86 protein-coding genes and 1 tRNA gene (2 of these 87 only partly in view) are annotated in these 115,343 nt (G+C 58.1%); 30 read left to right on the forward strand and 57 right to left on the reverse strand.

Features of this window, described 5'->3' with window-relative positions:
- The 3 genes from HFP54_RS02355 to HFP54_RS02365 form a co-directional block, all read right to left on the reverse strand.
- On the reverse strand, positions 1-332 hold the 5' end (the start) of the coding sequence (locus tag HFP54_RS02355; RefSeq protein ID WP_146412191.1) for a DUF58 domain-containing protein. Its footprint begins 625 nt before the window's first position; 332 of the gene's 957 nt are visible here — the first part of the coding sequence; the start codon lies at positions 330-332; the stop codon falls past the left edge of the window.
- 48 nt (positions 333-380) lie between these two features.
- Complete coding sequence (locus tag HFP54_RS02360; protein WP_206035990.1) at positions 381-1,454, reverse strand: AAA family ATPase; 1,074 nt, start codon at positions 1,452-1,454, stop codon at positions 381-383.
- A gap of 448 nt (positions 1,455-1,902) precedes the next feature.
- Entirely contained in the window at positions 1,903-3,393 is a 1,491-nt protein-coding gene (locus HFP54_RS02365) for a DUF6513 domain-containing protein (RefSeq protein WP_168563914.1), read from the reverse strand.
- A 728-nt stretch (positions 3,394-4,121) separates the two neighbouring features.
- Here HFP54_RS02365 and HFP54_RS02370 point away from each other — a divergent pair.
- The 3 genes from HFP54_RS02370 (at position 4,122) to HFP54_RS02380 (ending at position 6,875) form a co-directional block, all read left to right on the forward strand.
- Entirely contained in the window at positions 4,122-4,937 is an 816-nt protein-coding gene (locus HFP54_RS02370) for a menaquinone biosynthetic enzyme MqnA/MqnD family protein (protein WP_168563915.1), read from the forward strand.
- Between the two features lie 136 nt (positions 4,938-5,073).
- Positions 5,074-6,234 carry a cyclic dehypoxanthinyl futalosine synthase gene (gene mqnC / locus HFP54_RS02375; protein WP_168563916.1) on the forward strand — a complete coding sequence of 387 codons (1,161 nt, stop codon included), beginning with the start codon at positions 5,074-5,076 and terminating at the stop codon, positions 6,232-6,234.
- Positions 6,235-6,536: 302 nt separating this feature from the next.
- Positions 6,537-6,875: a BON domain-containing protein gene (locus tag HFP54_RS02380; protein WP_146412201.1), complete on the forward strand. Its 339-nt coding sequence runs from the start codon at positions 6,537-6,539 to the stop codon at positions 6,873-6,875.
- A gap of 343 nt (positions 6,876-7,218) precedes the next feature.
- Here the strand turns inward: HFP54_RS02380 and HFP54_RS02385 are convergent, their stop codons facing one another.
- Both HFP54_RS02385 and HFP54_RS02390 read right to left on the reverse strand, forming a co-directional pair.
- The gene (locus HFP54_RS02385; protein ID WP_206035960.1) at positions 7,219-8,802 is read right to left on the reverse strand and encodes a glutamate ligase domain-containing protein; all 1,584 of its coding nucleotides are present in this window, start codon (positions 8,800-8,802) and stop codon (positions 7,219-7,221) included.
- 206 nt (positions 8,803-9,008) lie between these two features.
- Entirely contained in the window at positions 9,009-9,956 is a 948-nt protein-coding gene (locus HFP54_RS02390; protein ID WP_168563918.1) for a uracil-DNA glycosylase, read from the reverse strand.
- A gap of 253 nt (positions 9,957-10,209) precedes the next feature.
- On the opposite strand from HFP54_RS02390, the gene der reads away from it, so the two are divergent.
- From der to HFP54_RS02405, 3 genes are all read left to right on the forward strand, one after another.
- Positions 10,210-11,574, forward strand: coding sequence for a ribosome biogenesis GTPase Der (gene der / locus HFP54_RS02395; RefSeq protein WP_146412207.1), 1,365 nt, complete (start codon positions 10,210-10,212; stop codon positions 11,572-11,574).
- Between the two features lie 222 nt (positions 11,575-11,796).
- Positions 11,797-13,857, forward strand: coding sequence for a DUF1592 domain-containing protein (locus tag HFP54_RS02400; protein ID WP_168563919.1), 2,061 nt, complete (start codon positions 11,797-11,799; stop codon positions 13,855-13,857).
- On the forward strand, positions 13,854-15,338 hold the full coding sequence (locus HFP54_RS02405; RefSeq protein WP_168563920.1) for a DUF1552 domain-containing protein: 1,485 nt from the start codon (positions 13,854-13,856) through the stop codon (positions 15,336-15,338). The genes HFP54_RS02400 and HFP54_RS02405 overlap by 4 nt, the downstream gene beginning before the upstream one ends.
- Before the next feature lie 44 nt (positions 15,339-15,382).
- On the opposite strand, the gene HFP54_RS02410 is transcribed toward HFP54_RS02405, so the two are convergent.
- The 3 genes from HFP54_RS02410 to HFP54_RS02420 are packed head-to-tail and all read right to left on the reverse strand — an operon-like array spanning position 15,383 to position 16,345.
- A complete protein-coding gene (locus HFP54_RS02410) occupies positions 15,383-15,697 on the reverse strand; it encodes a DUF4235 domain-containing protein (RefSeq protein ID WP_146412213.1) in 315 nt (104 codons plus the stop codon).
- On the reverse strand, positions 15,694-15,867 hold the full coding sequence (locus HFP54_RS02415) for a hypothetical protein (protein WP_168563921.1): 174 nt from the start codon (positions 15,865-15,867) through the stop codon (positions 15,694-15,696). Before HFP54_RS02415 ends, HFP54_RS02410 begins: the two co-directional genes overlap by 4 nt.
- 37 nt (positions 15,868-15,904) lie before the next feature.
- Complete coding sequence (locus tag HFP54_RS02420) at positions 15,905-16,345, reverse strand: thioredoxin family protein (RefSeq protein WP_168563922.1); 441 nt, start codon at positions 16,343-16,345, stop codon at positions 15,905-15,907.
- Positions 16,346-16,563: 218 nt separating this feature from the next.
- On the opposite strand from HFP54_RS02420, the gene HFP54_RS02425 reads away from it, so the two are divergent.
- Both HFP54_RS02425 and HFP54_RS02430 read left to right on the forward strand, forming a co-directional pair.
- Entirely contained in the window at positions 16,564-16,914 is a 351-nt protein-coding gene (locus HFP54_RS02425) for a hypothetical protein (RefSeq protein WP_146412217.1), read from the forward strand.
- A gap of 188 nt (positions 16,915-17,102) precedes the next feature.
- Complete coding sequence (locus HFP54_RS02430) at positions 17,103-18,524, forward strand: sulfatase-like hydrolase/transferase (RefSeq protein ID WP_168564176.1); 1,422 nt, start codon at positions 17,103-17,105, stop codon at positions 18,522-18,524.
- A 63-nt stretch (positions 18,525-18,587) separates the two neighbouring features.
- Here HFP54_RS02430 and tgt read toward each other — a convergent pair whose 3' ends face one another.
- From tgt to HFP54_RS02455, 5 genes are all read right to left on the reverse strand, one after another.
- Positions 18,588-19,736 (reverse strand): tRNA guanosine(34) transglycosylase Tgt, encoded by a 1,149-nt coding sequence (gene tgt / locus HFP54_RS02435; RefSeq protein WP_168563923.1) that lies wholly within the window; start codon positions 19,734-19,736, stop codon positions 18,588-18,590.
- Positions 19,737-19,743: 7 nt separating this feature from the next.
- Positions 19,744-21,075 (reverse strand): DNA-directed RNA polymerase subunit alpha C-terminal domain-containing protein, encoded by a 1,332-nt coding sequence (locus tag HFP54_RS02440; protein ID WP_146412220.1) that lies wholly within the window; start codon positions 21,073-21,075, stop codon positions 19,744-19,746.
- 142 nt (positions 21,076-21,217) lie between these two features.
- Positions 21,218-21,291 (reverse strand) — tRNA-Thr (locus HFP54_RS02445).
- Positions 21,292-21,483: 192 nt separating this feature from the next.
- The gene (gene gnd / locus HFP54_RS02450; RefSeq protein ID WP_168563924.1) at positions 21,484-22,959 is read right to left on the reverse strand and encodes a decarboxylating NADP(+)-dependent phosphogluconate dehydrogenase; all 1,476 of its coding nucleotides are present in this window, start codon (positions 22,957-22,959) and stop codon (positions 21,484-21,486) included.
- Between the two features lie 153 nt (positions 22,960-23,112).
- Positions 23,113-23,811 (reverse strand): TraX family protein, encoded by a 699-nt coding sequence (locus HFP54_RS02455; protein ID WP_168563925.1) that lies wholly within the window; start codon positions 23,809-23,811, stop codon positions 23,113-23,115.
- A 116-nt stretch (positions 23,812-23,927) separates the two neighbouring features.
- Here HFP54_RS02455 and HFP54_RS25910 point away from each other — a divergent pair, with 116 nt between their 5' ends.
- From HFP54_RS25910 to HFP54_RS02470, 4 genes are all read left to right on the forward strand, one after another.
- Complete coding sequence (locus tag HFP54_RS25910) at positions 23,928-24,053, forward strand: hypothetical protein (protein WP_261346655.1); 126 nt, start codon at positions 23,928-23,930, stop codon at positions 24,051-24,053.
- A 189-nt stretch (positions 24,054-24,242) separates the two neighbouring features.
- Positions 24,243-25,676, forward strand: coding sequence for a DUF1598 domain-containing protein (locus HFP54_RS02460; protein WP_168563926.1), 1,434 nt, complete (start codon positions 24,243-24,245; stop codon positions 25,674-25,676).
- Between the two features lie 208 nt (positions 25,677-25,884).
- Complete coding sequence (locus tag HFP54_RS02465; RefSeq protein ID WP_168563927.1) at positions 25,885-26,649, forward strand: arginyltransferase; 765 nt, start codon at positions 25,885-25,887, stop codon at positions 26,647-26,649.
- A gap of 89 nt (positions 26,650-26,738) precedes the next feature.
- Positions 26,739-28,364 (forward strand): DUF1598 domain-containing protein, encoded by a 1,626-nt coding sequence (locus tag HFP54_RS02470; protein WP_168563928.1) that lies wholly within the window; start codon positions 26,739-26,741, stop codon positions 28,362-28,364.
- Between the two features lie 19 nt (positions 28,365-28,383).
- Here the strand turns inward: HFP54_RS02470 and HFP54_RS02475 are convergent, their stop codons facing one another.
- From HFP54_RS02475 to HFP54_RS02485, 3 genes are all read right to left on the reverse strand, one after another.
- Positions 28,384-29,319, reverse strand: coding sequence for an SRPBCC family protein (locus tag HFP54_RS02475; protein ID WP_168563929.1), 936 nt, complete (start codon positions 29,317-29,319; stop codon positions 28,384-28,386).
- 67 nt (positions 29,320-29,386) lie between these two features.
- Positions 29,387-30,709, reverse strand: coding sequence for a Gfo/Idh/MocA family protein (locus HFP54_RS02480; protein WP_206035961.1), 1,323 nt, complete (start codon positions 30,707-30,709; stop codon positions 29,387-29,389).
- Between the two features lie 113 nt (positions 30,710-30,822).
- Entirely contained in the window at positions 30,823-32,139 is a 1,317-nt protein-coding gene (locus HFP54_RS02485) for an amidohydrolase family protein (RefSeq protein ID WP_235951195.1), read from the reverse strand.
- Between the two features lie 45 nt (positions 32,140-32,184).
- Between HFP54_RS02485 and HFP54_RS02490 the strand changes: the two genes are divergently transcribed.
- Genes HFP54_RS02490 through HFP54_RS02500 form a run of 3 tightly spaced genes read left to right on the forward strand, consistent with a single transcriptional unit; the run spans position 32,185 to position 37,629 of the window.
- Entirely contained in the window at positions 32,185-34,527 is a 2,343-nt protein-coding gene (locus HFP54_RS02490) for a serine/threonine-protein kinase (protein ID WP_235951196.1), read from the forward strand.
- 16 nt (positions 34,528-34,543) lie between these two features.
- A complete protein-coding gene (locus HFP54_RS02495; RefSeq protein ID WP_168563931.1) occupies positions 34,544-36,664 on the forward strand; it encodes an arylsulfatase in 2,121 nt (706 codons plus the stop codon).
- A 5-nt stretch (positions 36,665-36,669) separates the two neighbouring features.
- Positions 36,670-37,629 (forward strand): putative 2-dehydropantoate 2-reductase, encoded by a 960-nt coding sequence (locus tag HFP54_RS02500; protein WP_231604567.1) that lies wholly within the window; start codon positions 36,670-36,672, stop codon positions 37,627-37,629.
- Here HFP54_RS02500 and HFP54_RS02505 read toward each other — a convergent pair whose 3' ends face one another.
- From HFP54_RS02505 to wecB, 9 genes are all read right to left on the reverse strand, one after another.
- Positions 37,630-38,475, reverse strand: coding sequence for a histidinol-phosphatase HisJ family protein (locus tag HFP54_RS02505; protein WP_168563932.1), 846 nt, complete (start codon positions 38,473-38,475; stop codon positions 37,630-37,632). It lies immediately after the preceding gene.
- A gap of 370 nt (positions 38,476-38,845) precedes the next feature.
- Complete coding sequence (locus HFP54_RS02510) at positions 38,846-40,000, reverse strand: hypothetical protein (protein ID WP_168563933.1); 1,155 nt, start codon at positions 39,998-40,000, stop codon at positions 38,846-38,848.
- 248 nt (positions 40,001-40,248) lie between these two features.
- Positions 40,249-41,769 carry a carboxypeptidase M32 gene (locus HFP54_RS02515; RefSeq protein WP_168563934.1) on the reverse strand — a complete coding sequence of 507 codons (1,521 nt, stop codon included), beginning with the start codon at positions 41,767-41,769 and terminating at the stop codon, positions 40,249-40,251.
- Between the two features lie 174 nt (positions 41,770-41,943).
- On the reverse strand, positions 41,944-42,621 hold the full coding sequence (locus HFP54_RS02520) for a hypothetical protein (RefSeq protein WP_168563935.1): 678 nt from the start codon (positions 42,619-42,621) through the stop codon (positions 41,944-41,946).
- A 52-nt stretch (positions 42,622-42,673) separates the two neighbouring features.
- Positions 42,674-43,357, reverse strand: a complete 684-nt coding sequence (locus HFP54_RS02525) for an ATP-binding protein (protein ID WP_168563936.1) — start codon at positions 43,355-43,357, stop codon at positions 42,674-42,676.
- Positions 43,354-43,914, reverse strand: coding sequence for a hypothetical protein (locus tag HFP54_RS02530; RefSeq protein WP_146412251.1), 561 nt, complete (start codon positions 43,912-43,914; stop codon positions 43,354-43,356). The genes HFP54_RS02525 and HFP54_RS02530 overlap by 4 nt, the downstream gene beginning before the upstream one ends.
- Positions 43,911-45,014 carry a hypothetical protein gene (locus HFP54_RS02535; protein WP_145301077.1) on the reverse strand — a complete coding sequence of 368 codons (1,104 nt, stop codon included), beginning with the start codon at positions 45,012-45,014 and terminating at the stop codon, positions 43,911-43,913. The genes HFP54_RS02530 and HFP54_RS02535 overlap by 4 nt, the downstream gene beginning before the upstream one ends.
- Before the next feature lie 46 nt (positions 45,015-45,060).
- Positions 45,061-45,333: a DNA-directed RNA polymerase subunit alpha C-terminal domain-containing protein gene (locus HFP54_RS02540; protein ID WP_145301074.1), complete on the reverse strand. Its 273-nt coding sequence runs from the start codon at positions 45,331-45,333 to the stop codon at positions 45,061-45,063.
- Between the two features lie 238 nt (positions 45,334-45,571).
- Positions 45,572-46,699 carry a non-hydrolyzing UDP-N-acetylglucosamine 2-epimerase gene (wecB, locus tag HFP54_RS02545; protein WP_168564179.1) on the reverse strand — a complete coding sequence of 376 codons (1,128 nt, stop codon included), beginning with the start codon at positions 46,697-46,699 and terminating at the stop codon, positions 45,572-45,574.
- Between the two features lie 682 nt (positions 46,700-47,381).
- Between wecB and HFP54_RS02550 the strand changes: the two genes are divergently transcribed.
- The 6 genes from HFP54_RS02550 (at position 47,382) to HFP54_RS02575 (ending at position 55,903) form a co-directional block, all read left to right on the forward strand.
- Positions 47,382-48,998, forward strand: a complete 1,617-nt coding sequence (locus HFP54_RS02550; protein WP_168563937.1) for a hypothetical protein — start codon at positions 47,382-47,384, stop codon at positions 48,996-48,998.
- 59 nt (positions 48,999-49,057) lie between these two features.
- Positions 49,058-50,200, forward strand: a complete 1,143-nt coding sequence (locus HFP54_RS02555; protein WP_235951197.1) for a hypothetical protein — start codon at positions 49,058-49,060, stop codon at positions 50,198-50,200.
- Positions 50,197-51,804 (forward strand): glycosyltransferase family protein, encoded by a 1,608-nt coding sequence (locus HFP54_RS02560; protein ID WP_168563938.1) that lies wholly within the window; start codon positions 50,197-50,199, stop codon positions 51,802-51,804. Before HFP54_RS02555 ends, HFP54_RS02560 begins: the two co-directional genes overlap by 4 nt.
- Positions 51,801-52,727 (forward strand): HAD family hydrolase, encoded by a 927-nt coding sequence (locus tag HFP54_RS02565; protein WP_168563939.1) that lies wholly within the window; start codon positions 51,801-51,803, stop codon positions 52,725-52,727. Before HFP54_RS02560 ends, HFP54_RS02565 begins: the two co-directional genes overlap by 4 nt.
- A gap of 204 nt (positions 52,728-52,931) precedes the next feature.
- Positions 52,932-54,197, forward strand: a complete 1,266-nt coding sequence (locus tag HFP54_RS02570) for a glycosyltransferase family 4 protein (RefSeq protein WP_168563940.1) — start codon at positions 52,932-52,934, stop codon at positions 54,195-54,197.
- An 8-nt stretch (positions 54,198-54,205) separates the two neighbouring features.
- Positions 54,206-55,903, forward strand: coding sequence for an alpha-amylase family glycosyl hydrolase (locus tag HFP54_RS02575; protein ID WP_168564181.1), 1,698 nt, complete (start codon positions 54,206-54,208; stop codon positions 55,901-55,903).
- 72 nt (positions 55,904-55,975) lie between these two features.
- On the opposite strand, the gene HFP54_RS02580 is transcribed toward HFP54_RS02575, so the two are convergent.
- The 5 genes from HFP54_RS02580 to HFP54_RS02600 form a co-directional block, all read right to left on the reverse strand.
- Positions 55,976-58,021, reverse strand: coding sequence for a sodium:solute symporter family transporter (locus tag HFP54_RS02580; protein WP_168563941.1), 2,046 nt, complete (start codon positions 58,019-58,021; stop codon positions 55,976-55,978).
- Positions 58,022-58,459: 438 nt separating this feature from the next.
- Positions 58,460-59,608 carry a sodium ion-translocating decarboxylase subunit beta gene (locus HFP54_RS02585; RefSeq protein ID WP_146412263.1) on the reverse strand — a complete coding sequence of 383 codons (1,149 nt, stop codon included), beginning with the start codon at positions 59,606-59,608 and terminating at the stop codon, positions 58,460-58,462.
- Between the two features lie 34 nt (positions 59,609-59,642).
- On the reverse strand, positions 59,643-60,188 hold the full coding sequence (locus tag HFP54_RS02590) for an OadG family protein (protein WP_235951199.1): 546 nt from the start codon (positions 60,186-60,188) through the stop codon (positions 59,643-59,645).
- A gap of 60 nt (positions 60,189-60,248) precedes the next feature.
- Positions 60,249-60,632: a biotin/lipoyl-containing protein gene (locus HFP54_RS02595; protein ID WP_145301049.1), complete on the reverse strand. Its 384-nt coding sequence runs from the start codon at positions 60,630-60,632 to the stop codon at positions 60,249-60,251.
- A gap of 20 nt (positions 60,633-60,652) precedes the next feature.
- On the reverse strand, positions 60,653-62,206 hold the full coding sequence (locus HFP54_RS02600; RefSeq protein WP_146414241.1) for an acyl-CoA carboxylase subunit beta: 1,554 nt from the start codon (positions 62,204-62,206) through the stop codon (positions 60,653-60,655).
- Between the two features lie 452 nt (positions 62,207-62,658).
- Between HFP54_RS02600 and scpC the strand changes: the two genes are divergently transcribed.
- On the forward strand, positions 62,659-64,158 hold the full coding sequence (scpC, locus tag HFP54_RS02605) for a succinyl-CoA:acetate CoA-transferase ScpC (RefSeq protein ID WP_168563942.1): 1,500 nt from the start codon (positions 62,659-62,661) through the stop codon (positions 64,156-64,158).
- Positions 64,159-64,300: 142 nt separating this feature from the next.
- Here the strand turns inward: scpC and HFP54_RS02610 are convergent, their stop codons facing one another.
- From HFP54_RS02610 to HFP54_RS02635, 6 genes are all read right to left on the reverse strand, one after another.
- Complete coding sequence (locus HFP54_RS02610; protein WP_146412265.1) at positions 64,301-64,837, reverse strand: gamma carbonic anhydrase family protein; 537 nt, start codon at positions 64,835-64,837, stop codon at positions 64,301-64,303.
- 9 nt (positions 64,838-64,846) lie between these two features.
- On the reverse strand, positions 64,847-65,881 hold the full coding sequence (meaB, locus tag HFP54_RS02615) for a methylmalonyl Co-A mutase-associated GTPase MeaB (RefSeq protein WP_146412267.1): 1,035 nt from the start codon (positions 65,879-65,881) through the stop codon (positions 64,847-64,849).
- Positions 65,881-68,082, reverse strand: a complete 2,202-nt coding sequence (gene scpA / locus HFP54_RS02620; RefSeq protein ID WP_146412270.1) for a methylmalonyl-CoA mutase — start codon at positions 68,080-68,082, stop codon at positions 65,881-65,883. Before scpA ends, meaB begins: the two co-directional genes overlap by 1 nt.
- Positions 68,082-70,163, reverse strand: a complete 2,082-nt coding sequence (locus HFP54_RS02625) for a methylmalonyl-CoA mutase family protein (protein ID WP_168563943.1) — start codon at positions 70,161-70,163, stop codon at positions 68,082-68,084. Before HFP54_RS02625 ends, scpA begins: the two co-directional genes overlap by 1 nt.
- 136 nt (positions 70,164-70,299) lie before the next feature.
- On the reverse strand, positions 70,300-70,713 hold the full coding sequence (mce, locus tag HFP54_RS02630) for a methylmalonyl-CoA epimerase (RefSeq protein ID WP_145305039.1): 414 nt from the start codon (positions 70,711-70,713) through the stop codon (positions 70,300-70,302).
- 458 nt (positions 70,714-71,171) lie between these two features.
- A complete protein-coding gene (locus HFP54_RS02635) occupies positions 71,172-73,796 on the reverse strand; it encodes a hypothetical protein (protein WP_168563944.1) in 2,625 nt (874 codons plus the stop codon).
- 241 nt (positions 73,797-74,037) lie between these two features.
- Here HFP54_RS02635 and HFP54_RS02640 point away from each other — a divergent pair, with 241 nt between their 5' ends.
- Positions 74,038-75,495, forward strand: coding sequence for a sulfatase (locus HFP54_RS02640; protein WP_168563945.1), 1,458 nt, complete (start codon positions 74,038-74,040; stop codon positions 75,493-75,495).
- A gap of 156 nt (positions 75,496-75,651) precedes the next feature.
- Positions 75,652-77,787, forward strand: coding sequence for a S9 family peptidase (locus HFP54_RS02645; protein ID WP_168563946.1), 2,136 nt, complete (start codon positions 75,652-75,654; stop codon positions 77,785-77,787).
- Between the two features lie 12 nt (positions 77,788-77,799).
- On the opposite strand, the gene HFP54_RS02650 is transcribed toward HFP54_RS02645, so the two are convergent.
- The 7 genes from HFP54_RS02650 to HFP54_RS02680 all read right to left on the reverse strand — a co-directional run bounded on the left by HFP54_RS02650 (position 77,800) and on the right by HFP54_RS02680 (position 84,822).
- Positions 77,800-78,897, reverse strand: a complete 1,098-nt coding sequence (locus HFP54_RS02650; RefSeq protein WP_146412279.1) for a sugar kinase — start codon at positions 78,895-78,897, stop codon at positions 77,800-77,802.
- 74 nt (positions 78,898-78,971) lie between these two features.
- Complete coding sequence (locus HFP54_RS02655; RefSeq protein ID WP_168563947.1) at positions 78,972-79,604, reverse strand: bifunctional 4-hydroxy-2-oxoglutarate aldolase/2-dehydro-3-deoxy-phosphogluconate aldolase; 633 nt, start codon at positions 79,602-79,604, stop codon at positions 78,972-78,974.
- Positions 79,605-79,690: 86 nt separating this feature from the next.
- Positions 79,691-80,485, reverse strand: coding sequence for a 3-ketoacyl-ACP reductase (locus HFP54_RS02660; protein ID WP_315853835.1), 795 nt, complete (start codon positions 80,483-80,485; stop codon positions 79,691-79,693).
- Positions 80,482-81,870, reverse strand: coding sequence for a glycosyl hydrolase (locus HFP54_RS02665; protein WP_168563949.1), 1,389 nt, complete (start codon positions 81,868-81,870; stop codon positions 80,482-80,484). The genes HFP54_RS02660 and HFP54_RS02665 overlap by 4 nt, the downstream gene beginning before the upstream one ends.
- A gap of 241 nt (positions 81,871-82,111) precedes the next feature.
- Positions 82,112-83,083 (reverse strand): carbohydrate kinase family protein, encoded by a 972-nt coding sequence (locus HFP54_RS02670; RefSeq protein ID WP_168563950.1) that lies wholly within the window; start codon positions 83,081-83,083, stop codon positions 82,112-82,114.
- Positions 83,084-83,194: 111 nt separating this feature from the next.
- Positions 83,195-84,034 (reverse strand): response regulator, encoded by an 840-nt coding sequence (locus HFP54_RS02675; protein WP_168563951.1) that lies wholly within the window; start codon positions 84,032-84,034, stop codon positions 83,195-83,197.
- A 98-nt stretch (positions 84,035-84,132) separates the two neighbouring features.
- Positions 84,133-84,822, reverse strand: a complete 690-nt coding sequence (locus tag HFP54_RS02680) for a PTS sugar transporter subunit IIA (protein WP_168563952.1) — start codon at positions 84,820-84,822, stop codon at positions 84,133-84,135.
- A gap of 359 nt (positions 84,823-85,181) precedes the next feature.
- Between HFP54_RS02680 and HFP54_RS02685 the strand changes: the two genes are divergently transcribed.
- The gene (locus HFP54_RS02685; RefSeq protein WP_168563953.1) at positions 85,182-86,636 is read left to right on the forward strand and encodes a hypothetical protein; all 1,455 of its coding nucleotides are present in this window, start codon (positions 85,182-85,184) and stop codon (positions 86,634-86,636) included.
- Between the two features lie 44 nt (positions 86,637-86,680).
- Here HFP54_RS02685 and HFP54_RS02690 read toward each other — a convergent pair whose 3' ends face one another.
- From HFP54_RS02690 to HFP54_RS02705, 4 genes are all read right to left on the reverse strand, one after another.
- Entirely contained in the window at positions 86,681-87,478 is a 798-nt protein-coding gene (locus HFP54_RS02690) for an NIPSNAP family protein (protein ID WP_168563954.1), read from the reverse strand.
- A 74-nt stretch (positions 87,479-87,552) separates the two neighbouring features.
- Entirely contained in the window at positions 87,553-88,272 is a 720-nt protein-coding gene (locus tag HFP54_RS02695) for a class I SAM-dependent methyltransferase (protein WP_168563955.1), read from the reverse strand.
- A gap of 274 nt (positions 88,273-88,546) precedes the next feature.
- Positions 88,547-89,521 (reverse strand): CDP-diacylglycerol--serine O-phosphatidyltransferase, encoded by a 975-nt coding sequence (gene pssA, locus HFP54_RS02700; protein ID WP_231604568.1) that lies wholly within the window; start codon positions 89,519-89,521, stop codon positions 88,547-88,549.
- Between the two features lies 1 nt (position 89,522).
- Entirely contained in the window at positions 89,523-90,566 is a 1,044-nt protein-coding gene (locus HFP54_RS02705; protein ID WP_206035962.1) for a phosphatidylserine decarboxylase, read from the reverse strand.
- Between the two features lie 99 nt (positions 90,567-90,665).
- Between HFP54_RS02705 and nadB the strand changes: the two genes are divergently transcribed.
- The 4 genes from nadB (at position 90,666) to HFP54_RS02725 (ending at position 97,817) form a co-directional block, all read left to right on the forward strand.
- The gene (gene nadB, locus HFP54_RS02710; RefSeq protein ID WP_168563956.1) at positions 90,666-92,348 is read left to right on the forward strand and encodes an L-aspartate oxidase; all 1,683 of its coding nucleotides are present in this window, start codon (positions 90,666-90,668) and stop codon (positions 92,346-92,348) included.
- Between the two features lie 186 nt (positions 92,349-92,534).
- Positions 92,535-93,503, forward strand: coding sequence for a lipase family protein (locus HFP54_RS02715; RefSeq protein ID WP_146412308.1), 969 nt, complete (start codon positions 92,535-92,537; stop codon positions 93,501-93,503).
- A gap of 26 nt (positions 93,504-93,529) precedes the next feature.
- Complete coding sequence (locus HFP54_RS02720; protein ID WP_235951201.1) at positions 93,530-94,513, forward strand: AAA family ATPase; 984 nt, start codon at positions 93,530-93,532, stop codon at positions 94,511-94,513.
- Positions 94,514-94,676: 163 nt separating this feature from the next.
- Positions 94,677-97,817, forward strand: a complete 3,141-nt coding sequence (locus HFP54_RS02725) for a cadherin domain-containing protein (protein WP_168563958.1) — start codon at positions 94,677-94,679, stop codon at positions 97,815-97,817.
- Positions 97,818-97,892: 75 nt separating this feature from the next.
- Here HFP54_RS02725 and HFP54_RS02730 read toward each other — a convergent pair whose 3' ends face one another.
- The 10 genes from HFP54_RS02730 to HFP54_RS02775 all read right to left on the reverse strand — a co-directional run bounded on the left by HFP54_RS02730 (position 97,893) and on the right by HFP54_RS02775 (position 114,795).
- Complete coding sequence (locus HFP54_RS02730) at positions 97,893-98,642, reverse strand: ABC transporter ATP-binding protein (protein WP_146412314.1); 750 nt, start codon at positions 98,640-98,642, stop codon at positions 97,893-97,895.
- Positions 98,643-98,758: 116 nt separating this feature from the next.
- Positions 98,759-100,372: an ABC transporter permease gene (locus HFP54_RS02735; RefSeq protein WP_168563959.1), complete on the reverse strand. Its 1,614-nt coding sequence runs from the start codon at positions 100,370-100,372 to the stop codon at positions 98,759-98,761.
- Between the two features lie 105 nt (positions 100,373-100,477).
- The gene (locus tag HFP54_RS02740; protein ID WP_168563960.1) at positions 100,478-102,655 is read right to left on the reverse strand and encodes a multiheme c-type cytochrome; all 2,178 of its coding nucleotides are present in this window, start codon (positions 102,653-102,655) and stop codon (positions 100,478-100,480) included.
- Between the two features lie 3 nt (positions 102,656-102,658).
- Entirely contained in the window at positions 102,659-104,044 is a 1,386-nt protein-coding gene (locus HFP54_RS02745; protein ID WP_168563961.1) for a DUF1573 domain-containing protein, read from the reverse strand.
- Complete coding sequence (locus HFP54_RS02750; RefSeq protein WP_168563962.1) at positions 104,041-106,548, reverse strand: O-antigen ligase family protein; 2,508 nt, start codon at positions 106,546-106,548, stop codon at positions 104,041-104,043. The genes HFP54_RS02745 and HFP54_RS02750 overlap by 4 nt, the downstream gene beginning before the upstream one ends.
- 154 nt (positions 106,549-106,702) lie before the next feature.
- On the reverse strand, positions 106,703-107,074 hold the full coding sequence (locus tag HFP54_RS02755; protein WP_168563963.1) for a hypothetical protein: 372 nt from the start codon (positions 107,072-107,074) through the stop codon (positions 106,703-106,705).
- A 231-nt stretch (positions 107,075-107,305) separates the two neighbouring features.
- Complete coding sequence (locus tag HFP54_RS02760) at positions 107,306-110,674, reverse strand: hypothetical protein (RefSeq protein WP_168563964.1); 3,369 nt, start codon at positions 110,672-110,674, stop codon at positions 107,306-107,308.
- Between the two features lie 109 nt (positions 110,675-110,783).
- Complete coding sequence (locus tag HFP54_RS02765; protein WP_235951202.1) at positions 110,784-112,523, reverse strand: hypothetical protein; 1,740 nt, start codon at positions 112,521-112,523, stop codon at positions 110,784-110,786.
- A 5-nt stretch (positions 112,524-112,528) separates the two neighbouring features.
- Complete coding sequence (locus HFP54_RS02770; protein WP_168563965.1) at positions 112,529-113,599, reverse strand: glycosyltransferase family 2 protein; 1,071 nt, start codon at positions 113,597-113,599, stop codon at positions 112,529-112,531.
- Positions 113,596-114,795, reverse strand: coding sequence for a lysylphosphatidylglycerol synthase domain-containing protein (locus HFP54_RS02775; RefSeq protein ID WP_168563966.1), 1,200 nt, complete (start codon positions 114,793-114,795; stop codon positions 113,596-113,598). The genes HFP54_RS02770 and HFP54_RS02775 overlap by 4 nt, the downstream gene beginning before the upstream one ends.
- A gap of 147 nt (positions 114,796-114,942) precedes the next feature.
- On the opposite strand from HFP54_RS02775, the gene HFP54_RS02780 reads away from it, so the two are divergent.
- Positions 114,943-115,343, forward strand: partial view of an AI-2E family transporter gene (locus tag HFP54_RS02780; RefSeq protein ID WP_235951203.1) — the 5' end (the start) only. 1,243 nt of this gene lie beyond the right edge of the window; only the first 401 of its 1,644 coding nucleotides appear in the window; its start codon is at positions 114,943-114,945; its stop codon lies off the right edge, out of view.

Here is a 115,343-nt window from a genome sequence, read left to right on the forward strand (position 1 = left end):
GCAAAGGACAGCTTCGTTGCCGCGGTGGAACCGTAACCCATGGAACCGCTGGTGTCCAAAATCAAGTGGCACCGCAGATTCGTGTCCGCTTCGAATTCTTTGACATAGAACCGGTCGGAACGTCCATAGGCACGCCAATCCAACCGCCGCAAATCATCGCCGGGAACGTAGCGGCGGTATTCCGCAAATTCGACGCTTGAACCGCGGTGCGGGCTGGCGTGCATGCCGGACACATTTCCCAACATTGCCTGCCGCGAATACAAAGGGATCGACGACAGTCGAACCAGCATCTGTGGGTCTAGGAAATCGCGGTGTTGTGCTTGCGGGATCATCGCGGTGTGGCTTCATCAAGGTCGCATCGTACGTGTCGGTGTTGGCGGCTAGGATGCTTTCGCCGCTCGGTCCTCGGCCACTTCATCGACCAGTTGTTGCACAATCTGTTTCGCGTCGACCCCTTCGCTTTGCGCCGCGAATGTGGTGATCAGACGGTGGGTCAACACGGGCTGTGCGACGGCTTGAACGTCTTCGGTGCGGACCATGTATTGGCCTTCCAATGCCGCACGCGTTTTGCCACCCAGGATCAGGTACTGCACGGCGCGTGGTCCGGCGCCCCAAGACACCAGGCGACGAAGCCAATCCGATGCTTCGGGTTCCCCGGGACGTGTCCGACGCACCAAGTCGACCGCATATTGGTACACATGATCGGGCACCGGAATTCGACGTGCCAAATGTTGAAACTCGATGATCTGGTTGCCGTCCAGGATATGTTCCAACGTGGGCATCGAATCGCCCGTGGTGGTTCTGGCGATTTGGATTTCTTCCGCTTCGGATGGATAACCCAATTCGATCAGAAACATGAAGCGATCCAACTGGGCTTCGGGCAACGGATACGTGCCTTCTTGTTCCACCGGGTTTTGTGTCGCCAGCACCAGGAACGGCTCGTCCAGACCGTAAGACTTGCCCAGCACCGTGATGCGTCGTTCTTGCATCGCTTCCAGCATCGCGGCTTGGGTTTTAGGTGGCGCGCGGTTGATTTCGTCCGCCAAAACAATGTTGGAGAACACCGGGCCGCGGACGAAATGAAACTCGCGTCGGCCGTCGGCGGTGTCTTGCAAAATGTCGGTGCCGGTGATGTCCATCGGCATCAAGTCGGGCGTGAACTGGATGCGATTGAACTGAAGCGACAACGTTTCAGCCAGCTTGCTGACCAGCAAGGTCTTGGCCAAGCCCGGAACCCCCATCAGCAAGGAATGGCCGCGAGCAAACAGACAGATCAACAGCTGATCAATGACACGATTTTGGCCGACGATGACCTTGGCCAATTCGTCTTTCAGTTGCTGGTGGTGCTGGCGTAGACGCTGAAGACTTTCAACATCGTCGTGGCTCAGTTCCGTGGTCGGATTCGACCGGGACGGATCACCGGTCGGGGTCGGGGCATCGGATGACACTTGCAGGAGGGCTCCGCGATGGGCGGTCAAATCCCCGTCGGTGGGATTCGGCCGAGATGTCGGTCAATGAGGGTGGGAATGCTGGATCGCAGGAATGAATGGTCCCGGGACGCGTCAGGCACATCCGGCGGTGTGACCGTTGTCCCGGTGTGCCGCAGGCAGGACCGGATGGAATCGTCAAAGCAGACTTTCAGCCGCCAAAGTATCAGCCGACCTTGCGACCCGCAAACGTCGACGCTGTCGCGTTTTCCCGGCCGTCATCATCGGTGGCGATTTGCCGCGTCGGGGCTGACCGCGATGCATCCCTGTCCGCACCATGATAGTCGCCCGGTCGGGCTTGCGAACCATGGCGTACGACGATCGCACCAGATGCCGGCCAGCCGTTGGTGCAGACCAGGGTTCGGCACTAAATGCATCATGTCATGCGCCGATGTTGATCAGCCCGCCGGCCATTTCAATCGGATTCTTGGCCGTCCGATCCCTTGCGATCCGATCCCTTGCGACCCCGTGCGGTTCGCTCGATGCGGTGGGCGTCTTCTTCCACCGTCAGGATGCCCCAATTCAATGCGCGGTCTTGTTCGTATTGCTTGCCCAATTGCATCGCGATCGTGGCTTTGGCCATTTCATAGCCCAAGTAAAAGGCATGTCCCGGATCCATCGAATCACCGCGAGGTGATTTCAACAAGGCATCGAACATGGCAAATGCATCACGGTCGCTTAGATGCAGGCCCGACGACACCAAGTGGATCAAATCGTCATCGGCAAAGATGCGATAGTTTGTATCGCGAATCGTGGTGGCCAGTTCTTTCAAGGCGCCATTGGGCATCGGTCGCAGTTTTGGGTCACGCAGCATGACCAGTGCATCACTGATTCGCTTGGGTGGTGTTTGCATGCCAACCGCGTAACGCACCAAACGCCGCGCGTGATCACATTCGCGAACCGAGGATCGTGCCCAGTTGATGACTTGAGTCGTCAGCACGCTTTCGATGCGCAGTTCTTCGCAGATCGCCAGCAGGATCAAGTTGACACCCGCCGAATCAACGTCGGTCAATTCGGTCAGGTTTCCGATGCCCATCATCATCTTGATTGCCGGATCATGTTTTCGAAATTCAGCGTATCGTTGCAAGCTGGCAAAGAACCCCGAACCAATGGGCTCCAAGATAGCGTCGGCGCGAACGCGCACGTCGTGTCGGCGAAGTTCATCGACCGTGTGTTTCAAACTGTTGATGTCGTTCGGCACATCGGGGATCGCTACCACTTCACAGCCCCAGTCGGTGGCAGCGAAACGGTTGGACGCGTTGACCGACAACACCAAGTCCGCACCCGCGGCGACCGCTCGTTCGGTTTCCGGGATGTCAAAGGTGTCGATGGATGCGGGCACGCCTTCGTCCAACACGGCTCGAACGTAGTCGGCGATGTTGGGACAGGCAGACGATGGATCGCATCCGATATCGATTCGATCCGCACCCTGATCACGCAAGTGTCCGACGGCGGATCGAAAGTCTTGCATCGACAATCGTGGGGCGTGATTGATTTCCGCGATGATTTCGATTCCATGGTCGGTCAACTGCACCGGCATCGATTGACCGCCGAACCATTCGTGCAATTCACGACAGTCTTTGGGGCCAATCCACCAGCGGACTTGGTCACCACGGGCAATATCGCTTTGAAACTCGCTGATCACGGACGCACGTTGATCGGGGTCCATGCAAACAAATCCCGGCAACACGACGTCGGTCGTCTGTGGCGGAATTTCAAGTTTCCGTTTCAACCAACGTGGCGTCATCAGTGCCGCAACGGTGATGGGGGCAACCCCCACGGTGCAACGAACGTCATGACGCTGTTGCAATTCATCGGCAATGTGACGCAACATCGGTTCGGCCAACTTGCCCGTGACCAAGTGGATGCGTTGGCCGGCCGATGGTTGAAAAGCGTCTTGTTGCATGTTGAATGATCCATCAAATATGACGTGTCAAAGTCGTCTTCGATGTGCGATGGTCTTGACGTTTGGCAGATGCGACTTACAAAAGGTAATAGCGAGAGACTTGTTTGCGGTCGTTTTTTACAAAACGATCGTGACGTGGCCGAGGTCTCTCGTTTTTTTATGCGCGTTCAGCGGTGCGATGCGTTGCAACATGGGGCACCCGAATCGAGCACATAGACGATTCCAAACGCTCGGCCAGCTGATGTCGTTTCGGCGATAAGTCGACGACCTGAATATGCACGCTTAGCGACCGATGATCCGCCGCATCAAGGTTGCATCGTTGCGTCCTATCGGAAGTGATTGTTTCGACGCGAATGCGAAGGATGGGAGCAAATGCGAAACGATCAGCCTTGTCGGTCTTGGACAGGCCACAACGGGGTGCTGAACAAATCAGCCCATCTGACTTGATTTAAATGACGGTCGGAGCAGATGGTGGCTCCATTGATCGGTGACGGATGGTCTGGTTAGGCCTGGCCTGCCCACGATGAAGATGCCGGTGCGGTGCGGTGCGGTGCGCCTGCGGTGCGGTTCCCGCTGGGGGTGGTGTGACGACTTTGTGGGAAAGTCGATCGGCACCGGGGTTGCCAGATTGGGTTTTTGCCGGTTAAACGGCGTGAGGAAAGCCGTTTTTGTCATCTACACGGGATGCCGGCTGCTAATCGATTCGTATTCCACCGTCGCATTCTTCCATGATTCGCATCGGCGCTGTTTCCTATCTGAACACCAAACCGCTGATCGCAAGCTTGCGTGATCGGTTGGCGGGCCGCGGGCAATTGACGCTGAATTTGCCCAGCCGGTTGGCCGATGATTTGAATGAAGGGCGGTTGGACGTCGCGTTGATCCCGATCATCGAGTCCTTTCGTACGCCCGGTTTGCGAGTCATTTCCGACGCCGGAATCGCTTGCCGAGGTCCGGTGTGGAGCGTTCGATTGCTCAGTCGCGTGCCGATCGACCAGATTCGCACTCTGGCGCTGGACGAAGGCAGCCGGACCAGCGCCGCGATGGTGCAGGTCTTGTTGTGGGAACGATATGGTTTGCGGCCCCAGACCGTGCCGCTCGGGATGGAGCAGTTGCCCGAATCGGTGGCAGCTGACGCGGTTTTGATCATCGGCGACCGGGCGATGTACCCCGAGCAAGGCGTCTATGAACAAATTTGGGATTTGGGCGATCAGTGGTGCCGTTGGACCAAATTGCCGTTTGTTTTCGCCGCCTGGGTTGCCCGGCCCGGCGTCGATGTGAGCGGCCTGGCCGAGATTCTGCAGGCCAGTCGCGACGACGGCTTGCAAGCCGTCCCGTCCATCGCCCAGCGTGAAGCGGCCCGGCATGGGCTGACGACCGAAGACCTAATTGATTATTTTCGAGTGAATCTGCATTACCGGTTGGAAGCCGGTGAGTTGCGGGCGATGGAACTATTCCGCGAAAAAGCCGCCGCCATCGGATTGGTCCGTCCCGCCGACGACGATCCCGGACGTCCCCAAGGGGCCGCCGAGCGAATCGTCGAATGACAGTCGGCAACGTCCCGATTTGGCGGCCCGACGTTACCGATTGCGTCACCATCACGCCGAGGCATGACGCGTGTTGTTGACGCCCCGTTTTGACCTTCCGTAATCCCTTACCATTCGACCCACGTTCAAGCCGATAATGATTGCCGCCGCAAAGCCTGCCGTGCGTGACATCTTAGAAAAAGCTCTTCAGGGCGAACGGTTGACCGTCGCCGAAGGCGTCACCCTTTTGGAAAGTCACGATCTGGCCGCCATCGGAGCTGCCGCCGATCGAGTGTCTCGACGAATGCATCCGGAACCCTATCGGACGTACAACGTCGATCGGAACATCAACTACACCAACGTGTGTACGGCGGTGTGTGACTTCTGCGCATTCTATCGAGGGCCCAAGAGTGACGAAGGCTACGTCCTGCCACGCGACGTTCTGTTGAAGAAGGTGGAAGAGACCGTGGAGTTGGGCGGCAATCAGATCTTGTTGCAAGGTGGTCTGCATCCCAAGTTCAAGTTGGATTGGTATGAGGAGATGTTGCAGGACATCAAGTCGGCCTTTCCCACAGTCAACATTCACGGCTTTAGCCCTCCAGAGATCTATCACTTCACCAAAGTCAACAAGTTGCCGTTGGACGAAGTGCTGCGACGACTTCAGGCCGCCGGGCTGGGAAGCATTCCCGGTGGAGGTGCGGAGATTCTGGTCGATCGTGTTCGAGATGAAATCACGCGTGGAAAGGTGTCCACCGATGATTGGCTGGATGTCATGCGGGTGTGGCACAAGATGGGCGGTATCAGCAGCAGCACGATGATGTTTGGTCACGTCGAAACGTTGGCCGAGCGGGTCGAGCACCTGCAACGGCTGCGCGACTTGCAGGACGAGACCGGGGGATTCACCGCGTTCATTTGCTGGACGTTCCAACCCGACAACACGGAAATGTCCGACACGCCGCCGGCCGGTTCGTTTGAGTACCTGAAGATGTTGGCCGTTGCTCGGCTGTTTCTGGACAATATCCCCAACATGCAAAGCAGTTGGGTCACCCAGGGGGCCAAGATCGGCCAGCTTGCGCTGGTCTTTGGGGCCAATGACATGGGCAGCCTGATGATCGAAGAAAACGTGGTGGCCGAAGCCGGTACGGTGCACTACCTGACCATCGAGCAAATCCGCGATTCGATTTCCGAACTGGGGTACCAACCGCGTCAACGCGACGTCTTCTACAAATTGGTCGACCCGGCGTTGGAAGCGAAGGCGATCGAGGTGAACGGATCACGCAGCAACTGCGATCCGAACGTAGTCGCGCTGGAGGTCTGACGGCCAACCTTGGGGCGGCCCGATGTTGGAGACTTGTCGACCAGGCCGGCCCATTAGAGGCTGATTTTGCTAGCAAGTAAGAATCGTCCTGACGTGTCTTTTGCGTCAACTTTCCTGGATTAACAATCGTTCGCGACAAGGCGCAAAAGAGAGCGGTTTCCCGCCACTTTTTTCTCGAATGTGAAGACTTTCTCGGCTTCGCGAAGCCTTGAATTGTTAGTCTAGAAATATGGCGGACGTAACGTCTTGGGATGGCGTTACTAACGTGAACCGAATGGCCAATGGATGGAGAGTGAGTTCTCGTGACGATTCAAACGCATGGCTTTGCTGCCACCGCGAACGTCGAAGTCAAACCGACGAATCAGCCGGATGCCTATCGCATCGCATTTCAACAGTTGACCCGGCTGTTTCAAGATTGCTGCTACGGAGATCTACACCGGGTGCGCGTCGTGTTGCATGGCAGCGTGGTGCAATTGTTGGGTGATGTTTCCAGTTACCACATGAAGCAAACCGCTCAAGAAATGGTGCGACGGGCCATGCCCAGTCATCGCGTGATCAACGACCTGACCGTTCAATCACCCGACCCGGTGACCACCATCGGCAAGTTGCGAAATCAACGAATGCCACAGCAGCCTCGCTAGGTTTGACACCGGCTGATCGGTGAAATTCATCACTGCTCGCGATTGCCATCGCAGAGCCAAGGTGATGTTGAATACCGGCATATCTAGATAGATGCCGGTCGATGGTGAGCCGTGCTACGGATCGAATATTTCCGTGTTTCCGCCGGCTTGTTGATGATCGACTGTTGGTCGAGTCCGACGACTCTTTTCGCGATCGACGAAGTCACGCTTCGATGAATCCATGCCTGTTCGCCTGATGATATCCGCGTTCTTGCGTCATCCGCGGATTACCTTCGGACATCTCGTCCAGACACGGGCAGCTGGTCAGCGATAGCTTGCCCGCCCAATGTTACCGGTCTTGGGATTATCGAGCGCCGACGATTCGCAATCGCGGACGCGATCCACCGGCCCGATCTTTTTTCGGTTGACGGTTTTGTTGTTTGCGGATGTTGTTGGCCAGCGATTCCAGTTCCAAACGCTCGGTTCTGGCGTTTCCCCGGCTTGCCCCGCAAAGGACCAGCACCGTGTCGTCAGCGCCGGCTTCGCTGATCGCCCACTGCAACGCACGGTCGCTGTCGGCAACCAAACGAAATGCGGCGCACTGCGTGACACCGTCCAATACATCATGCGATCGCTTCAGAAAGGATCGCTTCTGGTCTTTCGATGTCGTGATCACGGCTTGGTCGCCGAAGCGTTCGATCAGGTGACCGACTTCGGCTAAGTCTTCGGACGAGTGTGTTTCGCGAATGCTGAAAACGCACCAAAGTTTTCCTTGACCTTTGCTTGCCCGTGCCGCACGAATCGCCGATGTGATGGCGGTCGGGTTTCCTGCGACGTCGATCACCGCGTTGGCGGCATGTTCGCAAGTGATCTGCTGCATCCGCCCGGGAAAAGATCGCATGGTGTGCATCGTTTCGACGAGGCGATGCAACGGACGATCGATCAGCAGTCCGAAGGCCACCGATGCCAATTGATCGGCCAGCATTCCGCCGCCACTCAGCATCGTTTCCATTGCGATGGTCGTGTCGTCGTAGTTGACCAAGGATGTGGTCACGCCATCAGCCTGGTCAATGATCTTGGCCGTCACATCGGCAGCACCGCGAAGCGAATAAGTGACCATCCGCACGCCGGCGTCACGAGCCGACCGCATGCCGACTTGATCATCTGCCGATAGGATCAGAACACCTTCGGGCGTCAAACGCTCCAGCGCGCAGTTCAGGCCGGTGGGGCCAAAATCGTGTCCGGCGACGGTTCGGCCTGTCGCGATCAACACATCAAATTCGATCGCATCGTGACGTCCGTGACGCAAATCGGCATCGGTCAATTCGATCACCGCGGCCTGGCATCCCGCGTCGACCGCTTCGGCCAACCAACGCAATGAATCGGATCCGCATTGTGGGCCATGTTCGGGTGTCGTCTGCAGAACGCCGTCGGATTCGCCGAGGTCGGTCTGGTAGGCCGTACGGATTTGGGCGTCGCGAAGCACCGCGGCGACCAGCAAGCTAGCGGTGGTTTTCCCGGTCGACCCTAACACGCCAACGGTCAGCATTTGACGATCCGGTCGACCGATCAGCGTGGCTTCGATTCGAGCCGCCGCATGTTCGACATCGGGCACGATGCATTGTGGCAGGGGGCAAGGCAACAGTTGTTCGGTCAAGATTCCCGCGGCACCGCGCGCCATGGCTTCGGCAATCAACTGAACTGGTTCGCATTGTCCGATTCGATAGACCACGACCGCGTCTGACCAAGTTTGGTCGTCGCTTGCGTCGGTCTCCGGTGCATCGCCTTGGAATTCCACCAAGCGTGTTGCGCGGATGTCGTCGACCGACTCGTCGAAGAATCGTGCCTCGGGCAAAATCTGGCCCAGAGCCGCCACCGTTTGTTTTCCAGACGGATGGCCAAAGCCGCGAAGTTCAAAAGAAGTGGTTTGGGCTTCGGTCGATTTCATCTGACGCATCGGTTGCCTCCCTGCGTGACGTCAGTCGGTTTCACGACATTCCTTGCCGCGGACAACGCACTCGTTGCGTCGTCATGCGGAAAATTGTTGGGATGTCGGCGATACGGTCAATAGCGAAAACAGACGCGATGCTAAGCTTTCATTTGCTAGCAAATGCCGAGAATCGCCGAGCGAAACGACGATCATGATGGGCGTGATCACTGGCCGGTGCGGATGCCTGCGTCACGCAACATTAGCTGTAAATCTTCCCAAGCGGCACGTTTCGCCGACGGATTTCGCAATAGATATGCCGGGTGATACGTCACCAAGACTTTGCTATCAAAATACCGATGAAGCTTGCCCCTTAGACGTCCCACCGACAGTTTGCTTTGCAACAAAGTTTGTGCGGCGACGGCGCCAAGACAGACCACATATTCCGGACGCAGGGTGGACAGTTGGGTCGTGAAATATTCACGACAATTTTCGATTTCTGTTGGTTCCGGATTCCTGTTTCCCGGCGGACGACACTTCACCGTGTTCAAGATGTAGACGTCGTCACGCCGCAGCGTGCAGGCTTCGATCATCTTGGTCAGCAGTTGTCCGGCGCGTCCGACAAACGGGCGTCCCGTCCGGTCTTCGTCGGCGCCGGGGCCTTCGCCGAAGAATGCAAAACGCGGCGTCACGCTGCCTTCCCCGAACACCGTTTGTTTACGACAGGACGCCAAATGGGGGCATCGCTGGCACTGCGCGACCGTGTTCGCCAGGCTTTCCAGGACCTCTACACGTTGCGGGGCCAACAGGTTTTCACCCGGGTACGGACCGTCGGAGACTTCCATCGGCGGCACCCCCGCCAAACGCGACCGAGTCGCATCACCCAGGTGGTCGGGGGGCGACGGGGCGGGACGTCGCCCTGGCTGACCCCGGTCGGCCGCTCGAGATGCCGCAGACTTGCGGGGCCCATCGGCGGGCGTGGATGCTGGTTTGCGTGACGCTGCAGACTGGCCGGGCGTCTGGGCACCGTCCGGTGGACGGGCATCAGGCAGCTGAAAGGATTCGGCCAGTCGAGCCACATTTTCCGCGTCGGGCCCCGGCATCCACTGGACCCCGGACCGCTTAAGGTGTCGGGCAAGTTGCGATGCGGCGTATAGCAATTCGTCGTTTCGCATCGCTGGGATGACTTGTCACGTTTGGCGGAATCTGGCGATGCCGATTCCAGAACGGGGATCGGCTGCGACATCATTTTCTACGTCCGGGCGGGCCTTGTCAGCGGGGCGGACGATTGCACGCCAGTTTTTGTGGGATCGGCGGCTCGATCCACTAGGTCGATCCGCCGAATCGGTCTACCCTAGCCCGTTGATCACCCCGCCCCGTTGGTCCGATCGGATCCGGGCCCCGTTTGCGTCGACCTTTTGTCCCATCATGCCTGTTCCCCAAGTCGCCATCGTCGGTCGCCCCAACGTCGGCAAAAGCAGTTTGTTCAACTGGTTGGCACGTCGCCGACTGGCCATCGTCGATGATTTCGAGGGGGTGACCCGAGATCGGATGACGACGCTGATCGAAATCGGCGAAACCGAAAAGTTCTTTGAATTGGTCGATACGGGCGGGATGGGAATCGAAGACCCCGACGATCTGACCGCCGATGTCCAGCGGCAAATCGAGGCGGCAATCGCGTCGGCCGATGTCATCCTGTTGGTGGTGGACATTCAAACGGGGCTAATGCCGTTGGATGAAATGGTCACCGAGCGTTTGCGTGCGGTTCAGCGTCCGGTGATTTTGGTGGCCAACAAAGCGGACCAAGAACACATGGACACGCATGCCGAAGAATTCCATCGGCTGGGACGTGGTCATTTGATTTGTGTCAGCACGACCCAGAATCGAAATCGTGACAAGTTACTGGATCTGATCCAGGATCGCTTGCCCGAATATGATGACGATGATGTGGTGGAAACGCCGCAGATGAAAGTCGCCATTGTGGGGCGTCGAAACGTTGGCAAAAGCACCTTCGTCAACACGTTGTCCGAGTCGGATCGGATGATCGTCAGCGAAGTCGCCGGGACCACCCGTGACAGCGTTGACGTGTTGTTTGAAATGGACGGCCAAAGCTTCATTGCGATTGATACGCCGGGGCTTCGCAAACGCAAAAGCGTTCGCACCGACCTGGATTTTTACGGCACCCACCGCGCCCAGCGAAGCATCCGACGCGCCGATGTCGTTTTGATGTTCTTCGACGCGATGGAAAAGACCAGCAAAGTCGACAAGCAATTGGTCGGCTACATCATGGAACACCACAAGCCGTGCATCTTTGTGGTCAACAAATGGGACTTGCTGAAAGGGCAATTACCCACCGATCGCTGGGTCAAGTATTTGCGGGGGCAATTCCCAACACTTGCCTATGCACCGATCGCGTTCATCACGGGTGAAACCGGCAAGAATGTCAAAACGTTGTTGAATCACGCGACGATGCTGTACAAGCAATCGATGCACCGTGTATCGACGGGGTTGTTGAATCGCATCATTCGCGACGCCGTGACCGCTCACCCACCGGCGATGTATCAGAACCGGCGCCCCAAAATTTACTACGCGACTCAGGTGTCGACCCAGCCACCGACGATCGTGCTGATGTGCAGCGACCCGAAGGCATTCGGCAAGGACTATCAGCGGTACTTGTTGAACACCTTTCGTGATCACCTGCCGTTTGGCGAGGTTCCGATCAAGATGTATTTGAACAAGCGGGCGCGAAACGACGAGAAAGCCGAAGCGTTGCCAAAGGAAGGCGGCGGCTAGTTTCAATCGGCGGGACCAAAAGGGCTCGGCGGGGCTTGTGCAAGACGCGAACGATAGCGTGGTGTTTGCACCTCGGAAGTTTGTCTATGGACACAGGGCGGAGGACACGGGGCTGAGGGCACAGACCCATAGATACTCGGCCTGCGGCAGATTGGCACATCCGGCGGGCGGATCGGGTACCCTAGAAGGGACTGCCCCGCCCCACCCTGCCCGATGCCCGCCATGCGATCTTCGCTATTTCGACAAACGCATCCGCCCCACGGTGGTGCGGGACCCCGCCCATCGTTGACCGGGGCTTTCAAACTTTCGCTTCGTTTTCTGGTGCTGGTGCTGGGCAGTATGGCGGCTGTTGGCAACGTCGGGCGGGCTGAAAGCAGCGTCACTGAGACGATGTTTCGTGAGGAAGTCGCGCCGATTTTGGCCCGTCACTGTATCGGGTGCCACGACGCGTCCACCGCCGAGGCGGGACTGGATCTGTCGCATCGCGATGCGGCGCTGCGCGGTGGGCACGATGGTGTGGTGATCGTCGAGGGCCAGGCAGATCACAGCGCGTTGTGGCAAGTCATCGACGCCGATCTGATGCCGCCGGACCGTCCGCCGCTGACCGATACCGAAAAGGCGGTCATTCGCCGCTGGATTAACAACGGTGCTTCCTGGACGATTGATTTCGTCGATCCGGCGATCTACTCGGGTACCCCGGTCAGGCCCCAGCAATGGGTCCGTCGTTTGACCGTGGACGAATACGTTCACACGGTTGCGGATGTTTTCGGCGTGGACGTGCAAGCCCAGGCCGCACGCTTGTTGCCCGCCGATCCTCGAGCGGATGGCTTTCGAAACACGGCGTATAGTCTGAACGTGGATTTGAAAAACGTTCAAGCGTATGCGCGGTTGGCCGAGCAGATTGTGGATTCGATCCCGATCGAACGCTTTGCCAAACAGTTTCATCGTGGAACCAAGTTCACTGACAAGGACATGCGTGGGCTGATCGATGCGATGGGGCGACATGTCTATCGCGGACCACTGAATGAATCGGAGATTGCGTCGTTGCGTGGCATCACGACCACCGTCGCAGCAGCCGGCGGGACGTACGAGGAAGCGGTGCGCTACGTGCTGCTGGCCATGCTGCAGTCGCCCCGATTCTTGTACCGAATCGAACAACAGGTGATCGATGGCCCAAGAGGGAAACCGGGTGTTGCACCGGAGCGATCTGTGGCGGTGTCCGACTTTGAAATGGCCAGTCGGCTGAGCTATGCGGTTTGGGGAGGCCCGCCGGACAAGCGTCTGTTCGATCTGGCGTCCAAGAAACGCTTGCATGAACGCGAAGTCGTTGAAGCGGAGGTTCGGCGAATGCTGGATGATCCGCGAGCGCGTCGACAGTCATTGCTGTTCGCCTCGCAGTGGTTGGACTTGGACCGCTTGGCGAACCTGAGCCCGGATCAAAAGCGTTTTCCGAAATGGCAGGCTGCTTTGGCCGATGACATGCGTCGTGAAACGCTAGCGTTTTTCGAGGAAGTCGTCTGGAATCGCCGCCGTCCAATGGTTGCCTTGTTGAATGAACCGGTGACCTTCGTGACGCCTCGTTTGGCCGACCACTATGACTTGGCCGTCGATCTTCCCGCGGATGATGATCAAGCCTTGAATCTGGTTTCGTTGGTGGACGTTCCCCAGCGCGGCGGGTTGTTGACGCAAGGCAGTCTTTTGACCATCGGCGGCGACGATGCGTCCATGGTGACTCGTGGGTTATTCGTCCTGAACGATCTGCTTTACAGTCGCGTCGGTGATCCGCCGCCGGGCTTGGACACCACCCCGATTCCGCCCAGTCCGGGACGATCTCATCGTGACATCGCTCTGGATCGCGTGCGAAATGATGCGTGTGGCGGTTGCCATGCGAAGTTCGAACCGCTGGCGTTTGGCTTGGAACGCTATGACGGCTTGGGGACGTATCGGTTGACCGATGAATACGGCAACGAAAATCGTCAGGATGGTGCGATTCAATTTCCTGGTGACGCGATGCCGACGCCGTTTGATGATTCGGCTCAGATGATGGATCTGTTGGCCCGAAGCGATCGCGTGTCCAAGGGAATCACGCGGAAGCTGATTCAGTTTGTGATGGGGCGTCCGCTGACCATGAACGATGTGTCAGACGTCGACCAAATTCATCAGGCTGCGTCGGCCGAAGGCGGGACGTACATGGCGACAATGATCGCCATCGCGACCAGCGATTTGATGGCTCGTGGGCGAGCCGATTTACAATCTTCAGATTCCAATGGGAGCCAGCCATGACGACACTCGGCCATTGCGATTCCAATCATCCGGTTCGCGCGCGACGGCAAACAACGGTGGCACGGCGGATCAGTCGACGGACGCTTCTTCGTGGGGCGGCGGGCGTCACGGTGGGCTTGCCGCTGTTGGAAGAAATGATGCTGTCCACCGCAGTGGCCGGGCAAGCGACGAGCGTTCCGGTGCGGGCGTTCAACGTTTTCTTCGGACTGGGGATCCCCGCCCCGTTGCAGCGGGAAGGATACGGCGGCGTTCTGGAACCGCTGGAGTCATTGAAAGACAAGCTATTGGTGATGCGAAATGTCGATCAGGTTCGCTGTGACCAATCGGGGATCAACGCCCACTTCGACGGGGCCAGCGGCGCGTTTACGGCCGAACCACCCAGTGGTGAAGCCAAAGCGGGTGGACCGTCGATCGATCAGATGATTCGCCGAACCCACTATGCCGACGGTTTGCCGACCGGAATGGTCCCCACGCTGATCGGCGGTACGTTCTTTCGACGCAGTCGTGTCAGCCGATATGTGCACAGCTACAACATCGACGGCACGGTCGCGGCGAGCATGCAGGAAAGGCCTCGCGATTTGTTTGATCGCGTATTCGGTCGCGTCGATAGCGGTGGCAATGCGGACGAGTCCACGGTCCGTGAAAAACGCTTGCGCAAAAGCGTGTTGGATAGCGTGGTTGATCAATACAAGTATTACACCGGTCCGGCTTCGCCGTTGGGAACGGCATCTCGCGGCCGCGTCGCCGACCACCTGGACCGCATTCGGGAATTAGAACAGCGTGCGTTTTCGCTGCAGCGTTCTCAGCACACGCCCGTGGATCCGCCGCCGGAATCGTCGATTCTGCACGGTGGATTGGCTGATCCCGGTGGTGAAGGCATCGACATCACACTGGATGAATTGACCGGCGAATGGCGGCTGATGGCAGAACTTTATGCGTTGGCCGTCCAGGCTGACCGCGTTCGATTCGGTTCGCTGACGTTTCTGGCCGCGGGTGAAAGAATCCGGTTGACCGGCGATTACCACTACGGCGGTCGTTTGGTTCACACCTTTGACGATGCGTCTCGACTGAAGGCGTCGGGCAGCAAAGGTTGCAGCCACGAATGGTGGCACAAATTCAATCCGAAGAAGGACAACACGGAATTGCGTGCACACGCCCACCTGAAGATGCGTGAAGTTGCCTTCTTCTTGAAACAGTTGGATGCCGTGACCGAGGCCAATGGCAAAACGATCCTGGAAAACAGCCTGGTCACGATATCGACCGAATCAGGCGACGGTCGTCACAATGACCCGAAGCGTGAATTATCCGGCGTCTTCCATGCCATCAGTGGTGGTGGCGGACGGTTCAAGACGGGACAGATCATAGACGTCGGGCGTGAAGGCTTAGACGTTTACAACACGATGCTGTCGGCCTTCGGCGCCGCGTCGACGTTGGGGCCCAAGCGACGCGACCATCAAACGGTCGACGCGATCCTTGCCTGATCGGATGGCGTACGTCCACGGCGGTTGACCAACGACGACGTGAACTAGGCCTTGAAACGTTGATACGCCTTTGACGAAGCGCGGCGGGATGCGATGCGTGCGATGCCGACGACGGCGCCGGACACCGCGCCCCAAAGCAGGGCGTCTTTCCAAGCGACCTCATGCGACGCCGGGTTCTTTGGCGGGTCACGGTCAAACGTGGTTCGCCAACCGGCTTGCAGCGTTTGTCGAGCCAAGAAGGTCATTCCCAAAGCGACGGCAAACGCCAACGCGTTCTCTGCGGGTTCGATGCCCGCGTTTCGTTCATCAGGAGCTTCGGAAACAGTTTCAGCGACTTTTTCTTTGATGGATTCAATCATTGGATCGTTTGTCTGGCGGATCGGTTTTCGTTACCCGCCGTATCGCTGGCCGTTTCCGGCCGCCACTGGATCAATGCGGTGGGCGACAACAGGCGGGCAAGTCCATCCAATGCAAGAACGATGCCATGATCCGGCAGACGAGGTAGCGGTACGCCTGTGACGGACGTCATGGTCGCTCGGCAGCCGATCTGGACGACGATCCGTCGTTCAACGGGGTGCGATCGACGCCAGCCAGGCCAACGTTTGTTGCGGCGACATGTAGCCGGATTTCTGCGTGACGAATTCGCCGTCGGGTGTGTAGATCAGTGTGGCCGGATAGCCATTGAGACCCAGCTTTTTCACAACGGCTTTGTCCCGGTCGCCGTCCAGCATCAGCGTTTGGAAATTGGCCGCGACGACACTGCTGGCGGTGCGATCGGACCACGTGTCCTTTTTCATCTTCTTGCAGTAGTGGCACCATTCCGCGGTGACGAAGACCAGGATCGGCTTGCCTTCGGATCGTGCCGCGTTCAACGCAGCTTCCGGCGAATTCTTCCAAGGAATTTCGGCGGCGGCCGGTGACGTTGCTGAGAGTGCGGTCAGGAAGATTCCGACAATCGCCAGCCCGATTGCCCGACCAGAAAGGGCGGTCTGTTGCTGATTCGACATTCAACTGCCTCCGTGCAGTGAACGGGGAACGTGATGGGGTGCCGCCGTAAGTACAACGGCGCGACTAGGCGGTGCAATGTGCGAAGGACATTTTGGTCCGCCATTCCACTGAAAATCCCATGAATTTGCTGTTTTTGCATTGAGTTCGTCGCAACAAATCCGATAGACGCCCACTGAACCCAAAGTTGATACGTCCGCTTGCTAAAGGCGAAACTGCGATGAAATCCATACTGATCCGCGATCCGCGGCGATGGGCTCTGGCCGCGACGGCGGGACTGGTCCTGGCGACTGCGGGGTGCCAAACCGCATCCTTTCCTCGAATGCCCTGGTCCATGACCGCCAAAAAAGACGTTGCCGAAGTGGCGCCGCAGTGTGAGGGTGGTGCTTGTGAAATTCCCAGCGACGGAAAGGACGTCATGCTGACCGGCGGCGAAGACACGCCCGCGTCGTTGTTCGCCAAACTGAATCAGGCGGACTACGTCGAAAAGCATCGCGAACAAGCCGAACAGGCTGAACGCGTCGCCAATATTCCCGACGGTCCCGACAGTTTGTTCGCGCCGTATCGCTAGGACCGTTGGTTGTCGGCTTGGAAGTCTGGAGCCGTTTCGGCCGTGGGACGTTTCTGCTGCGACACCATGCGACATCGGGGAATGTCTGCGCATCGTCCCGAACTCGTTTCGTTTGAAGTATGCTTTGCGACCAGCGTGACCTTGGGCACGTGCGTGATTGACAAAGCAACCTCGATGAAATGAGCCTAATGTTTGATCTGATGCGATGGGCGGTCCTGTTCCTGGGGATGGTCGTTTTTTACATGCCGACTCAGGCTCAACGACCCAACGTGGTTTTGATTGTGGCCGATGACTTGGGCTACAGCGATGTCGGTTTCAATGGCTGTAAAGAAATTCCCACGCCGAATCTGGATGCCTTGGCCGACCGCGGCGTCGTCTTTGAATGTGGGTATGCATCGCATCCGTACTGCAGCCCCAGTCGCGCCGGGCTGTTGACCGGTCGGTATCAACAGCGATTTGGTCATGAATGCAATCCGGAACCGTCGGAGTCCTTTGACGCGTCACCCAATCCGCCGGGCTTGCCGCTGACCGAACAGACCATCGCCGATCGCTTGCGTGCGTCGGGGTATTCGACCGCGGCGATTGGTAAATGGCACTTGGGGGATCAAACGCAATACTGGCCCAACCGGCGTGGGTTTGATCACTGGTTTGGATTCAGCGGTGGCGGGCTCAGCTACTGGGGGGATCTGGGCAACAAGCCCGCGTCGATGGCGGTACATCGGGGTGACACACCGGTCGATCGAAAAAGCTTGACCTATCTGACGGATGATTTTTCCGATGAAGCCGTCCGGTTCGTTCAACGCCCGTCGGATCAACCGTTTTTTCTTTACTTGGCTTACAACGCGCCGCATGCGCCCGATCAGGCCACCCGCAAGCACTTAGAAAAGACAGAGCATATCGAATACGGCGGCCGCGCTGTTTATGGTGCGATGGTCGCAGGGATGGATGAAGGCATCGGCAAGGTCGTCGATGCGCTGGAGCGATCTGGAAAATTGGACAACACGCTGATTGTGTTTTTCAGCGACAACGGCGGCCGGAAGGAACACGCGATGAACTTTCCCTATCGCGGTCACAAAGGCATGCTTTTCGAAGGCGGCATACGCGTGCCATTCGTGATCAGCTGGCCGGCCGGAATCGCCCCCGGGCAACGCGTCGCCGATCCCGTCACATCGCTGGATTTGTGCCCGACCATTTTGGCGGCGACGTCGACCGATGTGGATGCCGATGAACTGGACGGCGTCAATTTGATGCCGATGTTGGATGGGTCACGGCCGGGCCCGTTCCCGGCGCGTACGTTGTTCTGGCGCTACGCGATGGGCGACGATCAATATGGATACGCGGTGCGGTATGGCGATTGGAAACTGGTCGACAGCGGTTACAAGAATCGAAAGCTCTTGTTTGATTTGTCCCGCGACCCCTGGGAACGCGACGACTTGGCCGATGGGAACCCACAGAAAGTACAGGAGTTGTCGTCGCTGATTCGTCAGTGGGACCGGGACAATGTTTCGCCTCGCTGGAGTGACGCCCACGGTCCACACGTGCGCGAAGAAGAACTGGCCCGCCAAGCGATCGTCAATGCGGCTAGCCGTGGTGACAAATCAGCCGAGTGATCGGTGCTTGAGGCTTGTTTTTCAAAGTCGTCGCGCCGAAATACTCAGCTGCTTTTGCCCAGGTTATTGGGCCCCTGATCCGGTCGCCTCGCTGGGCGTTGTAGCCGAATTCCAGCCGGCAATCTTTTCCCGGCGGAATTCTTCAAAGCGGTCCGCTTCGATCGCCGATCGAGTCTCAGACATCAAACGCTGGTAGTACGTCAGGTTGTGAATCGACAACAGGATCGGGCCCAACATTTCACCGGCGTTGAACAGGTGCCGGATGTATCCACGGCTGTGTCGGCACGCGATACAGGGGCATCCCTGTTCGACCGGACGGCGGTCTTCGCGATGGACGGCATTGCGAAGCTTGACCGGTCCCGCGTCGGTGAACGCAATGCTGTTGCGTCCGTTTCGTGTCGGCATGACGCAGTCGAACAGGTCGATGCCGCGAGCGACATTTTCCAATAGGTCGATCGGGCGGCCGACACCCATCAGGTAACGCGGATGATCCGCCGGCAAATGTTCGGTGGTGGCCGCGGTCACTCGATACATTTCCGATGGTTCTTCGCCGACGCTCAGCCCGCCGACCGCGTAGCCATCGAAGTCCATCGACGTCAATTCACGTGCACATTGGGCCCGCAGGGTTTCGTCCAGCCCGCCTTGGACGATGGCAAATTTCGCCTGACGATCGCTGTTGGCGTATTCCAGGCATCGTTTGGCCCATCGAATCGATCGCTCCATCGCATCGGTGACGGCACCGGTGTCGGCGGGAAGTGCGATGACGTGATCCAGCACCATCGCGACATCGCTGCCCAGGGCTTCCTGGATTTCAATGGAATGCTCGGGCGTCAGTTCGACGATCCGTCCGTCGATGTGGCTTCGGAAGGTTGCCGCGTGTTCGGTGACCTTGTTGATTTCGCCCAGGCTGAAGACTTGGAATCCGCCGCTGTCGGTCAGGATCGGGCCTTCCCAGCCGCACATTGCATGCAGGCCGCCCAGACGTCGAACGGTCTCGTGCCCTGGTCGCAGCGCCAAGTGGTACGTGTTGCCCAGGATCATTTGGGCACCGGTCGCGGCGACCTGGTCGATGGTCACACCCTTGACGGTTCCTTGGGTGCCGACGGGCATGAAGCCCGGCGTCTGGACGGGGCCGTGGGGGGTGACAAAAACACCGCGGCGGGCACCCGTGGCCGCGTCGCGGTGTTGAAGATCAAAGTGAAAATTGGACATGCAGCGATCAGTCGCCACGCATCTTCAGACCCAGATCGGCCAGCTTTTCCCGAACCTCGTTCAGGCTGGTCACGCCGAAGTTCTTGCATTCCAGCATGTCGTCGCCGGTCTTGCGAATCAGTTCGCCGATCGTGTTCAGCTGCAGCCGTGCCATGCACTTGCGAGCACGTACGGACAAGTTCAGATCGCTGATCGGACGTTCCAGCAACGCCTGTTCGTCGGGCGACATATGGCTGGTGTCGATCGGCGGATCGTTGCTTTTCTTTTCGTGTGCGAATTGTCCCAGGGACAGGCCCTTGGACGTCAACATTTCACGAATTTCGAACAGGCTGGTTTCGCCGAAGTTCTTGCTGCTTAGCAATTCGGCTTCGGTCGTGCGGGTCAGATCTCCGATCGTGTCGATGCCCATCTTCTGCAGGCAATTGCGACTGCGAACGCTGAGTTCGAAATTGTTGACCGGCATGTTCAAGATCTGCGCCAGCTTGTCGTTGCGACGCTGGGCTTCTTCGTCATACAGCTGGTTGCCGGTCGCCGAAGCGTCCTTGATGTACAGGCTGGCCTGCGGGTGTTCGGGATAGCAATCGAGAATCCGCTTGTAACAAGACTGGGCCCGGTCGTACTGATCACGGTCTTCGTAGATCAGTCCCAAGTTGATCAGTGCACCGATGCCGGTCGGAAAAGCCTTGGCGGCACGCTCGTACAGGGCCAAGCTTTCTTCGTCGTTACCCAGCCGGTCGTTTTCCAGTGCCAGACCGAACAACGCGCCGGCGTGATTGGGGTCGGTGTTGATGGCACGCTCGTACAGCGTCATCGCTTCTTCCAGACGTCCACCGACCGCTGCGACGGTGGCGGCACGCTGGTACATGTATTCCGGGGTCTGTTCGGCTGGGCCGAAAATATCGTCCAGAATCGCCAGCGACTGTTCGATGCGTCCGGCGTAACGGTGACTTTCGGCGGTGCGAATCTTGCACTCGTCTTCGTTGTACCCGGATTTCTGAGCGGCTTCGTACGTCGCGATCGCTTCGTCGTAATGACGCAATTCGAACTGGCATCGGGCCTGGTAGAACAACGCCATCGCGCTGCCGTCGGCCGACTGGAGCGTTTCCAGCGAATCTCTGAACCGCCCCAGCAAAAACTGGCACACGCCCATCTTGGTTTTGCCGGCGGGGCTGAGCATCGTGTCAGCTTCCATCTCGCCGACTGCGTCGCGCAGTTCACCGAAATGACCGTAGTTTTCGGTGATGGCATTGCGGATGGAGGTCACATCCGACGGGCCGAACGAATTGTTCGACAAAACCAGTTCTTTCAAATCGAGGACTTCGATTTCGAGGTCACTCATGTCTTGCAGACTCCTGAACGCGTGATACCGCATCTGAAAAACGCCCACGCAAGGGACGACCGACCTGACGATCGGGCGACCGAAGATGCCCGGCATCAGAGAACCGGGATTTCGCATTGGGGGCGGACCGGCGGACCGGCTAAGCCAGCGGCGGGATTTGAACCCGCAACCCTCGCATTACGAATGCGATGCTCTGCCAATTGAAGCTACGCTGGCGAAATGGTGTGCCGAAGAGCAAGAAAATACGCTCTGGACCCAAAATTAGTCAAGAAGGTCCTGGCGGTGCGGGCGGGCAATTCGACCGCACAAGTGAAAGTAAGTCGTATTGTGCCAGCCCGGCACGATCGACGGCAAGGCGGATCGGCGGACAATTGCCGCAAATACAGCACCGCAACCTATCGTTTCAAATCAGCTGACCGGACGACGCAGATCCAGCCATTCGCTGTGGAAGGTGCCTTCCCGGTCCACCCGTTTGTACGTGTGGGCACCGAAATAGTCACGCTGGGCCTGCAACAGGTTCGCCGGCAAGCGGTCCATTCGATAGCCGTCGTAATAATTCAGTGCCGCACCGAAGGCCGGGACTGGGATCCCCGCGATGCTGGCGGCGGCCACCACGCGACGCCACGCCGGTTGGCATTTCTCGATGGCGTCCTTGAAATAGGGATACAGCAACAGGTTTTCCAGGTTTGGTTGGTCGTCGAACGCTTCCTTGATCCGGTCCAAGAACTGAGCCCGGATGATGCAACCGCCCCGCCATAGCAGTGCCGATTGCCCGTAATCCAGATCCCAGTCGTGTTCGGCCGACGCGGCTTGCAGCTGAACGAATCCCTGGGCATAGCTGACGATCTTTGACGCGTACAGTGCGTCGCGGACCGCGTCGATGAAGCCCTGCTTGTCGCCGATGACCGATTCGGTCAGTGCCGACCACTGGGGATTCGATTCGGCGCCGGGGCCACGCAGCGATTCGCTGGCACGAACGCGGGCGTCCTTTTGGGCCGACAATCCGCGGGCGAACACGGCGGTGGTCACCAGGGTGCTGGGGACGCCCAGGTCCAACGCCAATTGGCTCATCCATTTTCCGGTCCCCTTGGCACCGGCGACGTCCAGAACCTTGTCGACCAGATAGCCGTCACCGCCCTGGTCATCTTTGACACTGAAGATGTCGCGGGTGATTTCGATCAGGTAGCTTTGCAGTTCACCCTGATTCCACTTGGCAAACACGTCGTACAGTTCGTCATTGGTCAGCCCCGCCAGTTCCTTCAGCAACTGATAGGCTTCGCAAATCAGCTGCATGTCGCCGTATTCGATGCCGTTGTGGACCATTTTGACGTAGTGACCTGCGCCACGTGGGCCGACCCATTCGCAACAGGGAATGTCATCATTGGGCCCAACCTTGGCCGCGATGGCCTGGAACATGTCCTTGATTTCCGGCCAGGCCTCTTTGCTGCCGCCCGGCATCAAACTGGGGCCTTTGAGCGCGCCTTCTTCACCACCGCTGACCCCGGCGCCGACGTACAACAGCCCCGCGTCTTCGACCGTCTTGGTGCGTCGCTCGGTGTCGACGTAGTACGTGTTGCCGCCGTCGATGATGATGTCACCGGGTTCGCACAGGGGGATCAACGATTCAATGATCGCGTCGACCGCCGGGCCGGCTTTGACCAGCATCATCAACTTCCGCGGACGTTTGACGGCTTTGACAAAGTCTTCGATCGAGTGAGTGCCGACGAAGTTCTTGCCCGCGGCACGTCCCGCAATCAGATCGTCGACTTTGGAGGTCGTGCGGTTGTAAACAGCAACCTTGTAGCCGCGTGATTCGACGTTCAGGGCCAAGTTTTCGCCCATCACGGCCAGCCCGATCAGTCCAAAATCACAGTCGCCGCTCATTGCCGCTCTCGTTTCCCAGGGGGTGGTGAAATGTGTCAGGCAGGATTCTAGGCGATTGACGGCATCCCGAAAGACCGTCAACGGGAATCGGACCGGTCGACGTACAGGGCGTGTGTGACCTCGCTGGTCGATTGAAGCAGGCCGATTGACGGACTAATTGCCGCCCAGTGCCCGGGCGATCGCGGCGATGATGTAGAAGTGGGCGACATAGATCGACAAAGGATGGCGACCCAACCAATCCAAACCGATCACGCGGAAGTCTGAGAATCGTCGACCAAGATCAACCAAGATCGTCGCCGGAAGGCTGAACCAGACCACAAAACGGTGCGTGTCGGTCGGCCGAATCCATTGTCCGCTAATCGTGATGCCCAGCAACGCCAAACCGCTGGCGATCGCCGGTCCGATCCCGAAACGACGCAGCATCGCACCCTGACCGACCAGTGCGAACACCAGCGTGGGCTGATAATCGAACCAGCGAGACACAGGATCCAGACGATAAAACAGAATCGACGCCAGCATCAGCGGTGCCGCCCGCCCCATTGCGGTGCCCACCACCGCCGCCAGCAACAGGCTGGCCAGAATCTCCAGTTGGTGATTCAGCGGCCAGTAGACCAGGTTCACCGCGACTGCCGCCGCCAGGATCTGTAGTAAACGAACGACGCGAAAACGCCGGTCGCTGGGCAAAAAGTATCCCAACAGCAGGCAAAACAGGGGCATGCTTAGCCGAGTGATCAGCCGAACGCTGGTCAATTCGATCCGGACATCAAACCAATAGGCGGCCGCGTGGTCGACAAGCATCAGGACGATCGCCAAACCGCGAAGCGTGTCCAAGGCTGCGTTTCGAGGGGGCAAGGTCGCCGCTTCGGATGGACGTCCACCGGGCACCTTGGACCGGGACGAGGCCGATGATTTTCGGCTCGATTTCGGTCTGACGCGGCGTTTTTTGGCTTTCTTCATCGTCCCCCATCATGCAAAACAATCGGCCACAACGCAGCACCGCGATCCGGCACACCACGTTTCCTCAACCCGATGATGCACTGGTGACAGCGGTCCTGACGGTTGTATCGACGGCGGCCGATTCGGCCGGCCGGTGATGCCGCCCACGAAAATTCTGGTCTCGATCGGTGTGCCCGGATGGGGGGCCGATTTCGACGGCTCGGCAAGCCGAAAAGTCCTGCGATTTGCTTGTTGATGCGATGGGGCCCGACTATTCTCAAAGGCTGGCGACCCGACCGCACCGCCGCTGCTTCGGCGTGCGATCTTCCTACCCACTCTTTTCCCCGATGGCAGTCTTTTCGATGCAAGCCAGTCGATCTCCATTCCGCTTCGCCCGTTTCGCCTGCTTGGCAGCGCTTGCCACGCTCCTGGCCGCCAGTCCCGCGTCCGTCTTGGCCGACGGTGGTGACGGCGGTGACGGTGGTGATGTGATCTTTGACTTCGTCCAGCCGATTGCCGGTGTGGACGTCGATGCGTCCGGTGTCTTGAAGGTCAAACGATTCGACGCGTCCCTGGCTCGCCAGCGTTTCGAAGCGGCCCGCCGCCAAGCCGAATCGCAGCTGATGAAGACCAGTCCGATGCGAAAGGTCTCGCTGAACCGCTTGGAAGCCGAAGTGGCACGACGAATCGCCGCCGGTGAAGAAATCGATGATCCGATCCGTGCGTTGGCCGGTCTGACCAGCATTCGATATGTCTTTTATTACCCCGAAACGCAAGACATCGTGGTCGCCGGGCCCGCTGAAGGCTTCTTTGCCGACGCCACCGACCGCCTGATCGGGATGCGATCGGGCAAGCCGGTTGTCTTGTTGGAAGACTTGGTGGTCGCACTGCGTGCTTTTGCACCGCACACCCCACCGACCAACGTGATCAGCGTGTCGATCGATCCGACCGCCGAAGGGCTGCAGCAATTGCAGCAATTCATGGCCCGTGTCGGACGCAACGTCCAACCCGCACAAACGAAGTGGTTGGCCGCCAACTTGCAAAAAAATCTGGGCCTGCAAACCGTGTCGATCCGCGGCATTCCGGCTGACACCCACTTTGCCCGCGTCTTGGTGGAAGCCGATTACCGAATGAAGTTGATCGGCATCGGACTGGAACGCTTGCCGGTTCCGGTCAAGAGCTATGTCGAACGAGCCAATCCGGCCGCGGTATCCAGCAACGCCATGGAGCGTTGGTACTTCCAGCCGAACTACGACGGTGTCGCCATCAGCGAAGACGGATTGGCGATGCGGATCGACGAACGTGGCGTTCAGTTGGTCGGTGCCAATGAACGTGTCGCCGGCGGCAAACGCAAGGCAACCGGCCGCGTGAATCGCGCCAGCCAAGCGTTTTGCCAAGACTTCACCGACAAATATCCTCAGATCGCCGGCAAGGTTCGCATTTATGCCGAACTGGAACAGTTGATCGATTTGGCAATCGCCGCGGCGTATATCCAAGAACAAGATTTCTACAGCCAGGCCGACTGGAACCTGGGCGTGCTGGCCGACGAGGATTCGTTGGCGGTACAAACCGAAACCGCTCCACAACAAGTTCAAACCGCGGTCAACGCGATTTGGCGCGGTAACCAGCTGATGACTCCGCTGGGCGGTGGCGTGCAAATGCAGCCTCGTTTGGCGTTACGCGATGATCATTTGGTCCGCGATTCGGCCGTGAAGCAACTGCAACAGAAAACGGCTGGCACGTTGGAAGGCCTGAAGGATGGCCAATGGTGGTGGGACTGATCCCACGCCGCTTGCATCGATGATTTCACGGTGACGGCCGCCCCTGTGACGGGTGCGGCCGTTTTTTTTCGGATCGGGATCCGCCGCCAGGCGATCCGGTGCCACACCGGAATTTTCATCACCCGCGGGCAGCGGACTTCGCTACAGTGAAAAGGCGGACGGTCGTCGGTGCGATCGTCACTGTCGACACGCCTCGGAGCGAATCGGGATGCGTCATCCGCCCAAACAGCCGACGGCTACCGGGACGCCGTACCGAATGGTCGTGGTGCAAGACATGCCTCAGACATGTCCCTATCTGCCCGATCAAATCGCCCGAATGCCGCTGCAGTTGCCGGTCGTTCCCATTGACCCCGGCTTTACCGATTGGACGTTGGACCGCGGGTATCGACGCAGCGGCGATTTCGTCTATCGGACCCGATGCGCCGAGTGCCAGGAGTGTCAGCCGACGCGAATTCGTGTCGACGACTTCCGTTGGACCCGGTCCTTCCGTCGTGTTTTCAAACGCGGGCAACGTGACTTGATCCAGCATTGGGATCGCCCCGTGGTGACCGAAGATCGGGTGAACTTGTTCAATCGCCACCGGACTGTCCGCGGGTTGGATCACACGGACGAAGCCGTCGACAGTCACGCCTATCACGCTTTTTTGATCTCGTCCTTCGGCCAGGTCGATGAGTGGAGCGTCTGGGACGGAGATCGGCTGATCGGCATTTCCATCGTCGACGTCGGGCAAGACTGTCTGTCGGCGGTTTACACGATGTTCGATCCGGACTATTCACGCTACAGCTTGGGGACCTACGCAATTCTGCAGCAGATCGTGCGTGCCCAGCGGGAAAAGTTGTCGTTCGTCTATTTAGGCATGTACGTCAAAGACAATCCGCATCTGAATTACAAGGCAAGGTTTGGTCCCCAGGAACGCTTGCGGGACGGAGCTTGGTCGACCTTCGATCGCGAAACCCTGACCGACCAGCCTTAGATTCTTTCGCCGCTGTCGGGGCGTCGATCGCATCCCAAACGATGCCGAATCTCTTCTCTCCTTTTCTTGTTTGAGGTCACGTCGAAACCATGCGAACGAACATGCTGCTTGGGCCAAGCCGGCTGGGACCATTTTTGGCCATTTGTGTTGCGATACCGTTGGGCGTTGCGACGGGCCAGGATCTGGGAGGAGCGTTGGGCTTGGAATCATCCGCAGCACCATCAGTGGTGCCAGCCGGCGATGCAACATCAGCGACCATCGGTTCGGACAACCCGGCGGGCGGCGGATCGATGGCCGATTTTTCTCAGCTGATGATGCTGATCCAAACGACGATTGAACCGGAAACCTGGGAGGCACTGGGCGGTACTAGCACGATGTTTCCGTACGCGGCGGGCATCTATGTCGACCCGGAGGGAATCGTTCGCGACGTCGACCAGATACCACGCGAAGACATGGCCACCGAAATCGATGCGTTGATCGCAGCGTCGGCAGGTGGCGATGGTGTGAAGCTGAAAAACCAGAGCCCACAGGGGGCGTGGCGTGGTGCCACCAAACTCCGGTGCATTTCGTTGAAACAGATGCTGGATCAGTATGCGGAAAAGCGATCGTCCATGCAGTCGCCCGACAATGACCTGCTGCACTGCGCAGGGCTGTCACAAATTCGTTTTGTCCGCTTCACCGAAAACGACGTGATTCTTGCCGGTCCGGTGGGCGGGATTCAGCGCGTCGATGGTCATTGGCGGGATCGATCCTCGGCGGCCGCTCCGGTCCGTCTGGACGCCCTGGCCGCTTGTTTTGCGGCGACATCGGATGACGGCGTGTTCGGTTGTTCGATCGATCCGACCACCACGGGGTTACAACGGGCCGCCGTCGTCGCTCAGCAGATCCAACACGGCGATGTTCCTAAAGGCTTGGCCGCCAACACGCTGGCATCGGCCGTGGGACGCCAGGAAGTTTCCATTTTCGGGATCAATCGCGATAGCTCTCTCGCGTGGCTGTTGGTCGAAGCCGATCGACACATGAAGCAATTGGCGTTGGGCAAGCACGCGATGCCTGACGGCGCGACGAATTACTTGGACCAAATCGAATCACACATTGATCAGGGCGTTCCGACCGATTTGATGTTGCGGTTGTGGTTCACGTCCAACCCGCTCGCGGCACGGCAGAGCATTGACGGCAGCGTGGTCGAATTGGCCGGACGACCAATTCGTTTAAGCGGCCAGAATGAATTGGCCGTCGCCAGCGGACGACGTGGGATCGTCGCCAAGGATCCACGTACCGACGCATTCGTCGCTGATTTCAATCGCCACTGGAATAACGTCCGTGACATGTATCCGGTGTATGCGTCGCTGGAAAGCGTTTTTCAATCGGCGGCCATCGTTCGTCTCGTGCGCGGCAACGCGGCGAAAGCAAGTCCCACCTCCAATGCCTCGCGATTGATCGCCGATGCAATGGCTGCGATCGCCAGTAGCGACCAGCACGGCTTTGCGCCGCCAAGCCAAGTGGAAACACTGGCCGTGTCGCACACATTCAGGCATGGTCGGCAGCGTCACAACGTGATCGTCGCCAGTGGCGGCGTGACGGTGCGTAGCGATCAAAGCCTACGCGATGACATTGCCCGATACCCGGCGTTGGATTCGCTGGCAGGTCGATTAACCAGGAACGTTGATGCGGAACCATCGCGTTGGTGGTGGGACGTGCCGCCGCGGCCATGACCGATCGTTTCAAGCACGCTTAGCCTTTGATCGCCATGTAGACATCGGTGATCAGATCGGCCGGATCGGTGTCTTTCGGCGAATTAGGATAAAACTCCAAACCGGGTTCTTTTGCCATCTTCAATTTCTTGTACTGGCAATACTGTGCCGCACCGGACCACGCGTTGCCCAGATGTTGATAGCAACCGGTGTGTCGAACTTTCAAGTAACGACCGGCGTCGACGGTCAATTCGTCCAGTCCGTCGACGGTGACATCGTTGTCCGTCGTTTGGATGCCGCAAGTAAAATCAAAGTATCGCGTTTTCAAATCGCAGGTCGGGTGATAAACGCTGATCATGTTCCCGGGAACATTTGCGTCTGAGGCGGCGATCTGTTGATGGACTTTCTCAAAGACCTTTTCCATCACCGGACCGATGTCGTCCATGCTGCAAGATTCACGAATTCCCAAGACGCGAAGTCGATCCAGTGATTGAACGCCCTCGACGTCCAGTTTTGATCTGACGGTGCCGGTTTCCACAAACTCGGCCAGCATGAGCAGACCCCGTTCGTAGTCCATGCCGACGAACATTTCCATGCTGGACTTCATCCAGAACAGAAACCACGGCAGTTTGCCGATCATGTGCCAAGTGACTTCGGTTTCATCGCCGACCGACCGAATGTCGAATCGCACTTCGGATTGAGATTTGAACGGCTTGATGAAATGAAGATCGATTTCGATTTTGCGTGGACGATCCAGCCAGCGATGCTTCATGCCGCCCTGCCCGACCAGGTCACCCTGCCAATCATAGGTGGACCCGACGCTGGATGGATCGGTCGAAATGGTCACGGTCGGATCGGGGTCGATCTTCAGCCATGGCGACCATGTGGTCCATGTGCGAAAGTCGGCAATCGCGTCGAACACTTGTTCGGCGGATGCGGCGATTCGATGCGTACGTTGAATATGGAAAGCTGGCATGGTCGGATCGGCGAAGGCATGTGGAAAAGAGTTTGGCGGTCAGGCAATACAGCATTCAAAATCGGGCTTACGTCACCGGCAACTCATAACCGCTGCGTCGCGGACGCGTCAGCAATGAATTGGCTTCATCGTCGTTGACGAAGGTTTCGCGTTTCGGATCCCAGTTCAGCTCGCGACCCAATTCGCGTGTGACATTCACCAGATGGCAAAACGTGATGCTGCGGTGTCCGATTTCGACATCCGCGTTGGGGCGTTGTCGTGTGCGGATGCACTGCAGCCAATTGGCCAGGTGCGGGCCGGCGATCCAGCCCGGTTTTTCCCACTTGGCTTGCAACGCCGGATCGGGGGCGTTCTTGATCAAGTCAGCTGGATTGGTCGCAAAACGATTTCGGTTGATTTCAACCTTGCCCGCCTCGCAATGAAAAATGGCACCGCCCTGCGGCCCCTGGTCCAATTCGAATCGCACTTCCAATCCGTCGTCATAGCGTGCCGTGACCTTTCCGTTGGGTCCGCCGGTGACCGGAACAAACCGTGTTGGTCCGGTCAGGCTTTTCCCCAGAGCCCACTGAATCTGGTCGACCCCGTGGGCGCCCCAGTTGGTCATTTCACCGCCGCTGTAGGCACGCCATTGCATCCAGCCGAACTGTAACGACGAATGAAACGGTCGCAGCGGTGTGGGGCCACACCAACGATCCCAGTCGTCGCCTTGCGGGACCGGTTCGGCGGGCAGGGGGTGGTAGCGTTTCGGCCCGGTGTAGTTCACTGCTTGGACGAAACGGACGCGACCCAAGTTGCCTTCGCGAATTTGGCGGCATAGATGGTCATTGATCTCCATCGTGCGTTGTTGCGTGCCGACTTGAAACACCGTGTTGTTCTGGCGTGCGGCACGAACAATCTCGCGACCTTCACTGACATAGGCGGTCAGTGGCTTTTCTGCATAAACGTCCAGCCCCGCCTGGCAGGCATCGATGCACGGCAGCGATCGGCCGTGGTCGGGCGTTGCGACGATCACCGCGTCAAGCGATTCACTGTCCAGCATTTGGCGGTGATTCGAATAGGTCGGCCACTTTGCGTCAAACTTGGCCAGGGTTTCATCGGCACGCTTTTGATAACAATCGCAAATTGCCACGATCCGGGCCGCCTTGGGCAGCTGGTCCATCAGTTGACGTGCACGGTTTCCTGTTCCAATCACACCGATACGGATGACGTCCGAGGGTGCGTTGGATTCCAAGGGGGATGTGGCGGTGGCCGCGGCGTGATAACCCAGCCCCACGGTTGCCGCCGCAGCGGATCGCAATGCGTCACGCCGGGTCGGCTTGTGATTCGATTCCAAAGAGCCACCACCGGAGTTGATGTGATTGTGCTTCGGCACTGGTGGGTTCGACATCATGGAACGATGGCTCCGCGCTAAAGGACTTTGAATCAGTCATTTGCCGAGTGACGAACCAACGTTTTGAACGTCCGAGTTCACGTCGGTCGGCGGTGATGTCGATCCTCACTTCATCATGGGACCGACCGCGGCAAACGTTCGGCGACACCTGGGATGAATTTCGCCGCGTTCAGATGATAAATCTTTTTTAGCACGTCCGGGGGTAGCCCAACCCCGTGAATGTTCCACATGCCTTGCGGAGGCGGGATCTTTTCGCTGTAGGCAAACGATTCATCCTTGGTTTCCAAGAAACGCCAATAGGCATTCAAGCGTGCTTCGGGCTGTGGTCCATCGGTGCCGAACATGATGCGGTCGGCATAGCGAATCATAAATCGACGCGCCGTGTACGGCTGTCTTCCCAGTTCGCCGATGCGTGAAGCAAATTCGACAACCAAGTTGGGCATTTGGTCCAGCCATGCTGCAACTTCGTTCAGGTCTTCTGGGTTGTTTGCAACGTGAGCGCCGATGAACGTCGTTTCGGGATGCCGCCGGATGACACGATTGCGGGCTTCCAGCAATTCGCTTCGGCTGGGAAATTCATCTCCGTAGAAACTCCAGTCGGGATGCCGGCTCAGTTCTTCCCAGCGTTCGTTGGTGGCATCGACCGGATCAAAAAAAGCCGCCGGATCAGCGGTGTGCATGATCACGGGGATGCCTAGTTCGCCACAAGCCTTCCAGATCGGATCGAATCGACGGTCGTCGATCTTGATCAGGCTGCCGTCGGGATAGCGATAACGCAGCCCAAAATTTTTGAAGATTTTCAGTCCGCTGGCGCCTTCGTCGACGGCGTGTCGGATCCGGGCAGCCGCACGCTGGGCAAAGCCAGGCTGATTGCAGGCCCATGTGGATGGCTGATCTTCCACACCATCGCCACGCCAATCCAAGTGAGCAAAGATGACAAAACGATCGCGATGATGTTTCCAAAGGAAATCGCGATGACGGACAAACGTCCCGTCCAGTCGACCATCCAAAGAAACGCACACCGCGATCCCGTTTCGGTCCATGACGGCGACAAAGTCGTTCAGTGCTTGTCGGTTTTCACGCAGCTTGAACATGAAATGTGTGTGAACATCGACAACCGGGAAGGACGCTTTGGGAATCTCGGTCCGGTGAACCTTCAATTTCGATTGCGGACGGAAATTCCGCAGCAACAAATCGCGTCCCTCGGAGCCATCCAGCGGAGCGGTCGAGTCAGCAGGTGGGCGAATCGGCGATTGGATCGTTTCGGCGGTTGATGCGTCGACGTCGGCCGCGGGCTTGGACTGTGTCTGGGACGTTGTCGTCAATGTCGGTGGCGTCGCATCGGACCACGAGATTTCCGCCTGTGCGACGATAAAGACACAACATGCCAGGATGGCGAACCGGCACATTTGTTCTCCCGTCTGGATCATGGTGTAAACTGCGTTTTTAAAGACATCGGCACCAAGGAAGCAGGCTTGACTGACGATCATACGCTCGACCAGACGCCCCTGGCTCGCTCGGCCAGCAAACGGCTGTCCATGCAGGCGACGACGCCTCCGGCCGAGGTGCCGGGGTATCGGTTGATCAAGTTTTTGGGATCGGGAGCGTTCGGCCAAGTCTGGGTCGGTCGTGACTTGAACACCGGTCGCGGTGTGGCGGTGAAGTTTTATCTGCACCGCGGGGGTGTCAATTGGTCGTTGCTAAGTCGTGAAGTCAAAAACTTAGTCCAACTGTCGGCCAACCGGCATGTGGTTCAGGTCTTGGAAGTCGGCTGGGATGCGGACCCACCTTACTACGTGATGGAATTGATCACCGGTGGCTCACTGGAGGAGATGTTGAAGTCGCGGGGGCGATTGCCGGTCGAAGAGGCGGTGGAGATCTTTCGCAAAATTTGCGTCGGTTTGAACCATTGCCACAGCAAGGGGGTGCTGCACTGCGACGTCAAGCCGGCCAATATCTTGATGGGCGACGACCAAGAACCTCGGCTGGCGGATTTTGGTCAAAGTCGCATGTCGCATGATCAAACGCCAGCTTTGGGAACGCTGTTTTACATGGCACCCGAGCAAGCCGACTTGGACGCAAACCCGGATGCCAGTTGGGACGTTTACGCCGCCGGCGCGATCCTGTTTCAGATGCTGGTGGGCAAGCCGCCTTATCGCGATGAATCGCTGATCTCGCGAATCGATACCGCCGGATCCCTGCCCAAGCGTTTGCGACAATACCAGCAAGCGATTGCTTCCCAACCGCCCGTCATGGAACGGCTGGCCCGCAGCGGTATCGATCGTCCGCTGCAACGCATCCTGGCAAAATCGCTGGCGAACGATCCGGAAGATCGCTACCGAAACGTTCAACAGATCTTGGCCGATTTGCAGGAACGCGAAAACAATCGCGCCCGCCGCCCTTTGTTGCTGCTGGGAATCGTCGGGCCGCTGTTGCTGCTGGCGGCGACATCGATCTTTGCCGCTCGAAGCATCAACCGGGCCAGCGAAAGTACGACCGAAGCATTGCGGACCGAAGCCTTTGGCAGCAACCAATTGGCCGCTCGGTTCGCCGCCAAAACACTGCAGTCGGAAATCGAACGTTATTTCGCATTGGCGATCGAAGAGGCCAAGCGGCCGGAGTTCCAACAAACGCTGCGAGAATTTCTGACGGATCCCGAAATCAAACGACAGCGTGAACGCATCGCAACAGCCGATGGCAATGACGCGGGAAACATGCGTGTCGATGCCAGAGAACAAATCTATGACGCGCCCAAACGCGTCGCCTTGGACGAATACCTATATCAACGGCTCGGCAATCACGTGGGGGAAGATGCACGTCGACCTTTGGCGACGATGTTCGTTACCGATCGCTTTGGGACGATCGTCGCCATTGCGTACGACAATCCGGTGACCAAGGATCGCAATAGCGCAGGCCGCAACTTTTCGTACCGGAACTATTTTCACGGAGGCCGTGACGATCTGCAAAAGCCCGCATCGAATGAACAGGTCGCACAGGTCCCGCCTCTGACGGAAACCCGGTTTTCCGCCGCCTTTCAAAGCACGGCATCTGGATTGTGGAAGGTGGCAATCAGCACACCGGTTTATTTGGCAAAGGATTCCGATACGCCCGATGCGGTGTTCGTGACCACGATCAATTTGGGTGAGTTCCCGTTGCTGCAACGTCAGCAGAATCCACTGGATGCCAAGCAGGCTGATTCCGGTCAATTGGCGGCCGACAACCAAGTGGCCGTTTTGGTCGAGGCCCGTCAGGGTGATCAACGCGGTACCATCTTGGAGCACCCTTTCTTGCGTGACCGGCGGGCGGCGGGTGATGCCACGATCGATAAACAGTTCAAGATCTCACCCAGTCTGATGGATCGGCTGATCGAAGGTGGCGATGTCGATTACCGTGATCCGGTTGCCAGCGATCCCGAGGGCCAAGCTTATCGGGGTGAATGGATCGCCGCCATGCAACCGATTGAATTGCCCAATCTGGATGTCGAATCGGTCGCTACGCCGAACGCGACGTCTGGCGAAGATAATGCCGGAAGCAATTCGAACGCCGAAAGCAAATCTGGTACGCAGGCGAACAGGTCAATGCCCGATACCGATCTTTTGGTGTTGGTCCAATATCGGCTTTCCAAGGTGTTCGCACCGGTTGGTCAAATGCGACGATCGCTATTCATCGAAGGGGCAGCCGCCATGCTGTCGGTCCTTTTGGTCACGATGGTGATGTGGTATTTCGTGTGGCGTGCGAACAACAAGACTCAAGAAGAGCTTTCCGATTCGGTCATGGAACACTCTGGATTGACCGAAACCATTCCCGTTCAAAACTGACGAATCGAATCGACGGATGAATCACAGAAAAGTCATTGCCGTTTTTTGCGTTGCGTTTTCATTCTTTTCGGTATTCGCGGTCCAAGCGAACGCCGACGCAAACGATCCCAAAACCAAGCAACCGAACATCATTTTCATCTTGTGTGATGATCTTGGTTGGGGCGATCTAAGCGTTTACGACGACAATCGTTCACGTGGCGGCAAAGATTTTCAAACACCCTCGCTGGATCAGATGGCCCAGGACGGTGCACAACTGCGGAATCATTATTGTCCCGCACCGGTTTGTGCCCCCAGTCGCGCGTCGCTGTTGTTGGGAAAGCACCAGGGATCGTCGGACATCCGTGACAACCAATTCGATAAACAGTTACCGCCACAGCACTCCGTCGCGTCGGTCCTGAAATCGGCCGGTTATCGCACTGCGATCATCGGAAAATATGGCCTGCAAGGCGATCAGAGGTACGCGCTGGCAAAGAATGGAACCAAGCCCGCCCAATGGCCGGGGTATCCGACCAATCGTGGCTTTGATGAATTTTTGGGCTATGTCCGTCATGTCGACGGCCACCTTCACTATCCGGCCCATGCTTGGGAGTTGGGAAATTCGGACAGTCACAAGGAACCGAAAGAAGTCTGGCACAACGATCGTGAGATCAGCGGTGATTTGACCAACTGTTACACGACGGATCTTTTCACCGCTTACGCCAAGCATTGGATTTCCGAACAAGTCCGCCAGGATTCGGTTGATCCGTTTTTCCTGTACTTGGCCTATGACACGCCCCACGCCGCACTTCAAATTCCCAGTTGTCAGTATCCCGAATCAAAGGGCCTAAATGGCGGTGTGCAATGGACAGGCAAACCTGGCGCGATGATCAATACCGCGAAGGGACCGATCGACAGTTACCGTTATCCTCAAGTGACCAATCAAGGTTGGTCCGATGTGGAAGAACGATTCGCGTCGATGGTGTTGCGTATCGATGATGCTGTCGGTGACTTGCTTCAAACCTTGAAAGACTTAGGAATCGACCAAAACACGTTGGTGGTGCTTAGCAGCGACAATGGTCCGCACCATGAATCGTATTTGGCCGATGCATCGTACCAGCCCACGTCGTTCCGCTCTTATGGTCCATTCGACGGCACCAAACGTGACGTGTGGGAAGGTGGCGTGCGTGTTCCCACGGTGGCCTATTGGCCGGGCAAGATTCCGTCCGGCCACGTCGATCAACAACCCAGCCAGTTCCACGACTGGATGGCTACGTTTGCCGATGCCGCCAATTGCCCCGTACCCGCGGGATGCGATGGCGTTTCCCTGTTGCCGGGATTGATCCGATCGGGAACACGGCAAAACAGCACGGTCTATGTCGAGTATTCACAGAATGGACGCACGCCCGATTATCAAGATTTTCAGCAGCGGAAACGCAAGCAGAAACGCGGGCAGATGCAGATCGTTTTTGTCGATGGCTATAAGGGCGTCCGATTGGACATCGACAACCATGATGACGATTTCCAAATCTATGACTTGGAGAATGATCCAAAGGAGCTGAACGACTTGGCGGGATCGTCGGATGCGATTTCTCAAATTCAGCAGAAAATGAAAGACCGCGTTTTGCGTTTGCGGACGATGAACGAAAGTGCCAAGCGGCCTTACGATACCGCTTTGGTCCCGTCGATGAACGTTGCCGATCCAAAGCCGGGTGCGATCATGGAGTATCAGATCGGAGAGTTTCCGTATGTGCCCAAAGATTTGGCCGCTGGGCATGGACGTGTCTTTTTGACGTCCTATCACCGTGATCGCAAAGAACTCGATGCCGTCAATTCCACCGCCGCCGTTTGGTTCCGCGGTTATCTGCGGGTGCCTGATGACGGAAGCTATCGTTTTCGTGTTGTCGGGCTGGATCGTGTTGCCGCCCGTTTGCACGAAATGCTGTTGCTGGAACATGATCCGCCGGCGGGCGCAGGTGATTCGGCCGCAAAAGAACCGGTTGTCGAAAGCCCCACGGTACACCTTGCGTCGGGGATGCATCCGATTGCCATCGGGACGGTGGTGCACCCGAGCGATTCCCAATGGAAACTTCAGTGGTCGTTTCAGAACGGCGACTGGATAGACGTGCCCGACGATTCGTTTGTGATCGAATCGGAATGAAGTCGATGCAACGTTACGCAATCATCGGCAGTGGTGCGCTGGGCGGACTGTACGGCGCCCGTTTAGCGGCGGCGGGGCACGAAGTTCATTTTCTGTTTCGTTCCGATTTTCAGCATGTCCGGCAATACGGATTGAAAGTCGAAAGCGTCTGGGGCGATCTGCACCTGCACGACGTGAACGCGTATCAGTTTGCGGATGACATGCCGCCTTGTGATGTGACCATTGTCGGTTTGAAGACGACGCAAAACCATCACTTGCCGAAACTGTTGGCCGGGCCAACCGCCGGCGGCGGGGCTGTCTTGGTGCTTCAAAATGGTCTGGACGTGGAAGCGGATTCAGCTGAAGTCGTCGGCACGCAGCGTACGCTGGGGGGATGTTGTTTTCTGTGCAGCAATAAGGTGGGCCCCGGGCACATCAAACACATCGATTACGGGCGGATCGTGTTTGGTGAATACAGCCCAAAAGCCGGCGTGTCGGATCGGGCAGCACGAATCGCATCCGAATTGAATGCCGCGGGTGTGGAAGCGATCGCGACCGACGATCTTCTGCTCACGCGTTGGCGAAAGCTGATGTGGAACATCACGTTCAACGGATTGTCGGTGGTCTGTGACGCCAGCACCGACCAGCTGATGGACGGCCGGTGGGGAGAACAGCTTTCGTTGTCGTTGGTCCGCGAAGTGCACGCTGCCGCCGCGGCCTGTGGGGTTTCCATCGCGGATGATGCGATCGAAACGACGATCGAGCACACTCGCAAGATGGTGCCCTATGACAGCAGCATGCGGCTGGACTTTTTGAATGGTCGTCCGATGGAAGTGGAAGCCATCTTTGGAAATCCGTTGCGGGCGGCACAGGCTGCCGGGTTCGACGCCCCACGCATTGAAATGCTGTACCGTCAACTGAAAGTGCTGGATCAGCTAAGACAGGGCTCTCAGGCTGCTTCTGGTTCAAGCCGCACCGCGACTTGACTAGGACGCTTGGCGTACATCGGCGGGGCTGGCCAAACTGTGTAACGCGTCGTCGATCTTTACGTCGTGGCGACGTCGTTGCAAAAAGAAGCTGACCTGTTGAAAACCGCATTCGGACAACAGATTCAATGCTTCGACGAATCGATCCCCCACGCGTTCGGGCACGTGTGCATCGGCACCCAGGGTGATGGGAATGTTGCGTTTGGCGATTTCCCGCAACATTTCGGGATACGGGTTCATCTGCTGGATCGTTTTCAAGGCCCCGGACGTGTTCAGTTCCATCGCAACGCCCGTCTTGGCGATTCGATCAAGCGAAGGCGCGATGATATCCATCATGTTCGGCTCGTCCCAAACCTTGACGGTAAAGTTCTTGATCAGGTCAGGGTGACTGATGGAATCGAACAGTCCGGTTTCTGCGGCATCGGCGAGCAACCGAAAGTAGGTTTTCTGGACTTCGCGTAGATCTTCCTGCCAGTAGCGGTCGCGAAACTCATCCAATTGGGGATGCACACTGCCCAGCACGAATTGGAAGTCGGCGCCGGCCAACTGTTCTTCCACGTAGGATTCGTATCCTTGGAAATAGTCCGCTTCCAGACCCAAGCGGACGTCCACGCGATCTTGCCATTCTTCGCGTGTCTGGGCGACCATCGCGATGTACTGGTCCAGTTCATTTTCCGCCATGCGAACGCGAGCGGAAAATCCGTCGGGCATGGGGTTATGACAAGTGACGATCAGCCCCTTGAGGTTCTTTTCCAGTGCCTGAGCGGCATACTCGGTCGGTTCGCCACTGGCATGTTTGCACAAAGGCGTATGGCAATGGGATTCGTATAGGATCGGTGCAGGCATCGTTTTCGAAAATCGCGATGGAGGCGGAGCGATTGCTTCGTGAAAGGAATCCCGGCGATGATCGTCGTGATTGGTCAGTGCCGTTGCTGGATCACACGCATCCGTTCGCCATTGATCGTGCGGTGGCACTGATGATCGATACGTAGATTCGTGCCCTAGAGGTCGGGCATGCAACGTCGGGCACGAAGTGGTCATTGCGCCGGGGAAACGACAGGAGCCTAGAAGGCTTGGCCGATACTGACCACCCCGATGCCGGAGGGCAGGTAACCGCTTTGCAGGAAATTCATCGCGACCAACAAACGGGCCGTATGGCGTGCGCATTGCGATCGCCGTGCGGCAGAATCATCGCCGCAATGCTGCGCCGCTGGGATTAGCGATCCGCTTCGCTGCGAACAAGAATCTGCACCGTTTTGACATCGGACGTTGCCGCTGCCCCGGTATTGGGCACCAGACGTCCGAGAGCCAGAAACGGTGAACCATCTTGATTCTCGGGCAAATCACCACGCACGTTGACCATTTCTCCGCCCGGCAATCGGACGTAGGCGGGGCCGACGGAATTCAAAAGTCCGGCGACGATCACACCGTCGTTCATCAGTGGTTCGGTGGCGCGACGCTTGGAATCCAGCGAAATCCACTGGGCCGTTTTAGAACTCAGGTCTTCCAAGCGATCGGATCGGCGGACTCGGTCCAAGACGGCTTGCTGCTGCGCGGTAGTGACATCATCGTCCACGGCCATCCCCGCGACCTGTGAGTAAACGGTGACGACCCGGCGCCAATAGTCACGACTGTTGGAGCGAGTTTCTTGTTCCAATTCGTCAATCGCCGCAAATGTTTCCTGCAACTTGGCGGCTCCGGCGTCCTGGGCCACGATGTCTTCGGATGCCGGTTCGGCCGGCGCGAGTGTGCTGGTCGTTTTGCCTCGATCGGATTGTTCGCGATAGGTCAACATGCTGGCCGATTCGATGTCATCCATGTGCGACGCCGGATCGGTCACGTCACGCTGGTCGTCGTTTTCATCCGATTCGGTTTCATCGGGAAGTGGAAACGCGCGAATGGCGGATCGTGATTCCGCAAAAGGCCAGAATCCCAATTTCACCGGTGATCCAACCGCGTACAAGATTGCCAGAGCCATGGGAATCGCCAGGATCAATCCGTAAAACATCTGGGCAATGGGATGCAGGAAGATGCTCTTGTTGCGATTGGATGCTCGTTCGTTCCGGCTTTCCGGATCGAAATCGAACGACGGCATTGATGCCCCGTCGCTTTCGGGCGATCCTACAGTTGCATCGGGTTCGACAGAAAACTCGTGTTGGCCGAACACGAACGGTGCGTCAACGCCAGGGGCTTGTTCGCCGACCGGTGGTTCCGATCCGCCGATGACTTCCACTTCGTCATCAGGTTCGGGGAGATCCAGGATCAATTCCGGGGGAAGAAGTTCCTGGATCTCGGCCAGAAAAAACGAGCCGCGGCACCACGGGCAGGTGGCTTTTGTGTCACCCGGAACGTCCGCTGCGGGTAATCGCACGGATTCGTTACATCGTGGGCAGGAAGCTTGCATCATGGGTGGTTCAGCGACGCGTGTGTGTTCGGATTCAAATCCGATCCTTCGATCATTGGCCCCGGGAAAGGTAACTGCTAGTTCGTGTCATCGTCGGGGGCGATCGGTCGCCAAGTCGTGGTTAATCGAAGGCGTCGGCTTTCCCTTTTTCGAATATGCAGTTTGTTCCGATGGTTTGGATCGTCGCGAATGCGTCACGCGAATCAATTGGAGGATCAGATTTGGTACAGCGAAGACAGCTTGCCCTTGAGGTAGCTGATCAGTGGCGCCGCCGACAAATCGTTGCCGGTCACTTTCTGCACCAGTTGGGTCGTCCGGAAACACTTGCCCGGTTCGTGAACGTTCTTCCGCAACCAATGGCGAAGTGGTCCAAATTCACCGGTGGCGATCTGGTGTTCCAGATCCGGCATTGCCGCTTGAACGGTCGCAAACAATTGCGCGGCGATCAGATTTCCCAGGGTGTAGGTCGGAAAATATCCGAATAACCCTGCGCTCCAGTGCACATCTTGCAGAACGCCATCGGCATCGGAATTCGGGCGGATTCCCAGGTCCGATTCGTATCTCGCATTCCAGGCTTCGGGCAACTGATCCACCGACAAGTCGCCCGCGATCAACTGACGTTCCAGGTCAAAGCGGATGATGATGTGCAGGTTGTAAGTGGCTTCGTCGGCTTCGACGCGAATCAGGCTGGGGCCGACCGCGTTGGTCGCAAAGTAAAACTCGTCCGCCGACACGCCTTCCAAGCTGGAATCCAGCATTTCGGTAGCCTGCGGCAACAACCACTGCCAAAACGCACGGCTGCGGCCGACTTGGTTTTCCCACAGACGCGATTGCGATTCGTGCACGCTGAGCGAAGCGTACGATCCAGGCGGCAGACCGAACCAATCGGCACGCAAACCCTGTTCATAGATTCCGTGCCCCGCCTCGTGCATCGACCCGTACAGGCCACCGGGTAACCACGTCGATTCGTAGCGTGTCAGGATGCGGATATCGTCCGGCCCCAGTGTGGTGCAAAACGGGTGCGAAGTTTCGTCCAACCGGCCACGTGAGAAATCAAACCCGATCGATTCGCAGACCCGATGGCTGAACGCACGTTGCCGATCCAAATCAAAGGGTCCGCGAACGCATTGAAGATCAGGTTGGTTCGGCGAACGACCGATCGCCTCGATCATCGGTACAAGTTCGGATCGCAGTTGTTGAAAGACTTCCGCCAACTTCGCTTCGCGACCGCCGGGTTCGAACTCGTCCAACAGGCTTTCGTACAGCGTCGCATCGCTGCCCTCGCGATACCGATCGGCCTGTTCCTTTTTCAGTGCAAGGATTTCTGCCAGCGCAGGTTTGAACTGTCGATAGTCGTCCGCCTTGCGAGCGGCATCCCACGACTGTTGGCCACGAACGGTGGCAAGCGAAAGTCGCTGCACCAAGTCTTCGGACAGTTTGCTGTCGCGGCGAAAGTCCACATGCAGTTCACGAATGGTTGCCGCGTGATCACCGTGTGGCGGAAATTCGGCCGCCTGTTCGGACAATGTCGCTAGCTGTTCGCCGTACTTCGCATCGGTTCTTAAACGATGCACCTGAGCACGAAGTGTGGAAACCTGCTGGGCGCGATACTCGCCGGCGGCCGAAGGCATGCCGGTACGTTCATCCCATTCCAATGTGTCGGCGATGGTCTGCAGCATCGCCGCCTTTCGCGCGTGGTCACATACGTCGGCAAAGATGCGGTCGTCGATCGACATCGTTTCGGTTTTGGTTACAGGGACACTAGGAACACAAGCAAAGCCAAACGTGGGCGGATCAGGGGCGGGATTCACCCTGTTTGCCCGCCCCACGGCAAACATCGAAAGGCAACGATCAATTCTAAGTCGTCCGGAACGGCTGACCAAACCGTTCGCAACGACCAAAGGATTGGTTTACGGATCTAGTTCGTCCAGTTCATCCAGCAATCGATCTAAGGCTTGGTGGCTATCTGGGTTTGTTGCCGGTTTCGTCGCCCGTTGGTTTTCGGCCCTTATCGGATCGGCAAGCGATGCCGCGTCTGAATTGTTGGACGATTCACCCACCCCCGGGTTTGCGCGGGGCGACGTTGGTCGTCGGTCGCTATTCTCTCGGATTCCGCCCTTCGTTCCCACCGGATCAACGTTTGTTTTCTGCGGCGCCGCCGTTGTGCCCAACAGCTGAAAAGTGCGAACCTGTCGCGACTCTTGGATTCGATGAATAGCGTCGACCACATCGACCGCCGTTTCAAATTGCCCCAGATCGAACAGAAACAGGCACTTGGATCCCCCTCGTGGCGGCGGAGCGACCACATCGTTTTCGTGACGGGTTCGGGCATGGTCCTGGCACACTTGCCGGAGCGCATCGGCGGATTGTTCGATGGGAACCCAGTCCAAAACCGCGACGTCATTCTGAAGATTTTCCAGGGTCAGATGATCCGTCGATCCTGGTTCCCAGTGTTGGGGGCTTCGGACCAGCATCAGATCGACGCCTGGAACCGCGATCAGTTGTCCCACGATCTCGTCGATCATCGAGCCCGCCGCCGATGTCGGTGGCGGTGTTTGGATCAGCAAGACGTTCAATCGGACGGCCATGGGAATGCCCCTGCCCCTTCGGAACATGGAGTGAATTTTGTGCCGGTGCAGGCTAGCGAACCGCCGCGGTCCGGTCCTGAGTTTCAAAGTCTGCCACCAAGTCGTACAGCTCAAACCATAACGCGCGAAGGTCGGTCGTCGTATGAAGGTCGCGTGACGAAAGGTTGTTCAAAACCTTCTTGCGCAAACTCGAATCAGCATCCGCCAGCAACTGATCGCACAATCGATGGATCAATTCCGAATTCAAACGGGTGGCAAAAAAGTGGTCCCACCCCAGGATGCGTCGATGGCTGGTGGCCAAACAGCGTGTTCCGGATCGACGTAGGTACCTGGTCAGCAACCAACCGTTCAATCGGCCGAGTTGCTCAATACCATCGATCACCAACCAGGGATCCCGATGACGGTGATGGTTGGCCTTGCCCATCGACCGGCGCAGCAGATTCTGATTTTCACCCGGGCTCAGATCCGATGAAAGTGTCACCCAGATTTCTGTGCCCCAGTACTGTCTGATCCGGGGGACCAACTGGTGCAGCAGGGTCGTTTTGCCAGACCCGTGCGGACCGACGATCAACTTGGGTCCGGTCGGTTTGGGCCCCGTGTCAGGGGTGATGATCCGACGAACCAGATCGTCTTGCTGAATTTCCGGATCGACAAACTGATAGGGAATCGCGCCCGGTTTGACGCGTCGGACTCGAAACGGATTGTCGCTGGGAAAGACCGGCGACATTTCGGTCATGACCGATCGACGAATCGCCGAAAAGTGCGGGGACGTTTCAGGCGTCGAAAGATCACCGTTTCCTCGCCCGACTTTTCCGCAGGCGTTGTTTCCGTCGATGCGTCCGCCAGGTTCCGTCGACCGGCCGGGGAAACGTCTTTGCCGTTTCCAGTCGTCTTTTCCAGGCCCGGCGCCGCGATGGGCCCGTCGGGCGATGTGTCAGCGACGACGAAGAAATGTTGTTCGGTGACGATTTCTTTCCCACCGTTCATGAACAACCGGACACGCAAGCACCATCGGATCGACAGAAGCCGTCCGTGGTAGCTGAGCGGTGTCGCCGGCAAGCGGCAATCGAGTGCTTGGGGCGATCCCAAATCCATCGCGGATAGTTCGGCGGTGTCGATGCGATGGAAATGATGGACCTGCAGATCTTCGTCGCCTTTGCCATCGGTGTGCCACAGAACGGACACTTCGATGCACCGGATGCGATCGGGTTGGACTCGCGATACACGCCAAGACGCACGCAGCAACCCACCGGCGTTGTACCGGCCGTCTTCACGACACAAAGTGACGTTCAACGCGGGTTGCGTCTCATGGACAAGCCCGGTGGATGAACGACGACGGGGAAACTGCGGCAGAACGATGGCCAAGGACGTGATTCTCCGGAAACGACTAATCGCCAGCGTATGGCGTTGTGGTTGCCCACGAACGAATGCATGACGTCGGGGGGCAGGTCCAAGTTGAATTGTTGCTGCCAGGGTGTGTGCGGGTCAACTCGGACGTTGTGTTCTTTCGCCAGATCTTGGTGAAATGCGTCGTAACGTTCGACACGAACGTCCGTGCCCTGATGAAAGAACGCTTCTTCCTGACAGGTCAGGTAAACCCTGAGGTTTTTGAGGCGTAACCGGCCCATTTGCGACACGTGGACGCGATATTGATTGCCGGGAACCAGCGGGTGATCGCTGATTTCAACAATCGTGGGGCCCACACCGGCCTGGCGTCGCAATTGGGCGACGAAGTGCCGAAACATTCGGACGCCCAGAAAACCGGTCGGGATCAACAATCCCGCCAGAACCCAACGCGGACGCGAAAACCAAAATCCGCTCAGCACCACTGATAAAAGAGTGAACCAAGCGGCATTCCACAGCATGGTCAGTGCGGCGGTGCCGACGATGCCGGTTTCCTGGGTCGATGCGCCCAGGCGATACGTTTGACGTTCCCCCGGACTTTCGGTCAGCCGTTTGCCTTGGGGAACGCCCGGCAACTTGACCGTTTGATCGGCCGTTGGACCGATCAATTCGATCTGTTTGGCGCGGGCCCGGATGGCCGAACGACGCTCGTTGCTGGCACCGATCTGCGAGATTCGATACAGAAGTCCCGCAATACCGGTCAGGATCGCGACGGCCGAAAGAATGCCCAGGATCCAAGTGCCCAGGCCGCTGGAGGTGATCTCCGGCGATACCTCGGGCAACGGAATCGGCGCCTGGCGGATGACGGCAACCCGACTGGCGATGATCAGCGACAGCCCGAACACGCCCAGCAAAAACAACCCGGCGTAGAACAGGGCTTCACCGACGATGCCACGGAATGTCTGTCCCAGCACGCGGCTGCCACGCTTCTTGATCCAAGGACGCAGAAGGGCGGGACCGAAATCACGCGAACGGGACGAACGCGGCATGCTCGTGGCTCAGCGGGGCTGATTCTTGATCAATGGGTGAATGGAATCAGCGGGGCTGATCCGGGCGATGGCCGGATCGGTAAAAGCCCAGGTCTTCCAGAGCACCGTAAACTTCTTCCAGCGTTTTTTCGCCGAAATTGCTGATGCTAAGCAGACGCTTGGGCGTCGCGTTGAGCAGATCGCGGACGGTCAAAATGCCGGTTTCTTCCAGACAGTTGGTCGTCCGAACCGTCAACTTCATCTCCGCGATACTCAGATCCATCCGCTCACGACGCAGTCGGGCCTGTTCGTCCGCTTGGCTCAGTGGAATGCGGGTCATCGCAAACTCCCTTTTGATGTGATCGATGATCGTCACCGGCGTGGGCCGGCCAAATTCAATTGACCGATATCACCAACCCGGCTGACTACCTAATTCCATGGCGGGGAAAGATAGCCGATCCTGCGAAATCTGGCAAACATCGACGCCGAATTGTCGCCATCGGGGCAGGAACCCGGTGTGCCGGTTCGCCGTTCGACTGGACAAGAGAGCCATCCGGAAACCCGCCCCTTGCCGGCGTTTAGGAAAACACTTCCGCCATCCAGTCGGCGATCTGGACCGACGACGTGCCGTCACCGTAGGGATTGTCGCGAATATTGGCTGCATCGGTTGATCCGCCCGCGGCCCGACCGGATTGCAGCGACTGCGAGACACTGTCGACGATCTTTTGCCGGTCGGTACCGACCAAGTGTGCCAATCCGGCGTCGACCGCTTCAGGCCGCTCGGTTTTTTCGCGAGTGACGAAGACGTCACATCCCAGCGACGGCGCTTCTTCCTGCACACCACCCGAATCGGTCAGCACCACGCGGGCACGGTCCATCAGCCAGACAAATTCGCGGTAGTCCGCCGGTGGCACCAAGTGGATGTTGTCATGTCCGTCCAGACGCTGATGGACCGGGCCTTTGACGTTGGGGTTCAGGTGCACCGGATAAATGAATTGGGCCTGGGGATGGCGATCGGACAGTTCGGCAATGGCGTCACACATGTCCGCCAATCCCTGCCCAAAGTTCTCGCGGCGATGGCCGGTAATTAGGACGACGTCGTCGGCCATCGCGAAAGGATACTTTTGCGACCAAGTTTCGGAGTTCGCGCGTTCGCGGCCAACCGCCCACATTAGCGCGTCGATCACGGTGTTGCCCGTCACACGAATCTTTGATTCATCGATGCCTTCGCGTCGTAATGCATTGGCCGCGCCTTCGGTGGGGGCACAGTGCAGCTGAGTGACGATGGCCGCGACGCGACGATTGAATTCTTCCGGCCAAGGCGCCCAAAGATCTCCGGTGCGAAGACCTGCTTCGACATGCACCACCGGAATCTTCTGATAAAAGGCGGCAACCGACGCGGTCATCACGGTGGTGGTGTCGCCTTGCACCACGACGCAGTCCGGCTTGGCTCTGACCAACGCATCGGTGACCGCCTGCATGCATGAAGCGGTCAATTCAGCCAACGTTTGACCGTGCTTCATCAGACGCAAATCAACGTCCGGCCGGATTTCAAAATACCCAAGAACTTGTTCCAGCATTTCGCGGTGTTGACCGGTGCTGCAAACGATCGGATCAAAGTCGTCGCTGCGTTCCAGGCAATGACGGATCAGCGGGGCTAGTTTAACGGCTTCGGGACGAGTTCCCAGCACGATGAAGGGGCGTATCACGGTTGCTTGCTTACCTTTTCACTTGGCAATTTCGTTTTTCGTTTTCAAAGACGCTTTGACCAAAACCGTGGGCATCGCTGGCCGGACGGTTCGCCCCAGGCAGCTTGGTTTTCCGGCGTCGCAGGACGTCCAGGATGATAGTCCGAAAGCGGTGCGTCATTTCAGTACGCGTCCAAATGTCGTCTCCGGCGCACGTGTTGTCTCCGGCGGAAGGCGGCGTGACGCTGTCTTATCGGAACCACGCCGGAGACTGGCTTTGTTGGTGAAACCGACTTTCCGGTTTGTAACGCTTTTGCCGGGAAACAGGCGGCCGTCTTGAACGGTTCGGGCGTCCGGGCGGTGTGGTGAAAAGGCAACGACTGTGGCGTGGACTAAACAGACCGGGCGGTTTGGCGAAGATTCCGGGGCCTGGGGGCACAGAAAGCGTCGTTTTTCCACAGATTTTTCACCAAATTGCTAAAGGCTTGCGTAGTCTTGATTTGTCGGGATACCGGCGTGTGGCGGGTCTTTTCCCCACCCCGCGTCGCGCGAATGATTTCGACAACGTGACTGCCGTCGCCGGTTGGTCACGTCCATCGCCGCTGTTGGCGGCCGTTCCCGAGTCGAAAGGCCACCACCGGCTGCTTCGCTCCTTCGGAACGCCAGTTTCACAACATCGATCGACCGACCCAACACCACCATGTTTGACCGATCCATTCGCCGTCTGGCCGCTAGTGTTTTGTGCGGGACCGTTTCGCTGTCCCAAGTCGGTGGTTTTGCGCTGGCACAAGACGCCTGTTGTTTCGAACCTGCCTATCGACTGCAGTGCGAAACCGTGGTCCAGAAAGTACCCCAAACGCGGTACCGTCTTTCGACCAAGACCGACTATGTCGAAGAGACTCAGCTGTCCTATCGACCGGTGTTGAAGTACCGCCAAGAGGAACGCGAATACCGTGTCGCCAAGCCGGTCACCGAAACCCGGTATGTCGAAGAAACCTATTCGGTGCTCAAGCCCGTCACCGAAACGTCGTATCGCGACGAAGAAGTGACACGGACACGATACGTCGATGAAACGTCCGAACGTGAAGAATCGGTGACTCAGTATCAGCCGGTTACCGAGACAAAGTACTACCAAAAACAGTACACGGTCCAGCGCCCGGTCACCGAAACCCAGATGCGCGAACAGCAATACACTGTTCAGCGTCCGGTCACCGAAACGATCATGCAGACGCAGCAGTACACGTCGATGCGACCGGTCACCACGGTTCAAAACCAAGTGGTCGACGCCGGTGGCTACGTCGCCCAACAAGTCGTGACTCCGGGACAACTGCAATACGGTGTCGGTTGGCAGCGTAATGCCTATGCCGTCCCCGGTCCGCTGGGAATCTTCTCCCTGAATCGGGGTGCACCGGTATTGGTTCCTCAGGTGACGCCCCCGACCGTGCAAACACAGATGGCATACCGTCCAAACTACGTGAATCAACAAGTCGCTCGGACGACATACGTGCCGGAAGTCCAACAGGTCCAAACGCCTGTTCAAGTCCAACGAATGCAAACCGAAGTCGTTCGGCAACAAATTCCGGTGCAGGTTCAACGTATGGAAAGCGAAGTCGTCACGGAAAACGTGCCCGTGCAAACGACTCGTATGGTGCCCGTTCAGCTGACCCGCAAAGTTCCCGTGACGGTTCGGCGTCCGGTGACCGAAACGCTGACTCGACGGGTACCGGTCACCAGCCAACGTTGGGTTCGTGAGGAAAAGGTTCGTAAGGTGCCGGTCCAGACGACACGCATGGTTTACGAGACGAAGAAGGAAGTCGTGAACGTGCCGTACTACGAACAAGAGGCCGTTGAACGCAAAGTCATGCGTCCCGTGACACGTCAGGAATACGTCCCCTACACCGTCATGGTGGACATGCCACAAACGGTCGTGCAGCGAACTCCGCTCAGCTACATCGATCCGTTCAGCCCGGCGATCAGCCAAGGCTACAGTTCGTTCAGCGTTCCGGTTTCCGGATCAACAATTTATGAATCTCCGATCGTCACCGGATCCACGGTCGTTCAGCCGTCGGAGGTCGTCGAAAGCCGATCACCGGCCAAAGAGGATGACGAGGACGCGGAAATGACCGAAGATGCACAAACCGAGTTAGAAGGCGTGCGCCGGGATTATTCCGATGATGACAACGCCGACGCCGATGATTTGCAAGAGCTGCCGCAACCGCAATTGAATGGCGACGATGTGCAATTGAATCCCGCCACCGAAGCGACCACCACTGGTTTTCGCGTGACTTGGAGTCCGATGGTCGATCGGGAAGCCTGATCGAAGACGGGCCCCCCCTCACATAAATAAATCCAGCGAGCAACCGCGGATGCACCGATGTGTATCCGCGGTTTTTTGCGTTCCATCGCGCCTCCATGGGACCGGCCGATGCGGCGAAGCCGTCGCTATCACAAAGCCGCCCGGCGGTCGTCTATCATGATTGCGGATTTGTTTCGCTGGTTCATCAAGAAGTCGCTGCTGGTGGCTTCGGTAACGGCTTGGTCATGGCACATCAACAAAACGACCGTTCGGGTTTCCGTCGATCGGCCAATGGGCTGCGACGCAGCTTGATCACGGCATTGTCAATTTTGCCGTTCCGATCATGGGCGGACGACACCCCAAGCGTGAAGGCCGACGCGGCAGCCTTGGAGGAAAACGAAAAACAAATCCTGGTGGTGGTCGGACCCAGCACGCATCCGCCGGGAACTCATGAGGTGGCGGCGGGCGGACGGTTGGTCGCACACTGTATGATGCACCCGCTCAATGCACCGCCCATTCGTGCCACCGTTGTGGATCATTGGCCGGATGCCCAGACGCAATCCAAGGCTGATTCCGTTGTCTTCATCGGCGACATGTTTCCGCCGACCAAGTTTGCCAACACCGAATCCATTCTGGATGAATTGTCAGGCATGATGGATCGCGGCTGTGGAATCGTGTGCCTGCACTATGCGACCGGTTTGGAGGCCAAGGATGTCGGTCCGGATGGTCAGCATCCATTGTTGCAGTGGATGGGGGGCTATTTCGCAACACGCTGTGATCATCGCCGATCGGTCGCGCGAATCTTTGACGCGGCGACCATCGAAAAGGCGTCGGCGGATCATCCGGTGGGGGCCGGATGGGAACCGTTCACGTTGCATGACGAACCGTACATCAACAATTATTTTGGCCCCGAAGCCAATCGCATGTTGCCGGGGGCGATCCCACTGGCGACTTCGATGTTGCCGCCGGAGGCTCCGGAACGTCAGGTCGTCGCTTGGGGAATCGATCGAACCGACGGTGGACGCGGTTTCGGTATCGTCATGCCCCACTATTATCGCAATTGGGCCAACGATCCGCTAAGAACATTGATCTGTAACGGGATTGCTTGGTCGACAGGTGCCGATGTGCCAAAGGACGGTTTCAAAACGGAAACCCCCGACTTGAGACAGTTTGATCCGGATTCGATCGAACCCCAGGCTAGAAAGAAGGCGAAAACGCGTTGAACGATGATTGGAATGTGGTCATTTTGCACTGTCACTTTGAACGTGGCGGTGTCACCCAAGTCGTATGCAATCACATTCGCGCGCTTTGTTCGTTAAGCCCTGCTCCGTCGATTCATTTGGTGGCCGAAGATCGGATCTCGGGCTTGGATGACTTCGCCAAGGCGACATGTCGGATCCATCAGGTCGATGGATTTGACTATGACGACCAAGTGGTTTCGCCGTCAAACCTGCCGGCCAAGGTCGACGCATTGGTCGCGTCGTTGAAGCAGATGTTGCGAGATGCCGGATTGTCGCCCGACAACACCGTGCTGCATTGGCATAACCACAGCTTGGGCAAAAATGTTGCCGCCCCCGATGTGATTTCAAAACTGGCGGGCGAAGGTTGGCGGTTCTTGTTGCAAATACATGATTTTGCCGAAGACTGTCGACCAGGCAATGTTCGACGCTTGATCACGTCCATGGAGTTGGAATCACCGAGGCATTGGGGCGACCGAATCTATCCCAGTGGTCCAAGAATTCACTATGCGTCTTTGACCGGGGGCGATGCCAGTGTCCTGCGGCAAATCGGCATCGACACCGATCGCGTTCACACGTTGCCCAACAGTGTGCGGTTGGATGATGATTCCAAACAGGACGTATCCGGTCGCAGTGATCCAGACGCGATTCAAAAGGTCCGCGGCGCGATGCGTCTGCCCAGTGATGCGGAATGGACGTTGTATCCGGTGCGAGGCATACGGCGAAAGAACGTCGGCGAGTGGTTGTTACTGTCACGCTGGGTGCCGGCGAATCACTACGCCGGGATCACCTTAAGTCCGGCAACACCGATCGAGGCGGAGTCGTATCGTCGTTGGCGTACGTTGGGCCGTCAGGTTGCGCCCCGGGCGATTTTCGACGCCGGACTGTCGGATCAGATTTCATTCACCGACAATCTGCGTGCCAGTCGTTTCGTGTTATCCACCAGCGTGGCTGAAGGATTCGGGATGGTCTACCTGGAACCGTGGTTGGCCGGACGCCGTGTGTTGGCGCGGCGTATCGATGGCGTGGTCGATGACTTTCGAGATGCCGGTGTGGATCTTTCCGGTGGGTACGACGCGATTCCCGTTCCATTGGATGCACCGGAGCACGCCAAGGCATTGCAGCAGTATCAAATGGCGGTCGATCAGGCCTACGCCGGTTTGCCCCCGCCGTTTGTGGACGAAGCGGTCGCGGCGGCGGAAGTTCACTTGCATCCATGGAAAAAGTCTCAGACGTTGGACTTTGCGATGTTGACGCCGCAGCATCAAATTTCCATCCTTCGGCAGTGTTCCGAGGACGTCGGCTTCGAAGCCGCGTGCAAGGAAGGCTCGGCACCATTGCTGGAAGCGATGAAAGAATCAAACTCCGGCCCGAATGAAGATCAGATTCGACATAACGGCGAAGTCATTCGCATTCGCTTCGGATTGTCCGCCCAGGCCGATCGTTTGCTTCACGCGTATCGCAGTGTGTTGTCAATCGATGACCCGCCATCGCTGGAACACCCCGCTTCGGCATCCCTGGCGTTTGGCCGTATCGTTCAGTCCCATCGTTTCTTTCCCTGTCGTACCGAAGATCCCATCGCCGGATGAATCATAGCAACGAAACGCTGTCTGCCGTCGTCCAGCACCAGGTCCCCATGGATCCGCTGCCGACGTCGGTCCGGCCGTCGCTGAAGCCGCTGCGGTCGATCCGTGCCGTCATCTTCGATGTCTATGGAACACTGTTGATCAGTGGCAGTGGTGAAGTCGGTGCCGCCGTCGATCCGCCCACCGTCGATGATCCCGCATCTGATGCAGGCGTTGGCGAACGGCTGGATCCGGTTCGGCGTGCCATTGGTGCGGTTTGTGGCGTCGATGTTCCGGTGGTTTCCAAGCAGGGTTTGATCGAAACGATCGTCCATGAAAACGATGCGCACCGGGGGGCCGAGCGTCCGAACCCCGAAGTCGAAATCTTGGACATCTGGGACAAGTTTTTGAACCGCCAAGAAATTCGTTCCCTTTGCGGGGTTTCGCATTGGGATGCCCGTGTGGTGTCGGAAGTTGCGGCACGTTACGAGTCGATCGCGAACCCGACATGGCCGATGCCGTCGGCCGCGAAGGTGATTACGGAGCTCCGGAACCGGGATTTTCGCTTAGGAATCGTCAGCAATGCCCAGGTTTTCACGATCGACTTGGTGCAGGCCCTTTCCGACGCTGCGTTGGCCGATGGCCCCTTCGATCTTGATCTGTGCGTGTTTTCAAACCGTTTTCGGCAATCCAAGCCGGGGCCCCGACTGTTCGATGTGCTGGTTCGCGCGATGGAAAAAGCCGGGATCGCACCGGAGCAAGCGGTCTACGTCGGCAATGACATGCTGAACGACGTTTGGGCGGCCGGCAACGCGGGACTGAAAACGGCCTGGTATGCGGGTGATCGTCGTAGCTTGCGTGATCGCGCCAACGATCCGCGTTGTCGTGACAAAATCCCCGATCTCGTAGTGACCGAATTGACGCAGTTGTTAGATTGTCTTGGCTAGACGGTCGGAGCACCGAACGACGCTGTAGGAATCTGGCGGATCCTGACGGCCGAATTCAACCGAGGAGCCTTTGCGACCAAGGTGTCGGTGAGGGCAACGCCGAAAATTCGCACCATCGTCAGTCGGCGGATACCAGCAAAACGACCGCGATCATCGGGTCAAACGCCAAGAAACTTCGCGACCACAGACTCAGATTTAGCAACCATGGGCGTTCAGATCGGATTTGTCGGAACCCGGTTCAGTGGAACAGACGGGGTTTCTTTGGAAAGTGCCAAATGGGCACAAGTGCTGTGGGACCATCGCCACGTCAGCTATTGGTACTCGGGCCTAAGCGATCGGGACAAAGACAGTTCCATGGTCGTCCCGCATGCCTATTTTGGACATCCCGACATTCAATGGATCAACCGTCGTGCCTTTGGGACACGAACCCGAACCCCTGATGTGACCCAACGCATTTACACGTTGGCGGATTATTTGAAGGGGACGCTGTACGAGTTCACTCGGCGATACAACCTGGATTTGTTGATCGTACAGAACGCGTTGACCATCCCGATGAACATCCCGTTGGGCGTCGCGTTGACGAACTTCATCGCCGAAACCGGGTTTCCGACGATCGCCCACCACCATGATTTTTATTGGGAACGGGACCGCTTCAGCGTCAGTGCGGTGACCGACATGTTGTGGATGGCGTTTCCACCCGCCCTGCCCCAGATTCAAAACGTCACGATCAACTCATTCGCCCAGGAAGACCTTTCGCACCGCCGAGGTGTTTCGTCGACGCTGGTTCCCAACGTCTTGGATTTCGACACCGAGCCGCCCGAGCCCGACGAATACGTTCGCGATTTTCGGCGTGACATCGGCTTGGACGATGACGACATCCTGTTCCTGCAACCCACTCGAGTCGTCCCGCGAAAGGGGATCGAGCATTCCATCGCTCTGGTTGCCGCCCTGCGAAATGACAAGTGCAAACTGGTCATCAGCCACGCCAGTGGCGATGAAGGCAACGAATATTTGGCCGCGTTGATGGAACTGGCCGAATCAAGCGGCGTCGACTTGCGTTTGGCCGATGAACACGTTGGCGATAAACGTGGGCTGACCGAAGACGGACGCAAAGTCTACACGTTGGCCGATGCGTATTCCCAAGCCGACTTCATCACCTACCCCAGCATTTACGAGGGTTTCGGCAACGCCTTGCTGGAAGCGTTTTACTATCGGAAACCCGTGTTGGTGAACCGGTATTCGATTTTTGTGGCTGATATCGAGCCCAAAGGCGCAAAGGTCATCGCCATGGACGGATACCTGACGCAGGACGTGGTATCAAAGGTCGAACGCGTGATTCGTGATCAACGTTTCCGCGAAGAAATGGTCGATTTCAATTACGAAATCGGAAAAGCGTTCTTCAGTTACAGCGTATTGCGACGAAAGTTGCGCGCTTTGGTGACCAACTTTACCGGACAGGACAACCTTTGACCGACCCGATGACTTGCGGCCAGTTTGATTCCATTCTTGCGGACATTTATGGCAGCGTGCCGACGGAGCTGAGCGAAGCACTCCATCGGCTGGTCGAATCAGCCAATGCCAAGCCGCGCGATGAATCGTTATGGGACCAAAACGACGTCGTTTGCATCACCTATGCCGACCAAATTCGTCAGCCCGGTCTGCATCCGCTGGAAGCTTTTCGGCGTTTCTTCCTGGATTGGGAATTGGATCAAAAGCTCCGGTGCATTCACTTGCTGCCGTTTTGTCCCTACACCAGCGATGACGGTTTTTCGGTGGTCGATTATTTGGCCGTCGATCCCGAATCGGGTGACTGGGATGACATCGCACGCTTGGGCCAGCATTTTGATTTGATGTTCGACTTGGTCGCCAATCACACCTCGGTGTCCCACCGCTGGTTTCAAGGTTTCTTGGCCGACGAAGAACCGTTTCGCAATGCCTACATCGATCAAGACCCGACCGCGGATCTTTCGGCCGTGGTGCGTCCGCGTAGTCTGCCGTTGCTGACACCTTTCGAAACAGCGTCGGGAACCAAGCACGTCTGGACAACTTTCAGCGCCGATCAAGTTGATTTGAACTACGGTGATCCGGCAACTCTGCTGCGGATGATCGAAACGCTGGTGCTGTACGCACAACGCGGTGCCAGGATCATTCGACTTGATGCGATTGCGTTCCTGTGGAAAAAGGTCGGCACATCCTGCATGCATTTGCCACAAACTCATGCCATCGTTCGTCTGATGCGTGCGGTTTTGGATGCCGCCGTGCCGGGAACGATTGTTTTGACCGAGACGAATGTTCCCCACAAAGAGAACATCAGCTACTTCGGTGACGGCACCGACGAAGCCCACATGGTGTATCAATTCAGTTTGCCGCCCCTGTTGTTGGACGCGATTCACAGTGGTGACACGACGGTGTTGCGAGACTGGATGAAGTCGCTGCGGCCGCCCACGAATCAAACGACGTTCTTCAACTTCACTGCCAGCCACGACGGTGTGGGGGTTCGCCCCTTGGAAGGTTTGGTGCCGCGCGAGCGGTTGGACCATCTGGTGGATGTCGTGCGACGTCATGGTGGTCGCGTCAACATGCGTTCGCAAAGCGATGGGACCGAAAGCCCCTATGAGCTGAACATCACGTACTTGGACGCCGTCGCCGATCGGTCGACGATCGAACCGGCCGAACACTCACGGCGATTCTTGGCGACCCAGGCGATCATGCTTTCAATGCAGGGGGTTCCGGCCGTGTATTTCCACAGTCTGTTTGGATCCCCCAATGATGTCGCCGCGGCGGATGAATCCGGTCAGAATCGCAGAATCAATCGGCACAAATACGAACGCGACGAATTGGAAAACGCGTTGGCCGATGCGGCAGGATTACAGCGGCGAGTGTTCGACGGCTATTGCCGATTGTTGGAACTGCGTCGTCTGCAACCGGCTTTTCATCCGATTGCCGGGCAACAGGTTTTGGACTTACCGGGCGACGGATTGCTTGGGTTCGTTCGCGAGGTGTCGGATCAACGAATCGTCGTGCTGGCGAATTTGTCCGATTCGGCCCGAGAGGTCAGTTGCGACCAAATTCCGATTGCAACCGACCACGACCTGTTGGCCGATCAATCCCTTGCCTCGGGCGACGCCATTTCGCTGCGGCCGTTTCAAGTCCGCTGGTTGGTCGCGGTATCTTAGGCCACGGTTCAAGATGCCGGGATGACGCAACGCGTGGGCATCCCGGCTTTGCAATAACACGTTGTGTTCGGCTTAGTAGAACACGATGTACAGGGCGAGCATCAGGACGATTACTAGGCCGCCAAAGAATTTCGCGCCCTTGGAACCCGTCAGGTCGATCTGTTCGTTGACGGGCAAAGTAACCGGTTCCTTCATCGGTCGTATCAATGTGACCAAAGCCAGGACCGTTAAGACCGTTCCGAAGCAAATCGCCATACGGTTCAGGAAGGTGATGTCTGCCGTCGCGGGCATCCATTTCAAGGCACCGTACAGCACGGGGTTCAACAACAGACCGATCGTTCCAACGGATCGAGGTGCTTTGTGGAACAGCACGCCGAAGATGAAAATCGCCAAAATCCCGGGTGAAATGAACCCTTGGAATTCTTGGATGAAGGTGAAGATTCCGCCGAACGACGGGTGGCCTAGGAAGGGCGCGATTAGCAAAGCGATCAAGACAAAAACGATCGTGCAGATTCGACCCACCATGACCAATTGGCTTTGCGACGCATTGGGCTTCAGCTTGTAAAAGATGTCCATCGTCGCGATCGTCGATGCACTGTTCAACATTGATGCCAACGAACTGACGACAGCGCCAAAGATGGCGGCCAGAACGAAGCCTTTGATGCCCACACCGATCGGCAACAATTCACGAATCAACGTGGGGAAAGCATTATCGTAATCGTGTGCGATCAGCGTTTCGGTCCCGATCGAATCGCCCAACTGTTCGGTGGCTGCTTGAATCGTCGTGTCGTTCGCGATCACTAGAGCCATCGCCGGATCGTCGCCATCGGGGATTGTTTCAGCGGACGATCCGCTTCCCGCGATCGATTGGTTGTGCTGTAGCAGTGTCAGTGAGTTCTCGGGATGCATCTCCGCGAACTCTTCGTCAAAGGCGTAAAGCATCTTTGAACCGGGATCAGCTTCTGCCAGATTCTTTTCGATCGCTTCCAAGATCAGCGTGTTTCGATCGCTGGCCGGATCGGGTTTCATGCTCGAATCCAGCGTCTGGTAAAGATCCGGGGAATTGGCGGAAATCAGCAACGCGTTTCGCCCCGAGGCGTCGTTGCGTAGTTCGCTGTTGAACAGGTTGAACGCCAGGATGCCGGGGATCACCACGATGAACGGGATGATCAGTTTCAGGAATGCGGCAAACACGACCCCTTTTTGGCCTTCGGCAAGTGATCGAGATCCCAAAGTTCGCTGGGTGATGTATTGGTTCAATCCCCAGTAAAAAAAGTTGGGAATCCACAAGCCGACCAGCAACGCGGTCCACGGAATTTCGGGATCGTCGGTCGGACGCACCATGTGCAACTTGCCTTCGGGCAAATCGCCTTTGTTCAAATCCCAAAAACGTTGAATCGGACCCGCCGATTCCAGGCTTTCCACCGTCACCTGATCGTTGCGAGCGGTTTGAATCAATTCTTCCGGCGCCGTGTTGCCCATCAAAGACATCGCAAACCAGGCGATGATGACACCGCCGACGATCAATGCCGAACCTTGAATCAGGTCGGCCCAGGCACAGGCTTTCAAGCCACCGGCAAACACATACACGGCGGCCAGGATGCCGATAATCCAGCAACCAACGGTGATGTTCCCCAGGTCCAAACCGGCGACCACCATGCCTTGGAAATTGCCCGTGATGACCTTTGCACCGGAGAAAATGACCGACGCCGTCGGAACGCCCACCAAAATGATCATCGTGCTGATGGCCATCACGGTTCGTGCGAAGGCGTTGTATCGGTATTCCAAAAATTCGGGGATCGTATAGATCCCGCTTTTCAGAAACACCGGCAGAAACACAAACGCGGTGACCACCAGCGTGACCGCTGCCATCCATTCGTAACTGGCAATGGCCATCCCCAACCAATCCGCCGCTTTACCCGTCATGCCGACAAATTGTTCGGTGGAGATGTTCGCGGCGATCAGCGAAAAGCCGACCAAGTACCACGTCAGACCACGTCCGGCCAGGAAGTAATCCTGGGCGTCTTTGACGTCGTCCTCTTCACGACTCTTGTACAAACCGATCGATATGACGGCGATCACAAAGCCGACGAAGACAATGACGTCCAAGATGCCCATGAGTACAGAAACCTTTCTGTCAGTGGTGGCGTTGGGGGGAACGGCCGGTTTCATCCGACCCATGCCGCAAGGGGACCAGGGTGGCCGCTAGCGGGCGGATTAGGTGATGCGACGGCGCAAACGTCCAGATTATGCTTGTGTTTGGCGTCAGGCACAATCAGCCGCAACTTTGGTTTTGCCGCGACAGATGGTTGCGTTGCCTATACGAGACAGCCTCCGCTTGCTCGACACGGATTTACGGCCGCCGCTGTGTGGTTCGGCAACTCGACGCGGCCAGCGATCCAAAAACGCGTGCTGTGACTAGCCTGCTCAAACGCCGCGGGGCGACATTCATAAACGCTGGCTCTGCAGGTCGTCGCGATTCACGCGGCGGTCGCCCCACCTGCCGTATCGTGGAAATGACGCCGTGATCCGGACGCCGGCGAATGCCGCGAAGTCTCAGCTGGCCAGTTGGCTCCACAGGACCCCGGCGGCGATAGCCGATCCGATGACTCCGGCCACGTTGGGGGCCATGGCGTGCATCAGCAAAAAGTTTTGGGGATCGGCTTCTTGGCCGACCATGTGAACGACGCGTGCCGAGTCAGGCACAGCCGAAACGCCGGCCGCACCGATCAATGGGTTGATCTTATCTTTCAAAAACAGGTTCATCAATTTTGCGAACAGCACGCCGCTGGCCGTTGCGATGGCAAAAGCGAGCGCGCCGAGAGCGAAAATCATGATTGATTCTCGTTTCAGGAAGTACGGGGCGCTGGTGCTGGCCCCCACACAGAATCCCAGCAGCACGGTCACGATGTCGATCATCGCTGCCCGAGCGGTCGCCGCCAAACGGTCGGTGACCGTGCATTCTTTCAATAAGTTGCCAAAGAACAGCATGCCGATCAGCACGATGGCACCGGGAGCCAACATGGTGCAAACGATGAACGCAACGATGGGAAACAGGATGCGCTCGCGTGTGGAAACCTGACGAGACGGCTTCATGCGAATCAGCCGTTCTTCTTTGGTCGTCAACAACTTCATGATCGGCGGCTGGATCACCGGAACCAAAGCCATGTACGAATAGGCGGCGATCGCGATGGCCCCAAGTAATTGAGGCGCCAGACGCGAGGACAAGAAAATGGCGGTGGGGCCGTCCGCACCACCGATGATTCCGATCGCGCCAGCTTCGTTCGGGCCGAACCCGAGCGCGATGGCGCCCAGGAAGGTCAGAAAGACACCGATTTGCGCCGACGCCCCCAACAAAATCAACTTGGGACTGGACAGCATCGTCGAAAAGTCGGTCATCGCGCCGATGCCAAGGAAGATCAGCGGTGGATATACCCCTCTTTCCACCCCAAAGTACAGATACCGCAGCACGCTGCCTTCGTCGTAAACGCTGAGCGGCATTCCGGGCACACTGGGGATATTGCCGACGACGATTCCGAAACCGATCGGAACCAACAGCAGCGGTTCATAGTGTTTAGCGATCGCCAAATAAATGAAGATCATCCCGATCACGATCATGATCAGGTTGCCCGCCTGCATGCTGGGAAACGCGGTGGTTTCAAGCAATTGGCCGGCTTTGGCCGAAAGGTAGTCCCAAGCGTTCATCTTGGCTGCTTTACCGATTTACAAAGGTGGATGATCAGCGATTTCGTGGCTGCAGACGGTGCGAAGCGTGATGCCGGATTCGCCCTTCCAGCGTCCAAGCCAATTCCGATGGTGTCAGACGGCGGGTCCGAACGATGCGTACGGGGCGGCGTTCTGTTGCCGCCACTGCGGCGGTCAGCACGGCAACCAATTCCGGCGTCAGTTCGTCGTCGTCGGCATCGTCGGGGACGGGCGAAGTGGCAGATTTTGTCTTCGCATCGGTGGCGGATGATTTGCCTGGCTTGCCTTCCATCAAGGCGATCAACCGCGGCATGGCCGTGATGACCATCATCAAAATGATCAACGCCATGAAGACGACGACCATCCCAAGAATGGCGAGCGGAATGCCAAAATCTGAAAACAAAGTGTCCATCGCCGACGGCGCGTCGCCATCGACCGCCGGTACGGCATCGCCGGTCGTTGTGTCGGCGGCTTGCAGCAGACCGATCGGCATCACCCACCCCATCGCAGCGATGGGATGCGCCAAACAGCATTGCAGCACTGACCCGCACAGCGGGGAAAGGGCAGGAAACGGGGCCATGGGTGTCTCGATAAAGCAAGCCCGGGAATCAAACGTCGTTACGGATTGGGTGATGAACGGCTATTCCAGTTCAACCAACAATTGGCCTTCCTGAACCGATTCACCCGCCTTGACGTGAACGGCTTTCACTTTGGCACCGGCCGGCGCGATGATTTGGTTTTCCATCTTCATCGCTTCCAAGACCAACAAGACATCGTTTTGGTCGACGCTGTCGTTTTCTTTCACGGCCACCGACAGGACCACGCCTGCCATCGGACTGGTGATCGCACCGGCCGCCAAAGTCACTTTGGGGCTGGGCGCGGCAGCTTTTTGCACCGGAGCAACCGGCGAAACCGGTCGTGGGCCGGCCGGTTGTGGCGCACCCGCAACGGCATCGTCGTCTTCCAAGTGTTCGACGGTGACTTCATAGGATTTGTCACCGACAGTGATTCGCATTTTTTTCATGGTCAAAGCATTCCGGTGGATTACAGCGGGATCAGGCCGTGTTTCTTGGGTGGACGAGTTTCACTCTTGCGAAGTGTGTTGCGTAACGCCAGCGAAATGCTCGCTCGCGTCATCGATGGCTGAATGATATCGGTAATCATCCCGCGCGATGCGGCCATGTAGGGCGAAGCAAATCGGTCATGGTATTCCTTGACCAATTCGGCCTGTTTGGCCTGTTTGTCTTCGGCCGCTTGTAATTCGCGGCGGTAAAGAACGTTGATGGCTCCTTCGGCGCCCATCACGGCGATCTCGGCGGTCGGCCATGCAAAGACGACGTCGGCACGCATGTCGCGGCTGCACATCGCCAAGTAAGCACCGCCATAGGCTTTGCGGGTGATCACCGTGATTTTGGGGACCGTTGCGGCGCAGTAGGCGAACAGCATTTTGGCGCCGTGTCGGATGATGCCGCCCTGTTCTTGTTGGACACCGGGCAAGAACCCGGGGACGTCAACCAAAGTGACCAGCGGGATATTGAAGGCATTGCAGAATCGTATGAAACGTGATGCCTTGTCCGAGGCATCGATGTCGATCGTTCCCGCCTTGACCATCGGTTGGTTGGCGATGATCCCGACGACGACGCCGTCGATCCGTGCAAAGCCGACCAGGATGTTCTTTGCGAATTCTTGATGAACTTGCAGGAAGCGTCCGTCATCGACGATGCGTTGGATCACCGCTTCCATGTCCAACGCGCCCTTGGCATCGGCGGGCACCAGATCATCGATCGACGTGTCCGGCACCATGCTGATGTCTTCGATCGGATGGTGCGGCGGGTTGTCCAAGTTGTTCGACGGCAAGTAGGACAACAGTTCCTGGACCAATTCCAATGCGTGCTGATCATCCTCGGCGACGAAGTGCACGTTGCCACTGATCGCCGCGTTTGCCGCGGCGCTGCCGATTTCGTCCATCGTGGTGTCCACGCCGGTGGCGGCTTTGATCACCTGAGGACCGCAAATGAACATGCTCGCGTTCTTACGAGTCATGATCAAAAAGTCCATCAACGCCGGCGAATAGGCGGCGCCGCCTGCACAGCTGCCGGCGATGACGGCGATTTGTGGCACCAGACCGGACAGTTCCACATTGCGATAGAAGACCTGGCCGTAACCGCTAAGGGCATCGACCCCTTCTTGGATCCGAGCCCCGCCCGAATCGTTGATCGCGACGAAGGGCAATCCGCAATTAGCGGCATAGTCCATCACGTCGCAGATCTTTTGCGAATGACGTTGTCCCAGTGCACCGCCGCCGACAGTGAAGTCTTGGCTGAATCCCGCAACGGGACGTCCATCGACCTGTCCGACGCCGGTGATCACACCATCACCGGGCATGAATTTCTTTTCCATGCCGAAATCGTGACAGTTGTGTTCGACGTGCAGCCCCCATTCTTGAAAGGTGCCGTCGTCAAACAGTGCGTCAAATCGTTCCCTCGCCGTGATGCTGCCTTTGGCGTGGATCTTGGCAATGCGTTCTTTGCCGCCGCCCACCAGCCGCTGATCGCGACGTTCTTTCAACTGTTCTAACAGTGACTTTTCGATAGCCATCAATTCACCACAACCGTGTTGTGCGACCAAGTAAGACAAGCTTCAGACCACTTGTCACATCGGCATAAGCTAGCGTGAGACCCGACGGCTGTCAGGAGCCGCCTGACGATCGATGTGAAACCAGTGAAGGCGCTGTTTTGTGTACAAAGACGAGCGTTTCGGGCATGATGTCCGCCGTAGCGACCCTGTGAAAGCCCCGTGGATCGCTGAAAAAAATGGTGGCTGTGACATTGCGCACCAGATCGCCGCACCGACTTGACAATATTTCACACGGCGGTCTATCTACGAGGGTTAGATGGCGGATGTGTGATTTCGTTTGTCGTGAAAATCCTTATGCGACAACTTGTCCTTGATTCGTCGGTTGTTGGCGACGAGAGATCGATTAAACGTCACAACGTTCCACTTCATTTCGGGCGTAACCCCTGACCTGCCTCACCGATAAGGAAATGAAAATGTCCGGCGCTTTTCCCATTCTTAGCGCTGCCGAAGCGGCCGAACTGATCGACCATGGCATGCTGGTGGCAATGAGCGGGTTCACGCCCGCCGGTGCCGCCAAAGCCGTACCGCGTGCGATCGCCGACCGGGCCAAGATTTTGCATGAAGCGGGCCAGCCGTTTCGCATCCGTGTTTTGACCGGCGCCAGCACCGGTACGAGCTTGGATGACGCGTTGGCCGAAGCCGACGCGGTCAGTTGGCGCGCACCCTACCAATCGTCACGCCCGTTGCGACAACGCATCAACAAAGGCGAAGTCGAATTCGTCGACATGCACCTGTCGCACTTGCCCCAATCCGTTCTGTTCGGGCACTTCGGGGATATCGACGTTGCGGTGATCGAAGCCACCGACGTGACCGAAGACGGAAAAGTTTATTTGAGCACATCGGTGGGGGCATCGCCGACGTTTCTGTTGAAGGCAAAGAAGGTCATCATCGAATTGAATCGCGGCCAATCCAAAGAAATCGGCAAGATGGCCGATGTCGTGGTTCCCGATACGCCGCCCCACCGCAAGTCGCTGGCCCTGGATCATCCGCTGCAGCGCATCGGAACCCGCTACGCCCAGGTCGATCCGTCCAAAATCGTGGGGATCGTCGAAAACGACCAACCTGACGAATTGGGCGGCTTCACCGCATCGGACGAATTAAGCAGCGCGATTGCCGGCTATGTCGTCCAGTTTTTGACCGAAGAATTGGCCGCCGGACGCATTCCCAAGGAATTCCTGCCGATGCAAAGCGGTGTCGGGAACGTCGCCAACGCGGTGACCGAAGGCATCGGTGCCAGCACGGAAATCCCCGATTTCTATATGTACACCGAGGTGCTACAGCCGGCGCCGTTCCGTCTGTTGAAAAGCGGCCGGATGAAGGGCGCCAGTTCTTGTGGTTTGACCTTGCTGCCGGAACAAATCCAAGAGATCTCCGAAGACATCGATTTTTATCGCGATCGAATCGTGCTTCGTCCTCAGGAGATCAGCAACAACCCGGCGATCGTCCGTCAGTTGGGCGTCATCGCGATGAACACGGCGTTGGAAGTCGACTTCTATGGTCATGTGAATTCCACGCACGTTTGCGGCCAAAACATAATGAATGGTATTGGCGGCAGCGGTGATTTTGCCCGCAACGCCTACCTTTCGATCTTCGTGTGTCCGTCGACAGCGAAGGATGGAAAGATTTCGACGATTGTCCCAATGTGCAGCCACGTCGATCACAACGAACACAGCGTCGAAGTCATTGTGACCGAGCAAGGTCTGGCCGACTTGCGCGGCGTTGCACCGGCACAGCGTGCACGATTGATCATCGACAACTGTGCCCATCCGATGTATCGCGACATGCTGCATCGCTACATCGAAAAGTGTAAGCCCGGGCACATTTATCACGATTTGGAACGCTGTTTCGATATGCACCGAAACCTGATGCGTCACGGCGATATGCTGGCAGGCGAAACCAGTTCGGTGGCTTAGTCGGACACAACGAACGAAAGCGGCGCAGCGATGTGCCGCTTTTTTTGTGCAGTCGCTCCGCCGCGTTCGCACGCGTGGGCCGCCCGTCCCTGAACGTTTTGATCAGGCCACTTGGGTGATTTCGATCGAGCTGACTTCGGTCCTAGTCTTGGCCAGGCTCTTGTTCGTCTTTGAACCAACTGGCGTAGAACAGGTAGTTCTTGGCGATCTTTTCAATCATCTCCTTGGCCTGTTCCGGATCGACATCTTTGATCCGTTTGGCCGGCGTACCGGCGTACAGACTGCCGGGTTCGACTTTCGTTCCCTGCAAGACGACCGAACCGGCACCGATGATCGATCCTTCACCGATCACCGCGTGATCCAAAATCACCGAATTGATGCCGATCAAGCAGTTCTGTTCGATCTTGGCGCCGTGCACACAGACGTTGTGGCCGATCGAAACGTTGTCCGCGATGTCGATGACCGATTTCTGATACAGCGTGTGCAGCACGGCGCCGTCTTGGATGTTCACACGGTTGCCGATGCGGATCGAGTTCACATCGCCGCGAACGACCGTGTTGAACCATACCGAACAGTCATCGCCCATCACGACGTCGCCCAGCACCACCGCGGTGTCTGCCAGGAAGCAATTTTCACCAAGTTGTGGGGTGAAACCACGCACAGTTTTGATAAGGCCCATGGGAATCGATCAAAGGTTGCGGGAATCAAGGTTCAAAGCCGAAAACAAACGTCGTGCTCCGGCCGCCGGTGGCATCGATCCGTCCAAGACGTTCGTTTCCACATCGTTGCAGATGGCTTGTACGGCCGGATGAGTGTGCATGACGTGACGCAGCTGATCTTCGACGATGGACCACAGCCAACGTAGGTTTTGCTGTTGTCGACGTCGCTGGAAATCGCCCGAATCTTTGCGCAGACGACAACGCTTTTCGATCGCTTTCCAAACCTTGTCGATGCCCAGATTTTCGCGTGCGCTGCACGTCAAAATGGCCGGTGCGTCATCGAAGTGTCGTCCGGTGATCGAATCCAGAGCGTTGTGGTATTGCCGTGCCGCCAGTTCCGCGGCGTCTTTGTTTTTCCCGTCCGCTTTGTTGACCGCGATCACATCGACCAGTTCTAACAAGCCACGTTTGATGCCTTGCAGTTCGTCGCCGGCGCCGGGCAACATCAGCCCCAGGAAACAATCGGTCATGTCGGCGACCATCGTTTCGCTTTGCCCCACGCCGACGGTTTCAATCAGGATCACGTCGAATCCGGCCGCTTCGGCGATCAGCATGCATTCACGGGTCTTATGGGCGACACCGCCCAGGGTGCCCGCCGATGGCGATGGCCGAATGAACGCGTCTTTTTCTGACGACAGATTGGTCATCCGTGTTTTATCGCCCAGGATGCTGCCGCCGCTGACGCCGCTGGACGGGTCAACCGCCAACACGGCGACCCGTTTGCCCTGACGTACCAGTAGCAATCCGAACGCTTCGATGAAGGTGCTTTTGCCGGCCCCGGGTGCCCCGGTGATACCGATACGCAACGCGTTTCCGGTCAAGGGCATCAGCCGAGTCAGCAATTCTTCGGCGACTTTTTGGTGCCGTGGACTGCTGGATTCGACCAGGGTGAATGCACGCGCCAACATCGACAGGTTGCGATCGCGGATGCCTTGGAAATAGTCATCCGCGGTGGGGCGATTGCGGGCGCGTGCTTGGGGTTTGGCGGTCGGTCGATCTGTCATCAGACCGCCGTGTCCGCCGTACCGGGAAGCTGGATTTCCAACTGGTCCGCCAGCTTTTCCAGCAACGAAACGGCGGCGTCGCTGATCACGGTACCGGGTCCGAAGACCGCTGCGGCACCGGCCGCATACAGGGCATCGTAATCTTGCGGCGGGATCACCCCTCCGGCGACGATCATGATGTCTTCACGGTCCAGCTTTTCCAGTTCTTGCTTCAGTTCCGGCACCAGCGTCAGGTGCCCGGCGGCCAGCGAACTGACCCCCACGACGTGGACGTCATTTTCGACCGCCTGCTTGGCGGTTTCGGCTGGCGTGCGGAACAGCGAACCGATGTCGACGTCGAAGCCAAGGTCGGCAAAGGCAGACGCGATCACTTTTTGACCGCGGTCGTGACCGTCTTGGCCCATTTTTGCGACCAAAATTCGTGGCCGACGTCCTTCGGCTTCTTCGAATTTTTCGACCAACTGTTGGACTCGCGTCACGGCATCCTGGCCCTTGGTTTCGTTGGCATAAACGCCACGGACGGTTTGCACGGGCGCTTCGTATCGGCCGTAGACCGATTCCAAAGCATCGCTCATTTCACCCACGGTCGCTTTGACACGAGCGGCATCGACGGCACATTCCAGCAAGTTGCCCGAACCTTCTTCGGCGGCGTGTCGCAGAGCGGCCAGGGCGGCGTTGACTTCACCCTCGTTACGGTCTTCACGCAGCTTTTTCAAGCTTTCGATTTGTGCCTGTCGCACGGCGGTGTTGTCGACGCTTAGCACCTTCAGGTCGTCTTCTTGGGCCAAGCGATACTTGTTCATGCCGATCACCGGCTGCAGTCCCGCATCGATCCGTGCCTGCGTCCGAGCGGCAGCTTCTTCGATCCGCATTTTGGGAATGCCGGCTTGGATGGCTTTGGTCATTCCGCCCGCTTCGTCGACTTCGGTGATGTGTTCCCAAGCGCGTTGAGCCAAGTCATGCGTCAGCTTTTCGACGTAATAGCTGCCGCCCCAAGGATCGACAACGTTGCAGGTGTCTGTTTCTTGTTGCAGGAACAGCTGCGTGTTTCGTGCGATTCGGGCGGAGAAATCGGTCGGCAATGCGATCGCTTCATCCAGCGCATTGGTGTGCAGCGATTGGGTGTGGCCGTGGGTGGCCGCCATCGCTTCGACACAGGTACGCACGACGTTGTTGTAGACGTCCTGTGCGACCAAGCTCCAGCCGCTGGTTTGGCTGTGGGTTCGCAGCGACAGACTCTTGGGATTCTTGGGATTGAACTGTTTGATCAGCTTGGCCCAAATCAGCCGCGCGGCACGAAGCTTGGCGACTTCCATGAAGTAATTCATGCCGATGCCCCAGAAGAACGACAGTCGGGGGCAAAACGAATCAACGTCCAAGTCGGCTTGCAATCCGGTTCGGACGTATTCCAAGCCATCGGCCAGTGTGTACGCCAATTCCAGGTCGGCCGTCGCACCGGCTTCCTGCATGTGGTAACCGCTGATGCTGATGCTGTTGAATCGCGGCATCTTGCGACTGGTGTAGTCAAAGATGTCGGCGATGATGCGGATGCTGGGCTCGGGCGGATAAATGTACGTGTTCCGAACCATGAACTCCTTCAGGATGTCGTTCTGGATCGTGCCGGCCAGTTTCTCCGGTGCGACGCCCTGTTCTTCCGCAGCGACGATGTACAGCGCCATCACGGGCAACACGGCACCGTTCATCGTCATCGACACGCTCATCTGATCCAGCGGGATGCCGTCAAACAGCACTCGCATGTCATAGATGCTGTCGATCGCGACGCCGGCCATACCGACATCGCCGGCGACACGTGGGTGATCGCTGTCGTAACCACGGTGGGTGGCCAAGTCGAACGCGATGCTCAGCCCCTTTTGGCCGGCGGCCAAGTTACGGCGATAAAATGCGTTGGACTCCTTGGCGGTGGAGAAACCCGCGTACTGACGGACGGTCCACGGACGCATGACGTACATCGTCGCGTAGGGGCCACGCAGAAACGGTGGGAATCCCGGCATCGTCTGCAAGTGGTCGACGTCTTCCAGGTCCTTTTGCGAATACAACGCTTGGATCGGAATCTGTTCGCCGGTTTGCCAGCCCAGTCGTTGCGGGTCACCGCCGACCGATTGTTTCCAGTCGTCGGGGGAACCCACGGTGTTCGCATCGCCCTTCAAAGCGACGTCGGCAAAATTCGGTATCGCAGTCATCACGAAAGTACCTCCTCTTCACGCAGCAGTTCGCGAAGCGTGGCCAGCACGTCGCATTTGATGAAAATGAATCGATCGACGCCGGCTTGTCGCCACGCCGCTTCGTTGTCGCCGGGATGTCCGGCCAGCACCACGGTCTTTGCTCCGGCAGCCTTCAGGCCGCCTGCAACCGGTGGAACCATGTCGGGATAAAGTTTGTCCGATGAACAGATCACGGCGACGTTCGCGCCGGATTCCTTGAAGGCCGCCGTCGCCGCATCGGCGTCCGCAAAGCCTTCGTTGGTGACCGCTTCGAAACCACCGGCTTCGAAGAAGTTTTTGGCATAGGTTGCGCGAGCCGTGTGGTGGGCAACCGGGCCCATGTTGGCCAAGAAGACGCGAGGTCGGTTGCCATGCTTTTCCATCCAAGCGTCGCTGGCATCCCGCAACTCTTCGAACGGCTGGGCGAATGCGTGCGGTTCGATCACCTTGGCGTCGGTTGATTCTTGTTGCAGCCCCAGACGCTGTGCCAGGGCGGCAATCGTCGCACCCTGTTCGGCCGCGGCGACACATTGTGCCAGACGGTCGTCGCCGTCGATGGCTTCCGCTGTCGGTGCTGTCGCGGCAACCCGTTTCTTGGCGCCCGCCAACAAAGCGTCCATGTCCGGCGGCGAATGCTTGACCGGTTCTTCGGTCAGATTGGGAAACTCACTGACACCGGTGATGCCTTCGCGGCGTTTGGCAATGTCTTTGGCACGCGGGGCGTAAGCGGCGTCGATCTGTTCGGCGATCGCACCACTTTGCAGTGCGGCCGCCATTCCGCCGGCCTTTTCAATGCCTTGGAAAATCTCCCAAGCCTTTTCGCACAGTTCGGTGGTCAGATCGTCCATGAACCAGCTGCCGCCCGACGCGTCCAACACGCGGTGCATGTGCGATTCTTCTTGCAGAATCAACACGGTATTACGGGCGATTCGTCGGCTGAATGCGTTGGGCAATCCGGACGCTTCGTCGAAAGGAACCGAGGTGACGATTTCGGCCCCGCCGACGATTCCCGCAAACGATGCGACCGTATTGCGAAGCATGTTCACGTACGGGTCACGCTGGGTCATCACGCGATCACTGGTGCGAGTGTGAATCCGCATGCCACGCGGGGCCGCGCCACAGGCTTGCAACACACGCGACCACAACGATCGTGCCGCACGCAACTTGGCGATTGCCAAGAAGTGGTGGGTGCCGATACTGAATCGGAACAGCATCTGTGAAACCGCATCGTCGATGGCGACGCCTTCGGATTCCAGACCGCGTAGATAATCGACCGCGGTGGCCAGCGCGAACGCGATGTCCTGAGCGGCCGTCGCGCCGGCGTTGTGATAGACCGCAGTGTTGACACAAATCGCCGTCGACTTGGGATAGTTGGCTTTCGTCCAGCGGACCAGTTCGGCCATCTGGCGATACGCTTGGCCCATCGACATCGGCAAGCGACCGTCGGCGGCCAACGTTGCCAGCGGATCAGCGCCGAAGCTGGCGCGTGCTGCTTCGCCGGGGACGCCACGCTTGTTCCAAAGTGCCGCCAAGGTTGCCGCGGCCGGCAAATAACTGGCACCGGCGTCGATCCCGATCTCGATCAATTCCAGATGAACCTTTTCCAGCAGTTCATCCAAGTCTTCGACACGGTACGCCATCAGACCGTCGACGCCGGCCAAATCTTCGGCCTGTTCCACCGAAACGCCCGCACGCGTGGCCTTGTCCAGACGCAGGGTCAGGGAGGTCACGCCGCCTTCCAGGTCGCCCAAGATGGCTTGGTTGGCCGCTTCCAAATCAGGGTGTGTGTGTTCTTGACGCTGGTCGACGCCGCACATGATCGGGCCCATCGGATGGGCACCACGCGTGAACGGCACCGCACCGGGAACGCCCAGAGGGTCGGTCCCGTCCAACTGGTCTTTCGATGAATAAACCGGTTGGATGTCGATGCCTTCGTAGGTGTGCGACACCAATTTGCGATCAAACGGTGCCCCTTTCAGATCGGATTCGACCTGTTGCCGCCACGTGTCATAATCGACCGGCGGAAAGTCATCGGTGACTGTTAATTTTGACGTTGTCATGGAAGAAGAATCCAATCACTACAGCGGTCAAGGAAAGTGAACGTGATGAGGTCAAAAACGGATGACCGAATTTTGTTTCCGAATCAACGCGAGGGCATTGCCGCGGAATCGACCATTCGTTGGAAAACGAATTTCATCAAGCCTTCATCGGCTGGCACAGTTCGGTCAGGACGCCGCAACTGCTCTTGGGATGCAAGAACGCGATTTGTGTGTGGTGGGCGCCTGGTCGCGGTGTTTCGTCGATCATTCGCAAGCCTTCGTCCTTCAGTTCCGCAATCCGTGACGGCAGATCTTCGACGGTGAAGGCAAGGTGATGCAAGCCTTCGCCGCGCTTCTCAATGAACTTCGCGATCGGGCTTTCGGGATCGGTGGGTTCCAGCAATTCCAGGCGGACATCGTTGACTCGATAAAAGGCGACCTTCACCTTCTGGCTCGGCACGTCTTCGACGCCTTCAAATTCCGCGCCCAGCGAACCTTCATAGAACGCTTTCTGATCTTCCAACGAACGAACGGCGATCCCGACATGATTCAATGATTTGACGGGCTGCATCATCAAGACTCCTAATTGCGGTGAACGACGGTGAAAGGCGAATCTTTGGTCATTCAAAGTGTGGCCGCCGTCGAGATTGCCACAAGTGTGGACGCCCTGTCTATCGGACAAACAACGCTTGCGACCTGACATCTTTGCCGGGGCTTTCCTGACCGGTGTCGAATCGATTTTCCCGACAAGCATGGGCTTGTAAAGCCAATGCGGTGGTATGCCGCAGTTGTAAAAGGCATCAAGATGAATTTCCAGCGTGTGCGGTCCTGCCGCACATGGTACCGAATGTCAGGATTGAGGCGGGGCGGATGCCGGTGACGCCCTGACAAGGGCAAAGTTTGCGTTTCAGGTTCAGCTGGCGACATCGCCACCGATGCAATCGAAACGCATGCGTGACCAATTGTCACGCCACGGTTTTCAAGCCGACAAGCGACAAAGGTTGGCTTGGGCGACAAATCGTCGCGGCATCAGCGTGACGTCGTGTCGACGCGTTCCAAAAAGACTGCATCCAAAGGACCCAGCTGAACGGTCGGTCCGGTGCGACGACCGCTGTTTGTTTTCGGATCCTGTTTGGGACTGCCTTTGATGTGGCGAAGCGACCCGACCAAGTCGCTGGGAAGTTCGAAATCCATCGGCCGCGGCGACGGGTTGGCGATGATCATTCCGTTTTCGAATCGTCGCGACAGCACGTCGCTGTGGGCATGGACGCTGATCCGATGAAGGAAGACCGCTTGGCCGCCTTCGATTCGGAATTCAATGTCCACTTCGGGGCTACCGATCGCCGATGTGTAAACGCCGGCGGTGAACGGTTGGGTGCCGACCCAAGTGTTCGCCCTTTTTGCGGGCTGACTTGGCAACGAATCCATGTTCGATTGCTGGATTCGGACGTTGGCCCAAGATGCATGATCCGTCGTGGAATTGTCGTTGATTCCACAGTCGGCCAAGAATTTCAGTTGGATTCGGTTGCCCGCGAAATCATCCAAAGGCACGCTCCGGTGCAGCCATTCGTGTTGGTTGGTGGTTTCGTCGAAGATCGTTCGCGCGACCGACCGGTGCCCGTTGGCAAGCACCGTGGCTTCAATAATGAAACGGACCCCGTCGCTTCGTTGCGGGCTAAGCGGTCCCATTCCCAAAGCAAAACAAAGCGATTGATCGGCTTCGACGTCGGTTTCGACGGTCCAGAAAGTCGCACCTTTGGTGGCTTTGTAGGGCGGGTGAACCGAAAACGCGTCGAACGTTTCTTCTGCGATGCTGACACGTGCGGGCGAAAACTTTGCGCCCGTCGCCGGATCTAGCGATCGATCACGCGTTTGGTTTCGCAAACGCATGCCGGTGACGATGTCATCTTGCATCATTGATCGCACTCGACCGTCGGTGACGCCCACCGATCCCAAACGGGCCATCGTTTTGAGATACCCGAGCATCGGATCGGCGGACAACGTCGCCAGCACCGTTAGGTCCGGTCCCGACGTGGGAATCCCTGGGATGCGAAAGGTGGTGCTGGTTGCCGCCGGATCCATTGGCGTGATTCGCAGGGTGTCATCGATCCATTGCGTGGAAACGTCGCCTTGAATGATCTTCGCCAAGTTGGCCGGCATCGATGCGGCACCTGACAGGAGGTCTGGTGTCTGAGCGGCGAGACGTCGCATCGGTTCGATCGGTTTTCCCAGCCACCCGGCTTCACCCCGAGCGCCGCCACGCAATTCATCCCAGATTCCGGGCCTGCCGCCGGGGTCATTGGCCGGCCGGATCGAAAAGCAAACGGCGTTGTCGGCGGCGACCGCCGCCGCCATGGCCAGGCGATGACGGGCCGGAGCGACATCCGGATGGCGAGTGACGCCAGGCTGTCCCGCAACCGGTTGGATCCACTTGTGATTGACGTAACTGAAAGCCGGAGCCCGTGCGTTTTCTTGCCAGTACAGCAGCCGGTTTAGCCCGCCCGACCAATCGTCGAATTCCCAATCGTTCAGATTCGGCCAGCCTTCGCTTTCGATGCCGTTGAAGATGCCAAACGCCCTTTGGCTGCGGCTGCCGCCTGGTCCCAGTGCACCATCGGCCAACATCAAGAAATCATCCCCCATTCGTTCACGCAGCTGTTGTGCAAACTGGACGACGCCGATGCCGTACCGGTTGACGCCGTCGATGACCCCGTCGTCCACGTTGCCATCGCCGTCGGTGTCACCGTGCGTGTTGTTGAACAGAACATCGAACTCGATGCCGTCGAATTCGGCCAGAATGCCGTCGCTGCTGAACCATCGTGCCAAGTCATCGACCAAATGATCGGTGCACGTCTTGCCATTCGCATCGCGGGGACAATGCGTGGCGTAGTTGTAGTACCACATCAGGTGATTGTTGCGGCCCCAAGGACCTTCGGTTTGATGGGCCGCTGCGCGACTGGCCCCGGCCTTGAATGCCAGCGGTCGTGTTCCATAGCATCCGCGGCGAACGCGAATGGTTTGTTCCTTTGCATTGACCGATACCAGTTGCACTTGTTCGCAGTGGTTCCAGTCATGTTTGCCGTCGGCGGTCATGCCAAACAGCGCGATGTCATCGTTGCGGTTCTTGTAACGACCGGTTTCGATTCGAAAATCGCGAACGCTCTGGACCGCGATGTCTGTCACGCCGTTTTCGGCGGGGACATCTTCGGTGATGACGACCGCTTGTCGATAAATCCAATGACCGGCAAAGAACGGTTCGGTGTGATAGCGTGGATCCCTGGCATTGCCATTGAAATGCAACATCACGGCTTGCCGCGGATGCTGTTGTTTGAAACGCCGAAAGAATAGCGCATTTCGTGGTTCGCGGTCCAAGCATTCTTCTTCTAAACACTTGCCCATGATGCCTTGCAGGCGTCCGTACGGTTCAGACCAGGATTCGTACGTGGGATACTTGCCGGTCTGGTAAGCCGATTCCGTTTGTCGAAAGAAAAAAGCTTGGGGGGCATCGGGCTGCAAGACCAACAACCGATTGGTGTTCGACGATGGTGCCGGCGATCGGTCCTGCGCACCGGCGGAAACTTGCCAAAGGAAGCAGGTCAGCATGATCCCGGTCGGAACCATGGCCATCGATCGCAAAGGGACGCGTTTTTTCATCGGAGATCTGTGGGACGGTATTAATCGCATGGGGTGTCAATCAGGTCGCGACGGCAATCGCTATTAACCTAACGGTCCTGGAGCGGTCTGTCCGCTATGCGGCAGGTTGTCCTGATGGGCCGTTTACCGATTCGATATCGTTGGGACTGCTATGATGGGCGATGACGACCAACGGAACACTCGTCGTCGTCCCATCCGCCCCTGCCCCGTCCAACAAAATTCCCGCCTGGTGGACCATCCCATGAATGTTGTCTGTTGTCATCGTCTTTTTCGTGCCCTGCTTTGTGGATGGATCGCGGCGATCACGCTGATGGTCGGCACCGCCGGCGCTGAATCACCGAAGAACGTATTGATGATTTGCGTCGATGACCTGAAACCCAACATCGGTTGTTTCGGTGATCCGGTGGCGGTGACACCGAACATCGATGCGTTGGCACAACGCGGCGTCAGCTTCCAATCAGCCTATTGCAACCAAGCGGTGTGTGCGCCCAGTCGCAATTCGCTGATGACAGGCCTGCTTCCACAAACGATCGGCGTGTACGACCTGTCGACCCACTTCCGCGACGCGGCGCCCGATGTGGTAACCGTGGGCGAGCATTTTCAAAGGTTTGGCTATCAAGTCCAAGGCTTGGGAAAGATCTATCACACCGGACACGGCAATCACGACGACAAGCAAACTTGGACAGTTCCGTCGTGGCGTCCCAAGGGTTCCCAGTATGTGCATCCCGACAGCTTGGCGAATCGGGTGAAGGATTCTCGTGGGCGTCTGCGTGGTCCGGCAACCGAAGCGGCAGATGTGCCGGATGATACCTATTCTGATGGGAAGATCGCCGATGAGGCGGTGCGGCGACTGCAACAGTCGGCATCCAGCCCCGGACAACCGTTTTTCTTAGCGGTCGGTTTTCTAAAGCCTCACCTGCCCTTCATCGCACCCCAAAAGTATTGGGACTTGTACGATCCCCAAAGTCTGCCGATGCCTGTCTATCGACAAGCTCCACAGGGGGCACCCGAATATGCGCCGACCAAATGGGGCGAACTGCGCAGCTACAGCGATGTGCCCAACGAAGGTCCGCTGCCAAAAGCAATGCCCCGGAATTTGATTCACGGATACTATGCCGCGACCAGTTACATCGATGCGCAGATCGGAAAGGTTTTGGACGAATTGAATCGACTGCAACTTGCCGACCAGACGGTTGTTGTGCTGTGGGGCGATCATGGTTGGCACTTGGGCGATCACGACATGTGGTGCAAGCATACGAATTACGAACAAGCGGCACGGATCCCCGTCGTGGTGGCGGCACCCCAAGGCGCCAAGGGACAGGCCACGGAATCATTGATCGAAACCGTTGACATCTATCCCACGTTGGCCGAATTGGCCGGCATCGATGCACCTGACGGTCTGGACGGTCGCAGCTTTGCCGCCGTGGTTCGCGATCCCAAACAAACGACCCGCCCCTTCATCACGCATGTCTATCCACGCAGCGGTCGGCTGGGACGAGCGATTCGGACGCCCCGATACCGCTTGGTTCAGTGGGCCGCGATCAAGGGCGGCGACCAGGGCGTGGATCTGGAGTTGTACGACTATCAAAACGATCCGCTGGAGACCAAAAATGTTGCGGAGGAAAACCCGAAAGTCGTTCAGGAATTGTTGAAGTACTTTGGCCGGCAATCCGCCCCCAAACAAGCCTGGAAACCGTAGGGGTAACGCCCGCCGGTGATCTCTGCGCGTACGTTGAGGCCACCGCCGATCACGGGGAAGCACTGACTGGTTCGGACGTCGTCCTGAAATGGACAGGGGCAATCCTTTAAGATTGTCCTGCTGACCTTCAGTCCGACTTCCCTGTGTGAGTGAATCATGACTAAACAACGATGGCGGGTCGCCTTTGGATGGCTTGTCCTATGGCCGGTGCTTTCCGCCGGTACCTTGCAGGCCCAGTCAGAAGGCCGCGGATCCCAATCTGGCGAACTGCGTCGCTTCAGCCCCGCGGATGTCGCAAAGCTGCGTTACGTCACTGATGCGAAACCGTCACCCGACGGATCGCAGGTGGCTTACCTATTGTCGGTGCCACGTCGTCCGATGAGCGACGACAATGGTCCCGCTTGGACCGAGTTACATGTGGTCGATCGTGACGGGCAAACACGTCCGTTTGTGACCGGCCACGTCAACGTGTCGTCAACGTCATGGAGCCACGACGGTTCGGCGATCTATTTCGTCGCCAAACGAACGGGCGATGATCACAGCGCGTTGTATCGCATCGCCGTGGATGGCGGTGAAGCGGTTCGTGTGCTAACGCACGAGACGGGAATCGGATCTTATTCCCTTTCTCCCGACGGAGAATCGATCGCGTTCCTGGCCACCAAACCCGTCCCTGAGGACGAACGGAAATTGCGTGATCAGGGGTTCGATCAAGAAATCTACGAGGAAGATGTATCGGCGACGTTGGTGTGGTTGTCCAAGTTGCCTTCGGTCAACGAGGTCCTGAACGGCACGGATGATGCGCAAGCAAAACCGCTGGAATTGCCTGGGTCTGCGTCGCAGATCCACTTCAGCCCGTCAGGCAAAGAATTGGCGGTGGTTCTGGCGCCGACGCCGTTGATCGACGATCACTACATGGCCAAAAAAGTTCACATCGTTGATGCGGAATCGGGCCAAATCGTTCGTGAGATTGAACACGTCGGAAAGTTGGGGCAAGTGGCATGGAGCCCCGATGGAAAAAGCTTGGCGTTGGTCGGCAGCGCGGATATCCATGATCCCCACGAAGGCCGTTTGGTGATTGCCGACGTCGTTTCGGGTGACGCGGATCAACCGGCGATTCGCGATCTGATGCCGGAAGACGATTCGCACGTCGAATCGATCGCCTGGATCGACGACACCACCCTGGTTTACTCGGCCGCCGAAGGTGTGTCGTCGCGTTTGGGAACGGTCACGATCGATGGCCAGCGTACCGACTGGATCGAACCCGGCGATGAATTGGTCATTGACGCCATGACAAAGGCGGCCGAGGGCATGTCTTTCGTCATTGTCGGTGAATCCGCCAATCATCCTCCCGATGTGTTCGTCGTTGAAAAACAAGGCGATGCACCGGAGCGTTTGACGGTATCGAATCCGTGGCTATCGGAAATGCGTTTCGCACGCCAAGAACCGATCCGATGGACCGCCGCCGACGGTTTGGAACTGGAAGGCGTGCTGATGTATCCGCTGAACTATGTCGAAGGCCGGCAGTATCCGACGATCATGTACGTCCATGGTGGTCCGGAATCGCACGAATCCAACGCGTGGTTGACCAGCTATGCACGGCCCGGTCAAACGGCTGCGGCCATGGGCTTTGCCGTTTTTTATCCGAACTATCGCGGCAGCACCGGTCGCGGTGTCGAATTCTCGATGATGGGCCAGGCGGATGCGGCCGGAAAAGAGTTTTCCGATCTGATCGATGGAGTGGACCATTTGATTGACATCGGAATCACGAAACCCGATGCGGTGGGAATCACCGGTGGATCGTACGGTGGTTTTGCGTCGGCCTGGGGCACGACGTATTACTCGGATCGCTTCGCCGCTAGCGTGATGTTTGTGGGGATCAGCGACAATGTTTCCAAGGTCGGGACGACTGATATTCCCGAGGAAATGTTCTTGGTGCACCATCGAAAGCGTTTATGGGATGACTGGGATTACTTCCTAAAGAGCAGCCCCATCTATCACGTGCAAAAGAACCAAACGCCGACGCTGATTTTGCACGGAAAAAACGACCCACGTGTCCATCCGTCCCAGTCGCTGGAATTGTTCCGGCATCTGAAGACGCTGGATCAGGCGCCGGTGCGTTTGGTGATGTATGAAGGCGAAGGTCACGGTAATCGCAAAGCCGCGGCACGGCTGGACTACAACCTGCGGATGTTACGCTGGATGCAAGAATTCCTGCAGAAAAAATCCAAAGCCTCGCCGCCGCTGAAAATTGATTATCAGGCGGCACTTGGCGAAGATTCGTCGGATCCGTAACGGCGCGTTGGCTTAGCGGACGACGCGAGCGCTGCCACCGCTTTTTAGCTTTTCGACTTCTTTCAAACTGGCCATCGACGTGTCACCCGGTGTCGTCATGGCCAGTGCCCCGTGGGCGGCACCATACTGGACGGCTTCGGCGGCATCGCCGGTGGACAAAAAGCCATAGATCAGGCCGCTGGCAAAGCTGTCGCCACCGCCCACACGGTCCAAGATTTCCAGATCTTCGTACTGTCGTGACTGATGAAACTGGCCGTCGTGCCAGACGATCGCACTCCAGTCGTTGATCGATGCTGTTTTCACGCCGCGCAAGGTTGTCGCGGTCGCTTTGAAGTTGGGGAATTCGGCGGTGGCACGCTCGATCATCTTTTTGAAATTGGTGACGTCCAGCTTGCTAAGGTTTTCGTCCACCCCGTCGACTTCGAATCCCAGGCAAGCGGTGAAGTCTTCTTCATTACCAATCATCACGTCGACGTGCTGGGCAATCTTACGGTTGACGTCTTGGCATTTGGCGTGGCCGCCGATGGCCTGCCACAAGGATGGGCGGTAGTTCAGGTCATAGGAAACGACGGTCCCATGGCGGTGTGCTGACTGGACCGCTTCCAAAACAACCTCGGGCGTGGTTTCGCTAAGCGCCGCATAGATGCCGCCGGTGTGGAACCAACGAACGCCTTGTTTGCCGAACAAGTCGTCCCAGTCGATGTCCCCGGGTTTCAACTGGCTTGCCGCCGTGTTACCGCGATCGGCCGCGCCAACGGCACCACGTACGCCGAACCCACGTTCGGTGAAATTCAGTCCGTTGCGGACGGTGCGCCCGACTCCGTCATAGTCGAACCATTGCACCCACTGCGTGTCCACGCCGCCGGTCAGCATGAGGTCTTCCACCAAGCGACCGATCGGATTGTCGGCCAACGCGGTGACGATCCCCGTGTTTAAGCCGAAGCAGCGACGCAACCCGCGGGCGACGTTGTATTCGCCGCCGCCTTCCCACGCTTGGAATTGCCGTGTCGTATGGATGCGTCCCTCACCGGGATCCAGCCGCAGCATGACTTCGCCAAGCGATACCAAGTCATACCGGCACTGATCAGCGGGACGAAGATTGATACTCATGTCGATCGTTCAGCGAATGGAAAAGAGTTGGAGGAGTTACTCGTGGGGGTGGAAAAACAGTCCGGGCTGCATATTCAGCTTGGGTTTGCCAACGTCACCGCTTCGGCGACCAATCGTTCCACCGATTCAAAGTCGGATTGCGTGATACGGTCCCGTGGCACCATCCAGCTGCCACCACACGCCAGCACGGATGCCAGTTGCAGGTAGTCCTTGAGGTTGGCGGGCGAAATGCCACCGGTCGGAATGAAGCGGACATGATGATAAGGAGCCGAAACCGCCTTTAGCAGTTTGACGCCGCCCACCGCTTCAGCGGGAAAGAACTTCAGTGTGTTCAGTCCCAAGTCCAATCCCATTTCGATGTCCGATGGATTGCTGACACCTGGAAAGACGGGAATGCCTTTATCCAGCGCGTGGCGAACGACCTTGGGATTCAGACCCGGCGAAACGATAAAGGACGCACCGGCATCCTGTGCTTGGTCGACTTGATCGGTCGTCAGCACGGTTCCGGCACCGACACACAAATCGGGATTTTCCGCCATCCGTCGAATGCTTTCCGCCGCCGCGTCGGTGCGGAAGGTGACCTCGGCGATGGGCAGACCGCCGCTGACCAATGCCCGGCCCAGCGGCTCGGCATGGCCGGCGTCCTGCAGCACGATCACGGGAACCAAACGGTGTTTTTCGATGACATCCTGGGGGACCGTGGCCACTGCAAAAACCTATGGTGATTCGTAGAAGGAGTGAGGCAATCTAAATGGTGCGGAGGCTGATGTTTGCGTCGGGTGCCCGCGGTGACTTACAGACGTGGGATCGTCAGTCCGCCGTCGACATGAATGACCTGTCCGGTGCTGTAGGCGAAATCGCCGCGTGCCAAAGATGCGACAACGCGACCGGTGTCCTCTGGATATCCCCACCGCGGCGTCACACAGATGCCGTCACGGATCAGACGGTCGTACTTATCGGTCACGGTCGCCGTCATGTCCGTCTTTGTGATACCGGGGCGTACTTCAAAGACCGGAATGTTGTGTTCGCCCATTCGTGCGGCGAACAGTTGTGTCATCATTCCCATGCCCGCTTTGGCCAAGCAGTAGTCGCCGCGATTGGTTGACACCATGGTCGCGGAGACACTGCCGACGTTGATGATGCAGCCTTGGTAATCGGCGTCGTTCGACTTTTGCCGGACCATCCAAGCGGCGACACGACTGGTCAGAAGGTAGGGCCCCTTCAAATTGGTCCCCATGACGAACTCGTATGACTCTTCGTCAGCTTCCAACAAATCCTTGCGTTCTTTGGGCGCGACGCCGGCGTTATTGACCAGGACATGGATGCCACCGAAAGCTTCTTCAATGCCGTCGGTGATCATCTGGTGTGTCTGTGTTGATGCAATATCACCGGCAAAATATTGCACTGCAGGCGACTGTTCCTTCAGCCCATCCAAGACGTCGGCGACTTGTTCGGCCGGACGCATGCCATTGATCGCTAGTGCGTAGCCCTCATTGGCAAGAGCTTTGGCGATTCCCAGGCCGATGCCACGGGTGCCGCCGGTGATCAACGCGACCCTGGGAGGGGTTTGGACTTTCGACTGGCTCACGACGGCAGGCATCCATAAAACGTGTAATTGGTGACCGCATCGTCGGCCAAGCGTTGTACGTACAAGGCCAATTCACGCAGGTGATAATCACCCCACATGCAAGATTGGCCGTTTGCGATCGATTGGCCTTCGGCGACTTCGTCCCAGCCGCGGGGTTGGTGATAAATGCTATGCAGCAACAGCCCTTGATGATCGTTGCTGGTGCTGAGGTACGGTTCCTGCAGCAGATTGGCGGTCACGTGAAGTCCAGCTTGTCGGTACTTGGCGGCATCATGGTCGCCGCGTTTCTGCAGAAGATCCCCCAAACGCAGAAGCCCCTGGGCCGCGATGGCGGCCGCCGAACTGTCCACGGGTTCCCACTGATTGAACGGGTCGGCGGGTTGGTTCAAGTAATCGCCCAGCCGGTGAAGTTGCGGCGCGCCGGTGTCCCAATAAGGGATGCCGCAAGTGGGAGTGTTGTTCAGATAGAAGTCGCACGTCTGGCGAGCCGAATCCAGCATCATGGATTCGGCGTTTTGCAATTCCGATGAATCAATGTTCGAAGACGCCAGAACATCCCGCACGAATTCCAATTGTTCGGCGTACCCCAACATGGCCCAGGACAATCCGCGAGTCCACGTCGTTAACCCCGAAAAGCCCTGTTGGGAACTGGGGCATCGGAATGAACCGTCGTTCAAGTTGAAAACCGCTTCATGCGCGGTGCGTCCGGGAACGTCGTAATGATCGCGACCGGTTCCGTGATAGACATTGTATTTGTCGGTTGTTCGGATGTGCGTCAGTGCGCGGCCGGCCAACGAAATCGGTTGGTCACCTTCGCCCATCAACACGTGTCCCAGCGCGTGGCCGACCATCAAAATCCGGCAAGATCGGATGGTATCGATGAACAGCGAATGGGGGCCATTGAAGGAATAGACATAGCCTTCGCTGGGCGAAAGCTGTGTCCAACGTGAAGCCTGGACGGCCGCCGACGTTTTCAACGCCAGTTCATAAAACCTGATTTCCCAATCCGAGGCTTGGATCCGGTTCTCGCGGCACAGCCGCAGCAAGTTCCCGTAGGTGGATAAGTTGTTGAACCCATGGTCGTGAACGCCGACATGACTGACATGCGTCGCCATTCGATCGACCGTGTTTTCGCGGCCGATCTTCAAGAAAGCGTCGTCGTCGGTTGCATCGTATTGCAGTACAGATGACCCGTAGACGAAACCTTCGGTCCATTCGGTCCAGCCGCGTGTGGTGTACCGACCGCCGATGGTGAAGACGGGCGTACCCTGAGATTTGTCGTAATCGTTTTCCAGGCTTTCCAGTTTCGCGGCGGACGATTCCCACATGCGTTTGATTGCGGGCAACAGCGATTCTGGTGTCACGGACGGGTCGGGAATGATCATCGATACAGGAGATGAGTGAACGAGGGCCGGTGCGACATTGATGGGCCGTCCGATACGGCAGCCCTAACGCGGGCTGGACGCCAAGCTTTGGCAGCGTCACCCCGATGGGACGGCGGAGTGGCCCTGGCGAGAAGGCGACCGGTCAAGATCATGCATCAAACCGCGGCGGATGACCAGTCGGCGTCCGTTGCCCAACTCCCCAGGGCCGGCGATGAAGCGATCGTGTGTCGCCAATGGGGATCTAACTGCGATAGCGTTCCAGTCGGTACAGATCTTCGTCGGTCGATGTCGCGCCGGCGTTCTGGCAAATCCTTGCGGCGAATTGGATCGCCTGATTCAAGCAGGCATCCATCGATTGACCGGACAACAGGCCGTCAATAGTGGCCGCGGCGAACGCATCGCCCGCACCCACCGTGTCGACCATCTTGGCCAGTTTCGGGGCCGGAACGAACACGCGGGAATCCGGAGAGACGGCGAATGCGCCGTGCGGCCCACAGGTCACAAAAAACGTCCGACAATTCCAACGGTCACGCAGGCGGGCGACCGCTTCAGAAACTTGTTGATGAAACTCAGGCGACTCCGGTGCAATCGCCTGACCCGTCATTGATGAAAGTTCTTCATCATTCAGCTTGAAAAACGTGGCGTCCCTGGCAATGCAGTCGACCACATCATCACGCACCCATGGCGGCCGCATGTTGATGTCGATGAAGCGGTACGTTCCGTTCGACTGGACCCACGATCGCAAGATGTCCATGGACTCGGGGCGACGCCAAGCGAGCGTTCCCAGGTACAACAAACAGGGATCGGGGGGCCGGACGGCCATGTCGCTCGGGGCGTCAATAAAGTCATACGCCACCGGGTACACCAAATCGTAATCGGGGGTGCCGTTGGTCAATGTGACTTTGACGATGCCGGTTTCCCGGTCATCGCTGCGGACCACACCGTCGGTGTTCATGCCCCATTGTTTCAGCTTGTCGAAAATCAGTTCGCCACGATCGTCGTTTCCGATTTTTGAGACGAAGACGGGATCGCGTCCGAATCCACGCAAGTTCCAGGCGACGTTCAGTGGGGCGCCGCCGACGATATTGCGACCGTCGGGAAATGAATCAATCAGAGCTTCACCGACGATCACCGGTCGCAAACCGGTTGGGATTCCCAAGTTGTCTTGATGGGACGCACGCGCAGCGTCGGTCGAATCGGACGGTTCAGACATGCCGTAACAATCGGGTCAATGGATAGTGGATCGCGACGGTGCCATCCTACCCGTTGTCGTTGATCCGTTGCAGGACTCGCGTCGCCAAGCCGCATCCGGTCGGCTGTGGCATCACGCCGCGCGGCGGGAACTGGTTTGTGGATGCGATTGGGTTGGTGGCACGCCGACCATCGTCCGCAGCAAACGCTGGACCGCCGCGACGGGGCCCGGCTTTGCAATCACGGTGTCGATCCCGGCATCGCTTGCGGCTTGGATTTGCTGCGGTGATGCCATTGCCGTCATCCACCCATGGCGAGCAGTCGATCGCGTGCACCGGCTGGCCTGTCGGATGCGGGTACGCCAGGTCGCGACGTCGGTGGGGGCCGCCAAGCTGTCGTCCCACAGGCAAAGGTCGATGTTTCGGACCGAGGTGGATTCAACGTTGTTGGCCCAGCAAACGCTGTGGCCATCGGCGGCAACCAAGTCCATCCAATGATCAGCCGTGGTCAAGCAATCGGCCAGCACCAAAACGGCGGCGCGTCGATTCGGTCCAATTCCGGTATCATTCGTTGCGTCGTCCGCGGCCAACGCACTGGTTTCGGGTGTTTGGGACGTCCAGTGTTCTTGCAAGCGATCAGCGGCGATCCGCCAAGACATCGGGACCGTGTTCGGGTCGCGCCGCGCCGATGGCACCGTTTGGCACAGTGACGTGTTGACGATCCAACGCTGAGCCGACGGATAGGCGTCCGCGATTGTCGAAAGAGTGGCCGCGTCCATCTCGCCCGACTTTGATTTGACGATCATGACCAGGCGGACCGATGCCGCCGGACGATCAACGGCGTCTTGCAAATCGGAACGATACGCCACTTGTGGACAAACGTGTTCGGCAACCGTCGACAGACGTTGGACTTCCACACGACGGCGTGGACCGATCCACAGCAGCGTGCCGGGGTTGGTGGTTGAACGAGGCATCGCCACAAATCTCCTTACGAGCGGCGGACGGTTGGATCATCGATGTCGTTTCATTCGTTTCGACACGGCGTTGGGCAATGCACTGCGTCGGCGGCCGATCAGCTTTCAAAATCCACGATCGATTGCCAAGCCTGATCGGCAGAGGTTGCGGACCGAAGATGAGCAAGGAAGTCCGGCTGAGAGACCAAACGGCTGAGCTTCGCGAGAATACGAAGGTGAGCCGAGTCGTTGTAAGAGCAAATCAGGAAGAACACGTCGGTCAATTGGCCACGGCCTGAGGAGAAGGGGATGCCGGCCGAACAGATGCCCAGGGCTAGGACCGATTCGGCAAGGATCGACGTTTGGGGACGACGCGGGTGCAGCAAAGCGACGCCACAATCCAGAGCGGTGGGATGCAGTTCTTCGCGTGTCTTGACCGCTTCGGACATCGCCGCAGCATCCCACAGGTATCCCGATGTCGCCGCCAGATCGCACATGGACCGGATCACACTGCTTCGCGTTCGCGCCTGTAGCGGGACTGCGATGTTGCTGGGCGGGCAAAGCTGCGACAACGTGGCATCGCCCGCGTCGCCGTGGTTGCGTTCCAGCAACGCTTCGACTTTGTCCAGTTCATCGTCGTCGCTTAGCCCGATCCGTTCCTCCAGCCAATGGTGGATTTCCGCTTCGTTGAACTGCCACTGGCCGCCGACTTTGCGACCGGGCAATTTGCCGCGGTTGGCCATCTTGTTGACTTGAGCCGGCGTCAGGTGCAAGTACTCGGCAAGTTTGTCGACATCTAGGACGTCCATCGTTCGATCGGCGGGTTGGAAAGGAAGGAGCTGGGTGGAAAGGCTAGGAACGAAGTAACGGAGGCGGAAAACGTTGGACGCGGCCAGAGTGGAAACGGTCATCCCCAGAAAAACGGTGTCTCTTGGAAACGGGGATTTTGCACAGGCCTGTCCTGTCCGTGTGGATCCGTCGATGGGCGGCGGCTGGATTGTGGTTGGACCCAGGGACGCATTCATCTTGACCGAATTCGCAAAAAATCGGTAGTTCCGTTCAAGTCTGTCGCAGCGGCAGTCGACACGGCCGAATTTTCCAGCCGATTCCCCCCCCCCGCTGCTTTTTACCCAACGTCCTGAATGCACCGACCGTGGCAACCTTCGCGATGAAGTTCACGAATCAGCGTGATCGCCGAACACTGGCGGCCCGAGATCCGGGACGTTGGTGCTGCACGCTGGTGATGGCGATGCTTTGCATGGTCGCCGGGCCGAATCATGCAAGTGGACAGGGTGGGTACCCGTCCCCGATAGATTCGCCTCAGACCGATTTAACGCCGATCGGACCACCCGCATACAGTGGCGGAACCAACGGCAGTGGATTGCTGTTCGATCCGTATTCGACCAGCGGCTCGGCTGGTGCTTCGCTGGGAATGCCGACGACACCGCCACCGGTCGCGGGCGGATCGGGGTATCCCAACGGCGGTTTGTTCGGGCAGATGTTTTCCTCGGGCCCGCCGGCTACCTATCCCGGCGGCACGCTTTCGTCAGGAAGCACGACTTTGCCGCCGCCCGGTGGTGCGTTGCCGAATGCTTACGGTGCGACGACCGCGGCGCCTTACACGGGATCGATCTACAACTATCCGCCAACCGGCGGCGGATCGGTCTATGCACCCGGTCCCAGCGGTGCGGGTGCTTATCCGTCCAGCATTTATCCCCAAGGATCGCCGTCGACGTTGTTCCCCAACGGCATGTTTGGCGGGGCGTCGATCGGCAGTGTGATCGCCCAGGACCCAATGATCTACAACGCTTACCGTCGGTTCCAAGGGCCTCGGATGCGTTACACGTACATCGGTCGTGGCAGCGGTGCCGAAGACGTGAACCAGAATATTTTTGATTTCTCGGCTGCGTTCGCGTGTCAAAACTTCATCGCGTCCGGACGCCCGTTGTACATCGTCCCGTCGTTTTCGCTGCGTCTGTGGGATGGACCGATCAGTCCCGGCGGCCCGGTCAGTCCGGATCTGCCCGGACAAGCCTATGACGGATTTTTGGATTTCGGATGGCAGACGGATCCGAATCAGATGTTCGGTGTCGAATTGGGGATTCGTACGGGCGTCTTCACCGACTTTGAAACCATGAACAGCGATTCATGGCGGATCCGCGGAAAGGGATTGGCGTCGTTCCGATTGACGCCGGCGTCCACCCTGAAGCTGGGCATCTACTATCTGGATCGCAATACGATTCAGCTGTTGCCGGCCGGCGGATTGCTGTGGCAACCCAATCCCCTGAAACGCTGTGACATCTTTTTCCCCGAACCGAAATTTGCGCACTATTGGCGAACCATCGGAACGCAGGACGTCTGGTGGTACATCGGTGGCGAATACGGCGGAGGTGCCTGGACGATCGAGCGAGCCGACGGAACGAGCGACAACGTTGAAATGAACGACCTGCGGGCCATGTTCGGCTTTGAATGGGGCCAAAGCGAATTGATCCGCTCGGGCCGCCGACGTGCCTTCATTGAATTTGGTTACGTCTGGGATCGCGAGGTGAACTACAAATTCAATCCGCAGGACGATTTCTCACCCCGCAGTGCGTTCATGTTCCGCGGCGGATTCGGGTACTGATTGCCGCTTGCCGCCGCGTCAGATTGCACCTGCGATTCACATCATCACATTTGTGAATACGGTTTGGGTGTCAAAACCAGTTTGTCGATCCGGCTGACCGTGTTGGCGTATTGCTTGTCCTTACTCAGGACTTTCCAGTCCGGGTGGACGCGAAACGCTTTCCAAGCCTCATTGCGTGCCGCGTCGTTTTCATAGACGGTCAAGTACGTCAGGCTGGGCTGTTGCGGTCCTACCAAGCATTGACCGATGAAGATCGGTTGGATGTCGCAATCCAAAAAGATCGGGACTTCGCCGTTGTTGAACATGTCCACCTTTTTGGCGGCCAGTCGCTCGTTGGCGCTCTCGTAAAGACGCAATTCGTAAACGCGGTCGGGATTGTCCAGCGTGCCGCTGGGCACACTGAGTTGCTTCATGCAATCCATCGCCACCAGCAGTTCGGTTTGAATCCGCTGGAACGCCGGTTCGTTATGCGCACGCTGTAGGTATGCGTCGGCATCCTGCAGGTATTGCGAGTCGCTGGACAACGCGGCGGCCGTCTTAGCGATGTCGGCCGCGTTCTTGTAGGGGATAACAACCACCACCCGATCGGACAAACGTTTGTTGTCGTTGGGGTTCAGAGAATCCGGATACGCGAATGCGCCGACCGGGCCGATTTGTTGACGCTGCAGTGCCGGGATCAGTGCGTCGGCAAGGTACTGGTCCAACGCTTGGGCGTCGCCTTGTTCGCCCAGGATATAGTGCCGGACTTCGTACAGCTCCGGTTCATCAGCTTGTGTGGAGGTCATCGGGACGCAGGCCAGGACGGCCAAGACGGCGGCGGAAAGCCAGGGGCGATGGTTCATTTGCGGTCGTTGATGCGTGGTTGGGGAATGGAAGGAAACCGAGGCTGTGGTCCCGCATTCTACCCGCCGGCGCATCAGTCGTTGCAATCGACCGCCGATTCCATTCGATCCACCTTGCAGGTCGCACGCAGCACGGTGAACAGCGACCAGGGCTTGGGCTTGAAGCGGTCTTCCAGGCGGATGGGCAACTGGTCCAGCAAGGGATCCAGACGCAAATCGGTTCGCCATCCCAGATGCTTGGTCAGGTTCCCGGCGGAATCGACCACCGCGGCGATCAGCGGGTTTTTGCTGCGGAAATGATTGATCAGCAAGATTTGACCGCCGGGGCGACAAACGCGGACCATCTCTCGCATCATCGCCTGGGGATCATTGACCACGCTGACGGTGTGGAACGATGTGACCAAGTCGAAGCTGTCGTCTTCAAAGTCCAGCGATTCCGCGTTCATCGGCATGACGCGGATGTGTTGCCAGTCGTTCTTGTCGATGCGTTCCTGGGCTTCGGCCAGCATGGGGACCGACAGATCCACGCCGGTCAATTCGATGTGGTGGGGGTAGGTGTCCAGCGACAAACCGGTTCCCACCCCGACCTCCAGTACTTGGGTGGCCGGTGCGATGTCCAAAGCCGCGATGTTCTCCGCGATCCGGCGTTTGGAAACGGCAGGCCAGAGCGCTTCGTAGGCCGGGACCAGCTGGTGGTACAACGGGCTGGAAGCCGGCTTGTTGGACGTTTTGCGGTCACGCGAGTCGGACGATGGCCGTTTCGGGTGCGGTTTGGACTGAATGTCGCTGATCATAGGTTGCGATCCGTGTATCCGTTTCTGAATGCCCCTTCGGTCGTGCAGGACGCGTACCGTGACATTCGTTGTCGACGCCCACTGTTTGGTGCCCAGCCGGAGGCGTCAAGTCATGCTGGTTTGGCCGTGGAAACGTCCTAACTATCAGGCATGTATCGGTTTACGTGTCGCAAGTGTCCGCTTTGCCCCGTCAATCATGAAGAAAATATTACGATCCGTTTACACGAATCGCTCCGCAACGAGGGATGTGCTGGATTCGGCCGGAACGGCCGGCCTAAAAAGTATCCTCCGCCGACGTATCCGCTTCGGCCAGCGCCGATTCACCTTCGGGTGTGGCGGGTGACCACAGCGATTTGATCGGCGCACCGAACGCGAAGTAACAAAACACCATCGGCAGGGCGACCCAGTGCAATAAGAAGACCAAAAAGACCGCAAACAGCGCTTGGCCGATTTGGTGTGGCGGACGATGACCGCCGATCCACTGGCGGACCACGTGCGGGTACTGAAAACGCGACACCATCAGAAAGGCCAATGCCAGTGCCAGGCAAGGAATGACGTAGTGCGACGCGTCCAGTGACCACGTCGCCGCGGTGCGAATGAAGTTCGGCAGGGCCTCCTTGGTCTGCAAATCGGCTAGGTCTGGCATGGCGATGGCAAACGCGGCCAGGGTGCCGGCCGCCGCGGGGCTGGGCAAACCGTCAAAGCCGTCGTGCGGGTCGTCTTCGCCCGTTTCAACGTTGAATCGGGCCAGCCGAATCAGCACGCACAACGTGAACAAGACGCCGATGGCCCAGGTCAGACGCTGAGGCAACCGGTCGCTGATCTGCCAAACGATCACCGCGGGTGCGGTGCCGAAGGTGATGGCATCACAGAGGCTGTCCAGTTCCGCGCCGAACTGGCTGGCTTGGCCCGTCAGTCGCGCCGCCGATCCGTCCAACGCGTCGAACACCATTCCGCCAAAAATCAGCATACCGGCGGCAAACAGCTTTTGTTCGTCCGGCCACTGCAGCGTCGTGCTCATGGCAATCGCGATGGCCGCCAGCCCACAGACACCGTTGCCCAGGGTCAGCAGTGTGGGCAGCACGGCCAGCATGACCTTGCGCCGCTTCTTGGCCTGGCGTCGACGTCGGTCCCGGCGGCGGGATCGAGGGTTGGTCGTCTCGTCGCCCAGAGGCCCGTCGTCAAGCGATTCTTCGGCGTCCGAATCGATGTCTTCACGCTGGGCGTCATCGATCAGTCCGCGTGTCATTTCACTCATACTTTGCCAACACCGTATTTCCGGCGGCGATTTTCTGTCCCAGCTTGGCGACGACACGGAGCGATGGGTCGTCGGGGATCAACAGTTCGGTCCGCGACCCCAGCTTAATCATGCCGAACATTTCGCCACGCTTTAAAACGTCACCGGGACGGACCCAGCACACGATGCGCCGTGCGAACTGGCCGGTGATCTGACGGATACGGCACCGGCGTGATGCGATCGGACCGGGAATTTCACCGGCGTCCAATTCGACGGTCACGTCCAAATTCTCGTTTTCTTTGGCGGATTCGGGACGCAATGCGTTTAAAAACTTTCCGGGTCGGTATTGGATCGCCACGACTTTGCCGGGCAATGACGCGCGGTTGGCATGCACGTTGAAAATCGAAAGGAAAATTCCGAACTGGATGCAAACGCCCAATTCCGGATCTTCGACGCGTTCGATCTGGACGAGTTTTCCGTCGGCCGGTGCGACGACCGTGCCCAGGCCATCGGGGACCGCACGCGCGGGATCGCGAAAAAACCAGACAATCAAACCCGTCACGATTAGCGGACCGATTGCCAGCGGCCACCAAAACCAGCCGGCCGCCACGGCCAACAGCAACATGCCGCCGCCCAAGATCAGCAGTTCGGCCAGGCCCACGCGGACAAACGGCAGACTTTCACGCCAATAGAAGGGATCGTCGGCTTGATCCCAGTGGTAGGTTGCCTGGTTGCGGTAATACTTCACGTCACGCGGGTCGACGGGATCGAAAGGCAAGTCGCCACGTTCACCCTGGCGCAGTGACTGCATGCGACGGACATAGCCCGGAAAAAAGCTCCGCAACCAAGCCCGCCGTAAACGGCCCCAGGCCAATTCGATCGACATCACAATCCCGCCGCCGGGCTGGATGTTTTTGACTTGGGGATCCATCGCGGGCTGTCCCGAATCGTCCGCCTGCTGGGGGGCTTCGGCGGCAGTGTCGGCCGGGGCGGACGCGGCATCCGGCGGCGAATTTTTTGGCGGCTCAGGCCGTGACGATGCTGGGGGTGTGCTCATGTTAAACAAGCGTATCCGCTATAACGGACAGCTGTCGACACGCCGCCAACGTTTCGATGGCGATCAACCAGTTTCGGCAGATCAAGACCTGCGACCACTATGACCCCACGATATTTGCTGCCCTTTGATTCGCGCCGTTCGCTGCATCGGTTCGCCGATGTCTTGATCATCGGTGGCGGACTTGCGGGGCTCCGTGCCGCCAACGCCGTGTCGCCCAATCAGTCGGTCTTGGTGGTCACCAAGGATCAGTTGCGGGAATCCAGCAGCAACTACGCCCAAGGCGGAATCGCCAGCGTCATTAACCCCGAAGACTGTTTCAATTCCCACATCCGCGACACGCTGGTTGCCGGCGCCAATTTGTGCGACAGCGAAGTCGTCGAAATGGTGGTCCGCGACGGCCCACAGCGGATCGAAGAATTGATCCGGTGGGGAACCCAATTCGATGAATTTGAAGGTGCGATCGCGCTCGGACGCGAGGGCGGTCACAGTTACCAACGGATCCTGCACGCCCACGGCGATGCGACCGGACGCGAAATCATGCGTGCGGTGATCGAACGCACGCGGAATGCGGAGAACATCGAAATTCTGGAAGACACCTTCACGGTGGACTTGTTGACTTATGAAGGCAAGTGTCGCGGTGCGGTGGTCGTCGGCTGTGGCGAAAAGAACGAAGACAGTCGCCCGATGATGGTCTGGGCCAAAGAAACGATTCTGTGCACCGGCGGTTCCGGCCAGGTCTATCGCGAATCGACCAACCCACCGGTGGCCACCGGTGATGGCACCGCATTGGCATACCGTGCCGGCGTGGAGCTGCGGGACATGGAATTTGTTCAATTTCACCCCACGGTGTTGTACATCGCCGGATCGTCGCGGTCGCTGATCACCGAAGCGGTGCGTGGCGAGGGCGCCTATCTGGTCGACAGCGAAGGGCATCGCTTCATGCCCGAATACGATTCACGCGCCGAATTGGCGCCGCGGGATATCGTCAGTCAGTCGATCGTCCGACAAATGGCCCGCACCCAGCATCCCAGTGTCTATTTGGATTTGTCTCACTTGGACGGCGATCGCATCCGCGAACGATTCCCTGGGATCGCCGATGTCTGTGCCCGGTTCGGTTTGGATTTGACAAAGGATCGCATTCCCGTTCGTCCCGGCGCTCATTACGCGATCGGTGGCGTCACCGTGGATCGCCAGGGACGCACGTCGTTACCCGGGTTGTGGGCCGCGGGCGAAGCGTCCAGTTCGGGGCTGCACGGGGCCAACCGACTGGCCAGCAACAGTTTGTTGGAAGGCCTGGTGTACGGTGCTTATGCCGGTGAAGCCGCGTCGCGGTCGGCTGCCGAAGGGCCCCACCGGATGTTAGCGCAGCGGATCCAGTCGGCGGTCAAAAACAGCACCACCGAATTCGATGTCGCCGATGTCCGTGTGTCATTGAAAAGTCTGATGGGCCGCTTGGTCGGGGTCGAACGAAGTGCCGAAGGTTTGCGTGAAGCAGGCAATTCGATCCATTCGTTTGCCGCGTACGTGATGGCGCACCAATTCGATACGGTCGGCGGCTGGGAATTGCAGAACATGATCACCACCGCCCAGTGCATGGTCGCCGCCGCCCAAGCACGGACCGAATCGCGGGGTGTTCACTTCCGCACCGATCACCCCGAAAGCGACGACGAAAATTGGCGTCGGCACTTGACCATCCAAGTCGATGTCAACGGCGGTCACCCACGCCGTGGACCGCTGCAGACCAGCAGCACGCTGCAGATCGATTCGCTGAAGCCGTGTTAAAATTTCGCGACACCGACGATTCCCCCAACGGTTCGCGTTTGAAACCTTCCAGCCGGGCCGGTTTGCGTGGACCAATTTCGCGGTAACTTGAAGTGGATCGTCGGCTTCCCCGCTTTTGTTTTGCTTCCCGACGATCCCGTTGGTCTTTTTTGTTTCTGAAATGGTTCCTTCAAGGAAGTGCGACCGATGACGAAGATTGTTCATGACAAGGGCGAAGTCCCCGTCGTCATTCATTCCAACGTCAAGGGACCGATCGGTGAAATGACGTTTCTGCAGCGGTCGCTGCTGTTCGCCGAACTTTCGATGGTCGCGTACAACGATCCGGAGGAAGCCTCGGTCGCCGCGTCCATGGCGGGTTTCCCCGAATCCAACCTGTACGACAACGACGGTTCCCAGGCGTATCGTTTCCGAAACGAACACGACTGCGTGATCGCGTGCCGCGGTACCGAACCGAACGAATGGAATGACATTCGTGCCGATGCCAATGCCGCCAGCGTTTTGGCCGAAACGGTGGGCAAGGTCCACCGCGGTTTCAAACGCGAAGTCGACGATCTGTGGCCGATGTTGGAAGCCGCGCTGATCAGCAACGACCAGCCGTTGTGGTTTTGCGGCCACAGTCTCGGTGGCGCCATGGCGACCATTTGTGCCGGACGCTGTTACCTTTCCCACATCGCCAGTATGCCCGAACAGCTTTACACCTTCGGCAGCCCTCGCGTCGGCAACAAACGATACGTGAACTATGTCAGCTTGGATCACTATCGGTACGTCAACAACAACGACATCGTCACTCGCGTGCCGCCGGCTTGGATGGGGTATCGCCACAACGGTCACGAGGTCTACATCAACCGGCATGGCGAAATCGGCGAGCTGGGGATGGTGAAGAAACGTCATGACCGTTGGCGGGGGTTTGTTCAAAGCCTGACACGTTGGAAGATCGACCACCTGAGCGATCATGCGATTCACGAATACATCGCTGCACTGGTGGCCGCGGTGGACGAAGAACGTGCGGCGTCCAAGTTGGGTGAATCTCCGGTGCAAGCTGATGACGTGGCGGGTGAAGCACCGGCACCGCCGACATCACCGCCGGACGAGTCTGATCGATCGGTCGGTCAGCGATCTGGCGGTCAAACGACCCGTGCATCGGCGGGGGCATGATGAAGGATCATTCGGAATCACAGCCGATGATGACCGACAATCGCCACGTGGAAATCGATGGCGTGACGTTGAAGTTGGCACAGCCCCACAGCGCGCCGGCACAGTGGATCGGACAACAAGAAATTTTGATGCAGCTGTTGGCATGCTGGATCGTTGTGGATGACAACGACCTGCCGCTGACACCGCGTTTGATCGGTTCTCCCGGTGTCGGCAAGACGCAGTTGGCGATCGCCGCGGCGAATCAACAGCAGTTGCCGCTGTTCATTTATCAGTGCACCGCCGACACGCGACCGGAAGATTTGCTGATCACTCCGGTGCTAAGCCGGGGCGGCGAAATCGAATACCACGCATCGCCGCTGGTTTCGGCCATGCTGTTGGGCGGCGTTTGTGTGCTGGATGAAGGCAACCGGATGAATGAAAAATCCTGGGCCTCGGTCGCGCCATTGTTCGATAGCCGCCGGTATGTCGAATCCATCGTGGCGGGAATCACCATTCCCGCCGATCGAGATTTTCGTGCTGCGGTAACGATGAACCAGGACGAATCGACGTTCGAGATTCCCGATTACATCCTCAGCCGTCTGCAGCCGACTTTGAAAGTCGGGTTTCCAAACAAGCAGGACGAAATGGCGATCCTGCAATACCACCTGCCATTCGCTGAACCGGAAATGCTGGCGATGACGGTGGAGTTTTTGCAGCGGTCGCATGAGTTGAAGTTGGACTTTTCGCCACGCGATGGGATCAACCTGCTGCGATACGCACTGAAACGATTGACCCAAGACCCGACTCACCCGATCGGACGTGATGCCGCTTGGCGGGAAGCTTTGGAAAAATGTCTGGGTGAAGACGCGGCAGACTTGGAATCCCTGGCCCAGCGGAAAAGCCGAACCCTGGGCGGTGACGCCGTACCGCTGGGGTTGGCCGATCTATTTTTTGACGCTGACGATCCGCTGCACCCGGATCGTGACGTCGATGACGACGACGACGATGAAGATGAACGCGGTGACTTTTGAGCCTGTGGTTCTGACGCGGCCACGATCGCGTACCGCTTCCACAATGTGATCGTTTGAACCGCGGCCATGCCCAATTTGAGTGCATGGTCAACTGTGCATCGCTTTTCTCGGCAAGGTATCCTGTGGGGCCCTCGTTCCCACATCGATGTCGAGATAATCCGCGATGAAGAAAGTCCGTTCGCGACGCCGCCCACTGGCCATCGAAGCTTTGGACAGCCGCCGTTTGCTGGCGGCCCACATTAGCGAACTGTTGGTCGATCCGTTGTTCGGTGACAAAGACACCACGCAAATGGTGGAACTGCGCGGCCAGCCGAACGCGACATTGCAACAGGGTACCTACCTGCTGGTTGTCAGTGAGCGTGGTCTGAACAAAGGCGAAATCCACGGCAAGTTCGATCTTAGCGGTCAGCAGTTCGGATCCAACGGCTACCTGGTCATGCTGCAAAAGGACAGTCCGCACGTGGCCGACCCCGCGGCGAACACCTTGGTTTCGACCGAGACGGGATTCGGCGGTTTGCCCGCAGACTTGTACAGCGACACTCATGATTTGTCGGAACGAATCGACTTCATCATTGGCGCCAACGCTTACATCTTGGTCCAAACCGGGAACGAACCGACGCTGGGGACCGATATCGACACCAACGACGACGGTGTGATCGATCCTGCGATCGCCGCGACGTGGCAAATTCATGATTCGATATCGCTGCATCCGTTTGTCGGCCGCGGCGACCTGGCGTATGGAAACATCGTCTACGCCGAAATCGGAACCGGCCTAACCGCCATCAATGCACCCCAGGCCACCGCGGTCATCGGTACCGAAGGGTTCGGCTATGCGGGACGCGTCGGCGAATCCAGCCGCAGTTTGCCGGAGGATTGGGTCGTCGGAACGGTGCAAAATGAGGCCGCAGCGGGGGATCCGGCTCGGTGGGCATTGGCTGACAATCTGTTCGGCGAACCCAGCCAGTTTCCGTATGCCGGACGCGACTTGGACCACGTCGGTGGACCCAATTTTGTCGGCGGTGTTCGGGGCACGATCCGCGGCGAAATCAATCAGGGGATCGCCAATGTGACCGTCTTGGCCGACACCAATGGCAATGGGCAACAAGACAATCTGCACTTCGTCGTCGATCCGGACGATGTCAGCACGCCCACCAATACCGGTGTGCCTCTGCTAAACGCGTTCGACGGTGCGACGGTTACCAATTTTGCTTTGGGCTCGTTTGCCGCACACGAAGTGACCGCCGAGCGGGAGAAAGATTTCCCCAACGAGCGAACCAACCGAATTTTCGCCAAAGGCGGAATCGACTGGTTTGAAAACAGCAATGTCTTGCGAATCGATTTCTATCGACCGGTCAATCGCGCGTCGATCGTAGCGATCGGCGACGACAACCCGCTTTCAAAAGTCTACGGGCGTTTGCAGGCCTATACCGTCGACGGGCAACTGATCGACGAAACGGTCAGCGGACTGTTGGTCGACAGTGCGCGACAGACGATCGAAGTGTCGTCTGGTGAAGACAACATCGCATACGTGTTCGCCTTTGCCGACAACGACTACCCGGTCGACACCAAGGAAGGTGGACCGTTCGGGCGTTTCGATCGACTGGAGTACTGGCAACACGAACCGACGGCCGTGACGGACGAGAATGGCGATTACGACATCCGCCACCTATTCCCAGGTCAATACAACGTTCAACTGTTGGACGAAAACTGGGTGTCATCGATCCAGCCGATCAACGTCCAGCAATACGAGAATTTTGTCTTCGATTTCACCGCGGGTCCGAACCAACCGCCCGCGATTGATTCGGCTGAATTCGCCGTGTCCGAAGGCTCGGTGGCGGGCACCGTTGTCGGTACCGTCACGGCCAGCGATCCCAACGGCGATTCGATCACGTTTGCTTTGGGGGGGACACAGGACGAATTCGCCATCGACGCGGTGTCGGGACAAATCACTGTCACTGAGAACGCCGAGTTCAATTTCGAAACGCAGCAGCAATTCGAATTGGTTGTCGTCGCAACCGATTCGCGCGGCGCTGCGTCGGACCGAACGGTGATCGTCAATGTCACCGATGCGAACGAACCGCCCAGTCTTGGCGATGCAACCGCGTTTGTTGCCGAAGACCAACCGGTCGGCACGGTCGTGCGTGAATTGTTCGCACAAGATCCGGACGCCGACACTGTGTTTCAGTATTCCATTGTTGGCGGTAACGATGCCGGACTGTTCGAAGTGGAAGCTTCCACCGGCAAGTTGTTGGTGGCACAGCCCCTGGATTTCGAAACCGTCAGTCGTGTCGATTTGCAAGTTCGCGTGACCGACAATGGCCAGCCGGCCTTGTTCGATGACGCTACCGTGACGGTGTTTGTTGCCGATGTGAATGAAGCCCCACAGTTGACCACCACGCTCGTGGAGATCCCCGAGAACAAGACAGGGATCTTGGCCATGTTGTCCGCATCCGATCCGGAGAGTGGTCAGGGTGCGGCGTTTGAAGCGATCGGGGGCACGGCAGTGGACATGGTCACGCTGTTTTCGTCCGGTTTGTTGTCGTTGAACGATAACGCCCGGCTGGATTACGAAAGCGAAAACCAATACACGTTGGATGTCAGGGTGACCGATACGGGCAACCCACCACGGTCGACCGAAGCAACCATCGAATTGGTGATTCAAGACGTCAATGAGCCGCCGAAGTTTGATTTGGAACTGACCCCTCCCGCCGCCGTGGCCGGCGAGCCGTATCGGTTCGAATTGCCCGACGGCTATGCCAGTGACCCTGAAAATGATCCCTGGCAACTGCAGATCGATTTGGAATCGGCCGGTATGTCGCGCTGGGTCCAGTATGACGCTGCGACGGGCGTGATCGACGGCATCTTGCCTTCATCGCTGATCGGGCCTCACGAAATCAATGTTCGACTGATCAGCCAGAATGATCCGGAACTGTTTACTGACGAAACCGTTTCGGTCGTTGTCGGGGCCGGCCAGCGTCCGCTGCAGAATCAAGTGACCCGGCACGACGTGAATGCCGACGAAGATGTCACCGCGTTTGATGCCCTGCAGATCATCAACTTCTTGTCACGGCACGGCCAATTGTTGGGTGCCGATGCGACGGTGCGTTTCGGTGGATTTTATGACGTCAACGGCGACAACGACGTCACATCATTCGACGCGTTGTGGGTGATCAATGAATTGGCCCGCGGCGGTGAATCCGAATCACCGGCAGGCGAACTGATGGCGGTGGGGGGGAACGTCATGGCTGATATCGACGAAGACGACCTGGACGCCGTCTTTGCCGAACCGTCGTTTCTGTTCTGAGCTTGGCATTGCCCCGATGTTCCTAAACGTCGCGACGAAATCGTCGTCAAGGCTGCTGCGCACGCCGCAGGATTCTTAAGCGATTTGCAGTTTCGGGGCGTCGGGTGATTCGGTTCGAGTGCGTCGCGGTGACAACAACAATTGCCCGTCTTTCATTCGGTGACAGACATCGGCGGTTTCGGCGATTGCATCATCGTGGGTGATCATGCAAATGGTCAGCCCCTCGTTTTCGTTCAGCCCACGCAACAGCCCCAAGATTTCTTGGCCGGTGTCGGTGTCCAGGTTTCCCGTCGGTTCATCCGCCAGCAATAGCTGCGGATCGTTCATCAGCGACCGGGCGATCGCCGTTCGCTGCATTTCACCACCACTCAGTTCGCTGGGCTTGTGACTGGCACGCTGCAGCAATCCGACGCGGTCCAGCATTGCTTCGGCGCGACGGCGGGTTTCTTTGCGGCTGCGGAAATAGTCCGTCAAGCTGCGGCCGATCATCGTGGGAGCCAGGACGTTTTCCAGTGCGGAGAGTTCGGGCAACAGATGATAGAACTGAAAAATGATGCCGATCTGCTTGTTGCGAAAGCTGTCTCGGGTGCGACGGCTTGTGTTGTCGATTCGTTGTTGGCCGAAGTACACCTCGCCTTCATCCGGTTGGTCCAAGGTCGCCAGGATGTGCATCAACGTGCTTTTTCCGCTGCCGCTGCGACCGACCAAGGCAGTCACCTTGCCACGGGGGACATCCACATCCACGCCACGTAGCACCGGGACTTCCAATTTGTCTTTGAAGTAGCTTTTCTTGATGCCGCGGGCGCTAAGAACGATGTCGGACATCGGTGGATCCTCGTGTGCGGTATGCCGTCGGCAGTGGCCGCTTTTCGGGTGACTTTTTGGGGCGGGATGGTTTGGGTTGATGGAGATCGGCGGTGGTTTGGGCCGCGTTGCCGGGATCATTCGAAACGCAATGCGGCGACCGGGTGCATTCGTGCCGCTCGCAGTGCGGGAAGCACGCTGGCGGTGACCGCGATGGCAATCGCGCCCGCCATGACCCAGGTGATGGTGATCGGGTCGATGATGGTCGGGATTTCGGTGAAGTAATAGACGGTCGGATCGAAGACTTCTTGGCCCGTCGCCATTTCGACCAATTCAGCGATGCGATTGATGTTTCGGACAAACAGCAGCCCGCCGACCAAGCCAACGCCGCTGCCGACACCGCCCAGCAGAAGACCGTAGCTAAGGAAGATGCTCATCACCCCGCCGCCCGATGCGCCCAGGGCTTTCAGGGTTCCAATGTCCCGAGTTTTCTCCACGACGATCATGAAGAACGTGGCCAAAATCCCGAACCCGGCGACGGCAATGATCAAGAACAGCAAGATGTTCAAAATCGTGGTTTCCAGCTGGACCGCCGACAGCAACGGACCTTGCATGTCACGCCATGTTTGGATGTTCATCGAATAAACGTCCGCCGGGAATCGTTGACGCAGTGCATCGCGAACGGCGTTCAGGTTGGCCGATTCACGCAGTTTCAGTTGAATCGTGGTGACGCTGCGAACATTCGTTTGAGGGTCGACCATCTGGCGAAAGTCTTGCAGTTTGTCCAGCGGAACAAATGCAAACGTGCTGTCATATTCGCTCATTCCCGATTCGTACAAATCGACGACCGTGAATTTTTGATTGATGACTTTGGGGTTGTCCGAGGCGCTGGGGAACATCATGCGGATGTCATCGCCGGGGCGGGCAAAGTACGTGTCGTGAACATTGCCGTCGCTGTCACGCCACTTGGTGCTGCAAGTGCTGATCCCCAGAACGATCCCGGCGTATTGTTCATTGGCCGGATCAAATTCGGTTGCCGATTCGCCTCCGCCCAACTCTTCTGGAACAGCGTTTTGCATCGATGGGCCGTTCATCCAGCTGGGGCCGCTGGCCAAACCCTCGTCAATCGGTGAACCATCACCGTCCGCGTTGGACGTTTCGGTCGGGAATGCGGCGTTGTCGGGGACAGCGAATTGTTGCCGAATCTGTTCGGCTCGTTCACGTTCTTGCCGCAACAGTTGTTGTTCCATGGCCCGCCGACGCCGATAGCTCCAGCCCGAAATCGGAAAGCCTTCGCGTGATTCGGCATAGCCCCCATCACGAAGCTGGAAACTGACCGATTGGCGATTGTCGCGGTGGATCAAATAGCGGCCGAAATGGCTGACCTTGTCATAAGTCGCCGGGTCGATGCCGACCAATTGGACATGACGGGTGATCACTTGGCCGTTGTGGTCGATGCCCAGCATGGCCGGGACGTGCACGCTGTACGAAACGCCCTCCAAATCGTCACCGACGACCTTTCGGATTTCATCGACGTGGAATTCGGGATTGGGCAGGCCGCCGCTGGCCCAAGATTCCAGCAAAATGTCGGACGCCAAGCCGTGCAGGCGTTCGTGCATTTCCGCCGCAAAGCCGCTCATCACGGCGTTGACGACGATCAGGGTCGCCACGCCCAGGGTGACGCTGATGATCGACGCGAGCGCGATGTACCGCGTGCGCAGGTATCGAAAACACAGTAACCAACGGTACATGGCCGTTCCTTCGGCGACGGGCGGGGCAATCCTTGTCCTTGGCGGCAGGATAGGCGATTCGCTTCGTCGCGGTAAACGGCAATCGGGCGTCGTGTCAGCGGCGGATCAGTCGACGCCGTAGTGTTCGACTTCCGGCCAATAGACGTCTTCGAACGCGTTTTCGTCGTGGAAATCGGGGCTGTTATCCAGGTCGTGGCATTCCATGCACTTTTCGCGGGCTTTTTCCAGCGGTAGCTGCATTTCACGACGCAGTTGCTCCAAGCGATCCTGGGTCACATCCAAATCCCCGGCTTCGGCGGCACTGTGATCCGCACCAGGGCCGTGACAGTTTTCGCAACCATTGCCCGTCAGATGGTCGGTGGTTTCCAGCGAAAGATAGCCCGATTCATAGGGATAATACTTTTGGGGATTCCAACCGGTGACGTGACAGCTGATGCATTCCGGGTCAAAGTGCCGGGCAATGTCACCGCGTTCCTTCGGCGGGCTGACGATGCTGTCGGTGGCGTGCACGTGTGGTGTCGATTCCCAGATTTCAAACGCGGTGGTGTGGCATTCACCGCACGTCGCACTGCCGACGAAACGTCCGCCGTCGGGATGCGGTTGCGGGTTGATGCCCAGACCTTCCAAACCAAGATCACGAAGTTGTTCTTGGTAGGCTTTCATCAACTGACGCATTTCCGGAGCATCAGCGAATTCATGGCTCAGCGGCACGCGTGCATAGCGCAAGGAATCGTCAGGGTATAAAGCTATCAAACCCGCATACATGGCTTTGTCGCCGGTCACGATCATCTGTGTTTCGCTGCCGTCGATCGTTTGAGGTTGGAACGTCGGTTCGCCGTAGCCGCCCGAAACACACAGCAAATCAATGCCATCGACACGCCGTGCCAGCATTTGCCCGGCTTCTTCGGTCCCGAAAAACGTGACGACCACCCAATCGGGATTGGATTTTCGAATTTCGGCCACCGCTTTCTTGGCGGATTCCACCGCCGGCTGAATCGTGACATCGGTGGCGACGGTGCCTTCGACAAATTCCGGATCCAGCACCGTTGTGACGCCGACCGAAACGCCACCGCGTTGGATGATTTTGTGGCTGGGCATCAGCGACGGGTCGTACAACACGACGTTGGCAGACACGTACAGGGCGTCGTCGGCCGAGTCAGCGGCGGCTTCTTGGATCAGATCGCTGACCCCCAGCCGAACATCATCCGGGCCGAATCCGACCGCCTGGTAATTCATCGCCCGGAGTGCTTCGACGCTGCGGTGGTATTTGATTTCACCCTGGCTGCTGAAACGACGAATCAGGTTTCCCGTGTCGATCGGGGCCAACGTCCAGCCGGCGGATTTCAATTGGTCGAAAAAGGTGTACCGGCGAGCCACCCCGCCCTTTTGACGATCCAGCCCCGTGCAACCGCACGGTTCGATGTAGCCGTGTTGTTGGCCGGTGAACACCAGCGTCAAAGCCGGTTGGGGCCAGCTGCGGTAATCGATCGGCTGTCCCAGCGTTTGATCAGCAGGTTCTCGCAGCCGATTTTCCGGTGTGCCGGATGATGGCGTCGATCGCAAAGCATTGGGCTGGGGATCGTTGTCTGTGGCGTCGTCGTTGCCGGAATCCTTGCCGGTGGGAACATCCGCGGCGGCCAAGCTGATCTCTGCAGCGGGACGCGACGATTCCGGCGTGATGCTTGCGGTGATCGCGTTGTCCTGGACGGATGCTTCGGAATCGTCATCGGACGCCAGAACAGCCGGATCCGGAGCAGCCGAATCCGGAACAGCCGAATCCAGCGTGTCCAAGCCCAGTTGATCACTGGGGGACGAAATGACCATTTCCGATTCCGGTGCCGACAAGCTTACCGCAGGCTGTGCCAGGTCAGTCGAATTCGACTTTGCATCGTCCAGACCGAGTTCGGGCGGCGAAAGGTCAAAATTGTTGGCAACCGCCGGACCCGAATCAGACGACGCGATTGCGCGTGAGGCGGATTCGCCAGGTTGCAAGTCGCCGGGCAACGAAGATGCGTCCCGCTCGACCCGCGGGGTTTGTCGAAGGTGGACGGTGGCATGATCCTCCGGATCGACGTCGACCAGCATCGGAGCTTCCGACGACGCAAGATCGTCGGTGGCATCCATTTCGGTTGCCAGAGGCGGCGGCGTTTCGGGGCCGCCGCAACCGACGGCTACGACCAGCAATGCCAGCACCCCGAATCGACCGATCAAACGGACGTCCGAAGCTGACTTTGGATCCGTGTCGGCGGCGGACGGAGATGTCGATGTCGGGGCGGTGAACATTGCTTATTCCGAATTGGTGTCGTCTTTTTCGGAGTTCTCGGGTTCCGATGAAGATTCTGCGTCCGCATCATCCGATGACGCATCGTCGATCGATGGGGCGGACGGTTGTTCTTGGGCGTCCAGTTGTTCCGCCTGCCACTGGCGTGCCGAAGGAAGCGAGAAGGTCAGATAAATCTTCATCGGCGGGACTTTCGAATTATCGGACTCGATGGTCACGATTCCGAAATCTTCTTCCACGGTCCCCAAGCGAGAAACCGGTTTTTCACCAGGTTTTAGCTCAATCGTCAGCCGACGGAGCGACATTTCGCCCTGTCCGATGGGATCGCCCAAGGTCGCGGTGACAATATCCGCAGGCTCGACGTTGCCGATCGACAATTTGGTCGAATCCTTCATCGGTCCCTTCAGGGTGATGAAGGACTTGCCGCTCAGTTCATCTGGCGTCTTCGGGCGCCCGAACTTGTATATCCACCCGCCCCCGGTGACACCCGACAATCGCGGGTTGGGGATCATGCTGAGCGCCCCGACGACACGGCCAACCACTTGCCAGTCCATCCGAACCGCTTCGGCCACATCGCCCGATTCGTCAACCAACACGCTGCCGTCGTCGCCGACCGGCGTGAACGTGAACCACAAGTTTTCGTTGACGGGACCTTGGCTGAGCCCCGGTTCGATATGGATGGAGACTTCGAATGCTTGTCGTGCTGCTTCGTGGACCGGGTCGTCGGGTTCGACCTCCTTGACGCTGAGTTCGGCGAATTCGGCCATTTCGTCGCCGCTGATCATGACATCGTCCGCACGAATCGGGCTGTCGGAATAGTTGTAGATCAGCGTTTTGACATCCACCGCTTGGCCGGCCGCGACGTTGCCCAACGCCACGACGTCGGGATCCATCTTCAGGTCGCGGACAATCTGGCCTTGGATCTTCAGCCGGATCGCCACGTTGTGAGGGTCATTGGTGATGATTTCTGCTGTTTGACTGAAGTCATCACCCCGTGCGTTGACCGTCCATTCCAGTTTGACACGCGTGCTTTCACCTGGGGCCAGTGACGACGATTCAGGCGTGCCCAAGGTGCATTTGCAGGTTGATGCCCCCTGTCGCAACGTCAGGGGCGATTGGCCTTCGTTTCGAATCACAAAATAGTGTTCGCCTTTTTCGCCCACGCGCATGATGCCAAAGTCATGCTCCATGCCCTGAGGCGTGGTGGCCACCGGCAGGTCATCGGGCAACGATTCGACATGCAGCCGCATGATGTTGTCCGCGGTGACCTCGCCATCCAGCTTCATCGGTCCGAACAGACCTTCGGCACCGCCGTACTTGGACACCACATGGCCATAGGCGAAAACGCCGCCGATCAATCCGGCGACCAACATGGAGACGATCAATTTCATGATTCGGGCTGTGAATCGGAGTGGGAAGACTTCGAGATTTTTGCTGATACGACGTTTTCGTCCAGAAGGTTCTGCAGCACTTCGCTGGCTGGTGCCGTTTGAGGACCAAAATTCGCCTCGTCCCCCACCACTTTGGGAAGGTAAATGAATTGGCGGTCCAGCCAGCGTTGATAATTATTGCCCAGCTTGGACAACGTGTCCGCAGTGTCCGCAGCCGTTTTGGCACCCGCTTGGTCCCCCATCGCCTGGCGAACCGCCGCCAGTTGTGCCCAGTGCCACTGGTGCGACGGACTGGCCGCGGTGGATTGGTTCAGCAGTTCAGCAGCGAAACTCAAATCGTCCGCAAAACCGAAACGCTGATACACGTGCAGCGATTGACCGGCCAAGGCGCGACGCACCGACGGTGAAACGCCACTTCGACGAAGCGTGGTGTCGACCATGCTTTTCCATTGTCGATGACGCTGCTGCACCTCCGCCGACGCGTCGGTCACACGGTCCGTTTGGGGATCAACACCAACCTGCGACGGGGCGGCTAAGATCAGCCGCCAATGGGATGCGTCGGCGGCCGAAAGAGCGGCACGGAAATCCCAAGGGTCGGCATCCACCGCTTGATTCAACAAACGCCAAGCCTGGTCGACACGGCCGTCCATCAGACTGAATTCTGCCTGTCGGCTAAGCCGTGCGGCCTGCGTCACCGGGCGAATCGACCCGAAACCGATTCCGCAAACCAACACCAATCCGATCACCCCGATCGCAAGCCGCGGGGGATCCCACCTTGAACGCGAATCAGGATCCACCGACACGGCGGAACGTGGCACCAATTGTGATGGAAACGCCAAAGCGCCCAGCGTCCAACCCGCCAGGGCGACGCCCGGGACGGTCCAGCCGCCGGAAACCGTCAGGTGCAGCAAGAGACCGGCGATGGCAACCCGACCAACGGAACTGACAAACGCATCATCCCAGTCGACTTGCACAAAAGAACGCATCGCGACGAACCAGCCTCCGGCTAAAACAAACGAGGCCAAAACGGCTTCGAAGGCGGGAGATGCTCCGATAACCCAGCGCGACATCACGCACAGCATCACACCGACCAGAAAGCCACCCAAGACAACATGCTGATTACGTGTTTCACTGGGGGGCGATTCGCCATGGCAATTCTCCGGTGCAGACGAGTGTCTTTGGGATGCCAGCAGTGAAAGCAACCAGATGATCAGCAGTGCCGCCGCAATGAACCCACCGGCCCCCAGTGTTTCCATCAAAAAGTTATGGGGTTCGGCGATTTGTTCGTTCGCCGACGGTTCGCGATAGCGTTCATACAAGGACTGAAAGTTCCCAGGTCCTGCACCAAACCAGGGGTGATCCAGAGCCATTGCGGCAGTGCTTCGCCAGTACTGGAATCGAAATGCCAATGACATCGGGGCTTGGCGAACCCATTCACCACGCCCAAAGGCGACGACCGCTGTCAGCGTGACCACCATCAACACGCCGATACCGATCACCACGGGCTGCCAAGAACCCTGCTTGTTCGGGCGGACCTGGTCTTCCGGCGGACTGGCTGTTCCGGAACTGCTCGTTGCACCGGAGTCTTGCTGGTCAGCGATACTTTTAACTTTGTTTTGACGACCGGACGGATTCAGGGATAGCCAGCCGGCGGCCAACGATGCCAGCACTCCCGATGCCATGCCGCTGCGACTGCCCGTGGCAACCAGTGCCAATACCAGGATTGCCCAACCTCCAAGACCGACCGCCCTGTGAAGATTCCCAAGGGTATTCCAAGATCGAACCAAAACGGCGACCGACAGCACGAGGCCGACCAGCAATTGTGCGGCGAACGAATTGGCCAAAGCAAAGGTGCCGATCGGGCCGCCATCGTTCAAGCGATTTTCAAACGCCATCCGCTGGGCGGACCCCGGCGGTGCGTCAATCCCGACTTCGGCCAGCACACTTTCGGGATCGGCCGCGTAACGGGCACGGTCAGCCGGCAGGCTGATCCACTGTTGATGCAGGCCCTCAACCGCGCCCGCCAGGCTGATGGTGATGATGATCAAAATCAGCAGACGACGGATGCCCACTCTCCCCGCGGTCAGTCGTCTCGTGCCGGTCCACCAGACTGCTGCCGCCACCCACCACCAAGCTTCATTGCTGGCCATGCGAAGATTACCCGGTGGCGACGTTTGCCAGGCTGCCAAGACGATCCATGCGGCGACAGTGAAGATCAGCAGGTCGGGGATCCGGTTCCTGCGGCGCCGACCCAAAACTTGAACGGGTGAATCTTGTTCGGCGGTGATGTCTTCGGACGCCGACCACCATCCCGCCCAACCGACCAAGATGGCCAACAGGCAGACCCACAAAGCATCGCCCGATTCAACGGCCGTGCTGTCGGCCGGAAAGTAATGTGCGAAGACCAGTGTGAACGTCATCAAGCCAAGCCCGGCCGACAAGACCCACGGTGAAGCGGATGCGGGGGCGTTAGGCGTGACGGCTGGATCGGCCGCGCGACCCATGGCTTTCTTAGATCCCTGACGCACATTTTCAGACGGCTTGTCGCGTCGGCGTTTCGGTGTGGGCGTTCTGGACAAAATGCGGGGGTCAGGGCCGTTCGGATGAAACGCCCGGGATGATCACGAGACCCCAGGCAATGCCCAGAGTATCCGCGATTCAGGCCATCAGGTCCAAGTGGGGCGGCGGCTGATCCGTGTCGTCACCCGTCCGCGACGGGCTATCACCGGACTCCGAATCCGCCGCGTCCCGGGGCGTCGATGAATCGGCTGCGTCGTCGCCGTCTTGCGGGCAATCCGGATCGTCGTGCTTTTCGAACGTGTCCAGCATCTGCCGCCCGTTTCCGTGGCGATCGCCGGTCTGTTCGCCGGCATCCACGGCGGGAGAATCGGCATTTTTGCCGCCGGGTTTTTCTGCCGTCGCCGCTTGGTTGGACGCTTCGGTGGCGCGGGCGTCGCTTTCGCCGCCTTTTCCGGCTGCCAACTGCACACCGGCCACGATGCCGGCGGACTGAATCGAAGGAAGGCTCATCGTCAGATTCTCCTGATCAATGGCGTCGCCCCGATTTGAAGGAAATCAGGACGTCAAGGAAATCGAATCATCAACTTGCAAAGTTCTGCTGAAAAATTAAGTACGGTTTGCCGCGTTAAATAACGGGCGAATCACAAGCAAAGGGTGGCGATCAAAGCTGGTTTTGCGAAACGGAATCGGCTGGACGCTGCCAACCTTCGTATCGGGGTGGGATGGATCTTCGTCGTGTTTCTAGTTTCGTAGTGGGGGCGGCACTTGATTAGCGGTCCGCGGCGATCCGGTGGATCCGCCGGTATTCAACAATAGCTCCATTGTTTCACCCAAGTTGTCGAAAGCGCGTCTTTGAATGGTTTGAGATCCGATCGGACCTTTCACGTCCAGCGTCCACAGCGTGTAGGGCGTATCACGCAGCGGTCCGATGGCTTTGGTGAAGATGTTTTGCGGGCTGACGCGTGTGTCCAATGACAAATCAAGTTCTCGGCCGCGGGTGACCGTACCGCCGCCGTAAAAAGCCACCAGATCGCCCCACAACCGCAAAGTGTCGAAGTTCACGTCACGTCCGTCGATCGTGAACTTGCAATCGCCACTGGTGATGGCGACATCTTCAGAGGGACTGATCCGCAACTGATTGAAAATTTGAATGATGAACGGCAGTTGATAGATGTTCGCACCTTCCATCTTGCCCTGGCCGAATCCGTGCAGGCGTTCCATGTCGCCCAGCACACCGCCCAGCCGCATCTGACCGTCCAGCGTGCCGGTCAATCCATGGTCGGCATGTCCAAGGTCGGCCAACAACGTGGGCACGCGAGCTTTGACGATGTTCAGGCCGACGTCAAATTCACTAGCGGACAGATTGGCCAGTCCGTTGACACGGATTTGACCGCCGAACAATCGGCCTTCGATGGGGCGTGCGGTCTGGCCGCCCGCGGGGCCCGGATCGGCGGACGCTGCGTTTTGCCCCAGTGCCATTTGGTCGTCATGGATGACGAACGGTCCACGCAACCCTGTGATTTGGATGTCGTCCACGTGCATTGAATCTAAATTGACGTTGCCGCGAGCGATCAGATGCACCCCGTCATGTTGTCCACTGATTTCCAGTTCGCCGCGTAGCGAATGCACACTGCCGGCGTCACCGATTCGATTGCCTTCCAGTTGGACTTTGTTGTCCCAACGCAGCACCGGCGACGGAAAAGCACCACCTGGGAACAATACATCGGTTTTGCCGCGGACTCCCAGCGGTCCGCGAAGTTGCAGGCTGCGCATGGTTTGACGCATGGAATCCGGTAAGGCATCGATCAAATCCGAATCCGGAACCAATCGACTGCCGCCGTTGACGTCCAAGGAAAGCTGCCATCGCCCGTCGGGAACCTGCTGGCAACTGCCGCTGGCGGTCAATCTGGACCCGCCATGGCTGGCCTGCAACCCTTCGATCGTGATTCGCTGACCATCAAAATGCACCTGACCACCGATGACATCCAAACGATAGGGCAACGCGGTGGGACGCAATGTGACTGAACGGTGGTGAGCCTCCGGTGCAACCTTTTGACGTGCGGTCACGTCCAGTCCGATCGGATCGGAACCCAATCGTGTGACTCGAACGTCCAAGTGATCCAAGACGCCGCCCGGGGCCAACGCATCCCAGGTGACTTGGCTGGAAGACGGCAGTGCTGATCGCAGCGTGTCGTCGATGGATACGTCGCTGGCCGAAAACGTCAAATCCAATCGGCCGGACGGATCATCCGTTGTTACGCGTTTTCCAGTCATGCGTTCAACACTCGGACGCTGATGATCGGCCGCCGGGTGGCCGGAGTCTTGGCGGATCGGCATGCGGTACCCGCCGTGACATCGGACCAGACCGCCGCTAGCACTGTGCCCACGAAAACCCGTCAGGCGGACGTCACGATCCAAAATGCGAATGCCGCCTTGAACGTTGAACAACGGATAGCTGAAGGCTTGGTAATTCAGTCGCCCGTCCATCACAATCAATTCAAAGTCGCGGTGAACGATTCCCGCTTCGTCGCGTCGTATGATCGCCTTTTTGACTTGCACCGCACCGACAGGATCCAGCGAACGGACGAATGATTCCAATTTGGATGTCGGCTGGCCGCGATGGGTCAATGAGGCCAGCAGTGCTTCGTCGATCGGTAGTGGCAGGTCCGTTTGAGCTTCGAATTGAAAGGGCCGGTCCGGCTTGGTCGGAACCGAAAACCGACACCGAAAGATGCGGCCTCCGGCACGTCCGTGCATCGATTCGCAAATCGCACGATCGTCCGCGACGTGAATCTGCCCGGTCAGTTGCTGGACCGGATAAGGAAATTTCTCGTATTGAACGTCGATGCCTTTGCACTGAATGTCGGCTCGGCTGATCCATCGCCACTGAGGCAGCGGCGTCCAATTGGCATTTTTGGGGATGCCGGCTTCCGGCTCCGGTGCAAACCGATGTTTTAGATGTGCATCGACATCCAGGTGACCGGTCGGCCGCAAGCGTTGCCAAAGGGTTTTCAGTTGATCCGGCAGCGCACTGACGAGGCCGTCATCCATCAGCAGCCCATCGGTGGTCACGTTCAGTTCGGCAGGGGCCGGCCACTTCAGGCCGTCGACATGACCGTCCAGGCGACAAACGGCATCGCCAAATAAAGCCTGTGATGAACCGATTTGAATCCCCGCCGGCGTGACGGAAAAGCGACCGCGGATCTGGGTCAACGGCAGGGGAATTCGCGGATGCTGGAACTGTCCATCGGCCACAGTCACGTCGGCTTGATAGCGGATCGACGCAATGTCGTCGGTAACGCCTTCGGCACGCAACGAAACGTCCGCCACGCAATCCAAACCGCGAATTTCGTTGGCTTCGGATGACAACGACGGTGGCAACCGGTCCAGCAGACGTCGATTCCATTGGGCATGACGTGCGGAGGCCGCGACCCGGAATCGACCGTTATCAACAACGCCGGTCACGTTCAGCTGACGCAAGAAATGCGCGTCGGCTTGGACGTCGAACTGGGTGACCAGTTGGCCGTCGACGTCAGTGGACTTTAGCAGGACCGCTTTCCGCAAATTGATCGGGATCGCCGACGTCGCGCCCCGAGGGTCTTCCCACAACAGGAGGCTGTCGCGGACAAGAGTTTTGGGGCAAGCCGGGCCGAACTTGGGCAACGGCATCAGCGTTTCCAGGCCGCAGCGGGCGTTTTGGTCAAGCCAAAGGTGGGCTTCTAACCCATCAATGATGATGCCACGGGTGACCAGAGGATTGGTCCGCTCGGCGACTTTTTGCCAATTCCAATCGGCTTCGACCTGCATCTGGTCGATGTGAACCAGCAGACGCGGAATGCCGTTGACGCCGTGTGTGGGGTCGCGGAATTCGATGTCTTCGAATGTCAGTCCGACGTCTTCGTCATAGTTTCCGCGTCCGATGGAAACGACCAGGTGCGGGTAGTGGGCCTGCAGTTTTTGTAGCAGTACCAAACGCGCCTGTTCCCCGACCGTATCGGGCAGCGAAGCCTGGCCCAGAATCAGCACCAGCAAAATTAACAGCGCAATCAGAAACGTCCCCGGACCAAAGGCCGAGGGCCTGGGCTTCGACGTGGCTTCCGTGCCGTTCAAGCTGGATCGCGAAAAAGTTAGCGTGGATTCCTGTTGCCGAAAACGTTTTCTCGGCAAACACGCCCACCGGTCATGCGGTGCGCGGTGACCGGCGATGGTAGTGATCCGGTCAGCCGTCCAGCCAGCCCAAAAAATCCCAGTACCGGTACAGCCAGGGGGAATGCCAAGGGGAATCCAATGCCGTGGACATGGAAAAGACGCTCAGGCCCAGCAAAACCATGATCGTGAAACGTCCCCAACGGGACCGTGAAACACGATCGACCGCGGGAACACAGCACAGCACCCACAGTGGCGCGAACCACAGCATCCAACGAAAGCACGTGCTGACGCCCCCATAATTGCGGTCGATCTTGGGGCGTGCCATGTAGAACGCGAAGCAAACCAGCGAAGCGATCATGATGGCAATCATCATCGCGCGAACCGCCCGACCGTCGGACAGGCGAACAACGTCTTGATCACGAACTTCGGTTCGCCATGGTCCGGCGACCGCGAACAACCATCCCAGCGGCACCAGGCACCACAACGGCGTCAGCGAAAACAGGCCGTGGTGCCCCACCGTCGCGTTGAAAAGATAGGTCCCTCGCGACGGTTCACCACGATCCACACCGCTGCGTTCGGTCTGCCAATAGCTGCCCGGATATTCATACCAGTCATCCCACGGATAGATCCGCCAGCGCGATGCCGACTGGACCGGGTTTTCGGCAACTTCGCCGGACGCCACGTCCGCGGTGACGGCAAACCACCGCTGTGCATCGGTTACCGCACGCCATCGGCCCGGTTCGTCAGAATCGACCAGTGATTCGACGGACTCCTGTGGATCCAAAGCCTCGGCGGAACGCAACTGACCGGTGATCGCTTCAACGGCCCGATTCGGTTCGACGGCATCCATGGTCGCCACCAAAGGACCGACGCCACGATGGGCATACGGGGGACGCAGGCTTTGATGAGCCATCCAGTTGGTCCAGAAGAACGCGGCGGCCACCACACCGATTCCCAGGGTGTAGCCGATGACCGTGCGGCGGTCCCAATACAAGAATAGCAATCCCCACAATCCGACCATCGACAGTGCGGGCAATTCATTGGCAGCCACCCACCCGGACGCGACGCCGGCCGACAATGAAACTAACAGACAGGACATCCAGCCGGAACGATCTCCGGTGCGTTGATTTGTGTCGGTGCTGTGGCGGCGGGAAAGCCAGAGGAACAACGCCGCAACCACGGCGGTCGCGGATGCCGCCGGCAAGTGATTGTTCAGCGAAAAGGAAAACGGGATCAGCATTGTGCCGAAGCATGTCGCGGCCGAGAGAATCCGCCGTGTCCAATCGGACGACGTTATACGATGGACGCTGAAGATTGTCGCAACACAGAAGGCCAACAGCATTGGCAAGTTGACCACTGCTAAGATGATCCTTGCCAGATAAATCGGCTGCTGCGTCAGCGTCATTCCGGTGCACTGATTCACCACCCAGTACAGCCAAGCGACCAACACGGGGAACAGCGGCGGTTTGCTGCTGTAATCGTGACGCCGACCGTCTTCACCACGATGCTGGACGCGATCGATCGTTTGCCAGTGCCGGCGTCCTTTGGCATCTTTCAAACGCATCTGGCGGTCGATGGCAAAGGTCCCGTCTTCTACCAACGCGGCGATCGTGCACCAGCGACTGCGGTCATTGGCCGACAAAAATGCGGTGCTGCCTTCGCGACTGCTAACGGTTGCGATCCGCCCGGCTGCGATGGCCAAGGCGATGACCACCATCACGACGTAGTGGTGTCGCACAGAAAACAGAGAACCGACCGGTACCGAATCTCGGTCGTGCCCATGCGGCGGACTGGTTGGGGATGATGTCATGAAGCCTACGATTCGTTCGATGGCGTTTCGGTGGAATGTTGTCTGTGATCGGGCGATTCGTCGCGGCGAAAGCCGACGCGTTTGGCGACGCTGGCTGCCGGGCGACGACCGGGTTGCTGGCTGACGATCAATTCGGCCAACAGTCCAGCCAGCATGAATTGGGCACCCAGCAAGACCGCCAAGATGCAGTAGTAAAAGATCGCCGTTTCATGCAGGTGCAGGACGTCGATCGAAGCAAACGTCCGTGACAGGACCCACATCATTGACATGTACAACATGCCGATGGCACCGACGGCAAAACACACCACCCCAACCCCGCCGATCAAGTGCAGCGGGCGCTTGCCAAAGGAGGTGATGAAATAGATCGTCAGCAGATCCAGGAATCCCTTCAAGATTCGCGAGACACCGTACTTGCTTTGTCCGAACGGGCGCGCATGGTGCTGAACGACGATTTCGCCCACTTTCCAACCACGTTCAGCGGCCAACACGGGGACGAATCGATGGCGTTCACCGTACAGCCGGACTTCGTCAAAGACTTCACGGCGATAGGCTTTGAAACCACAGTTGTGGTCATGAAGTTGCACGCCAGTCAGACCACTGACCAAGCGATTGAAGACTCGGCTGGGCCAGACTTTGTGCCAGGGATCGTGACGAACTTTCTTCCACCCGCTGACGACGTCCAGACCTTGATCGATCTGTTGCATGAACCGCGGAATTTCTTGCGGATCATCTTGCAAGTCCGCGTCCATCGTAATGATCACTCGCCCGGTCGATGCCGCGATGCCGGCTTCCAAGGCTGCTGCTTTGCCAAAATTGCGACGCAGCTTGACCCCATGCGTTCGCGACGACTTGGCGACCAGTTGTTCGATGCGTAGCCACGACTGGTCGGATGATCCGTCGTCGACAAAGATGATTTCGGTCGTAATGCCGGCGTCGTCGACCGATTCAGTGATCGCATCGTGCAGGGCTTGCAACGAGTCTTGTTCGTTAAAGGTGGGCACCACGATTGCCAAATCGAGGCGTCGATGCTGGGTGGTGGCCGGCGGTGGCTCGACGGCCAAAGCGGTATCGTTCATGCCGTGTCCGTGGAGGCGGAAGGTGCGGTCGTCTGGTCGGGACCCATCGTTGATGACGCATCCACGCGAAAACGCAGCCAAGTCTGCGCGGCCAACGCCATCGCGCATTCGACGACCAAAAATACAACTCTAGCCGCAATCGCCGACAAGAGTGCGGCGGCGGGGCCGACCAGCGGTGCCAGTAGGGTTGTCAGGACCAATTCACGCACGCCTGCACCTCCGGGGATCAGTGACGCAAATCCGATCACCATCGCCAAACTGATCGATGCGGCACTGGCCAACGCCAATCCGGCAAAGTCGACCGTCTGGGGCGATTCCAACCAGACCGCGGGATCCGAATCCGGCGGGCCGTGCGGGATCGCGACAACCAAAAACGTGAACGCGGCCGCGATGCCGATCCATGCCAGCAGGCTGTAGCCCCATCCGGCGAAAAACAATCCGGCGTCCCAGTGATTCAGCGGGTTGGACGGATTGTCGCCACACGCGGAACGCGACCGGGCGACTCGGTCGACCGCTCGGTTCAAAATTGGCGGCACCGTCGGAAGCGTTGCCACCGCGGCCACGGCCAAGGCCGCCCATCGCATCCACGCGGGGGCGGGAAGGAAGCAAATGATCAAACCGCCCAAACTGGCGCCCACGGCCATCATCAACAACGTTTCGATGAACACCGCGATTCCGGCGGGGACCACCGCAACGCCCTGCCGACGCATCACGTCGGCGCGCAAGACGACTACCATCGCTTTGCCAGGAACGTACTTGCCCAAATGACCGATCAATTGGGCAGCCACCGCGACCCCGGGGCGGCACGATTGTCCCATTGCCAAAACGGCGCGTCGTAACAGCAAGCCGGGCGGCATCAGTGATAATGCATAACAGCAGGCACCCAGAGCGATATAACCCCAGCGCAGATTGGAGACACGGGGAACGGATTTCGCGACACTGGTTCGCTGCAGCCTCAGCGCAGCCAACGTCGCATCGTCACCCGAATGAACGCTGATGGATTGAATCTGGCGGTCCAGTTCGCTTAGGCGAATTTCGGCCGATCGAACCTCCGCTTGCCACTGCTGGACAGCTTTTCGACCGGCCGCCGCCAAGCCCACCAGGACCAGCACGAACACCAAGCGTCTGGTCCACCGGATCAGCGGCTTGAAGTTGCGTTTTGGAGGGCGAGTTTCGGAATCGATCGGGCTGGACAACGCGCTGGATCGGCGGCAGAGAGTGTGGGAATGCGGCAAGATTGTCTTTGCACCGCGACGCCGATCATCCACAATCCTGCCGGCGGACACCAGTTGTTCGGTTCCCCTTTTGCCGCCCGACTTCCAACCCCGATGACGGATCTTCCGATGAAGGATTCTGACGACCCGGCCGATCCAACCCCGTCGGCCTCCTCCGGCGACGTCGATGGCGGGGACGCGATCGATCGTGATGCGGACACCGGCAAGACATCATCCGATCCGACGGCCGACCGCCCCGTTTCGACGGTGGGGACGCACCATTCGGCGGCCTCCAGCCTGTTCAACAGCTTTCCATCGCTGTCGCGGATCATGTCAGTGGTGGTGTTGGTGATGGTCATCATCGCCGTTGGTTTGTTGTTCTACAAAGTCATGGCGGGATTCTTCGTCCCGTTGTTCCTGGCCGTCTTGCTGGTCGTGATCTTTCGCCCGGTGCACATGTGGATTCTGCACCGGATGGGTAATCGTCCGCGGACCGCCGCGGCGATCACCACCGGGTTGATTCTGACCAT

This window comes from Crateriforma spongiae (assembly GCF_012290005.1).
Taxonomy (GTDB): Bacteria; Planctomycetota; Planctomycetia; order Pirellulales; family Pirellulaceae; genus Crateriforma; species Crateriforma spongiae.

Coding starts and splice junctions, on each gene's coding strand:
- HFP54_RS02365 (WP_168563914.1), bottom strand. CDS start 3,393: ATGCAACAAGACGCTTTTCAACCATCGGCCGGCCAACGCATCCACTTG.
- HFP54_RS02370 (WP_168563915.1), top strand. CDS start 4,122: ATGATTCGCATCGGCGCTGTTTCCTATCTGAACACCAAACCGCTGATC.
- mqnC (WP_168563916.1), top strand. CDS start 5,074: ATGATTGCCGCCGCAAAGCCTGCCGTGCGTGACATCTTAGAAAAAGCT.
- HFP54_RS02385 (WP_206035960.1), bottom strand. CDS start 8,802: ATGAAATCGACCGAAGCCCAAACCACTTCTTTTGAACTTCGCGGCTTT.
- HFP54_RS02390 (WP_168563918.1), bottom strand. CDS start 9,956: ATGCGAAACGACGAATTGCTATACGCCGCATCGCAACTTGCCCGACAC.
- der (WP_146412207.1), top strand. CDS start 10,210: ATGCCTGTTCCCCAAGTCGCCATCGTCGGTCGCCCCAACGTCGGCAAA.
- HFP54_RS02400 (WP_168563919.1), top strand. CDS start 11,797: ATGCGATCTTCGCTATTTCGACAAACGCATCCGCCCCACGGTGGTGCG.
- HFP54_RS02405 (WP_168563920.1), top strand. CDS start 13,854: ATGACGACACTCGGCCATTGCGATTCCAATCATCCGGTTCGCGCGCGA.
- HFP54_RS02410 (WP_146412213.1), bottom strand. CDS start 15,697: ATGATTGAATCCATCAAAGAAAAAGTCGCTGAAACTGTTTCCGAAGCT.
- HFP54_RS02415 (WP_168563921.1), bottom strand. CDS start 15,867: ATGACGTCCGTCACAGGCGTACCGCTACCTCGTCTGCCGGATCATGGC.
- HFP54_RS02420 (WP_168563922.1), bottom strand. CDS start 16,345: ATGTCGAATCAGCAACAGACCGCCCTTTCTGGTCGGGCAATCGGGCTG.
- HFP54_RS02425 (WP_146412217.1), top strand. CDS start 16,564: ATGAAATCCATACTGATCCGCGATCCGCGGCGATGGGCTCTGGCCGCG.
- HFP54_RS02430 (WP_168564176.1), top strand. CDS start 17,103: ATGTTTGATCTGATGCGATGGGCGGTCCTGTTCCTGGGGATGGTCGTT.
- tgt (WP_168563923.1), bottom strand. CDS start 19,736: ATGTCCAATTTTCACTTTGATCTTCAACACCGCGACGCGGCCACGGGT.
- HFP54_RS02440 (WP_146412220.1), bottom strand. CDS start 21,075: ATGAGTGACCTCGAAATCGAAGTCCTCGATTTGAAAGAACTGGTTTTG.
- gnd (WP_168563924.1), bottom strand. CDS start 22,959: ATGAGCGGCGACTGTGATTTTGGACTGATCGGGCTGGCCGTGATGGGC.
- HFP54_RS25910 (WP_261346655.1), top strand. CDS start 23,928: ATGCAAAACAATCGGCCACAACGCAGCACCGCGATCCGGCACACCACG.
- HFP54_RS02460 (WP_168563926.1), top strand. CDS start 24,243: ATGGCAGTCTTTTCGATGCAAGCCAGTCGATCTCCATTCCGCTTCGCC.
- HFP54_RS02465 (WP_168563927.1), top strand. CDS start 25,885: ATGCGTCATCCGCCCAAACAGCCGACGGCTACCGGGACGCCGTACCGA.
- HFP54_RS02470 (WP_168563928.1), top strand. CDS start 26,739: ATGCGAACGAACATGCTGCTTGGGCCAAGCCGGCTGGGACCATTTTTG.
- HFP54_RS02475 (WP_168563929.1), bottom strand. CDS start 29,319: ATGCCAGCTTTCCATATTCAACGTACGCATCGAATCGCCGCATCCGCC.
- HFP54_RS02480 (WP_206035961.1), bottom strand. CDS start 30,709: ATGATGTCGAACCCACCAGTGCCGAAGCACAATCACATCAACTCCGGT.
- HFP54_RS02485 (WP_235951195.1), bottom strand. CDS start 32,139: ATGATCCAGACGGGAGAACAAATGTGCCGGTTCGCCATCCTGGCATGT.
- HFP54_RS02495 (WP_168563931.1), top strand. CDS start 34,544: ATGAATCACAGAAAAGTCATTGCCGTTTTTTGCGTTGCGTTTTCATTC.
- HFP54_RS02500 (WP_231604567.1), top strand. CDS start 36,670: ATGCAACGTTACGCAATCATCGGCAGTGGTGCGCTGGGCGGACTGTAC.
- HFP54_RS02505 (WP_168563932.1), bottom strand. CDS start 38,475: ATGCCTGCACCGATCCTATACGAATCCCATTGCCATACGCCTTTGTGC.
- HFP54_RS02515 (WP_168563934.1), bottom strand. CDS start 41,769: ATGTCGATCGACGACCGCATCTTTGCCGACGTATGTGACCACGCGCGA.
- HFP54_RS02520 (WP_168563935.1), bottom strand. CDS start 42,621: ATGGCCGTCCGATTGAACGTCTTGCTGATCCAAACACCGCCACCGACA.
- HFP54_RS02525 (WP_168563936.1), bottom strand. CDS start 43,357: ATGACCGAAATGTCGCCGGTCTTTCCCAGCGACAATCCGTTTCGAGTC.
- HFP54_RS02535 (WP_145301077.1), bottom strand. CDS start 45,014: ATGCCGCGTTCGTCCCGTTCGCGTGATTTCGGTCCCGCCCTTCTGCGT.
- HFP54_RS02540 (WP_145301074.1), bottom strand. CDS start 45,333: ATGACCCGCATTCCACTGAGCCAAGCGGACGAACAGGCCCGACTGCGT.
- HFP54_RS02550 (WP_168563937.1), top strand. CDS start 47,382: ATGTTTGACCGATCCATTCGCCGTCTGGCCGCTAGTGTTTTGTGCGGG.
- HFP54_RS02565 (WP_168563939.1), top strand. CDS start 51,801: ATGAATCATAGCAACGAAACGCTGTCTGCCGTCGTCCAGCACCAGGTC.
- HFP54_RS02570 (WP_168563940.1), top strand. CDS start 52,932: ATGGGCGTTCAGATCGGATTTGTCGGAACCCGGTTCAGTGGAACAGAC.
- HFP54_RS02575 (WP_168564181.1), top strand. CDS start 54,206: ATGACTTGCGGCCAGTTTGATTCCATTCTTGCGGACATTTATGGCAGC.
- HFP54_RS02580 (WP_168563941.1), bottom strand. CDS start 58,021: ATGGGCATCTTGGACGTCATTGTCTTCGTCGGCTTTGTGATCGCCGTC.
- HFP54_RS02585 (WP_146412263.1), bottom strand. CDS start 59,608: ATGAACGCTTGGGACTACCTTTCGGCCAAAGCCGGCCAATTGCTTGAA.
- HFP54_RS02590 (WP_235951199.1), bottom strand. CDS start 60,188: ATGGCCCCGTTTCCTGCCCTTTCCCCGCTGTGCGGGTCAGTGCTGCAA.
- HFP54_RS02595 (WP_145301049.1), bottom strand. CDS start 60,632: ATGAAAAAAATGCGAATCACTGTCGGTGACAAATCCTATGAAGTCACC.
- HFP54_RS02600 (WP_146414241.1), bottom strand. CDS start 62,206: ATGGCTATCGAAAAGTCACTGTTAGAACAGTTGAAAGAACGTCGCGAT.
- scpC (WP_168563942.1), top strand. CDS start 62,659: ATGTCCGGCGCTTTTCCCATTCTTAGCGCTGCCGAAGCGGCCGAACTG.
- HFP54_RS02610 (WP_146412265.1), bottom strand. CDS start 64,837: ATGGGCCTTATCAAAACTGTGCGTGGTTTCACCCCACAACTTGGTGAA.
- meaB (WP_146412267.1), bottom strand. CDS start 65,881: ATGACAGATCGACCGACCGCCAAACCCCAAGCACGCGCCCGCAATCGC.
- scpA (WP_146412270.1), bottom strand. CDS start 68,082: ATGACTGCGATACCGAATTTTGCCGACGTCGCTTTGAAGGGCGATGCG.
- HFP54_RS02625 (WP_168563943.1), bottom strand. CDS start 70,163: ATGACAACGTCAAAATTAACAGTCACCGATGACTTTCCGCCGGTCGAT.
- mce (WP_145305039.1), bottom strand. CDS start 70,713: ATGCAGCCCGTCAAATCATTGAATCATGTCGGGATCGCCGTTCGTTCG.
- HFP54_RS02635 (WP_168563944.1), bottom strand. CDS start 73,796: ATGAAAAAACGCGTCCCTTTGCGATCGATGGCCATGGTTCCGACCGGG.
- HFP54_RS02640 (WP_168563945.1), top strand. CDS start 74,038: ATGAATGTTGTCTGTTGTCATCGTCTTTTTCGTGCCCTGCTTTGTGGA.
- HFP54_RS02645 (WP_168563946.1), top strand. CDS start 75,652: ATGACTAAACAACGATGGCGGGTCGCCTTTGGATGGCTTGTCCTATGG.
- HFP54_RS02650 (WP_146412279.1), bottom strand. CDS start 78,897: ATGAGTATCAATCTTCGTCCCGCTGATCAGTGCCGGTATGACTTGGTA.
- HFP54_RS02665 (WP_168563949.1), bottom strand. CDS start 81,870: ATGATCATTCCCGACCCGTCCGTGACACCAGAATCGCTGTTGCCCGCA.
- HFP54_RS02670 (WP_168563950.1), bottom strand. CDS start 83,083: ATGTCTGAACCGTCCGATTCGACCGACGCTGCGCGTGCGTCCCATCAA.
- HFP54_RS02675 (WP_168563951.1), bottom strand. CDS start 84,034: ATGCCTCGTTCAACCACCAACCCCGGCACGCTGCTGTGGATCGGTCCA.
- HFP54_RS02680 (WP_168563952.1), bottom strand. CDS start 84,822: ATGGACGTCCTAGATGTCGACAAACTTGCCGAGTACTTGCACCTGACG.
- HFP54_RS02685 (WP_168563953.1), top strand. CDS start 85,182: ATGAAGTTCACGAATCAGCGTGATCGCCGAACACTGGCGGCCCGAGAT.
- HFP54_RS02690 (WP_168563954.1), bottom strand. CDS start 87,478: ATGAACCATCGCCCCTGGCTTTCCGCCGCCGTCTTGGCCGTCCTGGCC.
- HFP54_RS02695 (WP_168563955.1), bottom strand. CDS start 88,272: ATGATCAGCGACATTCAGTCCAAACCGCACCCGAAACGGCCATCGTCC.
- pssA (WP_231604568.1), bottom strand. CDS start 89,521: ATGACACGCGGACTGATCGATGACGCCCAGCGTGAAGACATCGATTCG.
- HFP54_RS02705 (WP_206035962.1), bottom strand. CDS start 90,566: ATGAGCACACCCCCAGCATCGTCACGGCCTGAGCCGCCAAAAAATTCG.
- nadB (WP_168563956.1), top strand. CDS start 90,666: ATGACCCCACGATATTTGCTGCCCTTTGATTCGCGCCGTTCGCTGCAT.
- HFP54_RS02715 (WP_146412308.1), top strand. CDS start 92,535: ATGACGAAGATTGTTCATGACAAGGGCGAAGTCCCCGTCGTCATTCAT.
- HFP54_RS02720 (WP_235951201.1), top strand. CDS start 93,530: ATGATGACCGACAATCGCCACGTGGAAATCGATGGCGTGACGTTGAAG.
- HFP54_RS02725 (WP_168563958.1), top strand. CDS start 94,677: ATGAAGAAAGTCCGTTCGCGACGCCGCCCACTGGCCATCGAAGCTTTG.
- HFP54_RS02730 (WP_146412314.1), bottom strand. CDS start 98,642: ATGTCCGACATCGTTCTTAGCGCCCGCGGCATCAAGAAAAGCTACTTC.
- HFP54_RS02735 (WP_168563959.1), bottom strand. CDS start 100,372: ATGTACCGTTGGTTACTGTGTTTTCGATACCTGCGCACGCGGTACATC.
- HFP54_RS02740 (WP_168563960.1), bottom strand. CDS start 102,655: ATGTTCACCGCCCCGACATCGACATCTCCGTCCGCCGCCGACACGGAT.
- HFP54_RS02745 (WP_168563961.1), bottom strand. CDS start 104,044: ATGAAATTGATCGTCTCCATGTTGGTCGCCGGATTGATCGGCGGCGTT.
- HFP54_RS02750 (WP_168563962.1), bottom strand. CDS start 106,548: ATGGGTCGCGCGGCCGATCCAGCCGTCACGCCTAACGCCCCCGCATCC.
- HFP54_RS02755 (WP_168563963.1), bottom strand. CDS start 107,074: ATGAGCCTTCCTTCGATTCAGTCCGCCGGCATCGTGGCCGGTGTGCAG.
- HFP54_RS02765 (WP_235951202.1), bottom strand. CDS start 112,523: ATGACATCATCCCCAACCAGTCCGCCGCATGGGCACGACCGAGATTCG.
- HFP54_RS02770 (WP_168563965.1), bottom strand. CDS start 113,599: ATGAACGATACCGCTTTGGCCGTCGAGCCACCGCCGGCCACCACCCAG.